This window comes from Methylobacterium sp. J-076 (assembly GCF_022829405.1).
Taxonomy (GTDB): Bacteria; Pseudomonadota; Alphaproteobacteria; order Rhizobiales; family Beijerinckiaceae; genus Methylobacterium.
This window is the reverse complement of sequence record NZ_JAKSXW010000143.1, coordinates 1-108,831: the sequence shown is the minus strand read 5'-3', so window position 1 is coordinate 108,831 and position 108,831 is coordinate 1. Positions and strand designations below refer to the sequence as shown.

Sequence of the window (108,831 nt, the reverse complement as noted above, 5' to 3'; positions counted from 1 at the left end):
AGCTCGATTTCTACAGCCTCGAGATCGCCCATTGGTGGCGTCTGCTCGCGCTCCTGCCGGCCCTGCGGCGGGGCACGCACGGCAAGGCCGCCGACGTCCGGGCCTTCAAGACGCAGGAAATCCGCCTCACCACCCGCAAGCCCCGCCCGGTGAACACCGACGGCGAACTGACGACGCACACCCCGGCCCACTTCAAGGTGATGCCCAAGATCCTGACGATCTACGCGCCGCCGCCCTCGGAACGGGCCGGCGCATCCGACCTCGCGCAACTCGGGAACCGCCTCCTCGGCACGAGCCCCCAGCGGAGCTGAAGACCGTGAACGACCTGATGCAGCTCGCCGCAGACCCGTCCGCCTGGGCGGCCCTCGCCACGCTCGTGGTGATGGAGGTGGTGCTGGGGATCGACAACCTGATCTTCATCTCGATCCTCACGAACAAGCTGCCGGCGGACAGTCAGGCGAGCGCGCGGCGGATCGGCATCGGCCTCGCCCTGGTGCTGCGGCTGGCGCTCCTCGGGGCGGTGGCCTTCATCGTCCACCTGACCGAGCCGGTCGTCCAGGTGCTGGGGAAGGGCTTCTCGTGGCGGGACATCATCCTCGTCGCCGGCGGCCTGTTCCTCCTGTGGAAGGCGACGAAGGAGATCCATCACACGGTCGATCCCGTTCCCGTCGCGTCAGGGGCCGGGGGAGCCTCCATCGGCTTCGCGGCGGCGATCGGGCAGATCCTGCTCCTCGACCTCGTGTTCTCGATCGATTCGATCATCACCGCCGTGGGCATGACCGAGCACGTGCCGATCATGATGATCGCCGTCGTGGCGGCGGTGACGGTGATGCTGGTGGCGGCCGACCCGCTCTCGGCCTTCATCGCCCGGAACCCCACCGTGGTGATGCTGGCGCTCGGCTTCCTCATCATGATCGGCATGACGCTGATCGCGGAGGGCTTCGGGGCCCACGTGCCGAAGGGCTACATCTATACCGCCATGGCCTTCTCGGCCGGGGTCGAGGGCCTCAACCTGCTCGCCCGGCGCAGGCGCCGGGCCAACCGGCCCGCCTGAGCGGACGGCAGGCCGCCTCCCGCATCCGTTTCCCCTGTCCCGGCTTTGGGGTAATCCTGGTTGCGGCAGGATGCGCGACACATGACCCAAAGCCCAGGGACGGCGAGAAAAATCGCCTACGATTTCGGCATGAACAACGGCGACGACGTCGCATATTACTTGCTGAAGGGCCACGACGTCGTCGCCGTCGAAGCGAATCCCACCCTGTGCCAGCACAGCCGGGCGCGTTTCGCGCGGGAGATCGACGAAGGACGCCTGACGATCATCAATGCCGTCGTGACGGACGCCGAATACCAGGACGAGGTTGACTTCTACATCCACAGGACGAACGACGTCCTGAGCCAGTTCCCCGCGCCGGCCCCCGAAGTGCGGGAACAGTTCGACCGCATCAGGCTGGCGAGCATCCCGGCGACCGTCATCGTCCGGAACCACGGCGAGCCGCACTACATCAAGATCGATCTCGAGGGCTTCGACCCGAACGTCCTGAGGAGCCTGTTCGGGGCGGGGATCAAGCCGCCCTTCATCTCGGCGGAGAGCCATTCCGTCGAGGTCTTCTCCCTGCTCTGCGCGCACGGCTACCGGTCGTTCAACCTCGTGGACGGCCTCTCCGTCCCGAAGGTCTACGCGAACGCCGAGATCGCGGGCGAAGCGGGCCCGGTCCGCCACGCCTTCCCCTGGCACTCGACCGGCCCCTACGGCGAGGATCTCCGCTCGCCCTGGCACGACGCGGAATCGTTCTTCTACCTGCTCGCCCGGAGGCGGCTCGGCTGGAAGGACGTCCACGCCAGCCTGGAGCCGATGCCGGGCACGGTGTCCGTGCGCAAGAACGGCTTTGCCGCGACCGGGACGCTCATGGGGTACCCGCGATCCGACGCGTGACCCCGCCCGCGCCGGGGTACGGGGCCGGGCGGGCCCGCGGGCGCTACCCCGCCGCCGCCCGTAGGGCCGCCGTCCGGGCCGTCTCCGCATGGCCGTAGAGGCCGCGGTGCTTCCCGTCGGGGGCGAGCCGGTCGGTGAGGCCGATCACCGTCTCGGCGGCGCCGAGCAGCAGGCCACCGCCCGGTGAGAGGCTGTTAGCGAACCGCGTCAGGATCTCGGACTTGGTCGGGGCGTCGAAGTAGATCAGCACGTTCCGGCAGAAGATGATGTCGAAGGTGCCGAGCCCCTCGAACCCGTGCAGCAGGTTGAACTGCCGGAACTCCACCATTGCCCGGAGGGAGGCGGCGATCTGCCACTGTTCGCCGATCTGGGTGAAGTACTTCAGCAGCCATTGCACCGGCAGGCCGCGCTGGACCTCGAACTGGCTGTAGAGCCCGAGCCTCGCCCGCTCGATCACCTCGCTGGAGATGTCGGTGGCGACGATATCGACCTGCCACCCCGCGAGGCGCGGGGCCGCCTCCTGCAGCAGCATGGCGAGGGAATAGGGCTCCTGGCCCGTCGAGGCCGCGGCGCACCAGATCCTGAGCCGCCGCCGGGCGGCGTTGCGCGCGATCGCCTCCGGCAGCACCACGTCCCGGAACAGGTCGAAGGGGATGCGGTCGCGGAAGAAGAAGGTCTCGTTGGTGGTCATCGCCTCGACGACCGCCCGCTCGATGGCGCCGTCGTGGCCGATCCTGAGGCTGCCGATCAGGTCCCTCAGGGTGGCGAAGGAGAAGCGTCGGCAGACCGGCGCGAGGCGGCTCTCCACGAGGTAGCGCTTCTCGGTGGTGAGGGCGAGGCCGGAGCGCTGCTTGAGGTAGGCGCGCAGAAACTCGAAATCGAGTTCGGTCATGCCGGTTGCCCCGTGAGCAGGACGCGCAGGGCCGGGCCGATCTCGGACAGGGGCAGGACGGCCTCGGCGAGGCCGGCGCGGGCCACGCTGCCCGGCATCCCCCAGACGGTGCTCGTGGCCTCGTCCTGCGCGAGGACCGGGCCGCCCGCCTCCACCAGGGCGCGGGCGCCGTTGGTGCCGTCCGAGCCCATGCCCGTCAGGATCACCGTGGCGGTGGCGGCGCCGAAGATCGCCGCCGCGTCCCGGAACAGCACGTCGACCGCCGGGCGGCAGAAGTTCACGGGGGGGCCGTCGCTGAGCTTGACGACCGGGCCGCCGGCCGCCGCCGCGAGGCCCATGTGGCGCCCGCCCGGGGCCACGTAGATCCGGCCCGGCTCCAGGCGCTCGTCCGCCTTGCCCTCGGCCGCGGGCAGGCCGACCCGGGCCGCGAGGTGTTCGGCGAACACCGCCGTGAAGACCGGCGGCATGTGCTGGACGATGAGCGTCGGCACCCGGCGCAGGGCGGCCGCGCCGATCCCCGCCAGGGCCTCGCCCACCGCCCTCGGGCCCCCGGTCGAGGAGCCGATCAGCAGCACGCGGGGCAGGCCCGTGGACCGGGCGCGCGGGCGCAGGGTGATGGGGGTGGCGGGCTTGGCCGCCGGGGCGGGCGCGAGGGATGCCGGCGTGGCGGCGTGCGAGGGAGCGGCGGGGCTGGCGGTGCGCCGGCCGCGGGCGCGGGCCGCGCCGAAGACCCGCACCCGCTCGATCAGGTCGGTGCGGAAGGCGTCCGAGGTGGTGACGCCGCGGTTGCTCTCGGGCTTGGCGATGTAGTCCACCGCGCCGAGGGCGAGGCAGCGCAGCGAGATGTCGGCGTTGCGGGTCGTGAGCGTCGACATCATCACGACCTGCAGGGTCGGGCTCGCCGCGAGCATCCGCGGCAGGGCCTCCGTGCCGTCGAGCTCCGGCATGTCGATGTCGAGGAGCACCACGTCCGGGTCGTGCCGGGACATCATCTCGAGGGCGATCCGGCCGTTCGAGGCGGTACCGACGAGCTGGAAGCCGGCCTCGGTGATCCAGCGGGCGACGAGGCCGCGCACCACCGCCGAATCGTCGGCGATCAACACACGCACGGGGGTGCTCGGCGGCGAAACGGGCATGCGCGGCGAGACCGCCGCAGGACTGGACAGCATGACCGGTTCCCTCTCCCCTCGGCGGATGGGGCCCGGGGGGCGGTCGCCCGCCACCTCAGGTCCGGCATCGCTCGAACATCAAAGTCTAGTTTCGATTGATTAAGAAATGTCCGTCGATGCCCTGATCGAGAGACCGACCTGTTCGAGCTTTGCAGTCAATATGTCGCGATCGAACGGCTTCATGATGTATTCGTCCGCCCCGCCCCGGAGGGCCCGGGCGATGGCGCCGACATCGTTCTCCGTGGTGCAGAACACGACCTTGGGCCGGCGGCCGGCCTCGCTCTGCCGCAGCTCCTGCAGGAAGGCGTAGCCGTCCCTGTTCGGCATGTTCCAGTCGAGGAGGATCAGGTCCGGCATGGACTCGGCGCAGAGGCCGAGGGCGGTGTCCCCGTCCTCCGCCTCGATCACGGCGTAGCCGATATCCTCGATGATCCGGCGGGCGACCTTCCGGATCACCGCGGAATCGTCGACCACGAGGCAGGTCGTCTCGCGCTGGCTCATCGTCCCGCCCCTCAGGCCGCTTCGGCGCCGCGGGCGCCCTTCGAGCCGAAATCGAGCAGCGCATCGACATCGAGGATGACGAGCAGGCGCCCTTCGAGCCGGTGGACGCAGATCGTCAGGTCGCGCCAGCGCGCGTCGAGGTTGATCGGCACGCTCTCCTTCGTGTCGGCGCCGAGCTTGAGCACCTCGCCGACCCCGTCCACGATCAGGGCGAAGGTTTCGCCGCCCTGCTCCAGGCCGATGGCCATGCCGCGCCCGTCCGCGCCGCCCTGGGCGGCCTCGTCCCGGGTCGCCGCGGGGGCCATCCCGAGCCGGCGGCGCAGGCACAGGGCCGTCACGACCCGCCCGCGCAGGTTCAGGAGCCCGACGATCTCCGGCGGGGCCAGGGGAACCGGCGTGACGCCGGAGGGGACGAACACATCGTGCACCCGCTCGATCGCGAGGCCGAACAGGACGCCGTCGACATGGACGGTGACGAAGTCCTCGGTCGGTCCGGTCTCGGCGCCGTTGGCGTTGGCAGCCTTCATCTCACGCACTCCGGGAAACGCTTGGGGGGCTTCTCAGCCGTTCGGATCAGGCCGCCGCGGCCACGTCGTCCTGGGCGGACGCATCGATCTCGCCCAGGGCGGCGACGAGGCCGCTGCGGTCGAACTTGGCCACGAGGTCGGTGATCGCGAGCCTGCGCGCCCGCTCCACCGCCTCGGCCCCGACCGACCCGGTGAGGCCGATCACCGGCATGCCGGACAGCCGGTCGCCGCCGTTGCGCATCGCCGCCACGAGGTCGAAGCCGTTGCGGCCGGGCATTTCGAGGTCGGTGACGACCACGGCGATGCGCGGGTCGGCCTGGAGGGTGGCCATCGCCTCGTCGGCGCCGGAGGCGGTCACCACCTGGAAACCCGCCGCCTTCAGGACCGGGCCCAGCATGTCGCGGAAGAAGGCCGAATCGTCCACGAGGAGCAGGGTCGAGGCCGCCTTCTGCGGCTTGCGCGGCCCCCGCGCCCAGTCGTCGTAGGCCATGGGCAGGAAGTGGGCGATGTTGATGATGTCGGTCGCCCGGCCGCGCAGCACCGCGGAGCCGATCAGGTCCGAGCGCTCGGCGGCGATCTCGATGTCGAGGCGCTCCTCCACGATGTCGACGATCTCGTTGACGACGAGGCCCATGGCCCGCTCGCCGTCCGAGAAGACGACCAGCGCCTGCCGGCCCTCGCTGCGGATGGCGATGCCGTCGTCGGCGGGCACCAGGGGCATCAGCCGGCCGCGGTACTGGATGAGCGGGCGCCCGCCCAGCCACTCGACCTTGTCGCCGTCGATCTCCTCGAGGCGGGTGACCAGCGACAGCGGCACGGCCTTGTAGCCGCCGCCGCCGCCCTTGAACACGAGCAGCGTGGTGGTGGCCTCGGTGGGATCGGCCTCGGCGGCCTCGGCCTCCCCCTGCCCGGCGGCGGCCTGGGCGCCGTGCGCCACCTGGTTGGCGACGCCGTTCGGGTCCACGATCAGCACCACGGCGCCGTCGCCGAGGATGGTGTTGCCGGCAAAGAGCGGGATGTGCCGCAGCTTGGCCGACATCGGCTTCACGACGATCTCCTCCGTGTGGAAGACCTCGTCCACGAGGATGCCGAAGCGCTGGCGGCCCACCTGGGCCACCACCACGAAGCCAGAGGCCTCGGCCACCGCCTCGTTCCCGAGCACGCCGGAGAGGGAGACGATCGGCAGGAGCCGCTCGCGCAGGCGCAGCACCGGCGAGCCGTTGATGTATTCCACGGCCTGCGCGTTGGCGCCGACCCGCACGAGTTCGAGCACCGCCACCTGCGGCAGGGCGAAGCGGTGGGCGCCGGCCCGGACGATGAGCGCGGCGACGATGGCCAGCGTGAGCGGGATCTTGATGGTGAAGACGGTGCCACGGCCCGCCTGGGTGGCGATGTCGATCACGCCGCCGATGGTCTCGATGTTGGTCTTCACCACGTCCATGCCGACGCCGCGGCCGGAGACCGAGGTCACGGCCGCCGCCGTCGAGAAGCCGGCGTGGAAGATGAACTTGGCGACCTGCGCGTCGGTCATCCGGTCGAGGTCGGCCTGGGAGGCGAGGTTGCGCTCCACCGCCTTGCGGCGGATGGCGGCGAGGTCGAGGCCCTTGCCGTCGTCGGCGATCTCGATGGTGATCGTGCCGCCCTCGTGGAAGGCCGAGAGGCGGATGGTCCCCCGGGCCGGCTTGCCGGCGGCGACCCGCTGGGCGGTCGATTCGAGGCCGTGGTCGGCCGAGTTGCGGACCATGTGGGTCAGCGGGTCCTTGATGACCTCAAGGACCTGCCGGTCCAGCTCGGTCTCGGCCCCCTGCATCACCAGCTCGATCTGCTTGCCGAGTTCGGCCGACAGGTCGCGCACCACCCGGGGCAGCTTCTGCCACGCGTTGCCGATGGGCTGCATGCGCGTCTTCATGACGCCCTCCTGCAGCTCGGCCGTGACGTGGGACAGGCGCTGCAGGGGCACCTTGTAGGCAGAATCCTCGTGGCGGCGGGCGATCTCGAGGAGCTGGTTGCGGGTCAGCACCAGCTCCGAGACCATGGTCATCAGGTGTTCGAGGGTGTCGACGTTCACCCGGATCGTCTGCACCTTGGCCGGGCCGTGCTCGCCCTCCGCCGGGGCGTGAACCTCGGGCTTCGCCACCTCGGGCTTGCCCATCTCGGCCTTGGTGGTGGGGACCGGTGCGGCGGCCACCGGCGCCGGGGCCGGCACGTCGGGGAAATCGTCCGGGCCGGGGGCGGCCAGGAACGCCGCCTCCAGGTCTTCGAGGGAGATCTCGCCGGGCTTCAGCTCGCGCGAGACGGGCTCCGGGAGGACGATTTCGGGCACGGGCGGGGCGACGGGCGCGGGGGCCGCCCCGGTGCCGACTTCGGCCATGTGCTCCAGGGCCTCGATCAGGTCCGAATCGGCGCCGGCCGGCTCGGTCCCCGTCGCATCGAGGTCGGCGAGGATCGCCTTGAGGCGGTCGAGGGTGGCCAGGATCAGCGTGACGCTCGCGGAGGAGACCGGCATCCCGTCGCGGAACCGGCCCATCAGCGTCTCGGCGGCGTGGGCCAGGGCTTCCAGCCGGGGCAGGCCGAGGAAGCCGCAGGTGCCCTTGATGGTGTGCACCAGCCGGAAGATGTTGCGCAGGATCGTCTCGTTGTTCGGATCCTGCTCGAACCGAACCAGCTCCGTGTCGACCGTGTCGAGATGCTCCGCGCTCTCGGTCAGAAACTCACGCAGCAGGTCGTCCATCGCCGGTACTCGTCACGCACGAAACGTTTCGCACCGGCAATGATGGCGATGGGGCGTTATCGAAGAGTTGCGGATCCTTCGGCCGTTAGAACTATTTTGAACCGATCAGGTGAGTTCGGTGCCAGAATTCCCAGCATCGCTCGCCGGTGCTTCTTCAGTCACGGATGGTTCTGCCGTCACGGTCACTTCGTCGCCCTCGATGGTGAAGCGGACCGTCATGCCCGCCGCCCGGGCCACGAGGCCGGCATAGAAGGGCAGGATCCCGTGGGCGTCGACGGAGCCGCTCTCCGGCTCGCCCGCGATCAGCTCCACCACGTGGGGGGGGATGCGGGCATGGGGGCCCTTGGCCTTGAGGACGAAGGTCGGCCCATCGCCGTCGCCGGTCACGGTCACGTCGATCAGCCCGCCCCGGGGGATCGCGGAGGTGGTGACCATCACGAGGTTGAGGAGCAGCTTCACCTTGTTCTTCGGGAACAGGGCCTGCGGCGCGCGCCATTCGAGCTTGGTCTTCTCGTCGGCGAACATGCCCTTGGCGACGTTCTCGGCATCGGCGAGGTCGATGGACGCGCCGGCCGAGCCCGCGGCGCCGAAGGCGAGGCGGGCGAACTTCAGGCGGGCCGAGGCCTGCCGCGCGCTCTTGCCGATCAGCTCCAGGGCGAATTCGCGCATCGATTCGTCCTGATCGTCCTCCAGCACCTCCAGGCCGTTCACGATGGCGCCGACCGGGCTGATCACGTCGTGGCAGACGCGCGAGCAAAGCAGGGCGGCGAGATCCAGACCGTCGAGGGTGAGGGTGGGCATCGGGGACTCCGGGTCGGCTCGCGTCTGCAGCGCTGGGGCCATGCCTGCGCGGAACCGGGCAGGCGGACGGGCAACGTGGTGCGCACGGATAGACGCCGCACGCCCCTTTGCAAAGCGTTAACCCGGCGCGCCCAGGCCGGCTTAGGTTGCGGCGAAAGCTACGGAATCGACATCCGCCGCGGGCTCGGGCATGCAGGGTGCGGGAGGATCGCGGCGTCATGACGGATGCGGCGACGATGACGGAGGCCGAGGCCGGGCGGGTCGCAGGGACGCTCGCCGAGATCGCCTGCGCGGCCGGCACGGTGCTCCGCCGCTGGCACGGGGGGGATTGCCCGCACGTCCTCAAGGTCGACGGCTCGCCCTCCAGCACGGCCGACATCGAAGCCGAGGCGCTGATCCTGGAGGCGCTCGCGGCCCGGTTTCCCGGCATCCCCATCGTGGCCGAGGAGAGCGGCTACGACCGGGGGGCGGGCGACCTGTTCTTCCTCGTCGATCCCCTGGACGGCACCCGCGACTTCCTGGCCGGGACGCCGCACTACTCGGTCAACATCGCCCTCGTGGCGCAGGGGCGGCCCATCGCGGCGGCCCTGGCGGCGCCGGGCCACGACCGGGTGTGGCTCTCCGCGGCGGAGGCGTTCGAGGCGCCGATCCGCGACGGGCGGCCCGGCCCGGCCCATCCGGTGCATTCGCGCCGGGCGCCGGAGGCGGGCCTCCTCGCGCTCGGCAGCCGCCGCCACGGCGACCTGGAGACGGCGGCCTGCCTCGCCTCCCTGCCGGTCCTCGAAGTCCGCACCTCCGGCTCGGCCCTGAAGTTCGGCCTGCTCGCCTCGGGCGAGGCCGACATCTACATCCGCTGCGGCGCGACCATGGAATGGGACACGGCGGCGGGGGACGCGATCCTCACGGCGGCGGGGGGCTGCGTCGTCGTCCCCGGCGGCGGGCCGATCCGCTACGGGCGCGTCGCCGACGGGTTCCGCAACGGTCCCTTCGCGGCCCTGGGCGATCCTGCGCTGGCCGCCGACGTCACCCTGATCCCCGGCGCCACCTGCGGCATGCCCCGCGCGGCGCCGGCCGCGCGGTAGGGGGACGTCCCGCCGGACCCCGCGCCCGCCGACGGGGAGGACGAGGCGGCCCCTCACCGCCCGAAACCCACCCCCTACCGGGCCCCAGTCGCCCGGCGCGTCTCCTCCGGATCGTCCAGCAACCGGCCGAGGGTCGGCCAGATCGCCTCCGCCCGGCCCGCCAGCGCCGGGTCCGCCACCACGCGGGCGCGGCGCTGTGCATCCCGGAAGAGATAGAGGCGCTCATCGATCACGGCGAAGACCGCCGGGTCGGCCCCGACGAGGCGGTGGTCGAGGATGCCGGCCACGTCGTAGCCGCCCAGACGCGGCGCGTAGATGCCGGGATACCGCCGGAAGGCCGCCCGGTTCGCCTCGATGGCGAAGCGCCAAACCTGCCCGTTCCACTCCGCCTCCAGCCGGGCCGACCCCGCCTGCGGCCCCGCCGGCAGGAAATAGCTCACCGGGTCGTAGCCGCCGAGGGCGAGGGGCGCGATCCGGATCGGCGGCGGCTCGGACCGGGCCGCCCCGCCCGCGGCGACGAGGAGCCCCGCGACCAGGGCGGCCAAGCGCCGCCGCGTCCCGCCCCGGTCATGCCCCGTTAACCTCATCTTGCACTTTTGGCCCAATGCTGGTCCCACTCCCGGCCCCGTGCGGTGCCGGCCCCAGGTCCGTTCTCGCCCGTTGCCGCATATCCGGCCCTGCGGCGCAAGGGCGGAGGCAGGGCAGGAGCCAGGGGGTGCAACCAGCGGGGGCGCGGCGACGCCCATCGGCGGAGGAGGCATATGACGGCACCTTTCCCTCCCGGCATCCGGCGGCGGCAGGTCCTGCGGGCCGGGCTCGGGCTCGCGGTCTCCGGGCCGGTCCTGACGGCGGCCTCGGCCGCCCTGGCCGACCGGCTGCCCGCGAACGCCAACCCGGAAACCTTCCGGGCCGAGGAGCTGGTGGATTCCGGCCACCGCTTCTTCGGGACGGTCTCCCGCGGCCTCGCGCTCACCGTCGAGGAGGCGGGCCGCCGCTGGGGCGAGCCCAACGGCTACATCCTCGGGCAGGAGGGCTCGGGCGCCTTCGTCGCCGGCCTGCGCTACGGCGAGGGCACCTACTACACCCGCAATACCGGGAACCAGAAGGTGTACTGGCAGGGCCCGTCGCTGGGCTTCGACGTCGGCGGCGACGGCGCGCGGACGATGATGCTGGTCTACAACCTGCCATCCACCCGCGCCCTGTTCCGCCGCTTCGGCGGCATCGACGGCTCGGCCTACTTCATCGGCGGCTTCGGCTTCACGGCGATGACCGACGGCGGCATCGTCGTGGTGCCGATCCGCAGCGGCGTCGGCGCCCGGCTCGGCATCAACGTCGGGTATCTCAAATTCACCCATCAGGCGACGTGGAACCCGTTCTGACACCCGCGACACAGGCCTCCCGCGGAATGTCCGCGGTGGGCTCGGCCTCGCTTGAGAGTTGCGCTAGAAGACCAATCTCACACGGGGCCGGATGGTCGGCCGGGGACGCGAGCGGTTCGTCTTGATCGAAACGGCGATGATTTTCGCGCTGGGATTCCTGGTCGCGAGCCTTCTCGGCCTCCTCGTCCTGCCGGCCGTGAACGCGCGGGCCACGCGCCTCGCCCGCCGCAGGGCGGAGGCGCGCCTGCCCCTCTCGCCCGGCGAGATCGCCGCCGAGCGTGACTTCCTGCGCGCGCAATTCGCCGTCCGCGAGCGGCGGCTCGAACGGGCCGTCGAGGCGGTGAAGGCCCAGCGCCACGCCGACATGGTGGCGATCGGCGCCGGCTCGATGAAGGTCGCCACCCTCAGCCGCGACATCGAGGCGCGCGATGCCCAGATCGTGCAGGTCCGCACCCGCAACGGGGACCTCGAGGCCGCCCTCACCCAATCGCGCGACGAGGGCACCACGGGCCTCGCCACCCTCCACGCCCTGGAGGAGGCCCATGCCGACCTCCTCGACAGCCTGCTCGCCCTGCGGCGCGTCCCCACCGCGGCGGGGACGGAGACCGGCGAGGCCGGGCTCGCCGCCGAGAGGGACGCCCTGCGGGCGAGCCTCACCGCGGCGGAGCAGGCCCTGGCCGCGCCCGCGGGCCGCGACGAGGCCGTCGAGCGCGAGAACGCGGACCTGCGCCGCCGCATCACCGAGGTGGCCGATGCGCTGGTCGGGCAGGCGCGCCTGCCGCGGACCGGCACCTTCGCCATGCCCGAGCCACGCCGGGAGCGGGTCTGAACCGGACCCTGCCCGCGCCGACGCCCGGGAGCGACGGGGCTGCATTGCTGATTTCGCCCGGTCGCCATGTTTCGACCACGCGGAGGCATCATCGCAGCGCCGCACGAATTTCAAGACGAGCCACACGGAAAGCGTCCTCATGCGCCTCAAGCACATCGTCACCGCCGCGGTCGCGGCGCTCGCCCTGACGCTCCCGGCCGCCGCGCAGCAGTCCAAGCGGGGCAACGAGACCCTCAAGAAGTACTGCACCGGGGACTACCTCTCCTATTGCGGCAACCTCGCCCCCGACGATCCGGCGACCGATGCGTGCATGCAGCGCAACTGGAAGCAGCTCTCCGAGAACTGCCGCCGGGCGATCGACGCCTACGAGGCGCAGCAGGGCCAGAGCGGCTCCAAGCGCGACAAGCGCGGCTGAGGCCGGTGGACCGGGCGGCGCGTGTTGCGGACATGCGCTCGCCCCGGGCCGCGCCAACGGCTAAGGTGAGGTTCCGGCCGGGCGCGGTGCCCGCCGGGGACCGCCGGACCCGCGCGTGATGCTGCCCCGACCCGCCCTTCGACTCCTGGCCGTGGCCGGCCTCGCTGCGCTCGCCCTGGCCGGATGCGGCCGACGCGGCGCCCTGGAGCCGCCGGAGGCCTCCGCCCCCGCCCCGACGACGAACGGCGCCGGATCGTCGGTGAAGACCGCCCGCATCCTGCCGGGCAGCATCGGCCTCGGCGGCGGACAGGCCGAACCGGAGCCCGAGGCCATCCGCGCCGGCGACGAGCTTCCCTTGAGCGCGACGCCGCCCTCCGGCACCGAGGCCCCGGTCCAGACGACCAAGGGCGCCAAGCGGGGCTACCGGATCCCCAAGGAACCTTTCATTCTCGATCCGCTGCTGTAGACCGGCCGGGAACCGGGCGAATTCCCCGCCACCAGGCCCCCGCAGCGACGGCGACAGGCGCGCGATGCACCACTTCCACTACCAGAGCGGCCGACTCCACGCGGAGGAGGTCGATCTCGCGCGTCTTGCGGCCGAAGTCGGCACGCCGTTCTACTGCTACAGCACCGCCACCCTGGAGCGGCACTACCGGGTCTTCGCCGACGCCTTCGCGCAGGACGGGGCGCTGGTCTGCTTCGCCATGAAGGCGAATTCAAACCAGGCGGTGCTGGCGACGCTGGGCCGCCTCGGGGCGGGCATGGACATCGTCTCCGGCGGCGAGCTGGCCCGGGCCCTCTCGGCCGGGATCGCGCCGGAGCGGATCGTCTTCTCCGGGGTGGGCAAGACCCGGGAGGAGATGGCCGCCGCGCTGCGCGCCGGCATCCTGTGCTTCAACGTCGAGAGCGAGCCGGAGCTGGCCCAGCTCTCGGAGGTGGCCTCCGGGATGGGCGTGCGGGCGCCGGTCTCCGTGCGGGTGAACCCGGACGTCGACGCCCTCACCCATGCCAAGATCTCCACCGGCACCTACGAGAACAAGTTCGGCATCCCGATCACCCGTGCCCGGGAGGTCTACGCCCGCGCCGCCGCCCTGCCGGGCCTCGCGGTGCACGGGATCGACATGCATATCGGCAGCCAGATCACCGACCTCGCGCCCTTCTCTGACGCCGCCGCGCGGCTCTGCGGCCTCGCCCGGGAGCTGATGGCCGACGGGCACGCCCTGCGGCACATCGATTTCGGCGGCGGGCTCGGGATCCCCTACCGGGACGACAACGCCCCGCCGCCGGACCCGGCCGCCCTGGCCGCGACCCTCCGCCCGCATTTCGCCCCGCTCGGCCTGCGCCCGGTCTTCGAGATCGGCCGGATGATCGCCGGCAATGCCGGGATCCTCGTGACGAAGGTGCTGTACGTGAAGCACGGCGAGGGCCGGACCTTCGTCATCGTCGATGCGGCGATGAACGACCTGATCCGCCCGACCCTCTACGACGCCTTCCACGCCCTGCGGCCCGTGGCGGAGCCGGCGGCGGACGCGCCCCGCCTCGTGGCGGACGTGGTCGGCCCGGTCTGCGAGAGCGGCGACTACCTCGCCAAGGGCCGGGAGATGCCCGAGCCCGCCCCCGGCGACCTGATCGCGGTGATGAGCGCGGGGGCCTACGGGGCGGTGCAGGCGGGCACCTACAACACGCGGCCCCTGGTGCCGGAGGTGCTGGTGCGGGGCGCCGAGGCGGCCGTGGTGCGCCCGCGCCAGGACGTCGAGGCGCTCATCGCCCTCGACCGGATGCCGGGCTGGCTCGGCTGAACCGGCGGCAACGGGACTTCGAGACCAGCGTGCTTCCCCTCTCCGTCTTCATCATCGCCCGGAACGAGGCGGACCGCATCGGGGCGACGATCCGGGCGGTGCGCGACCTGACGGACGACCTGATCGTGGTCGATTCGGGCTCGACGGACGGGACGCAGGCGCTCGCCGCCTCCCTCGGGGCGCGGGTGATCACCCACGCCTGGCCGGGCTACGGCCCGCAGAAGCGCTTCGCCGAGGAGCAGTGCCGCCACCCGTGGCTGCTGAACCTCGACGCGGACGAGGTGGTGCCCCCGCCCCTCGCGGCCGAGATCCGCGCCCTGTTCGCCGGGGGCGAGCCGGCGCATCCGGCGTGGCGGATCGGGATCGCGGAGATCTTCCCCGGCGAGGCCCGGCCGCACCGGCTGGCCTACACCCTGTACCCCGTGCGCCTGTACCGGAAGGACCGGGGGCGCTACTCGTCCTCGCCGGTCTTCGACCGGGTCGATCTCGAGCCGGGCGCGAGCGAGGGCCGGCTGCGCGGCAGGATCCACCATTTCTCGGTGCGCTCCCTCGGGGACCAGCTCGACAAGCTCAACCGCTATTCCGACCAGCAGGCGGACGACCTGGAGGCGCGGGGGGTGGTGATTCCGAGTTGGCGGGCCTTCGTGGAGCTGCCGGGCAACTTCCTGAAGGCGTATCTCGGCCGCCGCCACTTCGCCCGGGGCACCTACGGTTTCCTGACGGCGATGAACTACGCCATCTCCCGCCACCTGCGGATCGCCAAGCACTACGAACGCCGCCGCCTCGCCATCCACCGGGATCGTCTTGACCGCCCGGACAGGACGTCCTAGAGCCGAACAGCCGGAGACGTGGCCGAGAGGCTGAAGGCACTCGTTTGCTAAATGAGCATACCCTTAATCGGGTATCGAGGGTTCGAATCCCTCCGTCTCCGCCACTCGGCCCCCCAATCGACCGTAAGTCCCTGTCATCCTTCGCCAACGGCCCGTGCCGAAGGGCGACGTGACGTCGGCGCATATCCGCCGGGAGGCCTGCCTTGACCCCCTGTCGCCCCGGGGGTGACGGCGTGGCGCTCACTTGCCGGCCCCGTCGGCGTTTCCCCGCGCAGGGCCGATGAAATCGACGAAGGCGCGGAGCGGAGCCGGGAGGTGCCGGCGCCCGGGATAGTACAGGAACGGCCCCGAAAACGGCTGCCACCACGGCTCCAGCACCGGCTCCAGCGCACCCCTGGCGAGGTGGGGCCGCAGCCAATCCTCGAACAAGGTGAGGATCCCGACACCGGCGATGGCGGCGTCGACGGCGAGGTCCGTGGCGCCGCCCACGCGCACGATCAGCGGACCGGTCGGGTCGATGCGGAAAACCTCCCCGTCGCGCTCGAATTCCCACGGCACCGTCGCGCCGTTGCCGAAACGCCCGCCGATGCAGGCATGGCTCACAAGATCGCGGGGGTGCTGTGGGCGACCGTGGCGGTCCAGGTATGCCGGAGAGGCCACGGTGGCGAACCGCTGCGTCCGCGGGCCGATCGGCACGGCGATCATATCCTGCGCCAGCCGCTCGTCGTACCGGATGCCCGCATCGCAGCCCGCCGCCAGCACGTCGACGAAGCCGTCTTCGGCCACGATCTCGAGCCGGATGTCCGGATAGGCCGCCAGGAAGGGCGGCACGATCGCGGGAAGCACCAGCCGGGCTGCGCTGACCGGCACGTTGAGCCGGAGCGGGCCGGCGGGCCGGTCGCGGAACCCGTTCACCACGTCGAGGGCGGCCTCGACCTCCGCCAGGGCCGGCCCGAGCCGTTCGAGCAGCCGGGCGCCGGCTTCGGTGGGGGCCACGCTGCGCGTGGTCCGGTTCAAGAGGCGCACGCCCAGGCGGGCCTCCACCCGGCGCACGCCCTCGCTCAGGCTCGAGGCGCTGGCGCCGCTGGCCCGGGCGCCCTCCCGGAAGCCACCGGCCCGCGCCACGGTCATGAAGGCGGCAAGGTCCGCGAGGTCCGCCGTCATCGTGCGCAAACCCGAACAACCCGTTCCGATCAGCCCTGCTTATCCGATCAATCGCCCACGTCTACATCCGGACCGGCAACGGAGACCCCCCATGACCGACATCGCCACAGCCGGGACGTTCCCCCTCGGGCACCGCCGCGTGACGCGGCTCGGATACGGCGCCATGCAACTCGCCGGGCCGGGCGTGTTCGGGCCGCCAAAGGATCGCGCGGCGGCGATCGCCGTGCTGCGGGAGGCGGTGGCGCAAGGCGTCGATCACATCGACACCAGCGACTTCTACGGCCCGCACGTGACCAATCAGCTGATCCGGACGGCGCTCCATCCCTATCCCGACGATCTGGTGATCGTCACCAAGGTCGGCGCCCTGCGCGGCCCGGACGCCTCGTGGAATCCCGCCTTCTCGGCGGAGGCCCTGACGCAGGCCGTCCATGACAACCTGCGCAACCTGGGCGTGGATGTCCTCGACGTGGTCAACCTGCGCCTGATGTTCGACGTGCACGGCCCCGCGGAGGGTGCGATCGAAGCGCCGCTCACGGTGCTGGCGGAGCTGCAGAATCGGGGCTTGATCCGACAGATCGGGTTGAGCAACGCCACCCGGCGACAGGTCGCCGAGGGGCGGCGCATCACCGAGATCGTCTGTGTGCAGAACCAGTACAACCTCGCCCACCGGGGGGATGATGCCCTGATCGACGAGCTCGCCGCCACCGGCACCGCCTACGTGCCGTTCTTCCCCCTCGGGGGCTTCAGCCCGCTTCAATCCACGGCGCTGTCGGCGGTGGCCGCTCGGCTGGGGGCGACGCCCATGCAGGTGGCCCTCGCGTGGCTCCTGCGCCGCGCGCCCCACATCCTGCTGATCCCCGGCACGTCGTCGGTGGCGCACCTGCGCGAGAACCTCGCCGCCGCCACCCTGACGCTGCCGGAGGACGTGATCGCGGAGCTCGACCGGATCGGGGCCGCCAGCGAGAGGGGGTGAGCCTCCCTCCCCCTGCGCCGGGCCATGGGTGGCGTGCGCCCCCGCTCCCCCACCGTGGCGGCGGCGCCCGCCCCGGCGTTCAGGGGATCAGGACGGCGGCTCCGGTCGTCGCCCGGGCCTCCAGGGCGGCGTGTGCCTCGCCGGCCGCGGCCAGGGGCAGTTGCAGCCCCGTCTCGGCGCGGAGAACGCCGCCCGCGACCGCCGCGAAGACCTCGGTGGCCATCGCCTCGAGCGACGCGCGGTCGCGGAGATAGTGGAACACCACGGGCCGCGACAGGGAGTTCGACCGGGCGCCGAGCGCCGCGGGCGCCACCGGCTCGACCGGACCCGACGCCTGCCCGTAATTCACCAGGGCGCCGCAATAGGCGAGGCTCTTCAGCGATTCGGCGAAGGTGTCGCGACCGACGGCGTCGTAGACCGCATCGACCCCGCGCCCCTCGGTGAGGGACATCACCGCGTCGGCGAAACCGCCCTCCCGGTAGGGGATGACCTCGGTGGCGCCCGCCTCCCGGGCGATCGCGGCCTTCCCGGGGCTGCCGGCGGTCCCGATCACCGTGGCCCCGAGGTGGCGCGCCCAGCGGCACAGGAGCTGGCCGACGCCGCCGGCCGCGGCATGGACCAGGATCGTGTCCCCCGCCTTCACGGCGTAGACCCGCCGCAGCAGCATGCAGGCGGTGAGCCCCTTGAGCAGCAGCGACGCCGCCGCGACGTCGCCCAGGGTGTCCGGAAGCGCCACCGCCACCGACGCCGGCAGGATCCGGCGCTCGGCGTAACCGCCATAGGCCCCGGTCACGTAGCCGACCCGCTGCCCGACCTGAAACCCCTCGACGCCAGGGCCCAGGGCCTCGACGACGCCGACCGCTTCGATGCCGGGGATGCCGGGCAGCGGAAGCGTCCGGTAGAGGCCCGAGCGCACGTAGCAATCGTGGAAGTTGACCCCCACCGCCGTCTGCCGGATCAGGACCTCGCCCGGGCCGGGGGCACCGACGACGACCTCTTCGAGGGTGAGGACCTCCGGGCCCCCGTGCGTGCGCAGGACGATGGCCGCTGTCATCCGCATTCCTTCCCCATCCCGCCGGCCGCCCCGTCACCCGGCGGATCCGACACCGTTGCGGCGGGCAACCTACCAGACGTTCCGCCCCGTGCTCAGCGCTTCGGCATCCCGGCCGGGCGATGGATACCGGGATCGGCCCGCGGGCGTGCGGGCGTTCCTACCTGTCGCCCTTGGGCTCCTTCGTGCCGGTGCCCGAGCCGGCCCCGGCATTCACGCCCGCGTTGCCGCCATCGGCGACCGGATCGGAGGTCGGCACCGGGTTGCTGCCCTCCTTCAGGGTCATCCCCGGCCCAGGCGAGGCGGTGCCGGTCCCGGAGCCCTGGCCGTTGTTGATCACGCTGTTGCCGCCATTGGCCGTCGGGCTCGCCGTGGGCGCGCCCTGGGCCAGGGCCGCCCCGGCCCCGGCGACAGTCAGGAGGCCGGCCATCATCGCCAGGCGAGGATTTCGCATCTCGAACGCTCCCTCATTGGATATTGCGGCAATCGGAATGGGCATTCGCACACATGCCGGGGGCGCACCGCCCGGCGGGGATGCGGCGATGCCGGTTCAGAGGCGGGGAAGGCGCGTCCGCGAATGGCGCGCCCGCGTGCCGGGCGTGGGCAGGCCCATCACCCGCCGGGCGCCGCGCCGGTAACGGTGCGTCCGGGCCATCCGAACCTGCACGATGGCGTCCCCCGCCGCCCCGGCCCCGGGCGTGAGGCCCGGTGCGGCCGACGCCGGGCCGGTGCCCGCGGCGAAGACGGCGAAGAGGATTCCGGCGGCGAGTGTAACGGCTGGACGCATCCGCTGTGATCCTGTCATCGCGGTTTCTCGTCGGTCAAAACATCCATCTTGCATTTCTGTTCCTGTCCGATCCCGGCGGCGAGGTCTGAATCGGCGCGCCGTTCAACGCTCTCATCCGCCGCGGATCGCCCCTCGACTTGTGTCATGGCCGGGGCGAGGGCCGTATAGAAGACTTCGCCAGTCGATCACCGCCCGCGGACCTTTCTCCCCGCGCGCAACCGGTCAGTCGTTCGGCCGTTGGTGCCCGCGACAGGAGGAATGCATGAAGAGGTTGTTTCTTGCCACCGCGATTATTGTGAGCGGAGGCGGCGGTCTGGCGTCGGCGCAAACCCCGCAGCCGGTCACCGAGACAGCATCCCCCACCGTCACCACCCCCGCGCCCGCGGGGGAGGCGAGACCGGCGGGCGGCGAGGCCGTTGCGGCCCCCCGGCCGAACGACGCCGATGCGACCGGCCCCGACAAGGTCAACGGCCTGGAAGTGCCGCGCATGAAGGATCCGCGGGAAGGCGGGCGCGAGTGATCGGGCGGCGGGCTTCCCTTGCACCGATGGGGCCGGGGACGCCCGCCGATGGACCCGCGCGGCGGCCGAGGGCCTCACGATCCGGGACCGGACCCGGTCCGTCCCGGAGTGCGTGACGCGGAGCCTACCGGACGCTGCGGCTGGCGGTGCGCTTGCGCCGCTCGACGTTCGCGTTCTCGTGCATCGTCTCGAGCTTCGAGACGAACTTGGCCGAGGCCCGGCTGATATGGGCCCGGCCGAGCCGCTCGGCCCTGGCCGCATCCTTCATGACGATCGCCTGCAGAATCTGGGCGTGCTCGTCCCAGATGTCGGCGGAGATGTTGCGCTCGACCCTCAGCACCTCGCCCATGATCCGGCGCATGTGATGCCAGTGGGGACGGGCGGCCTCCTCGATGACCGCATTGCCCGAGAGTTCGGTGACGAACTGGTGGAAGGCGATGTCCTCGGCGATCTGGCGGGCGATCGAACCGCTGGCGATCGCCTCGCGCCCGCGGGCGATGATCTCCTGGCCGCGCGCCTCGGCCTGTTCATCCGAACGCTCGGCCGCGAGCCGGCAGGAGAGGCCGTCCAGCACTTCGCGGACCTCGTAGGCGCTGCGCATCAGCCCGACGTTGAGTTCGGCGACGACGACGCCGCGTTTGGGCGCATCCTCCACGAAACCCCGGTCCCGTAGCAGCATGATCGCCTGCTGCACGGGTTGCCGGGAGACCTCGTAGGCCTCCGCCAATTCATCCTGAATCAGGCGCGTGTTCGCCGGCAGCGTGCCGTCGCAAATTTCGTCGAGGATGCGCTCGTAGACCTGGCCCACCAGACTCGGCACAATTGTTACTCTCGGCATCGAAACCTGTCCGCCCGCCGGGGCCATCCATAAACTCGTCGCCCGACCGCTTGCACTAAATTTCGAAGCCGTGTACGCATTCGAATGCGAACTTCGAATTCGAAATGTGCAGCCCCGAGAACCATGACGCAGCTTCCATGCCCGTAAAGCGTGACCGGCTGCAAGATGCTGAATGGCCGCTGCCATCGATGCCCCGGCGTCCGGCCACCGATCTTCCACAGACATTCGAACGGTTCGCGGCGATTATGATTGGGTTAGATTCAAAACTCCGACGATATTAGAGCGACTATTCATCGACTCATCGACCCCGACAGCAAATCATGGCTGCTGCCACGACGACAATTCCATCCTCAGAATGGTCCGCCGATGGCGGTTTTTGAAGTCGATAAAACATAGCGGCGCACAAGACCGCATCGAAAAACTCGAATAACAATAAGAATAATAAAAACATCAACCGGGAATTTGGGAGGATCACCGTGAACGCCCCTCTTTCGAATTACATCAGCGGCCGCCTGATCTCCAGCGGCACGAGCGACCTGATTCCGGTGCTCAACCCGTCCACCGGCGCCGTGATCTCGGAGATGCCGGTCTCCTCGGCGGCGGCCGTGGACGAAGCGGTGGCGGCGGCCAAGAAGGCCCAGGTCTCCTGGGGCCGGCTCCCCGCGATCCAGCGCGCCCACGCCCTCCGCGCCATCTCCGCCAAGATCCGCGAGCGCGTCGAGCCGATCGCCCGGACGATCTCGGAGGAGCAGGGCAAGCTCCTGGGCCTCGCCAAGGTCGAGGTCGCCTTCGCCGCGGACTACCTCGACTACATGGCCGAGTGGGCCCGCCGGATCGAAGGCGAGATCATCGAGAGCGACCGGCCGAACGAGAACATCTTCCTGTTCCGGAAGCCGGTGGGCGTCGTCGGCGCGATCCTGCCCTGGAACTTCCCGTTCTTCCTCATCGCCCGCAAGCTCGGCCCGGCGCTCGTCACCGGCAACGCCATCGTCATCAAGCCGAGCGAGGAGACGCCCCTCAACGCGGCGGCCTTCATCGCGCTGCTCGACGGGCTCGATATCCCCGAGGGGGTGATCAACTTCGTCTACGGCACCGGCGCGGGCGTCGGCGAGGCGATCTGCGCGCATCCGGATGTCGGGCTGATCAGCTTCACCGGCAGCGCGGCGACGGGCTCGCGGATCATGGCCACGGCCGCCCGCAACATCACGAAGGTGAACCTCGAACTCGGCGGCAAGGCGCCCGCCATCGTCCTGAAGGACGCCGACCTCGACAAGGCGGCCAAGGCGGTGGCCGCCTCCCGCACCCTCAACAGCGGGCAGGTCTGCAACGCGGCCGAGCGCGTCTACGTCGAGCGGCCCATCGCCGAGGCCTTCGTCGCGAAGGTCTCCGAGGAGATGAAGAGGCTGCGCGTCGGCGATCCGCTCGGGGGCTCCGAGGTCGACATGGGGCCGATGATCAACCGGGCGGGCGTGTGCAAGGTCGAGGAGCTGGTCCGCTCCGCGCTCGACAGCGGCGCCACCGTCGTGACCGGCGGCCGCGGCACGGCCGAGGCGGGCCAGGGCACCTATTACGAGCCGACCGTGCTCACGGGCTGCCGCCAGGACATGGACGTGATGCGCAAGGAGATCTTCGGGCCGGTCCTGCCGGTGATGACGGTCGACAGCCTGGACGAGGCGATCTCGCTGGCCAACGACACCGAATACGGCCTCACCTCCTCGATCTACACCGAGAACCTGTCGCATGCCCTGAAGGCCAGCCGTGAATTGAACTTCGGCGAGACCTACATCAACCGCGAGAACTTCGAGGCGATGCAGGGCTTCCACGCCGGCAACCGCAAGTCCGGCATCGGCGGCGCCGACGGCAAGCACGGGCTCTACGAGTACACCAGCACTCACGTGGTCTATATTCAGTCCTGATCACGCTACAAAAACAAAAATATAAGAAAATGAAAAATCAAATCGATCTTTGGGGGATGCCATGGGAAAGGGAACGACACGTGTCGCCGCGGCGGCGCTGGGCCTGCTGAGCCTGGCGCTGCCACAGGGCGGAGCCGTCGCGGCGGATGTCACCTTCGCGGTGATCGGCCCGCGCGAATACGAACTGCCGGTCAACTACAAGGACTTTTTCGCCTTCGTTCAATACGGTGAGTTCAACTCGAGCTCGCAGTACTTCGACGCGCGCGGCAACCTGACGAGCCAGCCTCGCCAGAACCTCGCCGTCGGCCTGAGCAAGTTCGTCTACTTCACGACGCTCGACTCCCTCCCCGGCGTCGGCATCGCCCTCGAGGCGATCCTGCCGGAGGCCTATCTCGGCGTGCGCGGCGGGGGCGAGCAGCTCGGCTTCGGCGACACGATCTGGGGCGCGGCGACCTGGATCAAGCCGACGGAGAACAGCACCCTCGGCTTCCAGAGCTTCCTCCAGGCGCCGATCGGGACGGACAACTTCACGAACAACTACTACGCCAACCTGTCCAGCATCCTGTTCGACGTGCAGAGCGAGCGGCTGAGCTTCACCGGCGATGCCGGCGGCATCTTCCGCGGCGAGCAGCGGGCCCCCGGCCAGCCGCGGATCAACCCCGGCATGACGTTCCACACCAACCTGCGCCTCGGCTTCAAGCTGAACGACCCGAAATTCCCGGTCGAGCCGTTCCTGGCGCTCGATTATCAGTACAACACGGCCTCGGACCTGGCCATCAGCCACCTCGTCATCCCCAACAGCCACGGGCAGGATCTCGCCCTGGGCGCGGGTCTCGCGGTGTTCTACGATCCGAAGCAATCGATCACGGTGCGCTACTCGCGCAGCGTTTACGGCGTCAACATGACGCCGACGAATGCCGTGTACCTGAAGTACGTCTACATTCCATAAGAATCACGGCGGACGACAAGTACCCGTGACAGTCGTGGCCGGCGATGGACTGACCTTCCCGTAACGAAGGCAGGCCGAATGTCAGGAAAGCCGATCGAAAAGGCGGCCGGACGCGGCAACTGTCGCGTTCGGGGTGAGGCAGTCGCCGCCCTGGCCGGTCAGCAGAGGAAACGCATGCGATGTCGGTGAATGACGGTTCCGGGACGATGATCGACAGGCGCACCGCCCTCCTGGGGCTGGCCGGCTGCTGCCTCGCCAGCCCCGTCCTCGCGGGGGCGGAGGAGGAGCTGCCCGAGAAGGGCGACAGCCTCGTCTACGCGGACGGCGACCTGGAGGGGAAGCCGGTGGTCCTCTCCGCCCTGAAGGAGGCCGAGCCCGTGCTGGCGACCGCCGTCGATCCCTCCGGCGTCCAGCGCACGGAGTCGCGCTTCGCCAAGATCGTCCTCGTGCGGGTGCCCGAGGCCGACATCGACGAGGACACCAAGCCCCACGCCGCCGACAACGTGGTCGCCCTCTCGGCGATCTGCACCCACCAGGGCTGCACGGTGAACGGCTGGGATCCGGCCAACAAGGCGCTGCTCTGCTTCTGCCACGGCTCGGAATTCGTCCCCGGCGAAGGCGGCCGGGTCGCCAAGGGCCCCGCCCGCAAGCGCATCCCGGTGTTGCCGCTGGCGGCCAACGACAAGGGCGAGGCCGTGGCGGCCGGCGCCTTCCTCGGCAAGCCCGGTCCGGGCGCCTGACACCGCCGGCACCGGCCGGTGCGCGCGATGTCGCCCGACGCCCCCGCGGGGATGCCGGGCCGAACCGATCCGACAAGAACAGAACGTCAGGGAGTGCAACGATGTCCGAGAAGCATGGTCGCGGCGCCGGGCGAAAGCTCGCCGCCATCCTCGTCGGGGCGACGGCCCTGACCTGCGGCACCCTCGCCGCCGCGCAGGCCGGCGAGGCGGCGCAGGATTACAAGTCCGTCACCGATGAGCGGCTGGCCAATCCCGAGCCCGAGAACTGGCTCCAGTACCGGGGCAACTACGCCGGCTGGGGCTACAGCCCGCTGGCCAAGATCACCTCCGAAAACGTCGCCCGGCTGGTGCCGGCCTGGACCCTCTCGACCGGCGTGATGGACGGCCACCAGGCCCCGCCGATCGTCAACGACGGCGTCATGTTCATCTCGACGCCCCAGGCGCAGGTGCTGGCGGTCGATGCCCGCGACGGCACGGTGCTGTGGCGCTACCAGAAGGACCTGCCGCCGGAGCTGTTCCAGCTCCACCCGACCAACCGCGGCGTCGGGCTCTACGGCGACAAGGTCTACGTCGCCACCACCGACGCCTGCGTCGTCGCCCTGGAGGCCAAGACCGGCAAGGTCGCCTGGACCAAGTGCGTCGCCAAGTGGAAGGACGGCTACTACATGACGCTCTCGCCCCTGGTGGCGAAGGGCAAGGTCGTGGTCGGCGTGTCGGGCGGCGAGTTCGGCATCCGCGGCTTCATCACCGCCCTCGACGCCGAGACCGGCGAGGAGGCGTGGAAGACCTTCACCGTCGCGGGCCCCGAGGATCCGGGCTTCCAGACCTGGAAGGGCGACTCGTGGAAGACCGGCGGCGCGCCGGTCTGGATCCAGGGCACCTACGACCCGAAGACGGAGCTCGCCTACTACGGCACCGGCAACGGCGGCCCGTGGATGCCCGACACCCGCCCCGGCGACAACCTCTATTCCACGTCGGCGATCGCCCTCGACATCAACACCGGCAAGATCAAGGGCCACCACCAGTACCACTACAACGACGCGTGGGACTGGGACGAGGTGTCGGCCCCGGTGCTGATCGACATCGAGCGCAACGGCAAGAAGGTGCCCGCCGCCCTCCATGCCGGCCGCGACGGCTACCTCTGGACCCTGGAGCGGACCAAGGACGGCCCGATCAACTTCGTGGACGCCAAGCCCTTCGTCGAGCAGGACGTGTTCTCCGGGCTCGATCCGAAGACCGGCCGGCCGAGCTACCACGCCGAGCGGGTGCCCACCACGGGCAAGAAGGTCTCGTTCTGCCCGAGCCTGTGGGGCGGCAAGGATTGGCCGCCGGAGGCCTACAACCCCGGCACCGGCCTGTTCTACATCCCGGCCAACACCAACCTCTGCGCCGACATCCAGGGCGTGGCGGTGAAGAACCGCAAGCCGGGCGAGCTCTACATCGGCGTGCCGGTGGAGGAGATCCTGTCGAGCCTGCGCTTCAAGGACGGGCTCGACGTGAGCAAGCCGGTCCGCATCGGCCAGCTTCAGGCGTGGGATCCCAACACCGGCAAGCAGGTCTGGACCCATGACTTCATGGATTCGGCCACCTGGGGCCCGGTGCTGACCACCGGCAGCGGCCTCGTCTTCGCCGGCGGCACCAGCGACCGCAAGTTCCGCGCCTTCGACGGCAAGACCGGCAAGGTCCTGTGGGAGATGCGCCTGAACTCCGGCACCATCGGCGTGCCCTCCTCCTTCGCGGTGGACGGCGTGCAGTACGTCGCGGTCCAGTCCGGCTGGGGCGTCGATGCCGACCGGATGCTCGGGGGCATCAACAGCCACCTGCCCGAGGAGCGCCGGGTGCGGATGGCGCCGCAGGGCGGCGTCGTGTGGGTGTTCAAGGTGATGGACCAGGCGGTCGAGAAGCCCACGGGCGGAAAGCGCGCCGACGCGGCCGCCCCGGAGAAGGCGGCCGCGAAGTGAGGACCGCCGTCCTCACCCTGGCCCTGGCGGCGGGGCTTTGCGGCCTCGCCCCCACCCTGCGGGCGCAGGCCACGCCCTCGGCCGCGACCGCGGCGCAGGGGGCCCTGCCGTCCGATCCGCAGGGGGTGGTCGACTACGTCAAGGCCGCGTTGCGCGACCGGGACGAGGCGGCCGTCGAGCGCCTCGTGAACTGGGACGGGGTGCGCCTGCCGCGCAAGCGCCTGACGCTCTTCCAGATCCGCACCACCTTCGGGCGGCCGATCAGGGAGATGGCGGTCGAGGACTTCCCGGCGGACGGCCTTGCCGAGGTCGAGGCGCGGGGTACCTTCAAGCCCAACATGGCGGTGACGAAGCGCCTGCGGATCGTCTTCGACGAGGACGAGGGCCGAGCCGAGGGCACGCCGCCCACCAACGTCTTCCTCCTCGGCGAGAAGGACGGCGCCTACCGGATCGCGGTCCTGAACGCCGTCAGCCCGCCCGGGGGCAAGTAGCGGGCCCCGCCCGGGGGCAAGCAGCGGGACCCGCGAGGGAACGGCCGCGGCGCCGACGTTCGGCGCCGCTTCGACATGCCTGAGAGAGTGCGATGAAGGACCTTTTGACGTTCGGCCAGATGCTCTCGGTGCATGCCCGCCTTCGCCCCGAGGCGAGCGGCGCGCGGGATCTCGAGCGCGCCATGAGCTTCCGCCTGTGGAACGAGCGGGCCTGCCGCCTCGGCAACGCGCTGCTCGGCCTCGGCCTCGCCAAGGGCGCCCGCGTGGCGGTGCTGGCCTACAACTGCGTCGAGTGGGCCGAGATCTACGCCGCCACCGCCAAGGCCGGTCTCGTCGCCGTGCCGATCAACTTCCGGCTCGTGGGCCAGGAAGTGCGCTTCATCGTCGAGAACGCCGAGGCCGGGGCGCTCATCGTCCAGGACGAACTCGTCGGCCTCGTGGAAGCGATCCGCGCCGACCTGTCCATCCCGGTGGGGAACCTGATCCATTTCGGCCGGCTCCACCCCTGCCCGGCGGGATTCCGCGATTACGAGGACTTCCTCGGACAGGGAAGCGCCGGGGAGCCGGAGGTCACGGTCTCCCCCGACGACCCCTGGATGCTGATGTACACCTCGGGCACCACCGGGAACCCGAAGGGCGCGATCCGCAGCCATCGCGGCGCGGCGAACCTCTCCCTGTGCACGGAGATCGAGCTCGGCATCCACCGCAACGACGGCGCGCTGCTCGTGATGCCGATGTGCCATGCCAACTCGCTCTACTTCTTCGGGGCGTTCAGCTATTGCGGCGGCAGCGTCTCGATCTACTCGCGCAAGAGCTTCGACCCGGAGCACTGCCTCAAGACGCTGGCCGAGGGCGAGGCGACCTTCACCTCCCTGGTCCCGACCCATTACATCATGATGCTCGGCCTCGCCGCCGGGGTGCGGGACAAGTACAACCTCGACCGCGTCACCAAGCTGATGATCTCGTCCGCCCCCGCCCGGCAGGAGACCAAGCGCGCGGTGATGGAGCTGTTTCCGAATTCCGGCCTGTTCGAGCTCTACGGCGCCACCGAGACCGGCTGGGTCACCATGCTCCACCCGCGGGAGCAGTTCACGAAGCTCGGGTCGGTCGGCCGCGAATGCGTCGGCTCGGCGCCGATCAAGCTGCTGGACGCCGAGGGGAACGAGGTGCCCGACGGGCAGCCGGGTGAGCTGTACTGCAACAACCCGTACCTGTTCGACGGATACTGGAAGCTGCCCGAGAAGACGGCCGCCGCCTTCCACGGCGAGTACTGCACCGTGGGCGACATGGCGATCCGCGACGCGGACGGCTTCATCCAGCTCGTGGACCGCAAGAGCAACATGATCATCTCCGGCGGCGAGAACGTCTACCCGTCCGAGGTCGAGGCGGCGCTCGGGCGCCACCCGGCGGTGCGGGACGTGGCGGTGATCGGCCTGCCCGACGCCAAGTGGGGCGAGCGCGTCCACGCGGTCGTGGTGCTGCACGATGGCGCCGCCCTGAACACCAACGAGCTGATCGAATGGAGCCGGGAGCATCTCGCCGGCTACAAATGCCCGCGCAGCCTGTCCTTCGTGCCGGTGGACGACGTGCCGCGCAACGCCACGGGCAAGGTCATGCACCGGGTGCTGAAGGAGCAGGTCCTGGAGGGCGAGCGCCTCGCCCAGGCCGGGCACCGGGCCGCGAGCTGAGGCGCCGCCTCCCCCACGATCGAAGGAATCGCCCATGCAGATCTCGCCCGACAGCGTCGCGGCCGTCGTCGCCCGGTCCCTGAAGGCGCGCGGCGTCACCCGCGTCTTCGCCCTGTGCGGCGGCCACATCATGCCGATCTGGATGCGCCTCGACGCCGAGGGCATCCGGATCATCGACGTGCGCGACGAGCGGGCCGCCGTCCACATGGCGCAGGCCCACCACGAGGTGACGGGGGAGCTGGGCGTGGCCCTGGTGACGGCCGGCCCCGGCATGACCAACGCGGTGACCGGCATCGCCAACGCCCACGTCTCCCGCGCCTCGGTGCTGGTCCTGTCCGGCACCAACCCCCGCGGCCAGGAGAACCGCGGCGGGCTGCAGGACCTCGACCACACCCACCTCGTGCGCACGGTCACCCGCTACGCCCGCACCGTCCGCGAGCCGGCCCTGGCGCTGGCCGAACTCGACGAGGCGATCGCCCGGGCCCTCGGCGAGGGCGGCGAGCCGGGTCCGTCCTACATCGACTTCCCCGCCGACACCCTGCGCGGCCTCGTGCCCAAGCCCCTCCAGATGGAGGAGCACCTCGGGTCCAAGCCCCGCGTCGTGCCGCAGCCCGACCCCGCCCGCATCGCGCAGGCGGTGGACCTGCTGTGGTCGGCCCGGCGCGTCCTCGTGATCTCGGGGCGCGGCGCCCGCCGGGCCGGGCCGGAACTGATCGCCCTGCTCGACCGGCTCGGCGCGGTCTACCTCGACACCGGCGAGAGCCGCGGCCTCGTGCCCGATGCCCACCCCTCCGTCGTCGGCGCCATGCGCGGGGCGGTGATGGGCGATGCGGACGTCGTGCTCACCGTCGGCCGCCGGCTGGACTTCCAGCTCGCCTACGGGTCCCCGGCGGTGTTCGGGGACGCCCGCTTCGTGCGCCTCGCCGACACCCCGGCCGAACTGCGCGACAACCGCCGCGGTGCCGTCGAGATCCTCTCCGACCCCGCCGCGGCACTGCGCGCCCTGCTGGACGCGGCGGGGAACCGGGCGAGCGCCGTCGATCGGGGCTGGGCCGAGACCCTCCGGTCCAAGCACGACCAGCGGGCGACCAAGCTGCGGCAGACCATGGCCTCCGCCCCCGCCGGGAGCGACGGGCGGCTCCATCCCAACCGCGTCATCGCGGCCCTGCAGGCGGCCATCGAACCCGACGCCATCGTGGTGACCGACGGCGGCGACTTCCTGAGCTTCGCCCGGATCGGCCTCTCGGCCTCGACCATGCTCGATCCGGGGCCGTTCGGCTGCATCGGCGTCGGCGTGCCCTACGGGATCGCCGCGAGCCTCGCCTGCCCGGAGCGCACGACCGTGGTGGCGACGGGGGACGGCGCCTTCGGCTTCAACGCCATCGAGCTCGACACGGCGGCCCGGCACAAGGCCCCGGTCCTGATCGTGGTGGCCAACAACGGCGCGTGGCAGATCGAGGTCCACGACCAGACGGTGACCCACGGCAAGGTGGTCGGCACGCGCTTGGCCTTCAGCGACTATGCCGGCATGGCCCGGGCCCTGGGGATGCACGGCGAGCGGGTGGAGCGCGAGGAGGATCTCGGCCCGGCGATCGCGCGGGCGCTCGCCAACCGCCCTGCCCTCCTCGACGTGGTGGTGACGCCGGAGGCCGTCTCCTCGGACGCCAAGACCGGCCTCGCCTGGGTCCCGGACCTCCAACCCCTGGCCGCCTGGGACGAGGCGGAACGCGCCTGGCGGGCGGGCGAGGGCGCCCGCGACTGAGGTCGGCGGATCGTCCCCCCCTCTTCCTGCGGGGAGAGGGGAGCGGCGGCGACCGCCCGGCGGGACAGCGGGGTGCCGGCGAAAGCGGGCCCTGAAGTCCCCGCCTCCCACCGTCCCTGCGAGCCACGCGACGCAATCCGGGGACGCGCGAGGTCTCGAAACGTCCCGCTCCCCGAGATGGCCTCGCTGCGCGCGCAAGAATGGTGTGGGATCCGGACGGGCGATCCGGCCCGCCCGATCCTTCCGGCCGGCCTCCTTCGCTCGGGACTGACGACGAACGCCCTACGCGTCCGCCGCCTTGGGCGCCTTCCAGATCCCGGAGGCGACCGTGGCGGTTTCCAGCAGCGCGGCGTGGAGGGCCGCGTCGCCGTCGTGGCCGCCGGCGCGGATCGCGGCGACCAGCGTCGCGCGCTTGGCGTCCTCCGGCTCGGGGCCGGGGGGCAGCGCCCTGTCCCAGGCATGCGCCACCGCGTCGGCCTGCGCGATCTCGCGCAGGGCGATGCCCAGCGCGTTGGCCACCATCAGCGCCACGTAGCGCGGGCGGCCGGCGAGGCCGGGCACCACCTCCTCGGTGAGCGCCCGGCGGGCGGCATCGATCAGGGCGGCGCCGGAGGGGTCGTCACGCATCGCGCAGGTCTCTCGGGTCAGCGGGGCCAGGCGGCGGGGCCGGTGGCACGCAGGATCGCCTGCTCCAGCTCCGGCACCATCCGCCCGGTGAGGGCGAGTTCGAGGGAGAATTCCCGGCCGGAGACGTGGCGCGCCCCCTGCTCCAGGGCGATCACCGCCCAGCGCAGGTGCGCCATCACCTCCCAATAGGCCACGGCCTCGGGGGTGAAGGGCCGTCCGCCGCCCTCCCGGTAGCCCCGGTAGAACGCCTCGCGGGAGCCGATGCCGCCGGCCTCCTTGTCCTGCCGGCCGAAGCGCCAGCAGGCGGCGCAGAACCAGCCGAGGTCCTGCACCGGATCCCCCCAGCCCGAGAACTCCCAATCGAGGATCGCGGTGAGGCCCGCCTCATCGACCATGTAGTTGCCGGTGCGGAAATCCCGGTGGACCAGGGCCGGGGCAGGACAGGGAGGCGCCGCGACCTCGGCCCAGCGCAGGCCCCATTCGATGGCCGGGCGCTTGGCGCCGATCCCGTCGAGGTTCGCCCGCAGCCGCAGCACCTCGGCGCGGGCGGGATCGGGCTCCGGGGGGCCGAGGAAGGCGAGGTCCGGGGGCGGGTCGCCGCGCGGGTCGAGCACCCCGTGGATCTTCGCGAGCTCCCGCCCGAGGTCCCGGGCCAGCGTCTCCCGGTCGCCGCCGAGCGTGAGGTCCTTGGCGATCCGGGGGCCGAGGCCGACGCCCGCCACGAGGCCCATCAGGGCGAAGGGCGCGCCGATCACCTCGGGATCCTCGCACAGGCCGACGGGCTCCGGCACGCGCACCCCCGCCGCCCAGGCGGCCTGCAGCAGGCGGAACTCCTCGGACCGGCTCCGGCTGGAGGCGATGGTGGCCGGGGCGTCCTTGCGCAGGACGAACTCGCGGCGGCCCTCGCCGAGCCGGCAGCGGATCAGGCGGTTCTCCTGGATCGAGCCGCCGCCGAGCGGCCGGTTCTCCTCGATCGTCAGGCCGGGCTCCCGGAGATGCCCCGCGATCCAGGCGCCGAGCCGCATCTCGTCCATGCTCAAAGCCCCGACACGAGGTGGCCGCCATCGACGGCGATGACCGAGCCGGTCATGTAGGATCCGGCATCCGAGGCGAGCAGCAACAGCGCGCCGTCGAGTTCGTCCGCCTCGCCGAGGCGCCGCTGGGGCACGCGCTTGATCAGCGCCCTCCCCGGCTCGGAATCGAAGAACCGGGCGTTCAGTTCGGTCCGCACGTAGCCCGGCGCCAGGGCGTTCACCCGGATGCCGTACCGCGCCCATTCGAGGGCGAGGCTCTTGGTCAGCTGGATCACCGCGGCCTTCGAGGCGGAGTAGGGGGCGAGCCCCCCGGCGACCCGCAGGCCGAGGATCGAGGCGACGTTGACGATGCTGCCCCCGGCCCCGGCCGCGACCATGCGCTTGGCGGTGGCCTGGGCGACGAGGAACGCGCCTTTCAGGTTGGTGTCGAGCACCCCGTCCCACTCGGCCTCGTCGAGGTCGAGGGCGGGGGTCGTGGTGGTGACGCCGGCATTGTTGACGAGGACGGCCACCGGGCCGAACCGCTCCTGCGCCCGGTCCAGGGCCGCCTCGATCCCCGCCCGGTCGGTCACGTCCATGACGAGGGCCTGCGCCTCCCCGCCCTGCGCCTCGACGGCGGCCACCGTCTCGGCCAGGGCCTCCGCCCGGCGGGCGCCGAGGGAGAGCCGCGCCCCGGAGCGCGCGAGCATTCCGGCGAAGTGGCGCCCGAGCCCGCTCGACGCGCCCGTGACCAGCACATGCCGGCCGGTGAGATCGAACATCCCGCTCATCGCGCCCTCACTGGATGCGTTCGAAGGCGACGGCGATGCCCTGGCCGCCGCCGATGCACATGGTGGCGAGGCCGTAGCGACCGCCGGTCCGGGCGAGTTCGTACAGGGTCTTCACCGCGATGATCGCGCCGCTGGCGCCGATCGGGTGGCCGAGCGCGATGGCGCCGCCGTTCGGGTTCACCCTGTCCGGGTCGAGGTCGAGGGAGCGGGACACCGCGCAGGCCTGGGCGGCGAAGGCCTCGTTCGATTCGATCACGTCGAAGTCGGCGGCGCGCAGGCCGGTGCGCGCGAACAGGCGGCGCACCGCCGGAACCGGGCCCATGCCCATCTCGGAGGGGTCGACGCCGGCATGGGCGTAGCCGACGATCCGGGCGAGCGGCGTGGCGCCCTCGCGGGCGGCCTTCCCGGCGCTCATCAGCACCAGGGCGGCGGCGCCGTCGTTGAGGCCGGACGCGTTGCCCGCGGTGACGCTGCCGTCCTTGGCGAAGGCCGGGCGCAGCTTGGCGAGGTCCTCACGGCTCGTGGCCTTGGGGTGCTCGTCGGTGTCGAAGGGGACCGTCTCACGCTTGCGCTGCACCGCGATGGGCAGGATCTGGTCACGGAACCGGCCCTCGGCGATGGCCTTGGCCGCGCGGGCCTGGCTTTCCGCCGCGAAGGCGTCCTGATCCTCGCGGGAGATGCCGTAGCGGCTGGCGATGTTCTCCGCGGTGACGCCCATGTGGCCGTGGCCGAACGGGTCGGAGAGCACGCCGACCATGTAGTCGACGCCCGTGATGTCGCCCATCTTCTGGCCGAACCGCGCCGCCGACAGGAGGTGGGGCGAGCGGCTCATGCTCTCGGCACCGCCGGCGACCGCCGCCTCGGCATCGCCCAGCATCACCGCCTGCGCCGCCGAGACCAGGGCCTGGAGGCCGCTGCCGCAGAGGCGGTTCACGGTCATCGCCGGCACCTCCTTGGGGATGCCGCCCTCGATGGCGGCGACCCGGGCGATGTAGGCGTCCCGCGGCGTCGTCGGGATGACGTGGCCGAAGACGACGTGGCCGATCTCCTCGCCCGCCGTGCCGGATCGCTTCAGCGCCTCGCTCACGCATTGCGCGGCGAGCTCGGCCGGCGGAATCGCCGCCAGCGACCCGCCGAAGGTGCCGATCGCGGTGCGCACCGCCCCGGTGATGACCACATCCGTCATGACGACCTCATTCTGTTCGTTCGTGCCGCGTCACTTCGTTCGAAGGGACACCACCGTCTTTGCGAGCGCAGCGAAGCAATCCAGGGATGCGCCACGCTTCAGATCGTCCCGCTGCCCTGGGTCCCCTCACTGCGTCCGCGATGACGGGGTTGGGCAGGACGGCCGGGTGCTCACGCCCCCACGTCCCAGGTCCAGAAGGCGTCGCCCTCGGCCTCGAGGTTGCGGTTGAGCACCATCTTGTGGACCTCGTCGGCCCCGTCCACGAGCCGCGCCTGGCGGGCGTAGCGGTAGATCCATTCCAGCGGCGTGTCGGTGGAGTAGCCCCGGGCGCCGTTGATCTGGATCGCCGTGTCGGCCGCCGCGTGCAGCAGGTTGGCGACGTGGACCTTGGCCATCGAGACCTCCTTGCGGGCGAAGCTGCCCTGGTCCAGCGCCCAGGCGGCCTTCATCACCAGCAGCCGGCCGATCTCGATGCGCATGGCGAGGTCGCCGAGCATCAGCTGGATGCTCTCCCGGTCGGCGAGCCGCACCCCGAAGCCCTGCCGCTCGGCGGCGTAGGCGCGGGCGATCTCGACGCAGCGCTTCGACAGGCCGAGCCAGCGCATGCAGTGGGTCAGCCGGGCCGGGCCGAGGCGGATCTGGGTGAGCTTGAGCCCGTCGCCCTCCTTCATCAGGACGTTCTCGGCGGGGATCTCCAGCCCGTCGAACAGCAATTCGCAGTGGCCGCCGTGCTCCTCCGGCCCCATGATCGGGATGCGGCGCAGGATCTCCCAGCCCGGCTGGTCCCGGTGGAACAGGAAGGCGGTCAGGCCCTTGCGCGCGTCGTCGGAGGTGCGGGCCATCAGGATGAAGTGGGCCGCGTCCTCCGCCCCGGTGATGTACCACTTGCGCCCGGTGACGACGTAGGTGTCCCCCCGGCGCTCGGCGCGGGTCTGGATCATGCCGGGGTCGGAGCCGCCGCCGGGGTGGGGCTCGGTCATGGCGAAGGCCGAGCGGACCTCGCCCGCCACGATCGGGGCGAGCCAGCGCGCCTTCTGCGCGGGGGTGGCGACCTTCTCCAGCACCATCATGTTGCCGTCGTCCGGGGCGGCGGAGTTGAACACCACCGGCCCGAAGATCGAGCGGTTCATCGCCTCGTAGCAGACCGCCATGCCGACCTTCGACAGGCCGGCCCCGCCGGTCTCGGGGGCGAGCTGGAGGCACCACAGCCCCTCCGCCCGGGCGAGCGCCCGCAGGCGCTCCAGCTCCGGCAGGGCGATGTTGCCGTGGGCGTCGAAGCACGACCGGTCCGCCTCCACCGGGAGGATGTGCCGGTCCACGAAGGCCGCGATGCGGGCGCGGTACGCCTCGACCTGGGGGGAGATGGTGAAATCCATCGTGGCAGCCTTCCGCAACGCCCGCCGCAACGCCCAAAAAACGAGCGAGCGCTCGAATTTTTTAGCCCTTGGATTCCCCGTTGGCAATAGGCTATGGATCCGGCAGGGCGCGTCGGCGGCGAGCGCGCACGATCATGGAACGATGACGCTGGCCGAAGCTGCGGATTCCCAGAACACGCCGTTGGAGACGGTCCCGAGGAACGCCACCTCGACCGAGGCGATCTGCGCGCGCATTCTCGAGCGCCACCGCGACCGGGTGAGCGTGCGCAAGCCGCACCTCGCCACCGCCAACCTCGCCCGGATCATCGAGGCGGTGCTGAAACTCTCGAGCCGGCAGAGCTTCCACGAGATGAGCCTGCGGGACCTCGCGCGGGTCTCCGGCCTCAGCATGGGCGGCCTCTATTCGTACTTCGACAACAAGAACACGCTCCTCGTGATGATCCTCACGGAGGTGTCCGAGACGGTGGGGGCGGTCCTCCGGGATGCGCCGGCGGGGCTCGATGCGGACCCGGCCGCGCACCTGCGCTGGCTCATCGACACGCACATCCGGCTGACCGAGGCGATGCAACCCTGGTTCGTCTTCGCCTTCATGGAGGCGAAGGGCTTTCCGGCCGCCGCCCGGGCGTTCGCCACCGAGAGCGAGCTCGCCACGGAACGGATCTTCGCGGATGTGCTCGCCCGCGGTGTCGCGCAGGGCGTCTTCACCGTCCCCGACATCGACCTGACCGCCGCGCTGATCAAGCCGCTGCTGCAGGACTGGTACGTCAAGCGGGCGAAATACCGGAAACGCGGGACACCGATCCACGCCTATGTCGCGGGCGTCATCGCCTTCGTCGAACGGGCCATCGCCAGGACCTGACGATCGCCCGCACCCGTCGCTTTTTGCCCTTGAACGAATACAGAATTTGCATACAGGTTCTGAATTCAATAAGCGCCGACCGGGCCATCGGGGCCGCCGGGCGACGACAAGGATCCGTGCGTGGCACAGCTCCGCGACACGGCGAACAGGAGAGAAACGCCGTGGTCGCACCCGCCGACGATGCCACCCGCCGCCACCGCACCACCCTCGACCGCCGCGCCGTCCTCGGTCTCGCGGGCGCCGCAGCGCTGGGCGGCACGGGGGTGTTCAGCCCGGCCATCGTCCGGGCGCAGGGCGCATCGGTGAAGCTGAAGTTCGGTAACGACGTGCCGCTCACGCACTCGCTCAACGTCCGCCTCGCCGAGGCGATCAGCGCCATCGAGCAGGAGACGAACGGACGCTTGTCGATCTCCGTGTTCCCGAGCAACCAGCTCGGAAGCGATACGGACATGATCTCGCAGCTGCGCTCGGGGGCCCTCGAACTGGCCACGATGCCGACGACCCTGCTATCGACCCTGGTCCCCTCCGCCGCGCTCCCGGCGATCGGCTTCGTCTTCCCGAGCTACGACAAGGTCTGGCCGGCGATGGACGGCGAGGTCGGCGCCTACATGCGCGGCAACATCGAGAAGGCCAACCTGCACCCGTTCGAAGCGATGTGGGACAACGGCTTCCGGCAGATCACGACGAGCACGAAGCCGATCCGGGGTCCTGAGGATCTGAAGGGCTTCAAGATCCGCGTGCCGGTGGTGCCGCTGTGGGTGTCGCTGTTCGCGGCGCTGGGCGCGGCGCCGACGAGCATCCCCCTGAGCGAGGCCTATGCCGCGCTGCAGACGCGGATCAGCGACGGGCAGGAGAACCCGCTGGCGATCATCAACGCCACGAAGTTCTACGAGGTGCAGAAGTTCTGCTCCCTCACCAACCATGCCTGGGATGGGTTCTGGCTGCTGGCGAGTGGCCGCACCTGGAGATCGCTCCCCGCCGAGCTCCGGGATGTCATGGCCAAGCACTTCAATGCGGCCGCCCTGAAGCAGCGCGAAGACAACCTCAAGGACAGCGCCGCCCTGAAGGCGGGGCTGGAGAGCAAGGGCTTGGCCTTCAATACGACCGATCCCGCGCAGTTCCAGCAAGCCCTCGCCAAGACCGATTTCTACAAGACCTGGAAGTCGAAGTTCGGACCCGAGGCCTGGGCCCTTCTGGAGAAGTATGCCGGAACCATCGGGTGATCGATCCGCCGACACCCGACCGATGATCGGCACGATCCTTTCGGGTCCGCCCGGCGTTCGGGGGCGGGGTGGACCGGCGATCTCCGGGTTTCGCCGAAGCGGGGGGCGCGCCCTTGACCCGCGGGGAAGGGTTGCCCCTCCACGCGGGCGGCGTCACGGGGCGGGGGTCTCGCCCGCGGGCGAGACCGTCCGACAGAGGGTGTGGCCGGGCGCTCAGCCGGCGCCGTACCCGCCCTTCCGGTTGCCGTCCGAAGGGAGCGGCGGCCGGTTGTCGTAGCCGCCGCTCGCGGGGCCCTGATCGTCGGGGCTTTCCGGCCCGCCGGGCGATGTCGGCCCAGCGGCGCCCTGGCCGTCCGTTTTCGTCTCTTCCCCGGGTGCGGGCCCCGGCGGCACCATGCCGAACGCCTCACGCGCCGCGTCGATATCCGTGCCCATGCCGGTCTCCCTGTGTCTCGTGAGAGTCCAAGGCGTGGGACCTGGGCGGGTTCCCACCGGGGCCACCCGCGGGGACCGGCGACCCCACGTGCGCCCCGACCGGAACAGATCGTCCCGGTCGAGGCTTGCCGCTGGTCGATCGCGCCTGGAGCCGACGCCGGTCGCGGGAGACATGCACGTGCGCTACCGAACCTTCGTGATCGCCGCCGCGCTGGCAGGCCTTTCCGCCGGCCCCGGTCGGACGCAGGACCAGGAGACGCTGGCTCAGAAGGCGCAGGCCCAAGAGGAGCAGGCCTTGGCCCTCCTTCGGGCGTCCAGCGCCCAGTCCGCCATCATCACGTTCTGCGCCAAACACTTCACCATCGACGGCACCACCGCCTTGCGGATCTCGCAGACCGCGCGTGATGTCGCCTCCAAGATACTGGGCGAGGACCGGTCGACCGCGGCCTTCAAGGACGAGCTGGCCCGGCGCTATGCCGAGGTGAAGGACATCGGCGAGCAGCAATGGTGCGCCGACCAGAGGGACGCGCTCGCCCAGGGCGAAGCCCAGATCTTCAAGAACTGAGGCCCCGGCCCCGCCGGATCGGTGCGACGGGCAAGGAAGTGAAGGGCCAGGGGGGTGACGGGCGAGGCGGCGGGGCCGCCCCCCTTCCCGCACGCGGTGTTCGGGCCCGTCGGGGCCTGTACGCCGCGGTGGCTCTGCCGCTACGATGGGCCCATGACCTTACCGCTTCTCCCCGCCTCGGCCTTCAAAGCGCCGACAGTCCTTCTCTCCGGGTCTGTCGATTACGCCATGTACAAGGACTTCCGTCAGCAGTTCGAACCGGCCCATGAGCAGGATCTGGTCGTGATCGAGCTTTCGACGCTCGGCGGCGACCCCGAGGTCGCGCGGATGATGGGGGAGGATGTCCGCTACCACAGCGAGATGAATCCCGAGAAGCGCTACGTCTTCCTGGGCAAGGCCGCCATCTACTCGGCCGGCACGACGTTCATGAGCTTCTTCGCCCGGAGCAACCGTTACCTCACCCGGGGGACGCGGCTGATGATCCACGAGCGCAAGATGAACAAGACGCTGCACGTGCAAGGGCCCCTGACCACATGCGTCGCGGCGGTGAAGGCCACGCTGCACGAGATCGAGACATCGATCACCATCCAGAATGAGGGCTTCGAGAACCTGATCCGCGGCTCCTCGGTGACGATGGACGAGGTGCTGCAGCATGCGCCCGCCAACTGGTACATCGAGGCGGAGGAAGCCCGGCGGCTCGGCCTCATCGAAGCCGTGCTGTAGGGCGCGCCGCCGGCCCGGCCACGGCCGTCCCGCCGGACCGCCCCCTCGGCCGGGCGGCGGTCACTTGGGGGCGCGGGCCTCAGTTGAGGCCATGGGCCGCGCCCGCGCGGGGGACGCGGGGCCGTGCGGCGGTCAACCCTCGCCCGGTACCGGGTGGTCGACGTTCTGCTCCTTCTCGTCGAAGGTGAAGCCAGCCAGCCAGTCCGCGCTCTCCTGTGACCCCGCCCGATACGGATCGGCGGTGTAGGACGCCCCGGATTGCTTGGCCGCCTTGCCCTCTTCCCATTCAGCGGAACGGCTCGCCATGACGACCTCCTTCGTGCGCATGCGTCTCGGCAGGGCCAACGCCGCTGGCGCCGATAGGATGCCGGCGTTCCCGGCCCGCTCCGTGTCCCCGAACCCGACGGGGCTCATCGGCGAGCCCGCATCCGTGGGAGGCGACCCGCGCTCCTCGTCCGAAACCGGAGGGCCTTACTTCGACAGGATGTTGGTGACCCACCGGAACGCCACGCCGGACATATCCAGCGCGGTCAGCACAGCCACGATACCCAAAACGGTTCCCAGCATCGCGACCTCCGCCTGCGCCATCTTCGTTGGCGCTAGCCAACTTCAGACAGCAAGGCAAGCATACCCGGACGAGGGGGGGACGGGGCATGGCCCCCCTGCACCGCCGGCGCCCGGCCCGGATCGGTCGCCAACGCCACAGGGCGGACCTATCGCACCGGGACGCGGTTGCTCGTCAGGATCCGTCGTGACGGATCAGCGAGGTGGATGGGTGACAGAGCAGCATTCCAATCAGAATGGACGGTACGGCGGCCCAGGCCTGCCGATGTTTTATGGGGTGATCGCCTCTGTCGGTTTCATGATGGGCGCCCTGGCGATCCTGATGGCCGGGGTGACGTCCGGCGGACATTTGAGCGGCCGCATGGGATCGCCCGTCGGCGTGGTTCATGTGGCCAACGGGCTGCCGGTCCCGTCGGGGGAGACCGGGGGCAGACCGGGTGCCGGGGCGTCGACCGGGCTGGCGGCACGGTGAGCGCCCGTCTCACCCGTTCGCTGCAGAGATCCCTGACCGATGGCAACGAGCCTCAGGCCCGGATCAATCACGGCCATGTCGGCGCCGCGCAGCTCGGCACCTGCGACGAGGCCGGCGGCGGCCCCCCGACCTCGCAGCGCATGAAGTTCGCCCACGCGAACGAGGCGGCGTCGGAGCAGGTCCGGGACGCCGTCAGGGCGCTCACCGGCCGAGTCTGGGCCTGCCGGCCTTCTCCGGCTGCGTCGCCATGATCGGCGGTGCGCTCGCTCTCGGGATTTGGGCCTTCCCGTAGCGCCCGGGAGGCTCGGGCGAAGCCCCGGGCGGCGCCGGACGGCCGGACGCGACGGTCGCCGCCCGGACCCGCTCGCAGTTCGGCCGGCGCGACCCCACATGCTGAATATGATCACCTTCACGCCGAACCCGCACACGCTGCGGATCACCCCGTCCTCCACGGAGCCGGGCCGCTTCGACTGGGCGATCACCCGCGATGGCGTGGTCGTCCGCCAGTCGGTCAGGTCCTTCGCCTCGCAGGGCGCGTCGGAGGCCAACGGCGACGCCGCGCTGCGGGACGTCACGTTCCAGTGGCGCGGCGCGCGGTAACTGCCGCGTTCCGGCCCCGAGGTTGCGGCAAATACGACAAGGGCCGATCACCGGTCCTTTACGGATCGCCGGCTAGCCTCGGGGCATGACCAGCGTCCTCACTCAAGCCGTGCAGATGCAAGCCGGGGGCTTCGCCCAATCGGTCGGCACCGCGGTCGCCCGCCAGCAGATCGATGCCCAGAAATCCGTGGCGGACATGGTGGCCCAGACCGCCGTGGCGGCCTCGCCGCCCGCACCGGCCGGGCAGGGGCAGCGTCTCGACGTGCGCGTCTGAGGCCTCAGTACCGCACGTTGGAGATGCCGCCGCCGCTGCGGCTCACGACGCCCTGGATCACCTCCTTGGTGGAGGGGCTGATGCCGCCATCGCTGCGCAACCGGCGGCCATCGGCCCGTTCGAGGCGGGCGACATCGTCGGAGCAGCGGTCCAGCGCGTCGCGGACCCTGAGCGAGGCGGGCACGCCGCGCTGTGCGGGGGAGCCGGCCATCTCGAAGCGCAGGCAGGATGCCAAATGCCCTTTGAGATCGTCGAAGGCGGCGGCCTGAGCGCCCGAGGCGAGGGCCACCGAGATCAAGGCAACGCGGACAAGCATCTGAGCCTCCACTCACGGGTGAACGCTGCGCAAACGCGCGAGAGCCGCATTGGTGGCCGCGGCGGGTTCAGTCGGACGTCGCGCCCCGCCGGCCCCGGACCGGGACGCTCCGGTCGGCCCCAGGGGCACGGCGCACCGACCGCCTCCGGGCGTCCCGCGCCATCGCGATCACCGCGCCCGGGAACGGAGTCGGTCGCTCCCGGGTAGCATCAGACACGAGGCGGTCAGGCCCGCCATCGGTCACCCCGCAGTGCGGCCACAGGCAATGGCGGACCTTGTCCCGACCGACCCGTCGCGCGGCAGGGCGGCCCCCTCCGTCGCGACGCCGGCGGCGACCGCCCTCGTGGTGGCCGACATGATCGGCGTCGGGGTGTTCACCAGCCTCGGCTTCCAGGTGTCCGACATCCAGTCGGGTTTCGGGCTGCTGCTGCTCTGGGGCATCGGTGGGTTGGTCGCACTGTGCGGAGCGTTCAGCTACGCCGAGCTGGCGACGATGTTTCCCCGCTCCAGCGGCGAGTACACCTACCTCACCCGCGCCTACGGTCCGGCCCTCGGATTCATGGCGGGCTGGCTCTCGGCCACGGTCGGCTTCGCGGCGCCGGTGGCCCTGGCCGCGATGGCGTTCGGGCAATACGCCAAGGCCTTCCACCCGGCGGCACCGGCGCTTCCGCTCGGCCTCGCGATCATCTGGGCCGTCACGGCCATCCGCGTGGCGGGCGGGCGCTTCGGGGAGGCGTTCCAGGTCGGCTCGACGCTGCTGAAACTCCTGCTCATCGTGGCCTTCATCGGCGCCGGTCTCGCCACCGGAGGGGGACCACCCGTCAGCTTCGCGCCGGGCGCGTTCGATCCGGCGCAGGTCTTCAGCACCGGCTTCGCCGTCAGCCTCGTCTTCGTGATGTACGCCTACTCGGGCTGGAACGCGGCGACGTACATCGCCGGCGATCTGGCCGACCCACACGACAGCCTGCCCAGGGCCCTGTTCCTCGGGACGGGCCTCGTGGTCGTGCTCTACGTCGCCCTGAACGCGGTGTTCCTCTACACCACGCCGCTGAACGAGCTCGCCGGGCAGATCGACGTCGCCCTGATCAGCGGCCGGCACGTCTTCGGCGCGGATGGCGGCCGGGTCGTCGGCGCGGTGATCTGCTTCGGCCTCATCCCGACGATCGGTGCGATGATGTGGATCGGCCCGAGCGTCACGGCGACGATGGGCGAGGACATGCCGCTCCTGCGCATCTTCGCGCGCCGCACCCGCGGCGGCGCGCCCGCGGCCGCGATCCTTTTCCAATGTCTCGTCGCCAGCCTCCTGCTCCTCACGCAGAGCTACGCGGCGGTGCTGGAATTCATCCAGTTCGGCCTCACCCTGTGCGCGTTCCTGGCGGTGCTCGGCCTGATCAAGCTGCGGATCACCGAACCCCACCTGCCGCGGCCCTATCGCGCCTGGGGCTACCCCGTCACGCCGATCATCTTCCTCAGCGTGACCCTGTTCATGCTGGTCTATCTCGTCGCCGCGCGGCCCATCCAGTCGCTCTGCGGTCTCGGCCTGATGCTCCTCGGCCTCGCGCTGTATGCCGTCGCGCGCGCCCAGGCCCGGCGCGAGGCCGGGCGACGGGCTGCGTGAGGCGCGCCCTCCCCCCGCCCGCGGAGCCGGCGCTCACCCGTCGCGCGGATCACCGGTCGGAGGCGTCGGCGGCCTTGGTCACGCGCAGCACGTCGAGGCGGTACTCGGCCGTCCTCGACTGCTTCAGGACCCGGGCGAAGCCCGCCGCACCCGCGATGAAGCCTTCGGCCGCATCGTCGCCGGAGAGCGGATAATGGGTCACGCCCAGCCAGTGGACCAGCACGATGTCCGCCTCCGGCAGGACCGCGCCCTCGACCCGGGCCACGAGGCGGGCGAGGTCGGCGCGGTCGAGGTAATAGGCCACCTCCGAGATCACGATGAGGTCGAACCGCCCCTCCGGCCAAGTGCCGGGCACGGCCGCGAGCAGGAAGCGCGCGTTCGGGCAGTCGGCGCAGCGGGCCCGCGCCGCGTCCAGCACGGAGGGGACCACGTCGAGTCCGATCAGCGCGTCGCACCGGGGACAGAGCTGATGGGTGAACACGCCGATGGAGCATCCCACGTCGAGGGCGGACGCGTAGTGGGCGCGCGGCAGGGCCGCGAGGGTCGCGGCGTACTTGTCCCGCTCGTACGGGCTCGTGGCGAACTGCCAGGGGTCGGACTCGGTGGCGTACATGCCCTTGAAGTAATCGGGATCGAGGGTGACCGGCCGGCGGCCCGTCGGCGTGCCGGCATTCGTCTCCCCGCCTGACGCCCCTCCGATCCCGAGCAGGGTGCCGGCGGCGGCGACGCCGCCCGACTGGAGCAGGAGGCGGCGTGAGAATGGCCCGCGGTCGCGCACGAAACACCTCAGGTTGCCGATCCCCGTAGCAGTGGGAACCACGCGCCGGTGCGGCGGTTCCGGGGCGTGATCGGGCGGTGCCACCGTGCTGGGGTTCCGCTCCCGACACGCAGCCGCCGTGGGGACCGCCATCGGCGCAGAGCAGGGGCAGCCATTCACAGGCTCCCGGGCGACATCGGCTTGGGGTGATGGGCAACCTCGGAGCCCCTGCGCGCGGTCACCTCGATTTCGATCTTGACCCTGCGGTCGATCAGACCCGCCTCGATCATCGTCGCTGCGGGCCGCGCTTCCCCGAACGCGCCGCGGAGGGCGGGCCAGCACGCGGGGAAGTCGTCGGCTGAAGGGAGGATGTAGCGCACCCGCACCACGTCGGCGAAGGTTGCCTCGGCCTCGCGCAACGCCTGGGCGATGTTCGCCAAGCACTGCTCGGCCTGGGCCGCGACGTCGTCGGCGATGGTCATCGTAGCGTAGTCAAACCCAGTCGTGCCGGACACGAACACCCACTCGCCGTCGACGACGGCGCGGGAGTAGCCGATATCGTGCTCGAATGACGAGCCGGACGAGATGAGGTGGCGCATCGCATGTCTCGGACGAACCGGCCCATCTTTTCGCAGGGCCCGCAGATCTGCAATGGATCGGAAGAGGGCGCGGCGGCGACGTCCGCTGCGCCCCGACGCTCACGCATGCCCTGCCCGGCGACGCGGACGACGCGAGCCGATCAGGCCGACACCACCTGGGGGATCCGGCTTCTCAGCCGGGAATAGCCGCGGGTGGAGAACGGCCATGCCGCCTCGTCCCAGGCGCGCCGGACGCGCAGGCAGCCCGCCGGCAGTCCCTCCGCGGACGGCCCGACCGGCGCCCACGCCGTGACGACCGGACGGTCGCCGGACCAGTCCCCGGTGGCCGGTCCCGCCTCGCATCCGAAATGCGCTCCCGCCCGGTCCAGGGCATCGGCCAGCGCCGCCGCATCGGCCGCGCGCACCCGGTCCGAGGCGCCGGGGGCGTGGGCGAGCAGACCGCCGACCCGGGCGACCCGGGCGCCGGCCAACGGCAGGCTCTCGGGGTGGAGGTCGTCGAGGTGGATCAGCAGGGCCACGTCGCCGGGGGGCGGCGTATCGGCCACCGGCAGGGCGACCTCGCGCGGCGGCATCGGTTCGTCGAGGGAATCCGGGTACTCATCGAGGCCCACGGGGTCGAACCGGCCGTTCGTGTAGCGGCGGATGTTCTCCGCGCGGGCGACGTAGTGCTTGCCCCGGGTGTGCAGGCCCGCCACCCAGCGCCAGGACAGGGTGTTGCTCGCCGGGTCCCCGTCCAGGAGGTGGCGCAGGAAGAAGTCCGCGCCCAGCGCCCAGGGAAGGCGCAGGGTGAAGATCCAGATCGAGGCGAACCACATCCGCGCGTGGTTGTGCAGCCAGCCGGTCTCGACCAGCTCCCGGGCCCAGTCGTCGAAGCCGTCGATGCCCGTTCGGCCCTCGATCGCCATCGCATGGGTCCGGCGCAGCCCCGGCTCGGCGGCGAGCCGCCCGCGATCCGCCGCGGCCAGGGCGAGGAAATCGGTCCAGGCCGCGGGGTGGGTCTCCAGGTGGCCCTTGAAGTAGGTCCGCCAGAAGACCTCGGACACGAACTTCTCCGCCCCGCCGTCACCGAACGCGGCCTCGGCGGCCGACACCACCTCGGCCTCGGTGATCAGGCGGCGGCGCAGGTAGGGCGACAGCGCGGACGTGGTCGTGCGTCCCCCCGGCCCGGCATCGGTGTTGCGGGAGGCGGCGTAATCCGCGCCGGCCTCCGCGAGGAAGGCGGTCAGCCGGTCGAGGCCGGCGGCACGGGTCATGGGGAAGGTGCGATCCATGCCGCTGAGCTAGCGCTCTGCCCCGTCCGTGCGATTGCGACCCATTCCCCGGCGGCGTTCCCTCGGTGAGGCGCCCCTCGGAACGGGAGCGCCGGCAACCTCGGCGAGGCCACCGTGTTGTCGAGGGTCCCGGCTCTCCGCATCGCGTCGGAACGCGGCCTCGCGCAGGCGAGCGCACCAGCCCCGCCATCGAGCCGCCCATGACCGACCCGATCACATTGCCCCCCGAGGTCGCGGACACCCGGCGCCTCGACGCGCTCCGGGACCACGACATCCTCGACACGCCCCCCGAAAAGGGGTTCGACGACATCGTCGAGCTGGCGCGCATGACCTGCGCGGCCCCGGTCGCGCTCGTGAGCCTCGTCACGGACGACCGGCAATGGTTCAAGGCGCGGGCCGGCTTCGCCCCGTGCGAGACGTCCCTCGACAAGTCCGTCTGCGCGCATGTCCTGGGCTCGCCCGACCTGCTGATCATCCCCGACCTCACGCAGGACCCGCGCACGCGCGAGAACCCCCTCGTCACGGGCGAGCCGCACCTGCGCTTCTATGCCGGCGCACCGCTGGAGGAGCGGGGCGGCCAGCGCCTCGGCAGCCTCTGCGTGATCGACCTCGTCCCCCGTCCGGAGGGCCTGGACCCCCGGCAGGCCACGGCGCTGCGGGCGCTGGCCGGGCAGGTGATGTCCCAGTTGGAGCTGCGCCGCGGGGCCGCCGACCGGGAGCGCATCCTCGCGGGCCAGTCCGCGCTGATCGCGCAGCAGAACGCCCTGATCTCCGCCCAGGCCGCGGTCACGCGGGCGGACGGGAACCGGGACGCCATCCTCGATGCCCTCGTCGGCGGCGTCATGGATGCCATCCCCCAGGCCGAGGGCGGCGTGATCGAGTTGCGGGACGGCGCCACCCTCGCCTACCGCGCCGCCGGCGGCACGCTCGCGGCCCATGCCGGGCTGCGGGTCCCCATCGCAGGCAGCCTCGCGGGGCACTGCCTGACGACCGGCAAGCCGGTGATCTGCCCCGACGTGCTCCTCGACCCCCGGGTGAAGCGCGACCTGCTGGTCCAACTGGGCCTGCGGTCGGCCGTCTGCGTCCCGATCCTCCGGGGGCGCTCGACCATCGGCGTCCTGAAGCTGCAGTCGAGCCGCCCGGATGCGTTCTCGGGGCGAGACCTGCGCATCGCGACCCTGTTCGCCGGCGCCATCCCGGCGGGCCTCGCCGAGGCCGGCGAGGCGGAGGCGCGCCGCGGCATCCGGGCGAGCGAGGCGACGCTGCGGACCGTGATGGAGACGCTGCCCGTCGGCGTCCTCATCGCCGAGGCGCCGACCGGGCGCATCGTCGGCCACAACGCCCGCGTCGCCGCCATCCTGGGCCACGCGGTCCCCCTCGAGGCCCCCGGCAGCGCGCCGGCGGCCTGGGTCGGGCTGCACGCCGACGGGCGCCCGGTCGAGCCGGGGGAGTGGCCGCTGGTGCGCGTGGCGCAGGGCGGCGAGGCGGCCGCCGAGCTCGAGGTCGACTACCGCCGCGGGGACGGCACCCGCGCCTGGATCGGGTTCTCGGGCGCCCCGATGCACGACGACGACCGCGTCGTCGGGGCCGTGGTGGTGGTCACCGACATCGACGGGCGCAAGCGCGCCGAGATCCAGCTCGCGGCCGCCAAGCACGCCGCGGAGGAGGCCAACCGGGCCAAGAGCGAGTTCCTGGCCAACATGAGCCACGAATTGCGCACCCCGCTCTCGGCGGTCATCGGCTACTCGGAGATGCTGCAAGAGGAGATGGAGGATCTCGGCCACGAGAACCTCCTGCCCGACATGCGCAAGATCGAGTCGAATGCCCGCCACCTCCTCGGGCTGATCAACGACGTCCTCGACCTGTCGAAGATCGAGGCCGAACGGATGGAGACCTACGTCGAGGAGTTCTCGGTCGAGTCGCTCGTGCGCGACGTGGCCTCCACCGTCGATGCGCTGGTCGCCAAGAAGGGCAACGTCCTTACCCTCGACCTCGGCGGGGACCTGGGCGAGGCGCATACCGACGCGACGAAGCTCCGCCAGTGCCTGATCAACCTCCTCGGCAACGCCGCCAAGTTTACCGAGGCGGGGCGGATCACCTTGTCGGTGGCGCGGGGCGACCGGGAGGGGGCGGAGTGGCTGACGTTCCGCGTGGCCGACACCGGCATCGGCATGAGCCCCGAGCAGCAGGAACGGCTGTTCGAGCGGTTCACCCAGGCCGACGCCTCGACCACGCGCAAGTTCGGCGGCACGGGGCTGGGCCTCTCCATCACCCGCGCCTTCGCCGCCATGCTGGGCGGCGAGATCGCGGTGGCGAGCGAGGAAGGGCGCGGCACCACCTTCACGGTGTCGGTGCCCGCGCGCATCGTCGGCACCGCGGCGGGCGCGGAGCCCCACGCCCCGCCCGACGCGGACGGAGAGGCCCCCGGCGCCGACGACGCCGAACAGGGCGTCGTCCTCGTGGTGGACGACGACCCGGCGACGCGGGAACTGGTCGCCCGCTTCCTGGAGCGGGACGGGTTCCGGGTCGCCGTGGCGGCCGACGGCCGGGAGGGCATGGACAAGGCGCGGGCCCTGATGCCGCGGGTGATCCTGCTCGACGTGACCATGCCGCGGATGGACGGGTGGTCGGTGCTGCGGGCCCTGCGGGGCGACGCCGCGTTCGCGACCACGCCCGTGGTGATCCTGACCGTGCTGAACGAGCGGAACCTCGCCTTCTCCCTCGGCGCCACCGATTACCTGCAGAAGCCGATGGACTGGGACGAGCTGCACCGCCTGATGGACCGCTTCCGCCCCCAATGCCGCACGGCACCGCCGCCCGCTTTGGCGGAGGACGGCATCGGCCAAGCGTGAACACGGTCGCCGGGCGGCGGCGCTGCCAGCCTCCGTCCCGGATCGCGACGACGGCGGGGGGGAGAACTCAGGGGCCGACGGCGGGGGCACGCTCCGCGGTGAAGCGGTAGAGCAGCATCCCGGCGAGCATGGCCGCCACGAACAGCGCGACCTCCGGCAGGCCGAGGGTCAGGCCGGCCAGGGCCGGGCCGGGGCAGAAGCCGGCGAGCCCCCAGCCGATGCCGAACAGGACGGCGCCGACGAGGAGCCGGGCATCCACGCTCCGGTTCGTCGGCACCTCGAAGCGGGGGGCCAGGGCGGGCCGGGCCATCCGCCCCCTGAGGGCGTAGCCCAGGGCCGAGACGGCGACCGCCCCGGCCAGCACGAAGGCGAGGCTCGGGTCCCAGGCGCCGGCCACGTCGAGGAAGCCCAGGACCCTCCCGGGGTCCATCATCCCCGACAGGGCGAGCCCGAGGCCGAAGAGCAGGCCGCTGCCGAAGGCGGCGAGGAGGCGCGGGGCGTTCATCGGGCCACTCCGTGCCGGACGAGGAAGACGGTGACGATGGCCGCCGCCATGAAGGTCGCCACCGCCGCGAAGGAGCGCGGCGACAGCCGGGCGAGGCCGCAGACCCCGTGGCCGCTGGTGCAGCCCGCCCCGAGGCGCGTCCCGAAGCCGACGAGGAGCCCCGCCGCCACCAGCATCGGCCACGGCGCGCCGATGCGGACCTCCGGCCAATGCCCCGTCAGCCCGCGGAACAGGGCGGGCCCGGCGAGCAGCCCGACGAGGAAGGCCACCCGCCACGCCCGGTCCCGGGCCGCGGGCCCGAGCAGGGTGCCGAGGATGCCGCTGATCCCGGCGATGCGGCCGTTGGCCAGCAGCAGCAGCGCCGCCGCGGCGCCGATCAGGGCGCCGCCCGCGAGGGGGGCGAGGAAGGCCGTCACGGCTCGTCTCCGATCCGCCCGAACATCGCCGCCTGCCCGAGGGCCCGCGCCCGCGCCTCGGGGCTGCGCGCCGGCAACCGCCGGGGCGGGCGTTCGGCGATCAGGATGTCCTCGACGGCGCTGAGGAGCGTGCGCAGGCGCGGCTCGGTCAGGTCGTAGAACACCGCCTTGTGCTCCCGCCGGGTGGAGACGACCCCACCGCTGCGCAGCGCGCCGAGCTGCTGCGACAGGGTCGGCTGCCGGATACCGAGGCGCTGCTCGACCTCCGAGACCGAGCACTCGCCCTGCGCCAGCAGGTAGAGGATGCGCAGCCGGTTGGGGTTGGCCACCAGCTTCAGCAGGTCGGCGACCCGGGTCGCCGTCGCCTCATCCGTGCCCGACGCCATCAGACCCCCTCCAGGCGGTAATACCAGTCGGCCCCGCAGGCGCCGACCTCGTCGCTCGTCGTGGGCGGGTTGACCAGGACCGGCTCGCCCGGTTGCCACCCCTCCGGCGTCGAGATGTCGGCCGCGTCGGAGGCCTGGAGCGCCCTCACCAGCCGCAAGATCTCGGCGACGCTGCGTCCCACCGTCAGCGGATAGGCGATGACGGCGCGCACGATGCCCTCCGGGTCGATGACGAAGGTGGTGCGCACCGTGGCGGTCGAGGTCGCGCCGGCGGGCAGCATGCCGTAGGCCCGGGCGATCCCCATGGCCGGGTCCTCCACGATGGGGAACGGCACCCGGACGCCGAAGCTCTGGGCGATGCTCTGCTGCCACGCGAGATGCGAGGGCAGGCTGTCGACGGACAGGGCGAGCAGGTCGCAATCCAGCGCCCGGAACGCCTCATCGGCCCGCGCGAAGGCCACGAACTCGCTGGTGCAGACGGGGGTGAAGTCCGCCGGATGCGAGAAGAACACCAGCCAACGGCCCCGGTAGGACGAGAGGGTGCGGGCGCCCATCGTGGTGCGGGCGCGGAAGTTCGGTGCCGCATCCCCGATGATCGGGGGACAGGCGGACGGTGGCGCGGCGGCGGGGCCGCTGTCGGTTTCGGCACTCATGGATCGACGCTTGGGGAACGGGATCGCCGATGATGGATCGATCCCGTTCATTCGGTCAATATGCTTTTATGTAATTCGTCGTACGAGATGACATAGAACATGGATTGACTCATCCGCGCTTCGGCGCGACAGGAAGGCCGACGCGTCGCGGGGCGGCCGGAATGGCCCTCGCGCGGTCCGTCTCCGCACGAGACCGATCCGATGTTGGCCGACCATCTCCCGAGCGCGCTCGACCTCGCCCGCAGCCAGTTCGCCTTCACCGTCGTCTGGCACTTCCTGTTCCCGTCCTTCAGCATCGGGCTGGCGAGCTACCTCGCCGTGCTGGAGGGCCTCTGGATGGCCACGGGGCGGGACCTCTACCTCGACACCTTCCGGTACTGGCTGAAGGTGTTCGCCGTGGTCTTCGCCATGGGCGTCGTGTCCGGGCTGGTGATGAGCTACCAGTTCGGCACCAACTGGTCGGTCTTCTCGGACAAGGCCGGCGCGGTGATCGGGCCTCTGCTGGGCTACGAGGTGCTCACCGCCTTCTTCCTGGAGGCGGGCTTCCTCGGGGTGATGCTGTTCGGCCTGGAGCGGGTCGGGCCGCGCCTGCACTTCCTGGCGACGAGCCTCGTGGCGGGCGGCACGCTGATGTCGGCCTTCTGGATCCTCTCGGCCAACTCGTGGATGCAGACGCCCGCCGGCTACACCATCGACGCCGACGGGCGCTTCGCCCCCGAGGACTGGTGGGCGGTGGTCTTCAACGCGTCCTTCCCCTACCGCCTCGCCCACACCGTCACCGCCGCCTACCTGACGACGGGGATGATCGTCGGCGCGGTCGGCGCGTGGCACCTGCTGCGGGACCGCACCAACCCCCGCGCCCGGCTGATGTTCTCCATGGCGATGTGGATGGCGGCGCTCGTCGCCCCGGTGCAGCTGGTGCTGGGCGACCTGCACGGCGGCAACACCTACCACCACCAGCCCGCCAAGGTCGCGGCGATGGAGGGCCACTTCGACACCGTCGCCCGCGCGCCCTCGATCCTGTTCGGCTGGCCGGACGCGCAGGCGGGCGAGACCAAGTACGAGATCGGCATCCCCGGCCTCGCCAGCCTCTACCTCGCCCACGACCTCGATGCGAAGGTCACCGGGCTGAAGGACCTGCCGCGGGACACGTGGCCCACCAACCTGCCGCTGGTCTTCTGGGCCTTCCGGGTGATGGTCGGCCTCGGCCTCCTGATGATCGCGCTCGGCCTGTCGTCCCTGGTCCTGCGCGCCAGGAGGCGGCTGTTCGAGGCACCCTGGCTGCACCGCTTCGCCGTGGCCATGGGCCCCTCCGGGCTCATCGCCGTGACCGCCGGCTGGGTGGTGACGGAGGCCGGGCGCCAGCCCTTCACGGTCTACGGCCTGCTCCGCACGGCCGACAGCCTCTCGCCCATCGCCGCGCCCGCCGTGGCGGCCTCGCTCGCGGCCTTCGCCCTGGTCTACTTCGCGGTGTTCGGCGCGGGCATCTGGTACATCCTGCACCTGTTCAACCAGACCCCGCGCCCGCACGAATCCGGCCCGCCCGTCGGCCAGCCCGTGCGCACCGCCGGCATCACCCCCGCCCCCGCGCTGTCGGGCGATTCCCAGCTGCAGCCGGCCGAGTGAAGGAGGCGACGATGGAACTCGACCTGCCCCTGATCTGGGCCATCCTGATCGCCACCGCCGTGTTCCTCTACGTGGCGATGGACGGGTTCGACCTCGGCCTCGGCATCCTCTTCCCGGCCGTGCGCGGCAAGGCCGAGCGGGACGTGATGGTGAACTCGGTCGCCCCCGTCTGGGACGGCAACGAGACCTGGCTGGTGCTCGGCGGCGGCGGGCTGCTCGCGGTCTTCCCCCTGGCCTACGCCACCATCCTGCCGGCGCTCTACATGCCGCTCATCCTGATGCTGCTGGCCCTGGTGTTCCGCGGCGTCGCCTTCGAGATGCGCTTCCGGGTCGCCACCGTCCGCGGCCAGCTCTGGTGGGACCGGGCCTTCTCCTGGGGCAGCTACGTCGCCACGTTCTGCCAGGGCATCGCGCTGGGCGCCTTCGTCCAGGGCATCAAGATCGAGGGCCGCGCCTATGCCGGCGGCTGGTGGGACTGGCTGACGCCCTTCTCCCTGCTCACCGGGGCCTCGCTGGTGGTGGGCTACGGCCTGCTCGGGGCCTGCTGGCTGATCTGGAAGACGAACGGCGAATTGCAGATCCGGGCCTACCGCCTCGCCAAGCCCCTCGGGGTCGCGACGCTCACCGGCATCGCCCTGATCTCGGCGACCATGCTCGCGGTGAGCGCGCCCTTCCGCGCGCGCTGGCTCGGTGTGCCCGGCATGATGGTGGGGGCGCCGGTGCCGATCCTCGTCGGCCTGCTCGCGTGGCGCTTCGCCCGGGCGCTGGAGCGGCGGGACGAAATCGCGCCATTCCTGTGCGCCCTGGGCTTCTTCCTGCTCTCGTATATCGGGCTGGGAATCAGCATGTGGCCGTTCATCGTGCCGCCGAGCATCACCATCTGGCAGGCGGCCACGCCCCCGCACTCCCAGGCCTTCCTGCTCTACGGCGCGGTGGTGCTGGTGCCGCTGATCCTGACCTACACGGCCTACGTGTACTGGCTGTTCCGCGGCAAGGTCACGGCGGAAGCGGGGTACCACTGATGCGCAAGCTCGGCTGGTTCGTCCTGCTCTGGGCGATGAGCGTCGCGAGCCTGACCGCCATCGCCCTGCCGTTGCGCTGGCTGCTCAAGGCGGTGTGAGCGGCGGCCAAAAGCGCGGACAGCCCTTCGCGCGGGCAACCCTTCGCGCGGGAAGCGGGCCTCACCGCCCGCGTCTCAGCATCTGGACGATCTGCTCGTCTGTTTTGCCCCGGGCCCGATACCCTCTCCGCTCCAGTTCGAGGAGCATGATGGGTCGTGTCTCGAATTGCCGTTCCAGCGCCTTGTCGGTCGATCCGAAACGAGCGGACACGGCTTGGCGAAGGCGCTCGGGCATACTCATGGTGGGTTCGTGCCATTCCCATGCGTCGCGAGTGAGGCCCAGTGGAATTGGCAGCCCTGCCATGCAAGGGGAGCGGGATCGCTCGTGGGGTGAGCCCTGTTCCCCCAGTGCCGCACGCTCCGCGGCCCGGAGTGTGCCGTGTATAATCCCTTCCTGTCGTCGATGATGCTCGCCATCGAATCCCAGCGCGTGATCCAGCTGCGCCTGGTCCGGCTCGCCTGGGGCGGACGGGAAGGTCAGGCCGAAGCGCAATCGATGGTCATCGAGAAGGTCCACGCGGCCGGCGAGGCGATGATGACGCTGATGCGCGGCGGCTCGCCGGAGACGGTCATCGCCCGGTACCGCGAGCATGTGGCCGCCAACACCAAGCGCCTGTCGACGACCTGATGGGTCGGACCACTGCCGTTGCGCCAGCGGTGTGGTATAGGCACGCCCCATGACTGAGCCTAACCAGACCGCCTTCATCGTGAAGGTCGCCCTCCCGGACGAGACGGCCCCGGACCGCCCGCTCACTCTGTTCTACGCGGTCATCGCAGATGATCCCGAGCACGGGGTGCAGATCGTCAGGGGGGCCGTCAAAGACGGCGCCGAGGTGACGTTGACGGAGGTCCGGCTCTCGCAAGCGACGGCGCAGGCGATCGAGCTCCTTCCCGGATACGCGCGGGCCCTGTGACCGACGTCCCCGGCGCGGACGCGCGGACGGACGAAATCATCCCATCGCTTGGAACCGCTTTCGATCCGTAAATTTAACCTACGTGGTAACCACGTGGGAGCAACCGCATGAGCTTCACTGTCGTGGACCCGCATTACGACGAGCGGCACGGGGATAGCGTGCTGCGCGGCGTGGCGCATGGGCTCGGCCAACTCTTCCCCCTGCCCGACCACCCCGAGGGTGTGTGCGGGCCGGCGGCATCGGCCTCACCGGAGGATCGCGCCGACCGACAGACGGTCGAGGACGAGCCGCCCCACCGCGGGACGTGCGCGCAGGCACGGTAAGTGCCCATCGGACAGCCGCCTCGCTCACCGGGCGGACGCCAGACATCCGGGGCGGCATGCCTTGCTGCGCCGGGGCCGTTGTGTGACCCTCCGCGCAGGCGGGGCTGAGGGGCGGCCTCATCCCGCGCGGGAGCAGCGCCATGGATGTCGTCGTCACGCCGGCCGGGTCCGAGGGGACCGTGTGGAACCTCAAGGACCGCCTCGGCCGCCGTCTCGGGACCATCGATCACTCCGATCAGGAGGCGGGCTTCCGGATCACCCCTGAAGCCACGGGCAGCCTCAACCCGATCCAGCGGCTTCACGCCACCCTCGACGAGGCGATGACGGCCATCGCCAAGCACATGCACGGCGAATGCACCCTCGACAGCCAGGATTGGGACTGAGCGGGACACGCCCCCTCCCGCATCCCGACGCGCCCATCAGCCCCCTCGGCATCGCCTCCAGGGATTCGTGCGCGAGTCGATGCGCCGCTTCGAGGCGTCCGCTCAGCCCTGGCGCGTCACGATCATCCTATGCGTTCCGCGCGAAAGCCGCCCATCTTGCCCCGCGATGGAAGGGACGGCCCGGGGTGCGAGGACGCACGTCGTAAAAGGACGAGAGACCCCCATATCCATTCTTCACGACGAGAAACAGACCGGAATATCCGGGTTGTAGAAGAATGATGGTATTTATCTTAGCATGAAAAATCATATCGTCGCCATGATTACGGTTTTAATTCTTGGTGCCGGGTCGATTTCGCCGACCGTGGCCTACGAGAATTCGGCTCGGCCGGGCTACACGCCCTTCGACGTCGAGGCCACCGGCTCGCTGGATGGCTTCCCCGGCGGCCGATACGACCGGAACCCGCGGACCTGCCCCCAGAACTCGGCGGCCGAAGGCAACGCCAACCAGCAGAACTTTCCGGTCAAGCAATACGGGCAGACCACCGGCGGCAATCGCTGCTGAGCCGGGAGGAAGACCGCAATGCTGAAGGTGTTTTCCTACGTGATGGCCGCTGCCTTTGCCGGCAGCCTCGTGATGACGCTGATCGGCTCGGCCGGCGTGTGGCTGAACCTGTAGCGCGGGGACGCCGACGGGATCCGGGCGGGGTGAAAGTCCCGCCCACCAAAAATCCCAAAACCCAAAATTAGATCGGGCACGCCGATTTCCCATGCTTAAAATTCCTGCCTTGCTGTCTCAAGGATGGATGAATGTCCGTTATGTCCATATTTACACCTGATTATTGGACAGATCTCGAGAAGAATGTGTCATCCAAGGTAGAGCTCGCGCTGAAGGCGCGCAGCAGCTCCCGAGACAACTTGATATCGTACCTGCGCGACTTGGAGACCGAGGCGCGCATCGCCTGCGATCGGCGGCAGACGATCCAGATCATCGCCTCGGGCCGCAGCCTCCTCGGCGACCGGACGACGCTGCCCCCGCACGACGGCCCGTTCTCGCGCATGTAGGCCGTGAGGCGCCGCCGCCTCCCCGTTCCGCCCGTCCCGTGGCCGGTGCTCGACGAAGGCCGCACGGATCTCGCGCGATCCGGGCTATGGGTGGGGGCACGGGACACGGCGGGGGAGGACGGAAGTGGCGGCAGGCGGCGGGTCCGCGCCGGTGCGGCGGCGGCGGCGGGACGGGCAGGCGCGCCGGGAGGCGGTGCTCGATGCGGCACTCGCGGTCTTCTCCACCGTCGGCCTGCACGGGGCCAGCATCGAACAGATCGCGGAGCGCGCGGGCCTCTCCAAGACGAACCTGCTCTATTACTTCCCGTCGAAGGAAGGCCTCTACGTCGCGGTGCTCCGGCGCGTGCTCGACGTCTGGCTCGACCCGCTGCTCTCCCTGCAGGCCGACAGCGAGCCCGGGGAGGCCCTGCGCCGCTACATCCGCCACAAGATCGTCCTGTCGCGGGATGCGCCGCAGGCCTCGCGCCTGTTCTGCCTGGAGATCGTCCAGGGCGCGGGCCTGCTGCGGGCCGAACTGCAGGGCCCCCTGCGCAGCCTTGTGGAGGAGAAGGCCGCCATCCTCCGGGCCTGGATCGCGGCGGGCCGGATCGCCCCCCACGACCCGCACCACCTGATCTTCTCCATCTGGGCGATCACCCAGCACTATGCCGACTTCGCCACCCAGATCGAAGCCATCACCGGCCGCACCCTGAGTGACCCGGACTTCTTCGAAGCCACCGTGGCGAGCACGCAGGCGCTGATCCTCGGGCGTCTCGGCCTCGCCTGATTCGGCCGGGCTCCGGACGCCCGCTACCCGGACTGGCGCACAAGCCTTCCGCAAACCCCGCCCGGCGCGCGGTCACTCGGCGGAGAGTTTGTGCAAACGGTCAAAATCCGGCCGGCGGAGTTTGACCGTCTGGTCCACCCGTTCCACTCTTCCCCCATGCAAGGCCTGAACTTGCAACGGCAAGTCGTCACGACGGGCTCGCCCGTCACCGTGCGAATTCGGGTCGGCGAACGCAGCATCGGCGGGCCGGAATGCTTGCCGCGCCAGGGGAGGTTGCGATGGCGAACCCCATGAATGTCGGCGTCTTCATCCCGATCGGCAACAACGGCTGGCTCCTGTCGGAGAACGCGCCGCAATACAGGCCGACCTTCGACCTCAACAAGGAGATCACCCTCAAGGCCGAGGGCTACGGGCTCGATTTCGCCCTGTCGATGATCAAGCTGCGCGGCTTCGGCGGCAAGACCGAGTTCTGGGACCACAACCTCGAGTCCTTCACCCTGATGGCCGGCCTCGCCGCGGTGACGAGCCGGATCAAGCTCTACGCCACCGCCCCGACCCTGTGCCTGCCCCCGGCGATCACCGCGCGGATGGCCGCGACCATCGATTCGATCTCGCACGGGCGGTTCGGGCTGAACCTCATCACCGGCTGGCAGCGGCCGGAATACTCGCAGATGGGGCTGTGGCCCGGGGACGAGTATTTCGCCCGCCGGTACGAGTACCTGAGCGAGTACGCGCAGATCCTGCGCGAGCTGTGGGAGACCGGGCGCAGCGATCTCAAGGGCGATTTCTTCCAGATGGACGATTGCCGCCTGAGCCCGCAGCCGCAGGCGCCGATGAAGATCATCTGCGCCGGCCAGAGCGCGGCGGGGATGGACTTCACTGCGACCTACGCGGACTACAATTTCTGCTTCGGCAAGGGCGTGAACACCCCCACCGCCTTCGCGCCCACCGTGGCCCGCCTGGAGGAGGCGAAGGCGAAGACCGGCCGGGAGGTGTCCTCCTACGTCCTGTTCATGGTCATCGCCGACGAGACCGACGCGGCGGCGCAGGCCAAGTGGGCGCACTACAAGGCGGGGGCGGACACCGAGGCGATCGCGTGGCTCGGCATCCAGGGGGCGGCGGACACCAAGTCCGGCAGCGACACCAACATCCGCCAGATGGCCGACCCGACCTCGGCGGTGAACATCAACATGGGCACGCTGGTGGGCTCCTTCGGCACCGTCGCGCGCCTGCTCGATGAGGTGATGACCGTGCCGGGGACGGGCGGCGTGCTCCTCGTCTTCGACGACTTCCTGAAGGGGCTCGACGATTTCGGCACCCGCATCCAACCCCTGATGGAGACGCGGCGGCACGTCCCGCCCGAAGCCGCGCCCCTGGCGGAGGTGGCCTGATGGAGGCGCCCGCGGGCTACCGCGATCCGGCGGGACGGCACGGGGCGGTGACGCTGCCGGCCCGGCCGGAGCCGATCGCCTTCGATCCCGCCACCGCGGCGCTGATCGTGGTCGACATGCAGAACGCCTACGCCACGAAGGACGGCTACCTCGACCGGGCGGGCTTCGACGTGTCGGGCACGGGGCCGGTGATCGCGCAGATCGCGAAGGCCGTCGCGGCGGCGCGGGAGGCCGGGATCACGGTGGTCTGGTTCCAGAACGGCTGGGACCGGGACTACGTCGAGGCCGGCGGCCCCGGCTCGCCGAACTGGCACAAGTCGAACGCCCTGAAGCACATGCGCGCCCGGCCGGAGATGAACGCGCAGCTCCTCGCCAAGGGCACCTGGGATTACGCCCTCGTCGATGCCCTGAAGCCCGAGCCCGGCGAGATCGTGCTGGGCAAGCCGCGCTACAGCGGCTTCTTCAACACGCCGCTTGACAGCATGCTCCGCGCCCGCAGCATCCGCACCCTGGTCTTCACCGGCATCGCCACGAACGTCTGCGTGGAATCGACCCTGCGGGACGGGTTCTTCCTCGAATACTTCGGCATCGTCCTCGCCGACGCGACGCATCAGGCCGGGCCGCCGGCCCTGCAGGAGGGCGCGCTCACCAACATCGCGACCTTCTTCGGCTGGGTGTCCGACGTCCCGGCCTTCGCGGCGGCGCTCACGCCGGCCGATTGAGTCCTTCCCCGAGCCCTGCAGAAGGCGCCCCCTGCCATGCCGAAGACCGTGATCATCCCCCCGGGCACCGGCAAGCCCCTGGCCCCCTACGTCCCCGGCGCGCTCGCCGACGGGATCCTCTACGTCTCGGGCACCCTGCCCTTCGACAAGGACAACAACGTCGTCCATGTCGGCGATGCGGGCGCCCAGGCCCGGCATGTGCTGGAGACGATCAAGGGCGTGGTCGAGGCCGCCGGCGGCACGATGGACGACGTCACCTTCAACCACATCTTCGTCACGGACTGGGCCGATTACAGCGCGATCAACGCCGTCTACGCGGAGTATTTCCCCGGCGACAAGCCCGCCCGCTTCTGCATCCAGTGCGGCCTCGTGAAGCCCGACGCGCGGGTGGAGATCGCCTCGGTCGCCCATGTCGGAAAGGCCGGGTGAGGCGGTGGCGGCCCCCCTCCACCATGCGGTTTCGGGGCTCGCCACGGGGCGCCCGGTCCTGCTCTCGCCGGGCCTCGGCGGCGGGGCGGGCTACTTCGCCCCGCAGATGGATGCGCTCTGCGCCTCCCTCCGGGTCGTCACCTACGACCACCGGGGCACCGGGCGCTCGGCCGGTGCGCTCGCGCCCGGCCACGACATCCCGGCGATGGCCCGGGACGCGCTCTCCGTCCTCGACGCCCTCGCCATCCCGCAGGCCGACATGGTGGGCCACGCCCTCGGCGGGCTGATCGGCCTGCAGCTCGCCCTCGACCATCCCGAACGGGTCGGGCGGATCGTGGTCGTCAACGGCTGGGCCACCCTGGACCCGGCCACCCGCCGCTGCTTCGCCGCCCGCAAGGCGCTGCTGACCCGGGCGGGGCCGGAGGCCTTCGTGGCCGCGCAGGCGATCTTCCTCTACCCGGCGGCGTGGATCAGCGAGAACGGCGGGCGCCTCGCGGCGGACGAGGCGCACGCGCTGGCCCATTTCCCCGGCGCCGACACCGTGCTCGCCCGGATCGCGGCCCTCGAAGCCTGCGACCTGTCCCAGCGCCTCGGCACCCTCCCCCACGAAACCCTGGTGATGGCGGCGCGGGACGACGTGCTCGTGCCCTACACCGCCTCGGAACGCCTCGCCGCCGCCCTACCGAACGCCCGGCTCGACCTCGCGCCGGAGGGCGGCCACGCCCACAGCGTCACCCGCGCCGGGCCCTTCAACCGCGCGCTCCTCGCCTTCCTGGCCCGGCCCTGACGGCACGAGAAATGCTCGCACCCCCGGCAGGCCGCCCCGCGGCCGAGGACGAACCCGGCGATGCGGCGACGGCCGCCTCGCCCCGGCGCACGCTTCCGGGCGCCGGCCCGAAGCCCGAAGGCGCGCCCGCCATGTCCCCGTCCCGCGCCGCCGCCCTCAGGATCGCCCCGCAGGCCCCGGCCCCGGCCGCCGCGCCCGGGGAGACCGCCGTCTCCGCCCGGGACCTCTCCCTGACCTACGAGACCGCCGACGGCCCGGTCTTCGCTCTCTCGGGGATCGACCTCACCGTCGCCCGCGGCGAGTTCGTCTCCTTCATCGGCCCCTCGGGCTGCGGGAAGACCACGTTCCTGCGCTGCGTGGCGGATCTGGAGCGGCCGACCGGCGGGAGCCTCGCCGTCAACGGGATCGGCGCCGGGGCGGCGCGCCTGCGCCGGGATTACGGCTTCGTGTTCCAGGCGCCCGCGCTCTATCCCTGGCGGACGGTGGAGCGGAACGTCGCCCTGCCGCTGGAGATCTTCGGCGTGCCCCGGGCGGAGCGCCGGGAGCGGGTGGCCCGCTACCTCGACCTCGTCCACCTGTCGGGCTTCGGGCGGAAGTTCCCCTGGCAGCTCTCCGGCGGGATGCAGCAGCGGGCCTCCATCGCCCGCGCCCTCTGCTTCGAACCGAAGCTCCTCCTGATGGACGAGCCGTTCGGGGCCCTCGACGAGATCGTCCGCGACCACCTTAACGCGCAGCTGCTCGGCCTCTGGCGGGAGACCGGCAAGACGGTCCTGTTCGTCACCCACTCCATTGCGGAGGCGGTCTACCTGTCCGGCCGCGTGGTGGTGATGTCGCCCCGGCCCGGACGCATCATCGACATCGTGGACTGTGCCGCCCTCGGGCGGGAGCGCCCCCTGGAGATCCGCGAGACGCCGGAATTCCTCGCCCTCGCCCACCGCGTCCGGGACGGCCTGCGGGCCGGCAACGCCTATGACGCCTGAGGCGCGCCCTCCCCGGAGCGGGGGCCACGCCCTGCCGGTCGCGGCGGTGGTGCTCGCGATCCTCGCCCTCTGGTACCTCGCCGCGCTGCTCGGCAACTGGTCCGGCGCGGCGGACGCCCTCGTCCGGGCGGGGGCGGCCCCGGAGGCGGGCGCCGTCGCCGCGGCGACCATGGCGCAGGAGCGGCCCGTCGTGCCGGCCCCCCACCAGATCGCCCAGGAACTCGCCCGCAGCCTGTTCGGCCTGCCGGTGACGTCGAAGCGCAGCCTCGCCTACCACGCCTCCGTCACCCTCTCGGCGACCCTCGTCGGGTTCGGCATCGGCACCGCCCTCGGCCTCGTGCTGGCGGTGGGCATCGTCCACCTGCGCAGCGTCGAGCGCAGCCTGATGCCGTGGGTCGTCGCCTCGCAGACCGTCCCCATCCTGGCCGTCGCCCCCATCGTCATCGTCGCCCTCGGGGCGGCGGGCCTGACCGGCCTGCTGCCGAAGGCGGTGATCGCCGCCTACCTCTGCTTCTTCCCCGTCACCGTCGGCATGGTGAAGGGCCTGACCTCCCCCGACCGGATGCTCGCCGACCTGATGCGCACCTACTCGGCCGGCCGCAGGCAGACCCTGTGGCGGCTGCGCCTGCCCGCCGCCCTGCCGGACCTGTTCGCGGCCCTGAAGATCGCCGTGGCGGCGAGCCTCGTGGGGACCATCGTCGGCGAATTGCCCACCGGCGCGCAGGCCGGCCTCGGGGCGCGCCTGCTCGCGGGCTCCTATTACGGGCAGACGGTCCAGATCTGGGCCGCCCTCGTCGTCGCCGCCGCGCTCTCGGCGCTCCTGGTGGCGGCGGTGTCGCTGGCGGAGGCCGGCATGGCCCGGCTCACGGGCGGGCGCCCGTCCGGGGCGGGGGCGCGATGAGGGCCGCCCGCGGAACGCCGGGGCGCGCCCTGGCCCTGACCGGGGCGGCCGGCGCCGCCGGCCTCGCCCTCTGCCTCCTCGTCCACCGGCCCGGCACCGCCGGGCAGGCGGGGGCCGGCCTCTGGGCGGCGACCCTCGGCCTGTGGCTCCTGGCGACGCTGGCGGCCATCGACCTCGCCGCCCTGGCGCCGCGCCGCCACGTGGCCCGGCGGGCGGCCGGGCTCGCCGTGCCGGTGCTGTTCGGGCTCCTCGTCCTCGCCCTCTGGGAGATCGTGACGGTGGGCGCGGGCGTCCCGGCGGTGCTGATGCCCCCGCCCTCGGCCGTCGCCGTGCGCTTCGCCACGGCGGGGCCGACGCTGGCGGCGGATTTCGTCCAGACCTTCGTGAAGGCGGCCCTGCCGGGCTACGCCCTGGGCAACCTCGCCGGGCTCGCCACGGCGATCCTCGCCGACCGGGTGCCGTTCATCCGCAGGGGGCTGCTGCCCGTGGGGCACTTCGCCTCCGCCCTGCCGATCGTCGGCGTCGCCCCGATCATGGTGATGTGGTTCGGGTTCGACTGGCCGTCCAAGGCGGCGGTGGTGGCGCTGATGACCTTCTTCCCGATGCTGGTGCAGGCCAGCGCCGGCCTCGCCGCCACGGGCCGGCTGGAGCGCGACCTGATGCGCAGCTACGCGGCGGGCTACGGGCAGACCCTCGTGCTCCTGCGCCTGCCGACCGCCCTGCCGTTCCTGTTCACCGCCCTCAAGGTCAACGCCACGCTGGCGCTGATCGGGGCGATCGTCGCCGAGTTCTTCGGCACGCCCATCGTCGGCATGGGCTTCCGCATCTCCATCGAGGCGGCCCGGCTCGCCCTCGATATGGTCTGGGCCGAGATCGCGCTGGCGGGGCTCGCCGGCTCGGCCTTCTACGGACTCGTCGCGCTCATCGAGCGGGCGACGACGCCCCGGCCAACAGCGGCGCGGGCGGCCTGAACCAGCAACCTGATCGGCGGGGAGACCGGAATGGCGGATCGGCGGATGAAGACGGCGCGGGGCGCGCGACTGCGCCTCTGGACGGGGGTCCTCGCCCTCTGCCTCGCCGGGGGCGGCGGGGCGCGGGCGGCGGAGCCCGTGACGCTGCAGCTCAAATGGGTGCCGCAGGCGCAGTTCGCGGGGTACTACGTCGCGCAGGCCAAGGGCTTCTACAAGGACGCCGGCCTCGACGTGACGATCAAGCCCGGCGGGCCGGACGTGGCGCCGCCCCAGGTCATCGCGGGCGGGGGGGCCGACGTGGTGGTCGACTGGATGCCCTCGGCCCTGGCGGCGCGGGAGAAGGGCGTGCCCCTCGTCAACGTCGCCCAGCCGTTCAAGCGCTCGGGCCTGATGCTCACCTGCCGGGCCGATACCGGGATCAGGAGCCCCGCCGACCTCAAGGGGCGGACGCTGGGCGTCTGGTTCTCGGGCAACGAGTACCCGTTCCTGGCCTGGATGGCCAAGCTCGGCCTCAAGACGGACGGCTCGCCGGGCGGCGTGACGGTGCTGAAGCAAGGCTTCAACGTCGATCCGCTGATCCAGAAGCAGGCCGATTGCGTCTCGACCATGAGCTACAACGAGTACTGGCAGGTCCTCGATGCCGGCTTCAAGCCGGAGCAGCTCGTGGTCTTCCGCTACGAGGACCAGGGGGTCGCGACCCTGGAGGACGGGCTCTACGCCCTCGACGGCAAGCTGAAGGACAAGGCCTTTGTCGCCCGCCTCGGCAAGTTCGTTCGGGCCTCCATGAAGGGCTGGGCCTACGCCGCCGCGCACCCGGACGAGGCCGCCGCCATCGTGCTCGACAACGACGCCAGCGGCGCGCAGACCGAGAGACACCAGACGCGGATGATGATCGAGATCGCCAAGCTCCTCGACGGGGGCGACGGGCGCCTCGCCCCCGCCGACTACGAGCGCACGGTCGCCATCCTCCTGGCGAACGGGACCGATCAGGCGGTGATCACGCGCAAACCCGAAGGCGCCTGGAGCCACGCCGTCTCGGATGCGGGCGACTAGGCCGGCGCGGAACGATCCTTGCTCTCCCCGGCGCAGGCGAGGCCGCCGGAGGATCATCGCGCATGTCACCCAGCCCGGTCGCACCGGATCTCGACGCCGTCATGGAGGCCTGCGCCGGCCTCCTCGGCCTGACCAACGATCCGGCGTGGCGGGAGCCGGTGCTGGCGAACCTGCGGGTGCTCCAGGCCGCGGCGGCCCTGGTCGAGGATTTCCCCCTCCCCGACGAGGCCGAGGCGGCCCCGGTCTTCGAGGCCTGACCGGTGGTGGATTCGCAGGACTGGTCGCTCGCCCCCGCCGCCGGGATCGCCGCGGGGGTCGCCTCCGGCGCCGTGGGCGCCCGCGAGGTCGTCAGCGCCGCGCTGGCGCGGATCGCGCGGATCGACCCGGCGGTGCACAGCTTCACCGACGTGCTCGCCGGGCGGGCCCTGGCGCGGGCCGACGCCCTGGACGCGGCGCGCGCCCGCGGCGAGGAGGCCGGCCCCCTCTGCGGCGTGCCCTTCGCCGTCAAGAACCTGTTCGACGTGGCGGGTCTGCCGACGCGGGCCGGCGCCCGGATCAACCGCGACCGGGCGCCCGCCGGCCGGGACGCCGCGCTGATCCGCCGGCTCGAGGCGGCGGGGGGCGTGCTGGTGGGCGCCCTCAACATGGGCGAGTACGCCTACGACTTCACCGGCGAGAACATCCACGACGGCGACACCCACAATCCGCACGACCTCACCCGGATGGCGGGGGGCTCCTCCGGCGGCTCCGGGGCCGCGGTCGCGGCGGGCCTCGTGCCGCTGGCGCTCGCCTCGGACACCAACGGGTCGATCCGGGTGCCCGCCGCCTTCTGCGGCTGCTTCGGCCTGAAGCCCACCTACGGCCGGACCAGCCGGGCCGGGAGCTTCCCGTTCGTCGGCAGCCTCGACCATCTCGGCCCGATGGCCAGGAGCGTGGCCGACCTCGCCCTCGCCTACGACGCCATGCAGGGGCCGGACGCGGACGACCCCGCCTGCGCCCGGCGCCCGCCCGACCCCGCCGGCCCCGGCCTCGACGGGGGCGTCGCCGGCCTGCGCATCGCCGTCGCGGGCGGCCATTTCGCGGGGTCCGGCGAGCCGGAGGCGTTCGCGGCGGTGGCGCGGGTGGCGGACGCCCTCGGGGCCAGGGCCACGGTCGAGGTCCCGGAGGCCGTGCGCGCCCGCGCGGCGGCCTACCTGATCTCCGCCGCCGAGGGCGCGGCGCTGCACCTCGACCGCCTCCGCCACCGCGCCGCCGAGTTCGACCCGGCGGTGCGCGACCGCCTGCTGGCCGGGGCGATGCTGCCCGCGGTGTTCATCGAGCGGGCGCAGCGCTTCCGCCGCTGGTACCGCGCGGCGGTGCTGGAGCTGTTCCGGGACGTCGACGTGATCCTCGCCCCCGCGACCCCCTGCCGGGCGCCCCGGGGCGGGCAGACGACCTTCGTGCTCGGCGGCGTCACGCTGCCCATCCGGCCCAATATCGGCCTCTACACCCAGCCGATCTCCTTCATCGGCCTGCCCGTGGTCGCCGTGCCGGTCTGGCCGGACGACGGCCTTCCCCTCGGCGTGCAGGTGATCGCCGCCCCGTGGCGGGAAGCCCTCGCCCTGCGGGTGGCGCGGCATCTGGAGCGGGAGGGCGTGGTGCGGGCCCCCGTGGCGAGGCTCCCATGACGATCGACGACCCCGCCGTGAAGGCCGAGGTGGAGGCCGCCTTCGCCGTCTACGAGCAGGCGCTGGTGACCAACGACGTGGCGGTGCTGGAGGCGCTGTTCCACGACGATCCCCGCACCATCCGCTACGGCGCGGGGGAGAACCTCTACGGCATGGACGCGATCCGGGCGTTCCGCCGGGGGCGCTCGCCCCAGGGCCTGGCCCGCGACCTGCGCGGGACGGTGATCACCACCTTCGGCCGCGACGCCGCCGTGGCCATGACCCTGTTCACCCGCGGGGGCGCGCCGGGCAAGGTCGGCCGCCAGAGCCAGACCTGGATGCGCCTCCCCGATGGCTGGAGGGTGGTCGCCGCCCATGTGAGCGTCATCGACGCCAGCCCCTCCGACCCGGCCTGACCCGCCCAGCCCACGCCGTAGGGGAGAGACCACCCATGCCCATGCCCGCCTTCCCGACCCTGGACGCCCTCCACGCCGCCTATGCCGAGGGGCTCGCCCCCGCCGCGGTGATCGCGCAGACCTACCGGCGGATCGCGCAGATCGACGATCCGGGCCTCTTCCTCGCCCTCGTCCCCGAAGCGCAGGCGCGGGCGGCCGCCGAGGCCCTGGGGCCGTTCGATCCCCGCGCCAAGCCCCTCTGGGGCGTGCCCTTCGCGGTGAAGGACAACATCGACGTCGCCGGCCTCCCGACCACCGCGGCCTGCCCGGACTTCGCCTACAGGCCCGGGGCGACGGCGCCCGCCGTGGCCAGGCTGATCGCGGCCGGCGCGGTGCTGGTCGGCAAGACCAACCTCGACCAGTTCGCCACCGGCCTCGTCGGCGTGCGCACCCCGTTCCCCGCGCCGCGGAACGCCTTCGATCCCGCCATCGTCCCGGGGGGCTCCTCGTCGGGCTCCGCGGTCGCCGTCGCCCACGGCCTCGTCACCTTCGCCCTCGGCACGGACACGGCGGGGTCCGGGCGCGTCCCGGCCGGGCTCAACAACATCGTGGGCCTCAAGCCGTCGCTAGGCAGCGTCTCGGGGCGCGGGATGGTCCCGGCCTGCCGCACCCTCGACACCCTGTCGGTCTTCGCCGGCACCGTCGCGGACGCGGATGCCGCCTACCGGGTGATGCTCGGGTACGATCCGGAGGACGCCTTCTGCCGGCCCCTGCCGGTCGCCCCCCGGCCGGCCTCGGTCCCGCCGGGGCTGCGCGTGGGCGTTCCGGGCCCGGCGAGCCTGCATTTCGGCGGAGACGGCCTGTCGGAGGCGGCCTTCGCGGCCTCCCTCGCCGACCTCGGGACCCTGCTGCCGGGCGGGACGACGCCCATCGACCTCGCCCCGTTCCAGGCGGTGGCGGCGCTGCTCTACACGGGCCCCTGGGTCGCCGAGCGCTACCAAGCGATCCGCAGCATCATCGAGATGCGGCCGGAGATCCTGCACCCGACCACGCGGGCGGTCATCGCCTCGGCCGCGGGCTTCTCCGCCGCGGACGCCTTCGCCGGGCTCTACCGCCTCGCCGAACTGCGCCGGGCGACCGAGGAGGTCTGGACGCGGATCGACGTGCTGGCGGTGCCGACCTACCCCCGGCCGCGCCGCTGCGCCGACCTCGCCGCCGACCCGATCGGCCCCAACAGCGAGCTCGGCACCTACACCAACTTCGTCAACCTGCTGGACCTGTGCGCCCTGGCGGTCCCCGGGCGGTTCCGCGGGGACGGCTTCCCCTCCGGCGTGACGCTGATCGCCCCGCGCGGCGCGGACGGGCTGATCGCCGCGCTCGGGGCGAGGCTGCACGCCGCCGCCGGGCTGAGCCTCGGCACCGGCGCCGTGCCCGTGCCCCCCGCCCCCGGGGACGCGGGAATCGTGCGGGCCGGGGCGGGGGAGATCGAGATCGTGGTGGTGGGGGCGCACCTGTCCGGGCTGCCGCTGAACGGCGAACTCACCGGCCCGGGCGGACGCTTCCTGCGGGCGGCCAGGACGAGCCCGGACTACCGGCTCCACGCGCTTCCCGGCGCGGGACCGGCCCGGCCGGGCCTGGTGCGGGTGGCGCCGGGCACCGGCACGGCGATCGAGACGGAGGTCTGGGCCCTGCCCGTCGCCGCCTTCGGCGCCTTCGTGGCCGGGGTGCCGGCCCCCCTCTCCATCGGCACGCTGAGGCTCGACGACGGGACGGCCCCCAAGGGGTTCCTGGCCGAGCCGGAGGGGCTCGTCGGCGCGCCGGACGTCAGCGGGCATGGCGGCTGGCGGCGCTACCTCGCCTCCCTCCGCGCCGGGTGAAGCCCGGCGCCGGGCCTCAGTGGTGCCCCGCCATGTGGCGGCCGATGGTGCCCGCCTCGGCCTGCGCGGCCGAGGTCTCGTAGACGAGGCGCCCCTCCGACATCACCACGATGCGGTCGGACAGTTCCAGGATCTCGTCCAGGTCCTCGCTGATGAGCAGCACCGCCGCCCCGGCGTTGCGGGCCGTGACGATCCGGGTGCGGATCTCCGCCACCGCCGCGAAATCGAGCCCGAAGCACGGGTTGACCACGATCAGGAGATCGACCGGATCGGTCAGCTCCCGGGCCAGCACCGCCCGCTGGACGTTGCCGCCGGACAGGGTGGCGATGGGCGCCTCCGAGGAGGCCGTCTTCACCTGGAACCGCGCGATCAGCTCCTTGGCGCGCCGGGTCATCGCCCGCCGGTCGAGCCACAGGGTCGGCGGGCCGGACGGATCCTCCCCGCGCCGGTCGAAGGCGCGGAAGGCGAGGTTCTCGGCCACCGACATCCGCGGGGCGCAGGCCTCGCGCAGGGGCTCCTCGGGGATGAAGCGCACCCGCCGCGCCCGGCTCTGGGCCCGGGTGCCGGCATAGGGCTCCCCCGCCACGATCACCCGGCCGCCCGCCGCGCGGATCCGCCCGCCGAGCACGTCGGCGAGCTCCTTCTGGCCGTTGCCGGAGACGCCCGCGATCCCCAGGATCTCCCGGGCCCGGACCCGCAGGTCGGGGATGGCGATCCGGCGCAGGCCGGAGACGTCCGTGGCCTCGAGGTTCTCCACGCGCAGGATCTCGCGGGCGGCGTCGGGCGCCCCGACCCGGCTTGCGATCGGCCGCACGGCCCGCTCGCCGATCATCATCGCCGCCATGTCGGCCCGCGACAGGGCGCCGACGGCGCCGCCGCCCACCAATCGGCCCCGGCGCAGGACGCTCAGCGAGCGGGCGAAGGTCTCGACCTCCCGGAACTTGTGGCTGATCATCAGCACCGTCAGGGCGCCCCGGTCCGTCATGGCGCGCAGGAGGCCCAGCACCTCCGCGGCCTCGTCGGGGGTGAGCACCGAGGTCGGCTCGTCGAGGATCAGGAAGCGCGCCTTCAGGTAGAGCTGCTTGACGATCTCGAGCTTCTGCTTCTCCCCCGCGGCCAGCTCCGCCACCGGTCGGTCGAGGTTCAGCCGGAACGGCATGCCCGCCATGAAGGCGGCCAGCGCCGCCCGCTCGGCCTTCCAATCGAGGATGGCGGGGGCGTCGGCCCGGCTGATCACGAGGTTCTCGGCCCCCGTCAGGGAGGGCACCAGGGTGAAGTGCTGGTAGACCATCCCGAGGCCGCGCCCCTGCGCGCCCTTCGGGTTGGTGATCTCGACCTCGCGCCCGTCGACCAGCACGCTGCCGGCGGTCGGCGCGTAGAAGCCCATCACGCATTTGACGAAGGTCGACTTGCCGGCGCCGTTCTCCCCGAGCAGGGCGTGGAAGCCCCCGGCCTCGATCCTCATCGACACGTCGTCCAGGGCCGCGAAGGCGCCGAAGCGCTTCGTCATGCCGATGGTCTCGACGCCGATGGCGCCGGGGCCGGCGGTCTCGGCGCCGGGCGGCGCGGGCATCATGGATGCCGGCCCATCGCGGCGATCAGCGCCCGCGAGGTGGCGACGGCGCCGAACACGCCGCCCTGCATGGTCACCATCCGCAGGGCGGCCTCGTGGTTGCCGGGGTCGGTGGCGGCGGTGGCGTCCGAGACGATGACGCATTCGAAGCCGCGGTCGTTGGCCTCCCGCATCGTGGTGTGGACGCAGACGTCGGTGGTGATGCCGGTGAGGATCAGGTTGCGGATGCCGCGCTGGTGCAGGATCAGCTCCAGGTCGGTGGCGCAGAACGAGCCCTTGCCCGGCTTGTCGATGACCGGCTCCCCCGGCCGCGGCGCGAGTTCGGGGATGATCTCCCAGCCGGGCTCGCCCCGCACCAGCACCCGGCCGCAGGGGCCGGGATCGCCGATGCCGGCGCCGATTCGCCGGGAGCGCCAGCGCTTGTTGGCGGGCAGGTCGGCGAGGTCCGGCCGGTGGCCCTCGCGGGTGTGGATGACGTGGTAGCCGGCGGCCCGCGCCGCAGCGAGGAGGTGGCCGATGGGTTCGATCGGCGCGCGGGTCAGGGCGAGGTCGTAGCCCATCGCATCGACGTAGCCGCCCTTGCCGCAGAAATCCGTCTGCATGTCGATGATGACGAGGGCGGTGTTCCCCGGCCGCAGGTCGCCGTCGTAGGGCCAGGGGTAGGGTTCGGCCTGCGCGTGGAGGGCGGAGGCGAGGGAGGCGGCCTCGCTCATTCGGCGGCGTCCCGCAGGGCCGGCGCCCCGCCGTAGGGGCGGGTCGGGGCCGGGAAGCCGCAGCCGGTGCCGTCGGTGACGGCGACCTCGTTCTCCCACGGCACCCGGTAGCGGCCCGCCGCGAGGTCGGCCATGTAGGTGTAGGGGCAGTCCTGCGCCCCGCCCTTCACCGCGGTGTAGCCCCGGTGGCCGAGCTGGTAGATGTTGTTCTCGACGCCCCAGGTGGTGCGCGCCTCGCGCACGAGATCGGGGCGCACCTCGGCGGTGATGATCTCATCCACGCGGCCGGTGGTGCCGTGGGCCAGCACCGTCCCGTCGAAGTTGCAGATCATGCCCTCGCCCATCGAATCGAACGTCCCGTCCGATCCGCACAGGCAGACGTTGGCGGTGACCATCAGGTTGCAGAAGGCGTTCGACTGGTTGGTGAACCGCCAGGATTCGCGGATCGGCGCGGTGTATCCGGCCGTGCGGATCATGATCTCGGCGCCCTTGTAGGCACATTCCCGCGCCATCTCCGGGAACATGCCGTCGTGGCAGATGATCAGCCCGAGCTTGGCGCCCCGCGGCCCCTCGATCACCGGGATGCCGAGGTCGCCGGGCTCCCAGGGCTCCACCGGCACCCAGGGGTGCATCTTGCGATAGTAGAGCTTCACCTCGCCATGGTCGTCGATGATCAGGCCGGAATTGTAGGGCATCCCGCCGGGGTTGGCCTCCATGAGGGAGAAGCCCCCCCAGATCCGGTGGTCCGCGCAGGCGCGCTTGAACGCCGCCACCTCCGGCCCGTCGAGGGTGCAGAGGATCTCGGGGCGGATGTCCATGGAGAGGCCATGGAGGGCGTATTCCGGGAATACGACGAGATCCATCGTCGCGAGGTTCGCCCGCGCCTTGGCGACCATCGCCACGATCCGCTCCGCCTGCGCCGTGACGTCCGCACGGGTCTCGATCTTGGGCAGTTGCAGCTGCACCAGCCCGATCACCACGCCGTGGGGCGACTTGTTCAATCCACCGAGGCCGTTCATCGGGCGCGCTCTCACTTCGACAGGGACAGCTCGCCCGGCGCCCCGGCCAGCGCCCGGTCGGGCGAGGAGGTGGCGATCAGCAGGGCGAGGGTGAGGACGTAGGGGGCGGCGTAGAACAGGTAGTAGCCCTGCGAGACGCCCACCGATTGCAGCGCCGGCCCGAGGGCGCCGGCACCGCCGAACAGCAGCGCCGCCCCGAAACAGGCGAGGGGGTTCCAGCGGGCGAAGATCACCAGCGCCACCGCCATCAGCCCCTGCCCGGAGGAGATCCCCTCGTTCCAGGAGCCGGGATAGTAGAGCGACAGATAGGAGCCGCCGATCCCCGCGAGCACGCCGCCGAGGCCGGTGGCGACGAGGCGCACCCGGTCGACGTCGTAGCCGAGCGCCCGGGCCGCGTCGGCGCTGTCGCCGACGACGCGCAGGATCAGCCCGGCCTTGGTGTTGCGGAAGCCCCACCACAGCGCCACCGACAGGGCGGCACCCGCCAGGAACAGCACGTTGACCCGCAGCGCCGCCTGCACCTGCGGCAGGTCCGACCACGCGCCGAAGGGGATCGCCGGCAGCGGCGGGGCCGGGGGCTGGATGAACGGCTTGCCGAAGAAGAAGGCGAGCCCGGTGCCGAACAGCATCAGGGCGATGCCGATCGCCACGTCGTTGACGCGGGGGAACTTGCACACGAACCCGTGCAGCAGGCCGAGCACGCCGCCGGCCGACCCGGCCACCGCGACGCCCGCCCAGGGCGAATCCGTCAGCACCGCCGTCGCGTAGGCCGCCATCGCCCCGAAGACCAGGGTGCCCTCGAGACCGAGGTTGATCCGGCCCGAGCGCTCGGTGATCGTCTCGCCGAGGCTGACGAACAGGAACGGCGTCGAGACGCGAATCGCCCCGCCGAGGATCGCCAGCGGCACGCTCCAGAGGCCGAGGTCGCCGCTCATGCCGCCGCCTCCGCCCGCTTCGCCGCCCAGAGATGGGGGTTGAAGAGCTTGAACCGGCCGTAGAGCGTCTCGCTCAGGAGCACGATCAGGAACAGCAGCCCTTCGAGGACCAGCACGGTGGCGTCGGGCAACTGCATCCGGCGCTGGATCAGCCCGCTCGACGCCTCGATGCCGCCGAGCAGGAAGGCGACCGGCATGATGGCGATGGGGTTCTGCCGGGCCAGGAAGGCGACGAGGATGCCGGTGTAGCCGTAGCCCGCCACGAGGGTGCCGTTGGCGTTGCCCTGGACGGCGGCGACCTCGAAATAGCCGGCGAGCGCCGCGAAGGCCCCGCCCAAAGCCGTGAACCCGACGATCAGGCGCCCGACCGGCAGGCCCTGGATCTGCGCCGCGCGGACGTTCCCCCCCGCGATCCGCGCCGCGAAGCCCAGCGTGGTCCGGTCCATGAGGACATAGGCCACCAGGCAGGCGAGGATCCCGCAGCCGAGGCCCCAGTGCACGCCGACGACCGGCATCGGCCCGAGCATGAACGCGTCTCCCACCGGCAGGGTGGAGGGCTTGTTGAGGCTGGCGGGGTCGCGCAACGGCCCCTCGATCAGGTGGTTGGCCAGCGCGATCGCGATGTACGACAGGAGCAGGCTGGAGATCGTGGCGTTGACGTTGCGGTAGGCCTGCAGCCATCCCACCGCCCCGATCCAGACCGCACCCGCGAGCATGGCCGCGCCGGCCATCAGCGGCACGGCGAGGGGAGCGGGCAGGCCGGCGAGCGGCTGGGCGGCGGCGGCCGCCGCGAGGCCGCCGAGGACGATGGCGCCCTCCCCGCCGATCACCACGAGGCCGAGCCGCGCCGGCAGCGCCACGCACAGGGCGGCGAACAGGAGCGGCGCCGCCCGCTGCAGGCTGTTGCCGAGGGCGAAGGGCGAGCCGAACCCGCCCCGCCAGACGATGTCGATCAGTTGCAGGGGCGACTTGCCGAGCGCCGCCAGGAACAGGCCGAACAGCAGGAAGCCGACGAGGGCAGCCCCCACCGGGATCGCCAGCGCCTCCAGGCGGCGGGCGAGCCACGCGCGCACCGCGAGGGCGGAGGGGGCCTCCGGCACGTCCGCTGCACTCTTCGAGGGGGCGGCCTCGGCAACCACGTCTCAGGATCCCCTTCGGCTCATGTCGGTGAGCGTCCCGGGGCAGAAACCGTGCCAGCTTTGGTGCCGTGGTGGTTGTCCTGCGGGCTCGACCGAAAGGCCGGCCCTGTTCCACCCGCCACCTCATGCTGAGGCGCCCGCGAAGCGGCCTCGAAGGAGGGCTCCAGGGATCGCGCGGCGCCTCAGGACGGGGGGATGGGTGGGACGAGACGCCAGCCCCGCCATGCCCTCGCGACGAGATGCCGACGATCCACCGCAGGCGCTACACCGACCCCTTCACGCCCTCCACGAGGTAGTTCGTGCTCTCCAGGTCCGCGGCCTTCTCGGGATAGGCCTTGCCGGCCGGCAGCACGTCGCGGCCGGCATTGTCCTTCAGCGGGCCCTTGATGATCGCGTAGCCGCCCTTCAGCATCTCCGCCTTCACCGCGTCGGCGTTCCGGCGGGCCGCCTCGGACACGGCCGGGCCGTAGGGGCTCATCGTGACGTAGCCGTCCGCCAGCCCGCCGCGGACGAAATGCTCCGGCACCTTGCCGGCCTGCATCGCCGCGATGGCGTCCTTGTAGATCGGCAGCCAGTTCCACTCGGCCCCGGTCAGGTACTTCTGCGGCGCCAGGGGCGACTGGTCGACATGGTAGCCGCAGACGAACGCGCCCCGCCGGGCGGCGGTCTCGACCACGACCTTGGGGCTGTCGACGTGGCAGGTGATGACGTCGGCGCCGCCATCCACCAGGGCGTTGGTGGCCTCGGCCTCCTTCACCGCGAGGGACCACTCCCCGGTGAAGATCACTTGGCAGGTGATGGCCGGGTCCACGCTCCGGGCCCCGAGCAGGAAGGCGTTGACGTTGTTCAGCACCTGCGGGATCGGCTTGGCCGCGACGAAGCCGATCTTCTTCGACTTGCTGGCGTGGGCGGCCACGACGCCGTTGAGGTACTGCCCCTGCTCGATGTACCCGAAATAGGAGCCGGCATTCGCGGGGTCCTTCTCGGTCCACAGGCCGCCGCAATGGCGGAACTGGATCTTCGGGTTCTTGCGCGCCTCGTTCAGGAGGTAGGGGCTGTAATAGCCGAAGGACGTCGGGAACAGCAGCGTCGCCCCGTCGAGGTTGATCATGCTCTCCATGGTCTTCTCGACGGCGTTGGTCTCCGGGACGCGCTCCTCCTCGGTGATCTCGACGCCGCTCAGGCCCTTCAGCGCCTTGGCCGCCTGGGCATGGGCTTGGTTGTAGCCGTAATCGTCCTTCGGGCCGACATAGATGAAGCCCACCGTCAGGGGCGTGGCCGCCCGCGCGCGCCGCCCGGAGATCGCATCGAGGCCGAGGACGGCGCCCGCACCGAGCACGGCCCTGCGAGTAAAGGGAAGATGTGCCACCCGTCGATCACCCCGTTCAGCCCCCGAAGGCGGCGGCCAAGGCAGAAATTTAAAGGTGGCTGCCGGTCCGGCGAAGCCGATATTTTCGGCATGCGGGACGCTCGTCTTGCCCCGGGCCGGAGATGCATCGCACACGACGCGAGCGCCCGATGGTCAAATGTGCATCACACGACCGGAAACCGAATCGCTGATGCGAGTCTCGCAGACCCCGGGGTGCGGACGGCATCCGATCCCGGCCATGAAGTCCGCGGCACACTCACCCGCCCGTCATCGCGCGCGGGGCGACACGACACGGGCGAACGGGCGCCGCGAACCGGGATGACGCCGCCCCGCGCGCCGAGAGCGGGGCGGATCGAGTGGCGGTGCCTTCAGCGCAGGCGCTCGAACCGCGCCCCGTGCGAGCGCTGGACCGAGCCCGTGCTCACCACCCCGTCCTCGGTGACGGTGCCGTACGTGCTGACATTGCGCGAATCGATCAGGTTCGGCACGGCCGCACGCCCTTCGACGCCGCCGGGGGCGGTGACGGCGGGGATGCCGGCCGGGGCGGTGAAGCTCTGCGCGAAGGCGGCGGTGGACAGGGAGAGGCCGAGCACAGTGCCGGCGAGGAGATTGAAGGACATGGCGGACAACCCGATGGCGGAGGCCGCCCGCCGAACGGCGAGCGACGTGTTGGGCCACCATTTGGGCAGGCGTGCCTCCCGATCCAACATCCCGCGCCAAATCCTTGTGCGGTGGCGCACCGGTTCCGCGACCGGGCATCGCGGGGCGTGCGATGCTGCGGCTCTAAAGTCCCTCCGTTAACAATGGTTTAGCGAATAGTCGGCGCGCAAACGCGCCGTCATGCGCCAGTTGGCACGGATCTTTCCGTCGCCATGCCACACCACATGGAGGACGCGTCCCTAGCCGCGGCGGCCGATGGTGGCCTCGATCTGCCCGTGGGGCTCATCGGTCGGCAGGAACACCGTGCCGGGATTCTCGATGCAGAACGGCTGAAGATTTATCGGGATGTAGTGCTTGTTCGGCATCGCGAAGCCGATCTCGGCGATCTCCGGCACGTCCGCCAGCACCGCCTCACCCATCCGGTACATGCTGTCCTGCACCCCGTGGCTGTAGGTGGTGCCGAACACCGCGATCAGCGTCGACAGGACACGTCCGTTGGCCTCGGCATAGTCGGCGGGGGGGCGGGACCAAGTCCAGGTGGCATCCATGCTGGTGGCGGCGATCCGGTCCGTCGTGTCCGGCAGGGTGCGGTACGCGTCGTCGACGAAATCGGCCCAGCCCGATTGCGTGGTCTTCATGAAGGTGAACCCGCGCAGGCCGGAGCGCAGCACCGTCTCCCCCCGGCTCGCCGTGAGGGCGACGGTGCCGACGCCGTTGCCGTCGAGGGTGAAGGTGTGGCCGTGCGGGGCGCCGCCGATCACCTCGCGCCGCCAGCGCGTCTCCGTCGCCTCGATCGCGACGGTCTCCACCTGCGGATAGGTGTCGAGGAAGACCTTCGCCACCGCGCCGACGAAGGCCTCCTTGTCCAGGGAGAGGTTCCGGGCCGCGGTGACGTTGACGATGTTCTTGACGCTGTCGGTGGCCACGCAGGCGCGGTTGTCGCCCTCTGTCCAGGCGGCCTCGAAGCGCCCGGCCATGAGCACGCTGAGCGTCAGCTCGCGGGGCGTATGGTGGTCGCCGTCGCGGGTCAGGCGCATCACCCGCACCCGGGCCTTGCCGTAGCGCGATGCCGTCAGGGCCATGGGACTCTCCGGGTTGCAGGCATGGGGTGTCAGTGGGCTTCGGCGGCCTGCGCTTGGCGGATGGCCGCGGCGCGGGCCGCATCCGTGCTGCCGACCCCGTTGAAGAACAGGTTCAGCCCCACGGCCGCCAGGGCGCAGAGCAGGATGCCCGATTCGAGCAGGGGATGCAGGGCCTGCGGCATCTCTTTGAAGAAGTTCGGCGCGACGAGGGGGATCATGCCGAAGCCCACCGACACCGCCACCACGAACAGGTTGTTGCGGTTGCCGGCGAAGTCGACGCCCCCGAGGATGCGGGCGCCCGTGGCCCCGACCATCCCGAACATCACCAGCCCCGCGCCGCCGAGGACGCATTGGGGCACCGCCTCGACCAGGGCCGCCAGCTTGGGGACGAGCCCCAGCCCCAGCATGAGGAACCCGCCGACCACGGCCACGGCGCGGGTGCGCACCCCGGTGACGCCCACGAGGCCGATGTTCTGCGAGAACGACGTGTACGGGAAGGTGTTGAAGACGCCGCCGATCACCGTGCCGAGGCCGTCGGCCCGCAGGCCCCGGACCAGCCGCGCCTCGTCCAGCGGGTCCGCGCAGATCTCGCTGAGCGCGAGGAACATGCCGGTGGATTCCACCATCACGACGATCATCACGATGCAGAGCGTGACGATCGAGACCGGATCGAAGGTCGGCAGGCCGAAGGCGAAGGGGCGCACCACATCGAACCACGGGGCGCTCGCCACGTGCCCGAGATCCACCAGCCCGAACGGCCCCGCCACGACCATCCCGGCGACGATGCCGATCAGCACGGAGGCCGAGTTCACGAAGCCGGTGCCGAAGCGGGTGATCGCCATGATGACGCCGAGCACGAAGGCCGCGATGGCGAGATAGAGCGGGGCGCCGTAATGCGGGTTCCCCACCCCGCCCGCGGCCCAGTTCACGCCGACGCGCATCAGCGAGATGCCGATGACGAGGATGATGGTGCCGGTGACGACCGGCGGGAACAGCGGCAGCAGCCGCCCGATCAGCGGCGCGGCGAGGAACGCGAACAGCCCCGCCGCGATGACGGCGCCGTAGATGCCGGTGAGGCCGATGCCGGGGCTCAGGCCCATGGCGATCATCGGCGTCACCGCCGCGAAGGTCACGCCCATCATCACCGGCATCCGCACGCCGATGCCGGGGAGGCCCCAGCTCTGGACGAGGGTCGCGAGGCCGCCCGCGAACAGGTCGGCGCTCACCAGCATGGCGACCTGCTCCGGCGCCAGCTTGAGCGCCCGCCCGACGATCAGCGGCACCGCCACCGCGCCGGCATACATCACCAGCACGTGCTGCAGGCCGAGGAGGCCGAGGGCCAGGGGCCTCACCGTCGCCGTCGGGGCGGCGGCGCCTTCGAGGGGCGCAGCGGGAGCCGCGGGACCCGCCGCGGCCTCGGGGCTCGGGAAAGGATCGGACCGGGCGGCGCGCGACATGGCGGGATCGTCCCCTGCGGGCGCGCATTCCCACCCTCCGGATCGCGGGGTGAAGCGCGGCGGTGGGGCTCGCGCAATCCGTGTGCCACCCGGCGCCGACTGGCCCGTTGTCTGCTAGCCCGGACAGGATCGGGCGCGGGACAGTCGGGAGCGGGAACGATGATGACGTATCGTCTGGGAGCGGTCGCCCTTCTGGCGGCGGCGGCGTGGTGCGGCCTCGGCGCCTCGATCGACAGCCACGGGTCCGTCCGGCCGCCGCAGGCCGCGGCGCAGGGGAGCCTCACGCCCCCGGCCGGCCAACCCCGGGCCACCGCCCCCGGTGGCCTGCGCCGGCACCAGAAGGCGCACAGGCCGCACCGGCGGCGGCGCTAAACCGTCCCCCTTCCGGGTCCGACACCCGGACGCGTCGAGACGGTCATCACCCCCGATGCTCAGGGATTGGCCAGCGAGATTCACCCCCGTCTTGGCGAGCAGAGACGGGAAGAGTGTCGAATCCTCAGCCATTCACAAAGGGGCCCGCCTCCACTGCGGGAACCTCTGTCCGCGTGCACCATTCGTCCACCGCAGCGACATGCGGGGAACGACACGACGATGCGACGCCACCTGACCCTGACCCTGGCCCTCGGCGGGCTCCTCGCGGCGGCCGGCGTCGCGCATGCGCAATCCGTCGGCGCCCCCGCCGGGCGCGATCCGGCCACCGCCCCGGGGGGCACCGAGGGCCTCGCCGGGCCGCGCAACGAGGCGGAGGCGATCCGCTCCGGCGATGCGATCCCGGTTCGGCCGCGGGGGGACGGCATCCCGGTCGAGACCCCGGCGGCCCGGCCCCCCGGCGTGCCCGCGGCGCGCTGAGCCACGGGCCCCTACTGGGGCAGCTTGTCGTCGATCCCCTTCACGTACCAGTTCATGCCGAGGATCATCGGGTCGGGGGCGGTCTCGCCGGCCTTGACCGCGACCGTGCCGTCCTGCTTCGCCACCGGCCCGGCGAAGGGCTGGACCTTGCCCGAGGCGATGTCCTTCACCGTCTCCTCGGCCATGGCCTTCACGTCGGCGGGCATGTTGGTGAAGGGCGCGAGGACGACCATGCCGTCCTTGATCCCGCCCCAGGTGTCGTGGCTCGCCCACGAGCCGTCCATGACGGCCTTGGCCTCGTGGATGACGTAGCCGTTCCAGTCATCGACGATGGAGGTGAGTTGCGCCTTCGGGGCGAAGCGGTACTGGTCGGAGGATTGGCCGAAGGCGAGCTTGCCCTGCTTCTCGGCCTCCTGCAGCGGGGCGGCGGAATCGGTGTGCTGGGAGAGGATGTCGGCGCCCTGGGCGAGCAGCGCCTTGGCGGCCTCCGCCTCCTTGCCCGGATCGAACCACGTGTTCACCCAGACGATCTTGAGCTTGAGGTTCGGGTTCACCGATTGGGCGCCGAGCATGAAGGCGTTGATGCCGCTCACCACCTCGGGGATCGGGAAGGAGGCGATGTAGCCCACCGTCCCCGTCTTCGAGAGCTTGGCGGCGATCTTCCCGCAGACGTAGCGACCCTCGTAGAACCGGGCCGAGTAGGTCGAGACGTTGGGCGCACGCTTGTAGCCGGTGGCGTGCTCGAACTTCACCTTCGGGAATTTCCTTGCGACCTTCAGGGTCGGCTCCATGAAGCCGAAGGAGGTGGTGAAGATCAGCCCCATGCCCGAGCGCGCCAGCTTCTCGATCGCCCGCTCGCTGTCGGCCTCCGGCACGTTCTCGAGGAAGGTGGTCTCCACCTTGCCGGGCAGCGCCTGTTCCAGGGCCTTGCGGCTGAGGTCGTGCTGGAACGAGTAGCCGTAATCGGCCACCGGCCCGACATAGACGAAGCCGACCTTGAGCTTGTCCTCGGCGCGGGCCGGGCCGGCGAGGAGGAGGAGCGCCCCGAGGCAGGCACTGAGGGTGGTCCGCTTCATCGGTGATGTCCTTTCGATCGCAGCACCGCTACCGGTGCGGGGTGAAGTCCCGCCCGAGGGCGGCGGGGGCCAGGGAGCCGCCCCGCCGCCGGCCGAGCGACAGCAGGACCAGCGCCAGGATCGTCGCGAGGTAGGGAAGCGCCGAGAGCAGCTGCCCCGGCAGGCCGATGCCCGAGGCCTGGGCATGGAGTTGCAGCACCGTCGCCCCGCCGAAGAGGACCGCCCCGCCCACCACCCGCGCCGGCCGCCACGAGGCGAAGACGACGAGGGCGAGGGCGATCCAGCCCCGGCCGGCGGTCATGGCCGGCGTCCAGAACGGCGTGTAGGCGAGCGACAGGTAGGAGCCCGCGAGCCCCGCGCAGCCGCCGCCGAACAGCACCGCCAGGAAGCGCACCCCGCGCACCGGCAGGCCGAGGGAATGGGTGGCGGCGGCATCGTCGCCGATGGCGCGCAGGATCAGCCCCGCCCGCGTCCGCCACAGGAACCACGAGACGGCGACCGCCAGGGCGAGGGCGGCGTAGACGAACCCGTCCTGCCCGAACAGCAGGCGGCCGACGCCCGGCAGGTCGCTGAGGCCCGGCACGGCGAGATGCGGCGCGGGCTCCCGCTTCAGGCCGACATAGCCCGCCCCCGCGAGGCCGGAGAGCCCGAGGCCGAGGATCGTGAGGGCGAGGCCGGAGGCCACTTGGTTGGCGGCGAGCCCCACCGTCAGCACGCCGAACAGGGCGGCGAGCGCCATCCCCGCGCCGATCCCGGCGAGCGCCCCGGCCAGGGTCGAGCCGGTCTCCACCGCCGCCGCGAAGCCGAGCGCCGCCCCGCACACCATCATCCCCTCGACGCCGAGGTTGAGGACGCCCGCCCGCTCGGCCACGAGCTCCCCCAGGGCCGCGATGATGAGCGGGGTCGCCGCGGCCAGCACCGTGGCCAGAATCATCTGCACGAGGTCGAGGCTCATCGGGCCGCACCCGGGACGAGGCGGACCTTGAACCGCGTCAGCACGTCGGCCCCGAGGACGAGGCCGAGGAGCAGGCCCTGGAAGGCCCGGGTCAGGTCGAGGGGAAGCCGCAGGTCGATCTGCGCCGCTTCCCCGCCGATGGTGGTGAGCGCGATCACCAGGGCCGCGACGAGGATGCCGACCGGCGAGAGCCGGCCGAGGAAGGCGACGATGATCGCGGTGAAGCCGTAGCCCGGCGAGATGGTCGGCTGGAGTTGCCCGATCCGGCCGGCGACCTCGACGATCCCCGCGAGCCCCGCCGCGCCCCCGGAGATCGCGAAGGCGGCGAGCGTCAGCCGCTCCGCGCCGAACCCGGCGAACCGGGCGGCGCGCGGGCTGGCGCCGACGACCCGCATCTCGAACCCGAACAAGCTGCGGCCGAGGACGACGACCGCCAGCCCCACCGCCGCGAGGGTGACGAGCACGCCCGCATGCAGGGTGTCCCCCTCCATTAGGGAGGGCAGCCGCGCCGCGTCATCGAACGTCACGCTCTGCGGGAAGTTGAAGCCCGCCGGATCGCGCAGGGGCCCCCGCGCCATGTAGTCGAGGAGCAGCTCCGCCACGTAGACCAGCATCAGGCTCGTCAGGATCTCGGAGACGCCGAGCTTCACCCGCAGGAGCGCCGGAATCATCGCGTAGGCGATGCCGGCGAGCGTGCCCGCCGCGAGCATCGCGGGCAGGATCCAGAAGGTGGCGCCCGTGCTGCCGTGGGTGGCGATGGCGACCATGCCCCCGGCGAGGCCGCCGACCACGAACTGGCCCTCGGCGCCGATATTCCACAGGTTCGCCCGGTAGCAGAAGGCGAGGCCCGTCGCGATCAGGGCCAGCGGCGCCGCCTTGATGGCGATCTCCTGCAGCGACCACAGCTCGGAGAGCGGCGCGATGAAGTAGACCGAAAAGGCCGCCGCCGGGGACACGCCGAGCAGCGAGACGGCCACCCCGCCGACGAGCACCGCCGCCAGGAAGGCGAGGGCCGGCGACAGGGCTTCGACCACCGGCGAGCGGTGGCCGCGCGGCACGAGGTCAAGTCGCATGGGCGGCCTCGGATGGGGGGACGGCGCCGGTGACGGCGGGGGGCATGTCCTCCGCACCGCCCATCAGCAGGCCCACGGCCTCGCGGGTGGTCCGCGCCCGCGTCACCGCCGGAGACAGCGTTCCGGCATGGAGGACGGCGATGGAATCCGCGATCTCGAACAGCTCATCGAGGTCCTGGCTGATGACGAGGATGGCGCTGCCCGCGGCGGCGAGGTCCACCAGGGCCTGCCGGATCCGCGCCGCCGCCGCCGCATCGACACCCCAGGTCGGCTGATCGACCACGAGGATGCCGGGGTTCGCCAGGATCTCCCGCCCCACCACGAACTTCTGCAGGTTGCCCCCGGAGAGGGTGCCGGCGGCCGGGTCCGGCCCCGCCTTGCGCACGTCGAAGGTGGCGATCACCCGGTCCGCCAGGGCCTGGGCCGCCCCCCGGCGCAGGAAGCCGAAGCGCGTCAGCGGCGCGGTGGCGTGGCGGGAGAGCACGACGTTCTCGGACAGGCTCATGCCGGGGGCGGCGGCGTGGCCGTTGCGCTCCTCCGGCACGAAGGCCGCGCCGCGACGGCGCCGGGCGTTGACCCCGAGATGCCCGGCCGGCACGCCGTCGATGAGCACGGCGCCGGCCTGCCCGGCCCGGGTCTCGCCCGACAGCGCGGCGAAGAGTTCGGCCTGCCCGTTGCCGGCGATCCCGGCGATGCCGAGGATCTCGCCGCCGCGGATGGCGAGGCTGATGTCCCTGAGGCCGGTGGCGTGCAGCCCCGGCGCGGGAAGCGACAGCCGGTCCAGGCGAAGGCGCTCGCCGCCGGGGGCGGCCGGGGCGGCGGGGGCGACCTCGCAGACCTGCGCGCCCACCATCATCGCGGCCAGCGAGCCGGCGCTCTCGGCCCGCGGATCGCAGGCGCCGACGACCTTGCCCGCCCGGAGGATGGTGGCGCGGGCGCAGAGGCGGCGCACCTCATCGAGGCGGTGCGAGATGTAGAGCAGCGCCCTCCCCTCCGCCCGCAGGCGTTCCAGCACCGTGAACAGCAGCTCGGCCTCCCCCGGCGTCAGCACCGAGGTGGGTTCGTCGAGGATCACGAGCTTCGGGTCCTGCAGCAAGCAGCGCACGATCTCGATGCGCTGGCGCTCCCCGGCCGAGAGCGACCAGACCGGCCGCTCCGGATCGAGGTGCAGGCCGTAGGTCTCCCCCAGGGCGGCGATGCGCCGGGCGAGGGCAGCGCGCCCGAGGCCGCGCCCCATCACCAGGGCGATGTTCTCCGCGACGGTGAGGTTCTCGCAGAGGGAGAAGTGCTGGAACACCATGCCGATGCCAAGCCGGCGGGCATCCTCGGGGCTGCCGAGGCGGACCACGTCCCCGCGATGGGTGACGACCCCCTCCGTCGGCGCCAGGAGGCCGTAGAGGATCTTCATCAGGGTCGACTTGCCGGCGCCGTTCTCGCCCAGCAGCGCGTGGATCTCCCCTGCGCGGATCTCGAGGTCGATATGGTCGTTGGCCGTGAAGTCTCCGAAGCGCTTCACGATGCCGTAGGCGCCGAACAGGGGCCTCGGATCGGCCGCCGCGGCCCGCCCGGTCCCCGCCGTCATCGGCCCTCCCCTCCGCGCTGCGGGGCCTCGCCCATCAGAACACGTGGAAGGCGACGCCGGCGAGGAAGCTCTTCTCCTCGGTACCCTTGAAGGTGGCGGTCTCGACGTTGCCGAACTTGTTGAGCCAGTACTGGAAGCCGATGAACACATCGACCCGGTTGGGCTGGTCGTAGACGAGCTTGCCGAGGTCGAGGACGAGGTTGGTCCGCGACAGGAATTCCAGGCCCCGCTTGGGGTTGAAGGCGAAGTCGGCCACGTTCTGCACCCCCCGGCCCTTGGGCAGGACGATGTTGTTGAAGCCGGTGATGCTCAGCGGCAGGCCGGTGAAGGGGAGCGGGAAGCTGTAGACCAGCTCGAATTCCGGCACCGTGTCGAAGCTCTGGTCCCGGTCGGGCTGGACGTTGAAGCCGTTGCGGTTCCACTCCTTGTAGGCCTGTACCGAGAGGTTGAGGAAGCCGGCGGGCACGTCGAAGGCGAAGTTCAGGCCGCCGACGACGTCGCGCTTCTTGGAGCCGAAGGCGTCGTTCTGCGAGTTGGCGTCGAAGCCGAAGGCCAGCGAGACGTCCTTCACCAGGCCGGGGATGGCGAAGGCCTTGGAGCCGGTGATCGCGTTGAGGCTCAGCGTGCCGCGGTAGAGGCCGTAGGCTTCGGTGTTGCCGTAATCGGCGAAGAACGGGGCGGCGATGGAGCCGGGCGGGTTGGTGGTGCCGGCGGGGAACTGCGATCCGGACTTCAGGATGTCGAGGGAGAAGAAGTTGGTGCCGTAGGCCCAGGCGTCGGCGTGGGAGATGTTGAGGATCTGCTTGGGCGCCTCGCGGGAGACGAAGCTGCCGTCGCCGCGCTGGATCTGCACGCCCGGCGAGACCGTGGGGAACTGGTAGCGGTAGCTGACCTGCGTGTCGGCGAAGAGGAAGAACGACACGTCCTTCACCGGCACGGCCTCGGGGGCCTTGTCCTTCTTCACGGCATCGAGGTCCGCCGCGAGGGCCGAACCCACCATCCACAGCGGAACGATCGCCGCCATCACACGCCCTAGCATCGCGTCGATCCCCCAGCCCCGAAAGCCCTGGGCGGGCAGCAACCGATGTGCCACCGCCCGGCTGCGGCAAGACGACACCACTCCGAGTTGCCAAAAGGCCACAGGTGGCCCCGCCCCTGCCGGAGCGCCGGCGCACGGATTTTGCAACGCGGCGGGGCATGTCCCCCGGGCGGAAGCCGGGGCCGCAGGAATGTGCGCCATGGCCGGAACGCCCCCCTCCCCGACCGCCCGCCTCGAGGCCGAGCCCGCGCCGCTGGCCTTCGAGGCCGGGACCACGGCGCTGGTGATCATCGACATGCAGCGCGACTTCCTCGAGCCCGGCGGCTTCGGCGAGAGCCTCGGCAACGACGTCTCGCGGCTCGCCGCCGCCATCGCCCCCGCCGCGGCGATGCTGGCGGCGGCCCGCCGGGCGGGCCTGCTGGTCGTCCACACCCGCGAAGGCCACCGGCCGGACCTGTCGGACGCCCCGCCGGCCAAGATCGCCCGCGGCGCGCCCGCGGCCCGCATCGGCGATCCCGGCCGGATGGGGCGGATCCTGATCCGCGGGGAGCCCGGCCACGACATCGTCCCGGCCCTGCGGCCGCGGCCCGGCGAGCCGGTGGTGGACAAGCCCGGCAAGGGCGCCTTCTACGCCACCGACCTCGCGGGCATCCTGTCCGCCCGGCGGATCGAGACGCTCCTCGTCTGCGGGGTGACCACCGAAGTCTGCGTCCACACGACGGTGCGGGAGGCCAACGACCGCGGCTACCGCTGCGTGGTGATCGCGGATGCCTGCGCCTCCTATATCCCCGCCTTCCACGAGGCGGGGCTGGCGATGATCAAGGCGCAGGGCGGAATCTTCGGCTGGGTCGCCCAGTCCGCCGCGGCGGTCTCCGCCCTCGGCGGCGGGGCCGCCTGACATGATGGACGCCCCCGCCCCGCCCGTGCGCCGGGCCCTGCGCGGGCGGATGGCGAGCCTCTCGGGCAACCCGTTCCTGGCGCCGGGATGCCTCGATCACCTGGAGGACGCCCTGATCCTGATCGAGGACGGGCGGATCGCCGCCTGCGGCCCCTATGCCGAGGCCGCGGGCCGGCTCCCGCCCGGCGTCCCGGTGGTGCATTACGAGAACGCGCTGATCCTGCCGGGGCTGATCGACACCCACGTCCACTACCCGCAGCTCCAGATGATCGCCTCCTACGGCGAGCAGCTGCTGGCATGGCTCGACAGGTACACCTTCCCGGCCGAGATCGCCTTCGCCGACAAAGCCCATGCCGAGCGGGTCGCCACCCTGTTCTTCCGGGAGATCCTCGGGGCCGGGACGACCACGGCGATGGTCTACTGCACGGTCCATCCCGGCTCGGTCGATGCGTTCTTCGCGGAATCCGAGCGGTTCAACACCCGGATGATCGCGGGCAAGGTCCTGATGGACCGCCACGCCCCCGCCGCCCTGCTGGACACGGCCCAGCGCGGCTACGACGAGAGCAAGGCCCTCATCGCCCGCTGGCACGGGCGGGGCCGGCAGCTCTACGCCGTCACGCCCCGCTTCGCCCCCTCCTGCACGCAGGCGCAGCTCGACGCGGCCGGCACGCTGCTCGCCGAGCACGACGGCCTCTTCCTCCAGACGCACCTGTGCGAGAACACCGACGAGGTCGCCTGGGTGATGGACCTGTTCCCCGACCGGGCGAGCTACCTCGACGTCTACGCCCGCTCGGGTCTCGTCGGCCCGCGCTCGGTGTTCGGCCACGCGATCCATGTGACCGAGGAGGATTTCTGCACCTGCCACCAGGCGGGGGCGGCGCTGGCCCATTGCCCGACCTCGAACGGGTTCCTCGGCAGCGGCCTGTTCCGGCTGTTCGACGCCCTGGATCCCCGGCGGCCGGTGCGGGTCGGCCTCGGCACGGATGTCGGGGCCGGCACGACGCTCTCCCTCCTGAAGACCCTCGGCGAAGCCTACAAAGTCGCCGCCCTGCGCGGCACCAAGCTCGACGCGGCCCGGGCCTTCTGGCTCGCCACCCTCGGCGGGGCGGAGGCGCTCCGCCTGGACGACCGCATCGGCCGGATCGCCCCCGGCTACGAGGCGGATCTGTGCGTCCTCGACCTCGCGGCGACGCCGCTCCTCGGCTTCCGCACCGGCACCTGCCGGGACATCGAGGAATTGCTGTTCGTGCTGATGACCCTCGGCGACCACCGCACCGTCCGGGCGACCTGGGTGGCGGGGGACTGCGTGTACGACACCCGCCGGGCCGGCGATCCACTGCGCTACCCCGGATCCGCCGCGCCGATGGACTGATCCTGGCTCGGGAATTGCTCAGCTTCGCGCGTGGATCGGAGGGCGAACGATGCGTCGGTTGTGTCTTGGACTGTGCCTCGCCATCGGGTTGCCGGCGGCGGCCCTGGCGCAGAGCTACACCTCGCCCGCCCCGACGGACGTGCCGACGACCGGCACCCGGGAGCTGAACAAGGCCGACCGCAAGACGGCCTGCACGCAGCAGGCCGACCGCCGCAACATGCGCGGGCTCTCGCGCCAGCAGTACCGCGCCGCCTGCCGGGGCCGTCCGATCCCGAAACGGGTGAACTCCTGACCGGGCCGGCCCCGGGGGCTCACGCCTTCGGCGGGGCTCCGGGCCGGCCCTCGTGGCGGTCCCGGTGGGCGGCGGCGCGGGTGAGGAGGAGCAGCGTCACCGGCGTGGTCGCGGTGAGGAACAGCCCGATCAGGCCGTCCCGGAGGACCAGGCGGCCCTCGGTGAGCGACAGGAGCAGCATCGAGCTGGCCAGGATCAGGGCCATGCCCAGCGTCGCCCCGAGGGTCGGCGCGTGCACCCGCTCGTAGAAGGTTTTCAGGCGGATCAGGCCCAGGGCGCCGGTCAGCGCGAAGCCGGCCCCCGCCAGCGCCAGGGCGACGACGAGGCAGGCGACCCAGGCGGGCATCTGCGCGGCGGTCACTGGATCACCTCGCCCTGCATCAGGAACTTGGCCAGCGCCACGGAGGCGGTGAAGCCCAGCATCCCGACGATGAACGCGGCCTCGAAATACAGGCCGCTGCCCGTCCGCATCCCGTGGACCACGATCGCCAGCATGCCGTTCAGGTAGAGCGTGTCGAGGCCGAGGATCCGGTCCTGCGCCCGGGGCCCCCGGAGCATCCGCCACGCGGCGATGGCCATGGCCAGCACCAGCATCGCCTGGGCGAGGCCGAGGCCCCAATCGAGGATCGCCGCGGCGCTCATGCGAAGATCTCCATCAGGGGACGCTCGTAGCGGTCCTTCACCCGGCGGATCCAGGCCTCCCCGTCCGTGTAGTCGAGGACGTGCAGGAGGAGGCGCCCGGTGTCGGAATCGTATTGCACCCAGAGGGTGCCGGGGGTGGCCGTGAGGATGATCGACAGCAGCGCGAGGCCGAAGGGCTCGCGCAGGTCGAGGGGGATCGCCACGAAGCCGGTGCGCCGCCCGCCGGGGCGCAGGCCGAGGATGATCCGGGCCACGTCGATGTTCGAGCGGACCATGTCGACGATCACCACGGCCGTCAGACGCACCAGGGCGCCCGGCGCCCTCACCCGGACCGGGCGGGGCCGCAGCGCGCGCATCACCGCGGGGACGGCGAGCCCCACGGCGAGCGCCAGCAGGAGGCTGCCCGGGCCCGGCGGCCCGTTGAGGAGCAGCCACGTCAGGGCCAGGGCGGCCGAGAGCCAGGGATGGGGCAGGACGCGGCTCACGTCGCGGGCCCTCCGGCCTGGCCGAGGACGGCGCGGACGTAGTCCTGCGGCTGCGTCAGCCAGCTCACCGTCGCGTCGGCATAGGCCAGAGCCGGGCCGCCCCACAGGGACAGGGCGAGGCAGGTGGCGAGCAGGCCGGCGATCGCCGCCAGCTCGGACCGGCCGAGCTGCGGCGGCGGCGCATCGTGCGTCACCCACAGGTTCAGGATGCCGAGCCGCACGAGGGGCATCAGCGTGCCGAGGCTCGACAGGGTGAGGGCGGCCACGAGCCACCAGCCCGCCGCCGGGGCCGGGCCGGCGGCGACCCCGACGAAGATCGCGAGCTTGCCGACGAAGCCCGCCAGCGGCGGGACGCCCGCCAGCATCAGCGTGCAGAGGAGGAAGCCGACGCCCAGGACCGCGACCCCGGTGGGCAGCACGCTGCCGACATCGGTGGCGTCCTCGTCATCGAACGGGTCGCGGTACTCGTCGGCGAAGACCGGGCCCGCCGCCTCCGCCGGGGCGCGGCCCCGCTGCAGCACCTCGGCCAGGAGGAACAGGGCGCCGGCCGCCAGCGTCGAGCCGAACAGGTAGTAGAGCGCGCCCGCGAGCGCCGCGTCGCTGCCGGTCCCCAAGGCCGCCAGCACCGTGCCGGAGGAGACCATCACCGCGTAGCCCGCCGCCCGGGTGAGGTCGCGGGCCCCCACGAGGCCGACGGTGCCGTAGGCGATGGTCGCCAGCCCCGTCGCCAGCAGGACCGGGCGCCCGAAGCCCGCCGACAGGCCCTCGCCGAAGACGAGGAGGCTGAGGCGCACCACCACGTAGATGCCGACCTTGCTGAGGATGGCGAGGATGGCCGCGGCCGGGGCGCTCGCCGCCGCGTAGGTGGGCGGCAGCCAGAAGCCCAGGGGCCAGGCGCTGCACTTGATCAGGAAGGCGAGGCCGAGGATCGCGCTGCCGATCTCGAACAGGGCGAGGTCCGCCGGGGAGGGACCGGCGAGCCGCCGGGCGAGGTCGGCCATGTTGAGGGTGCCCATCGTCCCGTAAATCAGGCTGACGCCCACGAGGAAGAACAGCGAGGCGACGAGGTTGACCGCGATGTAGCCGAGGCCGGCGCGGATCCGCGTCTCCCCCGAGCCGTGCAGGACGAGGCCGTAGGACGCGGCCAGCATCACCTCGAAGAACACGAACAGGTTGAACAGGTCCCCCGTGAGGAAGGCCCCGTCCACCCCCATCAGCAGCAGCAGGAACAGGCCGTGGAAGCGCGGCCCCGCCCGCCCCCAGCGGGCGAAGGAGAAGACCAGGGCGCACAGGCCGAGGATGCCCGACAGGGCCAGCATCGTCGCCGAGAGCCGGTCGGCCACGAGCACGATCCCGTAGGGCGCGGCCCAGTTGCCGAGGCGGTAGACCTTCGGCGCCTCGGCCACCCAGCCGACGAGGACCAGGGCGATGCCGGTCATCGCCGCCACGGTGGCGAAGGTCAGGCTCGCCTTCAGCCGGCGGCGGCGCTCGTCGAGGAGGAACATCGCCCCGGCGACCGCGATCGGCAGCACCACCGGCAGCACCACGATGTGGTCGGACCACGCGACCGCGGCCGGGAGGTTCGTCACGGCCGGGTTCATGCGTCGGGGTGTCCGGGAGAGGGTTCGGCCGGGTGCGGCTCGCGCCCGTCGACGTGGTCGCTCCCCGTGACGCCCCGGGCGGCGAGGAGGACCACGAGGAACAGCGCGGTCAGGGCGAAGCTGATCACCACGGCGGTGAGCACCAGGGCCTGGGGCACGGGATCGTCCACGGAGACGATGTCCGGCCCGGCGCCCAGCACCGGCGGCGCGCCCACCGTCAGCCGCCCCATGGCGAAGATGAACAGGTTGACGGCGTAGCTCAACAGCGACAGCCCGAGCACGACCTGGAATGTCCGCGGGCGCAGGATCAGCCAGACCCCCGCCGCGGCGAGGACGCCGATCCCCAGGGACAGGACGAGTTCCATCAGGCGGGCTCCCGCTCGGCGGCCCGCTCGGCCTCCGCGGAACGGGTGCGGCGCAGGGACTGGTGCGCCAGCGCCACCAGCATCAGCACGCTCGCCCCCACCACGAGGACCATGATGCCCAGGTCGAAGATCAGGGCGGAGGCCAGCGGCACCTTGCCCAGCACCGGCGCCTCCCAATAGGCGAAGGAGGCCGTGAGGAACGGGTGCCCGAACAGCCAGGAGACCGCCCCCGCGAACACGGCGACGAGCAGGCCGAGGCCGATCCAGGAGATCGGCTGGATGCGCAGCCGCTCCTCCACCCACTGCGCGCCGCGGGCGATGTACTGCAGCATGAAGCCGATGGTGAGGGTGATGCCCGCCGCGAAGCCGCCGCCGGGTAGGTCGTGCCCGCGCAGGAACAGGTGCAGGGCGATGAGCACGATGAACGGGAACAGCCACGTGATCACCACCCGGGGCACCAGCATGGCGTCGGCGGCGGTGTGCCCCGGCTCGCGCCCGTCGCGGCCCCGGTCGTAGGCGTCCTGCCGGAGCTGCTGGGCCGGGCGCTCCCGGCTGTCGGGGGCGGGGCGGAAGCGGCGCAGCAGGGCGAAGACCGTGAGGCCCACCACCCCGAGGACGCAGATCTCCCCCAGCGTGTCGAAGGCGCGGAAGTCCACCAGCAGGACGTTGACGACGTTGCGCCCGCCGGCCTGCGGATAGGCCTCCTCCACGAACCAGCGGCTGATCCCCTCGACGGGGGGGCGGGTCATCACCGCGTAGGCGAGGCCGGCGAGGCCGAGGCCGACGGAGGCGGCGATGACGAGGTCGGTGAGGCGGCGGCGGCGCGCCCGGGCCCGCTCGGCCGCCGGGGCGGGAATCGCCTCGTCGCGCTTCGGCAGCCAGCGCAGGCCGAGCAGGAGCATCACCGTGGTGACGATCTCCACGAGGATCTGCGTCACCGCGAGGTCGGGGGCCGAGAGCCACAGGAAGCTGAGGCAGCTCACGAGGCCGGCGCCCCCGAGCAGGATCGTCGCCGACAGGCGGTGGTACTTCGCCCGCTCGGCGGCCCCGACCGCGCAGGCGGCGCCCACCAGCCAGAGCAGGGCGAAGGCGGGGTCGAAGGCGGTCGTCCGCCCCGTCGCCCACAGGTCGAGCCCCCGCCCGAAGCCCGTCGCCGTCGCGGCGAGCAGGGCGGCCAGGAACAGCAGGCGCAGCTGCGGCTGGAGCCGCTCCGTGCCGAGCCGCGCCTCCAGCCCGCGGGCGCCGAGGACGAGGCCGGTCATCCCGCGCTCGAACAGCCGGCCGCCGTCGAGCCGGTCCATCAGCCACGGGCCGCCCCGGGGGTTGGTGTTGATCCGCGTGCCGAAGGCGACGTAGAGCGCGACGCCCCCGGCCAGGGCCAGGAGGCTCATGGCCAGCGGCGCGTTGACGCCGTGCCAGATGGCGAGGTCGTAATCCGGCGTCCGCCCGCCGAGGACCGCCCGCGCCGCCCCCGCCAGGACCGGCCCGATGGTGAGGTTCGGCACGAGGCCGATGGCCACGCAGACGAGCACCAGCGCCTCGATGGGGATCCGCATCCACCGCACCGGCTCGTGCGGGGCGTGGGGCAGGTCATGGGGCGGGGGGCCGAAGAAGGTCTGGCGGATGAAGCGCAGGGAGTAGAGCACCGTGAAGGCGCTCGCCAGCGTCGCCAGCACCGGCAGGGCGAGGTTGAGGGCGTGGTCGCCGGTGTTGTCCACCGCCTCCGCCAGGAACATCTCCTTGGAGAGGAAGCCGTTCAACAGCGGCACGCCGGCCATGGCCGCGGCGGCGACCATGGCGAGGGTGGCGGTGTAGGGCATGGCCCGCCACAGCCCGCTCAGGCGGCGCATGTCCCTCGTGCCGGTCTCGTGGTCGATGATGCCCGCCGCCATGAACAGCGACGCCTTGAAGGTGGCGTGGTTCACCGTGTGGAAGATCGCGGCGACGACGGCCAGCGGCGAATCGAGCCCCAACAGCAGGGTGATCAGCCCGAGATGGCTGATGGTGGAATAGGCGAGCAGCCCCTTCAGGTCGTGCTGGAAGATCGCGCTCCAGGCGCCGACCAGCATGGTCGCCATGCCCACGGTGCCGACGATCCAGTACCAGCTCTCCGTGCCCGACAGGACCGGCCAGAGGCGGATCATCAGGAAGATGCCGGCCTTCACCATCGTGGCCGAGTGGAGGTAGGCGCTGATCGGCGTCGGCGCCGCCATGGCCCGGGGCAGCCAGATGTGGAACGGGAACTGGGCCGACTTGGTCAGCGCCCCGGCGAGGATCAGGACCAGGGCGGGCAGGTAGAGCGGGCTCGCCCGCACCGCGTCGCCCGCGGCCAGCACCGCGTCGAGCTCGTAGCTGCCGACGATCCGCCCGAGGAGCACCGCTCCGACGAGGAGGCACAGCCCCCCCGCCGCGGTGATGGTCAGCGCCATCCGCGCCCCGTCGCGGGCCGAGGCGTTGTCGGACCAGTAGCCGATCAGCAGGAACGACACGACGCTCGTCAGCTCCCAGAAGACGACGAGCTGGATCAGGTTGCCCGACAGCACGATCCCGAGCATCGCGCCGACGAAGGCCAGGAAATAGCAGAACAGCCGCGGCACCGGGTCTTCCGCCGCCATGTAGTAGCGGGCGTAGAGCACGACCAGCGCGCCGATCCCGAGGACGAGGACGGCGAAGATCCAGGCGAGCCCGTCGAGGCGCAGGACGAAGCGGACGCCCAGCGTCGGCAGCCAGTCGAGGGCGAAGGTGACGGGCTCGGGCCCGGAGGCGAGGGGATAGAGCAGGGCGATGCAGGCGAGGCTCGCCAGCGTGGCGGCGCCCGCGACCCCGGCGGAGGCGTTGCGCGCGTCGCTCGGCAGGCAGATCGCCCCGATGCTGCCGAGGAAGGGCAGGACCGCGGCGGCGACGAGGAGCAGGTCTGGCGGCATCGACAGGGGCAATTGCGCGGACGACGGATGCAGGCCGCACCGCCGCCCGGTGCGCCCGCCCGCGCGGAACGCGGGCACGATCTCGCCGGAACAGTACGCCACTCGGCCTGCGCCTGTCTCGTGACGCTAGGTCCGACCTGCGGGGTGCCGAGTCAAGACGCGGCGCCGGGTTCGTCCCGCCCGCGGGCCGCATCCCCGCCGCCGCGGACTTCCCGCGCGGCGGCCTCGCAGCCCGATCCGGCTGCGCTCCGCAGGATGTCCCGCATCCCGCCGCCCCCCGGACGCGGGTCCTCCCCTCAGTTCTTGCGCACGAGGGGCACCGGGGCCGGGGCCGGCGGGGCGCCGAAGGCGTAGCGGAAGCCCACCGAGACGATGTCGACGCTCGAATCGACGAGGCCGGCGAAGGCGATGTTGCCGACGTTGTAGTCGCGCCCGAGGCCGGCGAGGAGGCGCGAGCGGTCGAGGAAGAGGTGCGAGTAGGCGATGTTGAGCGTCAGCCTGTCGTTCCAGCGGTAGCTCGCGCCGACATTGGCGCTGTAGCGGTCGCCGTCGGGCAGGCGCACGGAGCGGTTGGTGAAGTCGATGGGCGAGGTCTCGTAGCCGAAGCCGGCCCGCAGGGTCAGGGCGGGGTTCACGTCGTACTCGCCGCCGATGGAGTAGAGGAACCCGTCCTTGTAGTTGAGCGGCAGGGCGTTGACCGGCACGCCGAGGGTCTTCGACACGATGCCGACCGTGCCGAGCCTCGACCAGTTGTCCCACTCGAAGCCCAGCGACACCCGCGCCACCGGGCTCACCGCCTGGGTCAGGCCGACGCTGAGCTTGTCGGGGGTGTTGAGGCTGGCGCGCACTTGGCCCGCCACGGGGGCCAGCGCCAGGATCGGCACGCCGATCGACCCGTCGATGTCGTGGTGGACCGAGGAGCGGTAGCCGATGCCGAAGGCGGTGCCCTCCCACGGCGTCACGGTGGCGCCCGCGGTGAAGCCCACGCCCCAGGACTCGCCCTTCAGGAACGAGCTCGGGTAGTTCTGCGGCAGCAGGCCGGGGATCGGGGTGGCCTGGCGCAGGGTCAGACGGAAATACTCGATGTTCGGGCCCGCGCCGACCGACAGCCACTCGTTGACCTTGAAGGCCACCACCGGGTTGATCGCCAGCGAGAAGATCCGCGACGACCGGCCATAGGCCTCGCCGGCCCAGACTTGGTTCGGCTTGGTGGCGAGGCCGAACGGCGCGTCGGTGGCGATGCCGAGCCAGAGGCGGTCGTTGACCTGATAGGAGTTGGCCCCCGCCGGCACCGCCGCGCCCTGGCCGATATCCCCCGAATCGCCGAGCCGCGCGAAGACCGGGTTGGTGCCGGGCGCCGTGGCGATGGTCGCGGACGGGGCGATATAGGTGAGGTTCTGCTCGGCGATGAAGCCCGGGCGCATGGTGATCACGGCCGGGTTCCAGAACATCGAGGATACGCCGCCCGAGCCCGCCGCGGCCCCCGCGAAGGCCTGCCCCTGCGCCTGCGTGCTCTGCTCCCGCAGCCCGAACGCTCCGGCGAAGGCGGCGGTCCCGCCCATGAGCGTCGCGACGAGCGCCGCCGCCCCGATGCGGACGCCAAGCAAGGTCTTCATTCTCATCTCTCCCCAAGAGATCGTGGACCGGCGCCCCTTATTCGAGGCTTTTTGTTGAATTCGAGTCTGATCGACGTAGACGTACTTTATTGAAGCCAGTCTTTCGCTGGGCATGAACGGCGAATCATTGCCGAATGCGGCTGGCTTTCCCTATAGGTCAAGACGCTGCCGAAAGCGGAATAAAAATGCAAGCCGGAATGGCGTCGCCCCGTGTCAACCACGGATGGCCGGTCCTGGCTGTGACATTTTCACGTCATCGGGCCGGGCCGGGGGCCGCGGCAGCGCCGGCACTATCCTGCGCGCCCCTCGCCGGACGGGCCGGACCTCCCTTGCGCAAAGCTGCCCCATTGGGATATATGTTGACGTATACGTTAGGTCAGTCCGGCCGAATCGAGGGCCCCGTGAGAGGGCTCCGCGGCCGAGGGAGGGGAAGACGGTGGCGGCTTTCGGCGCCCTGAACTGTGCCCGGTGGGGGCGGCGGACGGCCCGGCCGTCCTGCCCGGGGGAGGCCGTGGGCGGCCCGGCCCCGGCGTTGACGCTCCGCGCGCTCCGGGCCTACGGTGGCGTCAAGCAAGAGAAGGCCACCTGTGTCCGATCCTCTGTACACAGTGACCCAGCTCGCCAACGACCTCGGCGTGACGGCGAGAACAGTCCGCTTCTACGAGGACAAGGGGCTTCTGACCCCCCAGCGGGCCGGCAACAACCGGGTCTACACCCACAGGGACCGGGCGCGGCTGATCCTGATCCTGCGCGGCAAGCGCCTCGGCTTCACCCTGCGCGAGATCAAGGAATATCTCGACCTCTACGACGCCGACCCGACCCGGCAGGAGCAGATGCGCGCCCTGCTGAAGCGGGTGCAGACCCGGCTCGACAGCCTCGCCGACCAGGAGAAGGCCCTGGTGGAGACGATGGCCGAACTGCGCACCATCGCGCAGCAGACCGAGGCGGCCCTGGCCGCCCTGGAGACGGCCGAGGCGCCGAAGGCCCGCCGGGCGCGGTAGCCCCTCCCCATCGTGCGGCGAGAGGCCCGGCGACACCCCGCCGGGGCGATGGGACGCGTGGGCGCCGCCGGTGCGACGGCGTGGCGGCGCCCCGGGCGCGGCGCCCCCTTCCCTTCGGCGGCCGCCCCGCCCCCCGCCTGCGGGGAGAGGGTGAGACCGCCCCTCCCCCCATCGCCCCCATCCCCCACTCCCATTCTGAGAGGACAGCATGACCGACGTGGTCATCGCGGGCTATGCCCGCTCGCCCTTCACCCCCGCGAAGAAAGGGGCGCTGGCCCGGGTGCGGCCGGACGACCTCGCCGCGCAGGTGGTGCGCAGGCTCGTGGCGCAGGCGGGCATCCCCTCGAAGGACATCGAGGACCTGATCGTCGGCTGCGCCTTCCCCGAGGGGGAGCAGGGCTTCAACGTCGCCCGGCTGATCGGGATGCTGGCCGGGCTCGACCTCGGCGTCGGCGGCGTGACGGTGAACCGCTTCTGCGGCTCGTCCATGCAGTCGGTCCACATCGCCGCCGGGCAGATCATGCTCGGGGCCGGGGAGGCGTTCCTCTGCGCGGGCGTGGAGAGCATGAGCCGGGTGCCGATGATGGGCTTCAACCCGATGCCGAACCCGGCGCTGCACGAGACGCGCCCCGGCGCCTACATCGGCATGGGCGACACCGCCGAGAACGTCGCCCGCCGCTGGCGGATCACCCGCGCCGACCAGGAGGCCTTCGCCGTGGCGAGCCACCGCAAGGCGGCCAAGGCCCAGGCCGAGGGGCGGCTGGCCGCCGAGATCGTGCCGATCACGGCCAAGGGCGGCCCCGTCGAGGCCGACGGGTGCATCCGCGCCGATGCCAGCGCCGAGGGCCTCGCCGCCCTCAAGCCCGCCTTCCAGCAGGACGGCACCGTCACCGCCGGCACCTCCTCGCCCCTCACCGACGGCGCCTCCGCCGTGCTGGTGTGCAGCGACGCCTATGCCCGCCGCGCCGGGCTGACGCCGCTGGCGCGGATCGCGGCCGTGGGACTCTCGGGCTGCGAGCCGGAGATCATGGGCATCGGCCCCGTCGCCGCCTCGAAGAAGGCGATGGCCCGGGCCGGCATCACCGCCGACGCACTCGGCGTCGTGGAGCTAAACGAGGCCTTCGCCGCCCAGGCCATCGCCTGCATCCGCGACCTCGGCCTCGACGAGAAGACCGTGAACATCGACGGCGGCGCCATCGCGCTCGGCCACCCCCTCGGTGCCACCGGCGCCCGCATCGTCGGCAAGGCCGCCGCGCTGCTCGCCCGCGAGGGCGGACGCTACGCGCTCGCCACCCAGTGCATCGGCGGCGGCCAGGGCATCGCCACCCTTCTGGAGCGCGTGTGATGGCCGGGATCCGCAAAGTCGCCGTCATCGGCGCCGGGGTGATGGGCTCCGGCATCGCCGCCCACATCGCCAATGCCGGCGTGCCGGTGCTGCTCATGGACATCGTGCCGGAGGGCGCCGCCGACCGGAACGGCCTCGCCGCGGGCGCCGTCGCCCGGATGCTGAAGACCGAGCCGGCGGCGTTCATGGCCCCGCGCGCCGCCAAGCTGGTGGAGACGCTGAACGTCGAGGACCACCTCGACCGCCTCGGGGAGGTCGACTGGATCATCGAGGTGGTGATCGAGCGGCTCGAGGCGAAGCAGGCCCTCTACCGCCGGATCGACGCCGTGCGCCGGCCCGGCACGGCGGTCTCGTCCAACACCTCGACCATCCCCCTCGACGCCCTGATCGAGGGGATGCCGGAGGCGTTCGGCCGGGACTTCCTCATCACCCACTTCTTCAACCCGCCGCGCTACATGCGCCTGCTCGAAATCGTGACCGGGCCGCGGACCGATCCGGCGCTCGCCGCGACGGTGGCGGATTTCGCCGACCGCAGGCTCGGCAAGAGCATCGTGCGCTGCAAGGACCGGCCCGGCTTCATCGCCAACCGGCTCGGCATCTTCTGGATCCAGAACGCCATCGCGGCGGCCGACGACCTCGGCGTGCCGGTGGAGGAGGCGGACGCCGTCATGGGGCGCCCCTTCGGCATCCCGAAGACGGGGGTGTTCGGCCTCGTGGATCTGGTGGGCCTCGACCTGATCCCCCACACCACCCGGAGCCTGCGGGCGGCCCTGCCGGCGGAGGACGCGTTCCACGCCAGCTATCGCGAGATGCCGGTGATCACGGCGCTGATCGCGCAGGGGCATACCGGCCGGAAGGGCAAGGGCGGGTTCTACCGCCTGAACCGCCAGGGCGGGCAGAAGACCAAGGAGGCCGTCGACCTCAGGACCGGTGCCTACCGGCCCTCCGCCAAGGCGGACCTGCCCGCACTGAAGGAGGCCAAGGGGCCGAAGGCGGTGCTCGACCTGCCCGGCCGCGTCGGCGCCTACGCGTGGCGGGTGATGGGCCCGACGCTGGCCTACGCCGCCGGCCTCGTGGGCGAGGCGAGCGACGACATCGCCGCCATCGATGAGGCCATGCGCCTCGGCTACAACTGGAAATGGGGTCCGTTCGAGCTGATCGACAGGATCGGCGGCGCCTACGTGGCCGAGCGGCTGGCGAAGGACGGCTATACCGTCCCGCCGATTCTCGCCGGGCTCGATGGCAAGACGTTCTACCGCGTCGAGAACGGCCGCCGGCAGGTCCTCACCGCCGGGGGTGACTACAAGGATATCGTGCGCCCCGAGGGCGTGCTGCGGCTGGAGGACATCAAGCTCGCCGCCGCGCCGCTCCTGAAGAACGGTTCGGCCGCCCTGTGGGATATCGGCGACGGCGTGGCGTGCTTCGAGTTCACCGCGCAGGCGAACGCCCTGGACGAACAGGTGATGGCCCTGCTCGGCCAGTCCATCGCCCTGGTGACGGAGCGGTACAAGGCCCTCGTGGTCTACAACGAGGGCACGAACTTCTCCGTCGGCGCAAATCTCGGCCTCGCCCTGTTCGCCGCCAACATCGCCGCCTGGGGCGAGATCGAGACGCTCGTCGCGCTCGGCCAGCAGACCTACCAGCGCTTGAAGTCCGCGCCGTTCCCGGTGGTCGGCGCCCCGGCGGGCATGGCGCTCGGCGGCGGCTGCGAGATCCTGCTCCACAGCGATGCGGTGCAGGCCCATGCGGAGACGTATATCGGCCTCGTGGAAGCCGGCGTCGGCCTCGTGCCGGCCTGGGGCGGCTGCAAGGAGATGCTGGCCCGCTGGCAGTCCAATCCCGCCATGCCGAAGGGGCCGATGCCCGCCCCCGCCAAGGTGTTCGAGACGGTCTCGACCGCCACCGTCGCGAAGTCGGCCGAGGAGGCGAAAGACCTCCTGTTCCTGCGCCCCACCGACGGCATCACCATGAACCGCGACCGGCTGCTGGCCGACGCCAAGGCCAAGGCCCTGTCCCTCGTCGAGGGCTATGAGCCGCGCAAGCCCGTGAGCCTGACGCTGCCCGGCCCCTCGGGCGCCCTCGCCCTGCGGATGGCGGCGGAAGGGTTCGCCCGGCGGGGCATCGCCACGGCGCACGACCTCGTGGTGGCGGGGGCGCTCGCCACCGTCCTGACCGGGGGCGAGGCGGACCCCCTCGACACCCTGGACGAGGACGCGATCCTCGCCCTCGAACGCGCCAGCTTCATGCGCCTCGTGTGGACGGAGGCGACCCTCGCGCGGTTCGAGAGCGTCATCGAAACCGGCCGCCCGGTGAGGAACTGACGCGATGCAGACCTACAAGGCTCCCCTGCGCGACATACGCTTCGTGCTGCACGAACTGCACGCCGACCCGGACGGCCCGGTCCTGCCGGGCCTGGAGGACTTCACCCCCGACGTCACCGACGCGATCCTGGAGGAGGCGGGCAGGTTCTGCACGGAACGGCTCCTGCCCCTGAACGCCTCCGGCGACGAGGAGGGCTGCCGGCTGGAGAACGGCGTCGTGCGCACGCCGAAGGGCTTCCCGGAGGCCTACAAGGCGTTCCGCGAGGGCGGCTGGACCGCCATGGGGGCCGATCCGGCCTTCGGCGGCCAGGGCCTGCCGGCGACGGTCAACAAGCTGGTCGAGGAGATCATCTGCGCGACCAACCTGTCCTTCGGGCTCTATCCCGGCCTCAGCCACGGCGCCTATCAGGCGATCCAGGGCCACGCCTCGGAGGAGCTGAAGGCGGCCTACCTGCCCAAGCTCGTGGACGGGACGTGGTCGGGCACGATGTGCCTGACGGAGGCCCATTGCGGCACCGATCTCGGCCTCCTGCGGACCAAGGCCGTGCCGCAGGGCGACGGCTCGTCCAGGGTGACGGGCTCGAAGATCTTCATCTCGGCCGGCGACCACGACCTCACCGAGAACATCGTCCACCTCGTCCTCGCCCGGATGCCGGACGCGCCCGAGGGCGTGAAGGGGATCAGCCTGTTCCTCGTGCCGAAGTTCCTGCCGCGGGCGGACGGCACGCCGGGGGCGCGCAACGGCGTCACCTGCTCGGCCCTCGAACACAAGATGGGCATCAAGGCCTCGGCCACCTGCCAGATGTCCTTCGACGACGCCACGGGCTGGCTCGTGGGTGAGCCGCACAAGGGCATGCGCGCGATGTTCACGATGATGAACAGCGAGCGCCTGTCGGTGGGCATCCAAGGGCTCGGGGCCGGCGAGGCCGCCTACCAGGGCGCCGTCGCCTACGCCAAGGAGCGGCTCCAGGGCCGGTCCCTCGCGGGGACGAGGCGGCCCGACCTGCCCGCCGACCCGATCCTCGTCCACCCCGACGTGCGGCGGATGCTGATGACGATCCGCGCCTACAACGAGGGCGCGAGGGCGCTGGGCGGCTGGGTCGCCCGCAGCCTCGACGTGATGGAGCGCCACCCCGATCCGGCCGAGCGGCGCCGGGCCGAGGACTTCTCCGCCCTGATGACCCCCATCGTGAAGGCCCTGTTCACCGATCTCGGCTTCGAGGCGGCGAGCCTCGGGATGCAGGTCTATGGCGGGCACGGCTTCATCCGCGGCCACGGCATGGAGCAGTACGTCCGCGATGCCCGGATCTCGATGATCTACGAGGGCACCAACGGCGTGCAGGCCCTCGACCTCGTCGGCCGCAAGCTGCCGGCCCATGCGGGGCGGTTCCTGCGGAGCTTCTTCCACCCGGTCCTCGCCGGCCTGGACGAGGCGCGGGCGGACGAGGCCCTGGCGCCCCTGGCCCAGCCCCTCGGCAAGGCGTTCGGCGCCCTCCAGCTCGCCACGGCGCACATCGCCCAGCGGGGGATGAAGGACCCGGAGGAGGCGGGCGCCGCCGCCACCGAGTACCTGCGCCTGTTCGGGCTGGTGGCGCTGGGCTTCATGTGGCTGCGCGCGGCCAAGGTCGCCCACACGGCGCTCAAGGCCGGCACCGACGAGCGCGCCTTCTACGAGGCCAAGCTCACCACGGCCCGCTTCTACATGGAGCGGATCCTGCCCCAGGTGGCGGGCCTGCTGGCGGCGGTGAAATCGGGCAAGGGCGCGATGATGGCGCTGGACGAGGCGATGTTCTGAGGAACGCCACCGGTCCCCATCGGTGGGGAGCCTCATGCCTCATGGGCGGCGGGCCCTCGCGGGATGCGGCGTGTCCCTGGATTGCCTCGCTTCGCTCGCAAAGACGGTGGAGCGCCCTTACTCCCGTGCCCACTCGCGCAGGTCCGCGACGAACAGGTCGGGGACCTCCATGGCCGCGAAATGGCCGCCGCGGGGCATGTCCCGCCAGCGCGACACGGCGTAGCCGCGCTCCACCCACTCGCGGGGCGGCGGGGCGGTGCGCGGGTCGGGATAGGCCGCGAAGGCGGTGGGGACGGTGACGCGGGCGCCCTCCGGCATCCGGCGAACCCCTTCCGCCTGGGCGCCGGCATAGTACCAAGTCGCCGTCTCGAAGGCCCCGGTGAGGATGTAGAACAGGGCGTTGGTGAGCAGCCGGTCCTTCGGGAAGACCTCGGCGAACGGGCGCTCCCGCAGGTCCGCCCAATCGTGGAAGCGCTCCACCAGCCACGCCAGCTGCGCCGCCGGCTCGTCGGCCATGGCATAGGCCAGGGACAGGGGCTTCGTGCCCTGGAGGTCCGCATAGGCGCCGAGGCGGCGCTGGGCCGCCAGGGCCTCGCGCCGCCATACCGTCTCCGGCCCGCTCTCGGGCTCGGCGTCGGGCTGGACGAGCAGGTAGTTGAGGTGGATCGCCTCCAGCGAATCCGCGTGGTCGAGGGCGAGCCACGCGGTGACGCCGGCCCCCCAATCACCCCCCTGCGCCCGGTAGCGGGGATAGCCCAGCTCCTCGCGCATCAGCCGGTCGAACAGCCGCGCGGTGGTGCGCGGCCCGATCGGCGCCTTGGGCTTGCCCGAGAAGCCGAAGCCCGGCAGCGCCGGGACCACGATGTCGAAGGCATCCTCCGCGCGTCCCCCGTGCCGCGAGGGGAAGGCCAGGGGTTCGATCACTTCCCAGAACTCGTAGACCGAGCCCGGCCAGCCATGGGTGAGCAGCAGCGGCCGCCGGCCCCCGGCCTCGCCCACCACATGCACCACGTGGATCTCCGTGTCCTCGATCCGGGCCATGCCCTGCGGGAAGCGGTTCAGCTCGGCGGCGGCCTTGTCGTGGTCGAACCCATCGCACCAATAGGCGCAGAGGTCCGCCAGGACATCCGGATCGCAGCCGTAGCGCCACCCGGCCCCCTCGGGCAGCCGCGGCATCCGGTAGGCCCGGAGCTTCTCCCGCAGCCACGCGAGCCTGTCCGCATCCCAGGTGATGGTGAATGGGCGCATGTCGTTTCCCTGTCCGGTCCGGGGGGAAACGCGGCCCGCGCCCGAGGGCTGCACGGCGATGACGACCACCACCCTGCCCCTCCCCCCTGTGCGGGGGAGGGTGGCCCCCGGAGGGGATCGGGAAAGGGCAGCGCGTCACGGTTTCGCCGGAGCGGGATCGCATGAAGGTCGCCCCTCCCGCGTGAGTCCTGCCGTGCCGAACCCCCTCCCCCGCCTGCTCACGATCCTCGCCCTCGCGGGCCTCGCGACGGCGGCGCGGGCCGAGACGGCGCTCCAGACCGTGGACGCGGCCAACACCCGCTATTCACCCCTCGCCCAGATCGATGCGGGCAATGTCGGGCGCCTGAAGGTCGCCTGGACCTTCTCCACCGGCGTTCTGCGCGGCCACGAGGGGGCGCCGCTGGTGGTCGGCACGGTGATGTACGTCCACACCCCGTTCCCGAACACGGTCTACGCCCTCGACCTCGCCCACGAGGGCAGGATCCTCTGGCGCTACAGCCCCCGGCAGGATCCGGGCGTCATCGCGGTGATGTGCTGCGACACGGTCCACCGGGGCCTCGCCTACGCGGACGGGCGGCTGTTCCTGCAGCAGGCGGACACGACCCTGGTGGCCCTCGATCCGGCGGACGGCCACGTGCTCTGGTCGGTGAAGAACGGCGATCCCGGCCGGGGCGAGACCAACACGGCCACCGTCCTGCCGGTGAACGGCAAGGTGATCGTCGGCCTGTCGGGGGGCGAGTACGGCGCCCGCTGCCCCGTCACCGCCTACGATCAGGCCACGGGGCGGCAGCTCTGGCGGGCCTACGCCGTGGGCCCCGACGGCGACATCCTGTTCGACCCGGAGACGACCACCGCCCTCGGCAAGCCGGTCGGCAAGGATTCGTCCCTGAAGACCTGGGAGGGCGACCAGTGGCGGATGGGCGGGGGCTGCGCCTGGGGCTGGTTCTCGTACGATCCGGCCCTGAACCTCGTCTACTACGGCACCAGCAACCCCTCGACCTGGAACCCGGCCCAGCGCCCCGGCGATAACGCCTGGGCCGAGGCGATCATCGCCCGCGACGCCGACACGGGGGTCGCCCGCTGGGTCTACCAGATGACCCCCCACGACCAGTGGGACTTCGACGGCGTCAACGAGATGATCCTCACCGAGCAGGAGATCGGCGGCACGCGCCGCCCGGTGCTCACCCATTTCGACCGCAACGGCTTCGGCTACACCCTCGACCGGGCCACCGGCGCCCTGCTGGTGGCGGAGAAGTTCGACGGCCGCGTCAACTGGGCCACCCGCATCGAGCAGGACGCCTCGCGCCCCGGCTACGGGCGGCCGGTGCTCGACAGGCGCTTCGCCCCCGAGGAGGCCGACGAGGAGGAGGTGACGAAGGGCATCTGCCCCGGGGCGCTCGGCGCCAAGAACCAGCAGCCCGCCGCCTACTCGCCGCAGACCGGGCTGTTCTACGTGCCGACCAACCACATGTGCATGGATTACGAGCCGTTCCGCGTCACCTACACCCCCGGCCAGCCCTATGTCGGCGCGACGCTGACCCTGCACCCGCCGGAGGGCGACGGCCATACCGGCGCGTTCATCGCCTGGGACGGGGCGCGCGGGCGGATCGCGTGGGCGAACCCGGAACCGTTCTCGGTCTGGTCCGGCGCCCTGGCGACGGCGGGCGGGGTCGTCTTCTACGGCACCCTCGAGGGCTACCTGAAGGCGGTGGACGCCCGCGACGGCCGCGAACTCTACCGGTTCAAGACGCCCTCGGGCATCGTCGGCAACGTGACGAGCTACAGCCTGGACGGGCGCCAGTACGTCGCCGTCCTCTCCGGCGTCGGCGGCTGGGCCGGCATCGGCCTGGCGGCGGGCCTCACCGACCCGGCCGACGGATCGGGCGCGGTCGGGGGCTACGCGGCCCTGTCGCAGTACACCGCCACGGGGGGACAGCTGACGGTGTTCACCCTCGGGGAGTGAGGCCGGCGGGCGCCGCCGCTCCCCCCGCCCCGCGAGCGGGGAGAGGGGGACCCGCGCCTTCCCCGGCGCGGTCCCGCCCGCACGGGAACGGAAGCACCGTTCCGGCCAGGCTCTCAGGATGGGACGGTGGGAAGGGCCGAAACCGGCTTTCCGGCCGGCCTTCGAGGCGGGACCGGCGCCGGCCCCCTACTCCGCCGCCATCGCCATCGGCGCCGGCTTGGCACCCGGGAACCCCTCCTCGATCGGCAGGGCCGGGTCCCGCGACCACTCGTTCCACGAGCCGAAGTACAGCCGCACGTCCTTGATGCCCGCCTCCTTCAGCGCCACCAACGTGTTCGAGGCCCGGGCGCCCTTGAAGCAGTACAGGACCACCGGCGTGTCGGCGTCGATGCCGACCGTGGCGCATTCGGCCAGGATCTCCTCCTTCGCCTTCAGCATCTTGCCGGAGGGCGTCGGCTTCATCATCCGGTACCACTCGATCCAGCGGGCGCCGGGGATGCGGCCCTTCCGGGGGCAGAAATCCTTGCCGTAGGGCGAGGAGGAGGTGCCGACCCACTCGTCCACGTCACGGGTGTCGAGCTTCACCACCGCCTCGTCCGCCACCGCCGCCTTCATGGCGTCGAGGTCCACGAACAGGGAGGCCGCGGCGGGGTCCATCGGGAAGGTCCTGGGGGTCGGCACGGTGGCCTCGTCCGTCACGGGCTTGCCCTCGGCGCTCCAGGCCGAGAACCCGCCATGCAGGATCTTCACCTTCGGGTAGCCGAGATAGGTCAGCAGGGTCCAGCCGCGGCAGGATTGGCCGAAGCCCGTATCCATCGACCCCTCGTAGATCACCGCCGTCTCCCCGCCCCCGAGGCCGGCGGCGCCGAAGGTCTCGGCGAACTTGTCCTTCATCGCCACCACGCCCTCGGGGGTCGAGCTGGCGAGGTAGGTGAAGATGTCGTGGATGTTGACCGCCCCCGCGATGTGCCCGGCCGCGTAGGCCGCGGGCGCCCGCGTGTCGATCGGCACGACGCCCCCCGCCGCCAGCATCGCCTCGAACTCGGATGGAGAGATCAGCACGCTCTCGGTCATCGCATACCTCCCGGATGATCGCGCAAGGCAAAGATCCGCCTGTTCATGCCAAGGGGCGGCACGAATGCCGGTCACCGCATGATGATCCCGTGGCGATCGAAGGAGAGACTGCGATGAGAGCGGGCCGCCATCAAGATTGCGCACGCCCGAATAGTTCGCAGCCGGCGGCGAAAGATGCGGCAGGGTGCAACGGCTTCCCCCTCCCCCCGCAGAGGGGGGAGGGGAAACCCCTACGCCCGGAGGATGTCCGGCCCGGCGCCGGCGATGGCGGCGGCGTCGGCCTCGCTGAGGGCCGGGCGGATCACCGGCGGGCGGCGCGGGTCGTAGCCGGCGGGCATGCCCTCGTCGCGGAGGGTCTTCGAGCGGGTGACGAGGAAGTCCATCAGGTGGTTGCGCAGGGCGTAGTAGCCCGGCGCGTGGTGCAGCTGCGTCCGGTCCCGGGCCTTGGGCAGGGGGTTCTCGACGATCTCTGCGACCTTCGCCTCCGGCCCGTTGGTCATCAGCACGATCCGGTCGGCGAGGTAGATCGCCTCGTCCACGTCGTGGGTGATCATGAACACCGTCTGCCCGGTCTCGATGCAGATCCGGCGGACCTCGTCCTGCAGGGTGCCGCGGGTCAGGGCGTCGAGCGCCGAGAACGGCTCGTCCATGAGCAGGATCTTGGGGTCGATGGAGAGGGCGCGGGCGATGCCGACCCGCTGTTTCATGCCGCCGGACAGCTCGGCCGGGCGCTTGTGCTCGGAGCCGGCGAGCCCCACCGTGGCGATGGCCTTGCGCGCCCGCGCCTCGACCTCGGCCCGCTTGGCCCGCGGCCAGCGGGAGGAGACCGCGTAGGCGACGTTGCCGAGGACGCTGCGCCAGGGCAACAGGGCGTGGCCCTGGAAGATCACCGCCCGGTCGAGGCTCGGCCCCCCGATGGCCTGTCCGTCCACGATCACCGTGCCCTCGCTCGGCGCGTCCAGCCCGGCGAGGATGTTGAGCACCGTGGTCTTGCCGCAGCCGGAATGGCCGACCATGCACACGAACTCGCCCCGGCGCACCGGCAGCCACAGGTTCTCGAAGATCGTGGTGGCCCGCCCGCCGGGGGCCGGGTAGCGCCGGGCGATCCCCTCGATGGAGATGAACCTCTCCGCCGAGGGGGCGCGGCCCGCCCCGGCCGGGGCGGGCCTGGGGCGCCGGGCGAAGGGGAGGAGCGTGCTCATGGCCGGCCTCACTCGGGGAAGGTCACGAGGCGCTGGGCGCGGGCCAGCCCCTGATCGAGCACCATGCCGACGAGGCCGATCACCAGGATCGAGGTGATCACGTTGGTGATCGAGAGGTTGTTCCACTCGTTCCAGACGAAGTACCCGATGCCGGTGCCGCCCACGAGCATCTCGGCGGCGACGATGACGAGCCACGCGATGCCGATGGAGATGCGCATCCCCGTGAGGATGGTCGGCGCCGCCGCGGGCAGGATCACCGTGAAGGCCCGGCGCACCGGGCCGACCTCCAGGGTGCGGGCGACGTTGAGCCATTCCCGCCGGGTGCCCGAGACGCCGAACACCGTGTTGATCAGCATCGGCCAGAGGGAGCAGATGAAGATCACGAAGATCGCCGACAGGCTCGAATCCTTGATCGTGTAGAGGGCGAGGGGCATCCAGGCCAGGGGCGAGACCGGCTTCAGGATCTGGATGAACGGGTCGAGGGCCCGGCTCATCAGCGGCGACATGCCGATGAGGAAGCCCACCGGGATCGCCACCAGCACGGCGAGCCCGTAGCCCAGCGCCACCCGGCTGACGGAATAGGCGAGCTGGATGCCGAGCCCCTTGTCGTTGGGGCCGTGGTCGTAGAACGGGTCCTTCAGGTGCTTCCACAGGGTGGCGGCGACATCCATCGGCCCCGGCATGGCCGACTTGCCGGTGGTGGCGGTCTGGCCCATCAGCGCCGCGTATTCGGGGTCCATCGCCTCCGTCCTGGCGATGCCGCCGACGGCCACCTGCCAGACGAGCAGCAGCGCCGCCAGCAGCGCCAGGGAGAGGAGGCCCGCCCGCAGGCCCATCGCGATCCGCATGGCCTCAGCTCGCCCGCTTGATGGCGAAGGAGTCGAGGTACTCCTTCGGCTTGGCGGGGTCGAAGGTCTTGCCCATCACCACGAAGGTCTTCGTCGTGGCCTCCGGCGGGGCCAGCCCGTCCTGCCTCATCAGCGTGGCGGCATCGGTGGCGCGGTAGACCTGCCGGGCGACGGCCGCGTAGTCCACGTCGCCCTTGATCTGGCCCCAGCGCTTCATCTGCGTCAGGGTCCAGATGGCGAAGCTCTCGTAGGGGAACGGGTCGAAGGCCACCCGCTTGGGGTCCTTCTTCACGTTGCCGAGCCCGTCCGCATAGGTGCCGGTGAGCACCTGCTCCACCACGGTGAGGGGCTGGTTGAGGTAGTTCGCCGGGGCGATGGCGGCGGCGATCTCCTTCCGGTTCTCGGGTTTGGAGGCGTAGGCGGTCGCCTGCAGGATCGCCCGCAGGAGGGCGGCGGTGGCGTTCGGCATCGCGCGGATCGTGTCCTGCGCCACCGAGAAGGCGCAGCAGGGATGCCCGTCCCAGATCTCCTTCGACAGGATGTGGATGAACCCGACCCCGTCGTAGACCGCCCGCTGGACGAGGTTGTCCGGGGCCAGGAACCCATCGATGTTGTCGGCGCGCATGTTGGCGACCATCTCGGCCGGCGGGACGAGCCGCAACTGCACATCCGTGTCGGGGTCGATCCCGTGCTCGGCCAGGTAGTAGCGCAGCAGGTAGTTGTGGTTCGAGTAGTCGAACGGGATCGCGAACTTGAAGCCCTTCCAGTTCTTCGGGTCGCGGTTGTCCTTGTGCTTGGTGGCGAGGCAGATCGCCTGACCGTTGACGTTCTCGATGACCGGGACGGTGAAGGGCACCGGGTTCGAGCCGAGCCCGAGGGTGAGGGCGAGCGGCATCGGCGCCAGCATGTGCGCGGCGTCGTATTCCTTGTTCAGGGTCTTGTCCCGGACCACCGCCCAGCCGGCGGTCTTCACCACATCGACGTTGAGGCCCTGCTTCTCGTAGAAGCCCATGGGCTTGGCCATGATGATCGGCGTGGCGCAGGTGATCGGGATGAAGCCGACCTTCAGGTCGGTCTTCTCGGGCGCCCCGGCCTCCGCGAAGGCTTCGGCGACGAAGCCCGTCGGCAGGAACTGGGCGACGACGGCGGCGGCGGTCGCCGCGCCGACGCTGCGCAGGAAGGCCCGCCGCCCCGCGGCATTGGGGAACAGCGCCCGCATCATGCCCTCCTCGACGGCGCGGGTGATCGCCGCATCGCCCGAGGGCAGGGCCGCCTCGTGTGCGGCGTGGCTCTCATGCCCCCCGCAGGAGCAACCGCGGCGGCGGGCGGCGAAGGGGTTCTCGAACGGGGCCATGGCGGTCTCGGAGGGTTCGAACGGTCAAGTCTCGGCAAACGGCGTGCCACGTTGCGCGGGCGGCCGCGGCCAGCGCAAGCGTGCGGGCGAATGACCGGTGAACATCGCTGAAATTCCGTGTTTCATGGAAGTTTCACCCCGAGGGCGGGCGATCCCAAGAAGAACGTCGCGCCCCGTCCCGTCCTTCCCGCCCGCGAACGCCGCCCCTCGTCCTTCGTCCTCATGCGGAGAGCGAGGGAATCCAGGGCGGCGGGACGGCCCGGAACGTGGCGCGGCTGGATTGCTTCGCTCCGCTCGCAATGACGGCAGTGATTGCTCGCCATGATGGCGGTGGCCGTCCACCGTGGCGGCTCGCCATGATGGCGGGACCGTCCACCGCGACGGCGGCGGTGGCCCACTCCGTCATCGCGAGCGCAGCGAAGCGACCCAGGGCAGCGGGACGGTCCACGACGTGGCGCCGCTGGTTTGCTTCGCTCCGCTCGCAATGACGGCAGTGGCGGCTCGCCATGATGGCGGGACCGTCCACCGCGACGGCGGCGGTGGCTCGCTCCGTCATCGCGAGCGCAGCGAAGCGACCCAGGGCAGCGGGACGGTCCACGACGTGGCGCCGCTGGATTGCTTCGCTCCGCTCGCAATGACGGCAGTGGCGGCTCGCCATGATGGCGGGACCGTCCACCGCGACGGCGGCGGCAACCGTCCGCTGGGGCGGCGGCGGCCCTCTCCGTCATCGCGAGCGAAGCGAAGCGACCCAGGGCGGCGGAACGGTCCACGACGTGGCGCCGCTGGATTACCTCACTCCGCTCGCATTG

Annotated in this window: 115 protein-coding genes and 1 tRNA gene (1 of these 116 only partly in view); 62 read left to right on the top strand and 54 right to left on the bottom strand. The window is 71.7% G+C overall.

The features are described 5' to 3' along the window. The 3 genes from MKK53_RS20050 to MKK53_RS20040 all read left to right on the top strand — a co-directional run. Window positions 1-311, top strand: the end of a protein-coding gene (locus MKK53_RS20050) for a lipid kinase (protein ID WP_243930519.1). 640 nt of this gene lie to the left of the window's left edge; the window shows 311 of its 951 coding nt (coding positions 641-951); the start codon falls outside the window, past its left edge; its stop codon occupies window positions 309-311. 5 nt (window positions 312-316) lie between these two features. Then, window positions 317-1,054: a TerC family protein gene (locus MKK53_RS20045; protein WP_243930518.1), complete on the top strand. Its 738-nt coding sequence runs from the start codon at window positions 317-319 to the stop codon at window positions 1,052-1,054. An 81-nt stretch (window positions 1,055-1,135) separates the two neighbouring features. After that, on the top strand, window positions 1,136-1,933 hold the full coding sequence (locus MKK53_RS20040) for an FkbM family methyltransferase (RefSeq protein ID WP_243930517.1): 798 nt from the start codon (window positions 1,136-1,138) through the stop codon (window positions 1,931-1,933). Between the two features lie 43 nt (window positions 1,934-1,976). On the opposite strand, the gene MKK53_RS20035 is transcribed toward MKK53_RS20040, so the two are convergent. The 6 genes from MKK53_RS20035 to chpT all read right to left on the bottom strand — a co-directional run bounded on the left by MKK53_RS20035 (window position 1,977) and on the right by chpT (window position 8,554). Continuing rightward, entirely contained in the window at window positions 1,977-2,825 is an 849-nt protein-coding gene (locus MKK53_RS20035) for a CheR family methyltransferase (protein WP_243930516.1), read from the bottom strand. Further along, window positions 2,822-3,994, bottom strand: a complete 1,173-nt coding sequence (gene cheB / locus MKK53_RS20030; RefSeq protein WP_243930515.1) for a chemotaxis-specific protein-glutamate methyltransferase CheB — start codon at window positions 3,992-3,994, stop codon at window positions 2,822-2,824. Before cheB ends, MKK53_RS20035 begins: the two co-directional genes overlap by 4 nt. Before the next feature lie 99 nt (window positions 3,995-4,093). After that, window positions 4,094-4,495: a response regulator gene (locus MKK53_RS20025; protein ID WP_243930514.1), complete on the bottom strand. Its 402-nt coding sequence runs from the start codon at window positions 4,493-4,495 to the stop codon at window positions 4,094-4,096. Window positions 4,496-4,506: 11 nt separating this feature from the next. Beyond that, entirely contained in the window at window positions 4,507-5,022 is a 516-nt protein-coding gene (locus MKK53_RS20020; protein WP_243930513.1) for a chemotaxis protein CheW, read from the bottom strand. 46 nt (window positions 5,023-5,068) lie between these two features. Next, on the bottom strand, window positions 5,069-7,753 hold the full coding sequence (locus MKK53_RS20015) for a hybrid sensor histidine kinase/response regulator (protein ID WP_243930512.1): 2,685 nt from the start codon (window positions 7,751-7,753) through the stop codon (window positions 5,069-5,071). Between the two features lie 105 nt (window positions 7,754-7,858). Beyond that, window positions 7,859-8,554 carry a histidine phosphotransferase ChpT gene (gene chpT, locus MKK53_RS20010; protein WP_243930511.1) on the bottom strand — a complete coding sequence of 232 codons (696 nt, stop codon included), beginning with the start codon at window positions 8,552-8,554 and terminating at the stop codon, window positions 7,859-7,861. 218 nt (window positions 8,555-8,772) lie between these two features. Here chpT and MKK53_RS20005 point away from each other — a divergent pair, with 218 nt between their 5' ends. Then, the gene (locus tag MKK53_RS20005; RefSeq protein WP_243930510.1) at window positions 8,773-9,636 is read left to right on the top strand and encodes a 3'(2'),5'-bisphosphate nucleotidase CysQ; all 864 of its coding nucleotides are present in this window, start codon (window positions 8,773-8,775) and stop codon (window positions 9,634-9,636) included. Window positions 9,637-9,710: 74 nt separating this feature from the next. On the opposite strand, the gene MKK53_RS20000 is transcribed toward MKK53_RS20005, so the two are convergent. Next, complete coding sequence (locus tag MKK53_RS20000; protein WP_243930509.1) at window positions 9,711-10,181, bottom strand: YHS domain-containing (seleno)protein; 471 nt, start codon at window positions 10,179-10,181, stop codon at window positions 9,711-9,713. Window positions 10,182-10,397: 216 nt separating this feature from the next. Between MKK53_RS20000 and MKK53_RS19995 the strand changes: the two genes are divergently transcribed. The 7 genes from MKK53_RS19995 (at window position 10,398) to MKK53_RS19965 (ending at window position 14,992) form a co-directional block, all read left to right on the top strand. After that, window positions 10,398-11,015: a DUF1134 domain-containing protein gene (locus tag MKK53_RS19995; protein ID WP_243930508.1), complete on the top strand. Its 618-nt coding sequence runs from the start codon at window positions 10,398-10,400 to the stop codon at window positions 11,013-11,015. Between the two features lie 136 nt (window positions 11,016-11,151). Next, window positions 11,152-11,844, top strand: coding sequence for a hypothetical protein (locus MKK53_RS19990; RefSeq protein ID WP_243930507.1), 693 nt, complete (start codon window positions 11,152-11,154; stop codon window positions 11,842-11,844). A gap of 139 nt (window positions 11,845-11,983) precedes the next feature. Then, a complete protein-coding gene (locus MKK53_RS19985) occupies window positions 11,984-12,259 on the top strand; it encodes a 3',5'-cyclic-nucleotide phosphodiesterase (protein ID WP_243930506.1) in 276 nt (91 codons plus the stop codon). 118 nt (window positions 12,260-12,377) lie between these two features. Beyond that, a complete protein-coding gene (gene lptM, locus MKK53_RS19980; protein ID WP_243930505.1) occupies window positions 12,378-12,725 on the top strand; it encodes an LPS translocon maturation chaperone LptM in 348 nt (115 codons plus the stop codon). Window positions 12,726-12,789: 64 nt separating this feature from the next. After that, on the top strand, window positions 12,790-14,058 hold the full coding sequence (lysA, locus tag MKK53_RS19975; protein WP_243930504.1) for a diaminopimelate decarboxylase: 1,269 nt from the start codon (window positions 12,790-12,792) through the stop codon (window positions 14,056-14,058). A 29-nt stretch (window positions 14,059-14,087) separates the two neighbouring features. Further along, on the top strand, window positions 14,088-14,888 hold the full coding sequence (locus MKK53_RS19970) for a glycosyltransferase family 2 protein (RefSeq protein ID WP_243930503.1): 801 nt from the start codon (window positions 14,088-14,090) through the stop codon (window positions 14,886-14,888). Window positions 14,889-14,900: 12 nt separating this feature from the next. Then, window positions 14,901-14,992 (top strand) — tRNA-Ser (locus tag MKK53_RS19965). A 136-nt stretch (window positions 14,993-15,128) separates the two neighbouring features. Here the strand turns inward: MKK53_RS19965 and MKK53_RS19960 are convergent. Continuing rightward, window positions 15,129-16,052 (bottom strand): LysR family transcriptional regulator, encoded by a 924-nt coding sequence (locus tag MKK53_RS19960; RefSeq protein WP_243930502.1) that lies wholly within the window; start codon window positions 16,050-16,052, stop codon window positions 15,129-15,131. Window positions 16,053-16,143: 91 nt separating this feature from the next. Between MKK53_RS19960 and MKK53_RS19955 the strand changes: the two genes are divergently transcribed. Then, window positions 16,144-17,025, top strand: coding sequence for an aldo/keto reductase family oxidoreductase (locus MKK53_RS19955; protein WP_243930501.1), 882 nt, complete (start codon window positions 16,144-16,146; stop codon window positions 17,023-17,025). Between the two features lie 79 nt (window positions 17,026-17,104). Here MKK53_RS19955 and MKK53_RS19950 read toward each other — a convergent pair whose 3' ends face one another. The 3 genes from MKK53_RS19950 to MKK53_RS19940 all read right to left on the bottom strand — a co-directional run bounded on the left by MKK53_RS19950 (window position 17,105) and on the right by MKK53_RS19940 (window position 18,863). Next, a complete protein-coding gene (locus MKK53_RS19950) occupies window positions 17,105-18,085 on the bottom strand; it encodes a quinone oxidoreductase (protein WP_313901570.1) in 981 nt (326 codons plus the stop codon). Window positions 18,086-18,236: 151 nt separating this feature from the next. Then, complete coding sequence (locus tag MKK53_RS19945; RefSeq protein ID WP_243930500.1) at window positions 18,237-18,530, bottom strand: hypothetical protein; 294 nt, start codon at window positions 18,528-18,530, stop codon at window positions 18,237-18,239. Window positions 18,531-18,626: 96 nt separating this feature from the next. Beyond that, window positions 18,627-18,863, bottom strand: coding sequence for a hypothetical protein (locus MKK53_RS19940; RefSeq protein ID WP_243930499.1), 237 nt, complete (start codon window positions 18,861-18,863; stop codon window positions 18,627-18,629). 262 nt (window positions 18,864-19,125) lie between these two features. On the opposite strand from MKK53_RS19940, the gene MKK53_RS19935 reads away from it, so the two are divergent. Further along, entirely contained in the window at window positions 19,126-19,383 is a 258-nt protein-coding gene (locus MKK53_RS19935) for a hypothetical protein (protein ID WP_243930498.1), read from the top strand. A gap of 124 nt (window positions 19,384-19,507) precedes the next feature. Here the strand turns inward: MKK53_RS19935 and MKK53_RS19930 are convergent, their stop codons facing one another. Further along, on the bottom strand, window positions 19,508-20,248 hold the full coding sequence (locus MKK53_RS19930; protein WP_243930497.1) for a GntR family transcriptional regulator: 741 nt from the start codon (window positions 20,246-20,248) through the stop codon (window positions 19,508-19,510). Between the two features lie 449 nt (window positions 20,249-20,697). Between MKK53_RS19930 and aldA the strand changes: the two genes are divergently transcribed. The 7 genes from aldA to MKK53_RS19895 all read left to right on the top strand — a co-directional run bounded on the left by aldA (window position 20,698) and on the right by MKK53_RS19895 (window position 29,728). After that, window positions 20,698-22,137: an aldehyde dehydrogenase gene (gene aldA, locus MKK53_RS19925; RefSeq protein ID WP_243930496.1), complete on the top strand. Its 1,440-nt coding sequence runs from the start codon at window positions 20,698-20,700 to the stop codon at window positions 22,135-22,137. 61 nt (window positions 22,138-22,198) lie between these two features. Continuing rightward, window positions 22,199-23,086 (top strand): transporter, encoded by an 888-nt coding sequence (locus tag MKK53_RS19920; RefSeq protein WP_243930495.1) that lies wholly within the window; start codon window positions 22,199-22,201, stop codon window positions 23,084-23,086. A 179-nt stretch (window positions 23,087-23,265) separates the two neighbouring features. Continuing rightward, window positions 23,266-23,826 (top strand): ubiquinol-cytochrome c reductase iron-sulfur subunit, encoded by a 561-nt coding sequence (locus MKK53_RS19915; protein WP_243930494.1) that lies wholly within the window; start codon window positions 23,266-23,268, stop codon window positions 23,824-23,826. A gap of 101 nt (window positions 23,827-23,927) precedes the next feature. Continuing rightward, window positions 23,928-25,787 (top strand): PQQ-dependent dehydrogenase, methanol/ethanol family, encoded by a 1,860-nt coding sequence (locus tag MKK53_RS19910; RefSeq protein ID WP_243930493.1) that lies wholly within the window; start codon window positions 23,928-23,930, stop codon window positions 25,785-25,787. Beyond that, window positions 25,784-26,278 carry a hypothetical protein gene (locus tag MKK53_RS19905; RefSeq protein ID WP_243930492.1) on the top strand — a complete coding sequence of 165 codons (495 nt, stop codon included), beginning with the start codon at window positions 25,784-25,786 and terminating at the stop codon, window positions 26,276-26,278. The genes MKK53_RS19910 and MKK53_RS19905 overlap by 4 nt, the downstream gene beginning before the upstream one ends. 92 nt (window positions 26,279-26,370) lie before the next feature. Continuing rightward, complete coding sequence (locus MKK53_RS19900) at window positions 26,371-27,966, top strand: class I adenylate-forming enzyme family protein (protein WP_243930491.1); 1,596 nt, start codon at window positions 26,371-26,373, stop codon at window positions 27,964-27,966. A gap of 34 nt (window positions 27,967-28,000) precedes the next feature. Beyond that, window positions 28,001-29,728 carry a thiamine pyrophosphate-binding protein gene (locus MKK53_RS19895; RefSeq protein WP_243930490.1) on the top strand — a complete coding sequence of 576 codons (1,728 nt, stop codon included), beginning with the start codon at window positions 28,001-28,003 and terminating at the stop codon, window positions 29,726-29,728. Between the two features lie 282 nt (window positions 29,729-30,010). On the opposite strand, the gene MKK53_RS19890 is transcribed toward MKK53_RS19895, so the two are convergent. From MKK53_RS19890 to MKK53_RS19870, 5 genes are all read right to left on the bottom strand, one after another. Continuing rightward, window positions 30,011-30,355 (bottom strand): DUF6285 domain-containing protein, encoded by a 345-nt coding sequence (locus MKK53_RS19890; RefSeq protein WP_243930489.1) that lies wholly within the window; start codon window positions 30,353-30,355, stop codon window positions 30,011-30,013. A 17-nt stretch (window positions 30,356-30,372) separates the two neighbouring features. Continuing rightward, entirely contained in the window at window positions 30,373-31,389 is a 1,017-nt protein-coding gene (locus MKK53_RS19885) for a phosphotransferase family protein (RefSeq protein ID WP_243930488.1), read from the bottom strand. 2 nt (window positions 31,390-31,391) lie between these two features. Then, window positions 31,392-32,159 carry an SDR family NAD(P)-dependent oxidoreductase gene (locus MKK53_RS19880; protein WP_243930487.1) on the bottom strand — a complete coding sequence of 256 codons (768 nt, stop codon included), beginning with the start codon at window positions 32,157-32,159 and terminating at the stop codon, window positions 31,392-31,394. Between the two features lie 7 nt (window positions 32,160-32,166). Further along, window positions 32,167-33,345 (bottom strand): beta-ketothiolase BktB, encoded by a 1,179-nt coding sequence (gene bktB / locus MKK53_RS19875; protein ID WP_243930486.1) that lies wholly within the window; start codon window positions 33,343-33,345, stop codon window positions 32,167-32,169. A gap of 170 nt (window positions 33,346-33,515) precedes the next feature. Further along, window positions 33,516-34,721, bottom strand: a complete 1,206-nt coding sequence (locus MKK53_RS19870; RefSeq protein ID WP_243930485.1) for an acyl-CoA dehydrogenase family protein — start codon at window positions 34,719-34,721, stop codon at window positions 33,516-33,518. Window positions 34,722-34,863: 142 nt separating this feature from the next. Here MKK53_RS19870 and MKK53_RS19865 point away from each other — a divergent pair, with 142 nt between their 5' ends. Next, complete coding sequence (locus tag MKK53_RS19865; protein ID WP_243930484.1) at window positions 34,864-35,580, top strand: TetR/AcrR family transcriptional regulator; 717 nt, start codon at window positions 34,864-34,866, stop codon at window positions 35,578-35,580. A gap of 161 nt (window positions 35,581-35,741) precedes the next feature. Next, window positions 35,742-36,803 (top strand): TRAP transporter substrate-binding protein, encoded by a 1,062-nt coding sequence (locus MKK53_RS19860; RefSeq protein WP_243930483.1) that lies wholly within the window; start codon window positions 35,742-35,744, stop codon window positions 36,801-36,803. Window positions 36,804-37,016: 213 nt separating this feature from the next. Here the strand turns inward: MKK53_RS19860 and MKK53_RS19855 are convergent, their stop codons facing one another. Further along, complete coding sequence (locus MKK53_RS19855) at window positions 37,017-37,238, bottom strand: hypothetical protein (protein ID WP_243930482.1); 222 nt, start codon at window positions 37,236-37,238, stop codon at window positions 37,017-37,019. A 178-nt stretch (window positions 37,239-37,416) separates the two neighbouring features. Between MKK53_RS19855 and MKK53_RS19850 the strand changes: the two genes are divergently transcribed. Continuing rightward, the gene (locus MKK53_RS19850) at window positions 37,417-37,803 is read left to right on the top strand and encodes a hypothetical protein (RefSeq protein WP_243930481.1); all 387 of its coding nucleotides are present in this window, start codon (window positions 37,417-37,419) and stop codon (window positions 37,801-37,803) included. Window positions 37,804-37,956: 153 nt separating this feature from the next. Then, window positions 37,957-38,526: a peptidase S14 gene (locus MKK53_RS19845; protein WP_243930480.1), complete on the top strand. Its 570-nt coding sequence runs from the start codon at window positions 37,957-37,959 to the stop codon at window positions 38,524-38,526. 132 nt (window positions 38,527-38,658) lie between these two features. Here the strand turns inward: MKK53_RS19845 and MKK53_RS19840 are convergent, their stop codons facing one another. Next, window positions 38,659-38,853 (bottom strand): hypothetical protein, encoded by a 195-nt coding sequence (locus MKK53_RS19840; RefSeq protein WP_243930479.1) that lies wholly within the window; start codon window positions 38,851-38,853, stop codon window positions 38,659-38,661. A gap of 448 nt (window positions 38,854-39,301) precedes the next feature. On the opposite strand from MKK53_RS19840, the gene MKK53_RS19835 reads away from it, so the two are divergent. The 4 genes from MKK53_RS19835 (at window position 39,302) to MKK53_RS19820 (ending at window position 40,436) form a co-directional block, all read left to right on the top strand. Beyond that, window positions 39,302-39,562, top strand: a complete 261-nt coding sequence (locus tag MKK53_RS19835; RefSeq protein ID WP_243930478.1) for a hypothetical protein — start codon at window positions 39,302-39,304, stop codon at window positions 39,560-39,562. Further along, window positions 39,559-39,813 (top strand): hypothetical protein, encoded by a 255-nt coding sequence (locus tag MKK53_RS19830; protein ID WP_243930477.1) that lies wholly within the window; start codon window positions 39,559-39,561, stop codon window positions 39,811-39,813. Before MKK53_RS19835 ends, MKK53_RS19830 begins: the two co-directional genes overlap by 4 nt. Window positions 39,814-39,952: 139 nt before the next feature. Further along, complete coding sequence (locus tag MKK53_RS19825) at window positions 39,953-40,162, top strand: hypothetical protein (RefSeq protein WP_243930476.1); 210 nt, start codon at window positions 39,953-39,955, stop codon at window positions 40,160-40,162. A gap of 85 nt (window positions 40,163-40,247) precedes the next feature. Next, a complete protein-coding gene (locus MKK53_RS19820; RefSeq protein ID WP_243930475.1) occupies window positions 40,248-40,436 on the top strand; it encodes a putative motility protein in 189 nt (62 codons plus the stop codon). 4 nt (window positions 40,437-40,440) lie between these two features. Here the strand turns inward: MKK53_RS19820 and MKK53_RS19815 are convergent, their stop codons facing one another. Next, a complete protein-coding gene (locus tag MKK53_RS19815) occupies window positions 40,441-40,752 on the bottom strand; it encodes a hypothetical protein (RefSeq protein WP_243930474.1) in 312 nt (103 codons plus the stop codon). Between the two features lie 265 nt (window positions 40,753-41,017). Here MKK53_RS19815 and MKK53_RS19810 point away from each other — a divergent pair, with 265 nt between their 5' ends. Next, window positions 41,018-42,370, top strand: a complete 1,353-nt coding sequence (locus tag MKK53_RS19810) for an APC family permease (RefSeq protein WP_243930473.1) — start codon at window positions 41,018-41,020, stop codon at window positions 42,368-42,370. A gap of 49 nt (window positions 42,371-42,419) precedes the next feature. Here the strand turns inward: MKK53_RS19810 and MKK53_RS19805 are convergent, their stop codons facing one another. The 3 genes from MKK53_RS19805 to MKK53_RS19795 form a co-directional block, all read right to left on the bottom strand. Next, complete coding sequence (locus MKK53_RS19805) at window positions 42,420-42,983, bottom strand: SAM-dependent methyltransferase (protein WP_243930634.1); 564 nt, start codon at window positions 42,981-42,983, stop codon at window positions 42,420-42,422. A 320-nt stretch (window positions 42,984-43,303) separates the two neighbouring features. Further along, window positions 43,304-43,726: a RidA family protein gene (locus MKK53_RS19800; RefSeq protein ID WP_243930472.1), complete on the bottom strand. Its 423-nt coding sequence runs from the start codon at window positions 43,724-43,726 to the stop codon at window positions 43,304-43,306. Between the two features lie 140 nt (window positions 43,727-43,866). Next, window positions 43,867-44,979 carry an FAD-binding domain-containing protein gene (locus tag MKK53_RS19795; RefSeq protein ID WP_243930471.1) on the bottom strand — a complete coding sequence of 371 codons (1,113 nt, stop codon included), beginning with the start codon at window positions 44,977-44,979 and terminating at the stop codon, window positions 43,867-43,869. A gap of 218 nt (window positions 44,980-45,197) precedes the next feature. Here MKK53_RS19795 and MKK53_RS19790 point away from each other — a divergent pair, with 218 nt between their 5' ends. Continuing rightward, entirely contained in the window at window positions 45,198-47,849 is a 2,652-nt protein-coding gene (locus MKK53_RS19790; RefSeq protein ID WP_243930470.1) for an ATP-binding protein, read from the top strand. 67 nt (window positions 47,850-47,916) lie between these two features. On the opposite strand, the gene MKK53_RS19785 is transcribed toward MKK53_RS19790, so the two are convergent. From MKK53_RS19785 to MKK53_RS19770, 4 genes are read right to left on the bottom strand one after another with little or no spacing between them, the layout of a single operon-like run. Next, a complete protein-coding gene (locus MKK53_RS19785) occupies window positions 47,917-48,354 on the bottom strand; it encodes a YeeE/YedE family protein (RefSeq protein WP_243930469.1) in 438 nt (145 codons plus the stop codon). Continuing rightward, the gene (locus tag MKK53_RS19780) at window positions 48,351-48,770 is read right to left on the bottom strand and encodes a YeeE/YedE family protein (protein ID WP_243930468.1); all 420 of its coding nucleotides are present in this window, start codon (window positions 48,768-48,770) and stop codon (window positions 48,351-48,353) included. The genes MKK53_RS19785 and MKK53_RS19780 overlap by 4 nt, the downstream gene beginning before the upstream one ends. Next, window positions 48,767-49,156 carry an ArsR/SmtB family transcription factor gene (locus MKK53_RS19775; protein ID WP_243930467.1) on the bottom strand — a complete coding sequence of 130 codons (390 nt, stop codon included), beginning with the start codon at window positions 49,154-49,156 and terminating at the stop codon, window positions 48,767-48,769. Before MKK53_RS19775 ends, MKK53_RS19780 begins: the two co-directional genes overlap by 4 nt. Next, the gene (locus MKK53_RS19770) at window positions 49,156-49,809 is read right to left on the bottom strand and encodes a peroxiredoxin (RefSeq protein WP_243930466.1); all 654 of its coding nucleotides are present in this window, start codon (window positions 49,807-49,809) and stop codon (window positions 49,156-49,158) included. The genes MKK53_RS19775 and MKK53_RS19770 overlap by 1 nt, the downstream gene beginning before the upstream one ends. A gap of 201 nt (window positions 49,810-50,010) precedes the next feature. Here MKK53_RS19770 and MKK53_RS19765 point away from each other — a divergent pair, with 201 nt between their 5' ends. The 22 genes from MKK53_RS19765 (at window position 50,011) to atzF (ending at window position 67,155) form a co-directional block, all read left to right on the top strand. Next, window positions 50,011-51,435 carry a cytochrome ubiquinol oxidase subunit I gene (locus tag MKK53_RS19765; RefSeq protein WP_243930465.1) on the top strand — a complete coding sequence of 475 codons (1,425 nt, stop codon included), beginning with the start codon at window positions 50,011-50,013 and terminating at the stop codon, window positions 51,433-51,435. A gap of 11 nt (window positions 51,436-51,446) precedes the next feature. Next, complete coding sequence (cydB, locus tag MKK53_RS19760; protein ID WP_243930464.1) at window positions 51,447-52,457, top strand: cytochrome d ubiquinol oxidase subunit II; 1,011 nt, start codon at window positions 51,447-51,449, stop codon at window positions 52,455-52,457. Next, complete coding sequence (locus tag MKK53_RS19755; protein ID WP_243930463.1) at window positions 52,457-52,555, top strand: DUF2474 family protein; 99 nt, start codon at window positions 52,457-52,459, stop codon at window positions 52,553-52,555. The genes cydB and MKK53_RS19755 overlap by 1 nt, the downstream gene beginning before the upstream one ends. 379 nt (window positions 52,556-52,934) lie before the next feature. Next, window positions 52,935-53,183 (top strand): hypothetical protein, encoded by a 249-nt coding sequence (locus MKK53_RS19750; protein ID WP_243930462.1) that lies wholly within the window; start codon window positions 52,935-52,937, stop codon window positions 53,181-53,183. A 49-nt stretch (window positions 53,184-53,232) separates the two neighbouring features. After that, entirely contained in the window at window positions 53,233-53,469 is a 237-nt protein-coding gene (locus MKK53_RS19745) for a hypothetical protein (RefSeq protein ID WP_243930461.1), read from the top strand. A gap of 107 nt (window positions 53,470-53,576) precedes the next feature. Then, complete coding sequence (locus MKK53_RS19740; RefSeq protein WP_243930460.1) at window positions 53,577-53,792, top strand: hypothetical protein; 216 nt, start codon at window positions 53,577-53,579, stop codon at window positions 53,790-53,792. A 140-nt stretch (window positions 53,793-53,932) separates the two neighbouring features. After that, window positions 53,933-54,175, top strand: a complete 243-nt coding sequence (locus tag MKK53_RS19735; protein WP_243930459.1) for a hypothetical protein — start codon at window positions 53,933-53,935, stop codon at window positions 54,173-54,175. A gap of 295 nt (window positions 54,176-54,470) precedes the next feature. Continuing rightward, window positions 54,471-54,737, top strand: a complete 267-nt coding sequence (locus tag MKK53_RS19730) for a hypothetical protein (protein WP_243930458.1) — start codon at window positions 54,471-54,473, stop codon at window positions 54,735-54,737. Between the two features lie 299 nt (window positions 54,738-55,036). After that, window positions 55,037-55,237 (top strand): hypothetical protein, encoded by a 201-nt coding sequence (locus MKK53_RS19725; protein WP_243930457.1) that lies wholly within the window; start codon window positions 55,037-55,039, stop codon window positions 55,235-55,237. A 124-nt stretch (window positions 55,238-55,361) separates the two neighbouring features. Next, window positions 55,362-56,003 (top strand): HTH-type transcriptional regulator RutR, encoded by a 642-nt coding sequence (gene rutR / locus MKK53_RS19720; protein ID WP_243930456.1) that lies wholly within the window; start codon window positions 55,362-55,364, stop codon window positions 56,001-56,003. A gap of 290 nt (window positions 56,004-56,293) precedes the next feature. Next, window positions 56,294-57,394 (top strand): pyrimidine utilization protein A, encoded by a 1,101-nt coding sequence (gene rutA / locus MKK53_RS19715; RefSeq protein ID WP_243930633.1) that lies wholly within the window; start codon window positions 56,294-56,296, stop codon window positions 57,392-57,394. After that, entirely contained in the window at window positions 57,394-58,116 is a 723-nt protein-coding gene (gene rutB / locus MKK53_RS19710; protein ID WP_243930455.1) for a pyrimidine utilization protein B, read from the top strand. The genes rutA and rutB overlap by 1 nt, the downstream gene beginning before the upstream one ends. 36 nt (window positions 58,117-58,152) lie before the next feature. Next, window positions 58,153-58,545 carry a pyrimidine utilization protein C gene (gene rutC / locus MKK53_RS19705; protein ID WP_243930454.1) on the top strand — a complete coding sequence of 131 codons (393 nt, stop codon included), beginning with the start codon at window positions 58,153-58,155 and terminating at the stop codon, window positions 58,543-58,545. A gap of 4 nt (window positions 58,546-58,549) precedes the next feature. Continuing rightward, entirely contained in the window at window positions 58,550-59,332 is a 783-nt protein-coding gene (rutD, locus tag MKK53_RS19700; RefSeq protein WP_243930453.1) for a pyrimidine utilization protein D, read from the top strand. Between the two features lie 131 nt (window positions 59,333-59,463). Next, window positions 59,464-60,312 carry an ABC transporter ATP-binding protein gene (locus MKK53_RS19695; protein ID WP_243930632.1) on the top strand — a complete coding sequence of 283 codons (849 nt, stop codon included), beginning with the start codon at window positions 59,464-59,466 and terminating at the stop codon, window positions 60,310-60,312. Then, entirely contained in the window at window positions 60,302-61,213 is a 912-nt protein-coding gene (locus tag MKK53_RS19690) for an ABC transporter permease (protein ID WP_243930452.1), read from the top strand. Before MKK53_RS19695 ends, MKK53_RS19690 begins: the two co-directional genes overlap by 11 nt. Continuing rightward, complete coding sequence (locus MKK53_RS19685) at window positions 61,210-62,184, top strand: ABC transporter permease (protein WP_243930451.1); 975 nt, start codon at window positions 61,210-61,212, stop codon at window positions 62,182-62,184. Before MKK53_RS19690 ends, MKK53_RS19685 begins: the two co-directional genes overlap by 4 nt. Window positions 62,185-62,229: 45 nt before the next feature. Further along, window positions 62,230-63,237, top strand: coding sequence for an ABC transporter substrate-binding protein (locus MKK53_RS19680; protein WP_409564383.1), 1,008 nt, complete (start codon window positions 62,230-62,232; stop codon window positions 63,235-63,237). A gap of 62 nt (window positions 63,238-63,299) precedes the next feature. Continuing rightward, window positions 63,300-63,494 (top strand): DUF4089 domain-containing protein, encoded by a 195-nt coding sequence (locus MKK53_RS19675; RefSeq protein ID WP_243930449.1) that lies wholly within the window; start codon window positions 63,300-63,302, stop codon window positions 63,492-63,494. A gap of 3 nt (window positions 63,495-63,497) precedes the next feature. Beyond that, window positions 63,498-64,904, top strand: coding sequence for an AtzE family amidohydrolase (locus MKK53_RS19670; RefSeq protein ID WP_243930448.1), 1,407 nt, complete (start codon window positions 63,498-63,500; stop codon window positions 64,902-64,904). After that, window positions 64,901-65,299: an oxalurate catabolism protein HpxZ gene (hpxZ, locus tag MKK53_RS19665; RefSeq protein ID WP_243930447.1), complete on the top strand. Its 399-nt coding sequence runs from the start codon at window positions 64,901-64,903 to the stop codon at window positions 65,297-65,299. The genes MKK53_RS19670 and hpxZ overlap by 4 nt, the downstream gene beginning before the upstream one ends. 35 nt (window positions 65,300-65,334) lie before the next feature. Continuing rightward, on the top strand, window positions 65,335-67,155 hold the full coding sequence (gene atzF / locus MKK53_RS19660) for an allophanate hydrolase (protein ID WP_243930446.1): 1,821 nt from the start codon (window positions 65,335-65,337) through the stop codon (window positions 67,153-67,155). 16 nt (window positions 67,156-67,171) lie between these two features. On the opposite strand, the gene MKK53_RS19655 is transcribed toward atzF, so the two are convergent. The 9 genes from MKK53_RS19655 to MKK53_RS19615 form a co-directional block, all read right to left on the bottom strand. After that, window positions 67,172-68,731, bottom strand: a complete 1,560-nt coding sequence (locus MKK53_RS19655) for an ABC transporter ATP-binding protein (RefSeq protein WP_243930445.1) — start codon at window positions 68,729-68,731, stop codon at window positions 67,172-67,174. Beyond that, window positions 68,728-69,441, bottom strand: a complete 714-nt coding sequence (locus MKK53_RS19650; RefSeq protein ID WP_243930444.1) for a cysteine hydrolase family protein — start codon at window positions 69,439-69,441, stop codon at window positions 68,728-68,730. Before MKK53_RS19650 ends, MKK53_RS19655 begins: the two co-directional genes overlap by 4 nt. Beyond that, on the bottom strand, window positions 69,438-70,460 hold the full coding sequence (locus MKK53_RS19645) for a formamidase (protein ID WP_243930443.1): 1,023 nt from the start codon (window positions 70,458-70,460) through the stop codon (window positions 69,438-69,440). The genes MKK53_RS19650 and MKK53_RS19645 overlap by 4 nt, the downstream gene beginning before the upstream one ends. Before the next feature lie 11 nt (window positions 70,461-70,471). After that, on the bottom strand, window positions 70,472-71,395 hold the full coding sequence (locus MKK53_RS19640; RefSeq protein WP_243930442.1) for an ABC transporter permease: 924 nt from the start codon (window positions 71,393-71,395) through the stop codon (window positions 70,472-70,474). Beyond that, window positions 71,392-72,534, bottom strand: a complete 1,143-nt coding sequence (locus MKK53_RS19635) for an ABC transporter permease (protein WP_409564378.1) — start codon at window positions 72,532-72,534, stop codon at window positions 71,392-71,394. Before MKK53_RS19635 ends, MKK53_RS19640 begins: the two co-directional genes overlap by 4 nt. Window positions 72,535-72,796: 262 nt before the next feature. Continuing rightward, window positions 72,797-73,903 (bottom strand): BMP family ABC transporter substrate-binding protein, encoded by a 1,107-nt coding sequence (locus tag MKK53_RS19630; RefSeq protein ID WP_409564377.1) that lies wholly within the window; start codon window positions 73,901-73,903, stop codon window positions 72,797-72,799. Window positions 73,904-74,271: 368 nt separating this feature from the next. Further along, a complete protein-coding gene (locus tag MKK53_RS19625) occupies window positions 74,272-74,523 on the bottom strand; it encodes a hypothetical protein (protein ID WP_243930441.1) in 252 nt (83 codons plus the stop codon). Between the two features lie 279 nt (window positions 74,524-74,802). Further along, window positions 74,803-75,645 (bottom strand): factor-independent urate hydroxylase, encoded by an 843-nt coding sequence (gene pucL / locus MKK53_RS19620; protein ID WP_243930440.1) that lies wholly within the window; start codon window positions 75,643-75,645, stop codon window positions 74,803-74,805. 29 nt (window positions 75,646-75,674) lie between these two features. Then, complete coding sequence (locus MKK53_RS19615; protein WP_243930439.1) at window positions 75,675-77,102, bottom strand: nucleobase:cation symporter-2 family protein; 1,428 nt, start codon at window positions 77,100-77,102, stop codon at window positions 75,675-75,677. 159 nt (window positions 77,103-77,261) lie between these two features. Here MKK53_RS19615 and MKK53_RS19610 point away from each other — a divergent pair, with 159 nt between their 5' ends. Continuing rightward, on the top strand, window positions 77,262-77,474 hold the full coding sequence (locus tag MKK53_RS19610) for a hypothetical protein (protein ID WP_243930438.1): 213 nt from the start codon (window positions 77,262-77,264) through the stop codon (window positions 77,472-77,474). A gap of 219 nt (window positions 77,475-77,693) precedes the next feature. Beyond that, window positions 77,694-77,951, top strand: coding sequence for a hypothetical protein (locus tag MKK53_RS19605; protein WP_243930437.1), 258 nt, complete (start codon window positions 77,694-77,696; stop codon window positions 77,949-77,951). An 11-nt stretch (window positions 77,952-77,962) separates the two neighbouring features. Here the strand turns inward: MKK53_RS19605 and MKK53_RS19600 are convergent, their stop codons facing one another. From MKK53_RS19600 to MKK53_RS19580, 5 genes are read right to left on the bottom strand one after another with little or no spacing between them, the layout of a single operon-like run. Beyond that, window positions 77,963-79,027: a BMP family ABC transporter substrate-binding protein gene (locus MKK53_RS19600; RefSeq protein ID WP_243930436.1), complete on the bottom strand. Its 1,065-nt coding sequence runs from the start codon at window positions 79,025-79,027 to the stop codon at window positions 77,963-77,965. 28 nt (window positions 79,028-79,055) lie between these two features. Further along, window positions 79,056-79,982, bottom strand: coding sequence for an ABC transporter permease (locus MKK53_RS19595; protein ID WP_243930435.1), 927 nt, complete (start codon window positions 79,980-79,982; stop codon window positions 79,056-79,058). Continuing rightward, entirely contained in the window at window positions 79,979-81,055 is a 1,077-nt protein-coding gene (locus tag MKK53_RS19590) for an ABC transporter permease (protein WP_243930434.1), read from the bottom strand. The genes MKK53_RS19595 and MKK53_RS19590 overlap by 4 nt, the downstream gene beginning before the upstream one ends. Next, on the bottom strand, window positions 81,045-82,637 hold the full coding sequence (locus MKK53_RS19585) for an ABC transporter ATP-binding protein (RefSeq protein ID WP_243930433.1): 1,593 nt from the start codon (window positions 82,635-82,637) through the stop codon (window positions 81,045-81,047). Before MKK53_RS19585 ends, MKK53_RS19590 begins: the two co-directional genes overlap by 11 nt. Window positions 82,638-82,671: 34 nt before the next feature. Then, window positions 82,672-83,676 carry a hypothetical protein gene (locus MKK53_RS19580; protein WP_243930432.1) on the bottom strand — a complete coding sequence of 335 codons (1,005 nt, stop codon included), beginning with the start codon at window positions 83,674-83,676 and terminating at the stop codon, window positions 82,672-82,674. 199 nt (window positions 83,677-83,875) lie between these two features. On the opposite strand from MKK53_RS19580, the gene MKK53_RS19575 reads away from it, so the two are divergent. Genes MKK53_RS19575 through MKK53_RS19565 form a run of 3 tightly spaced genes read left to right on the top strand, consistent with a single transcriptional unit; the run spans window position 83,876 to window position 86,238 of the window. Next, window positions 83,876-84,574: a cysteine hydrolase family protein gene (locus tag MKK53_RS19575; RefSeq protein WP_243930431.1), complete on the top strand. Its 699-nt coding sequence runs from the start codon at window positions 83,876-83,878 to the stop codon at window positions 84,572-84,574. Window position 84,575: 1 nt separating this feature from the next. Continuing rightward, window positions 84,576-85,946 carry a guanine deaminase gene (guaD, locus tag MKK53_RS19570; RefSeq protein WP_409564376.1) on the top strand — a complete coding sequence of 457 codons (1,371 nt, stop codon included), beginning with the start codon at window positions 84,576-84,578 and terminating at the stop codon, window positions 85,944-85,946. A 49-nt stretch (window positions 85,947-85,995) separates the two neighbouring features. Next, entirely contained in the window at window positions 85,996-86,238 is a 243-nt protein-coding gene (locus MKK53_RS19565; RefSeq protein ID WP_243930430.1) for a hypothetical protein, read from the top strand. A 19-nt stretch (window positions 86,239-86,257) separates the two neighbouring features. Here MKK53_RS19565 and mnhG read toward each other — a convergent pair whose 3' ends face one another. The 7 genes from mnhG to MKK53_RS19530 all read right to left on the bottom strand — a co-directional run bounded on the left by mnhG (window position 86,258) and on the right by MKK53_RS19530 (window position 93,877). Then, window positions 86,258-86,599: a monovalent cation/H(+) antiporter subunit G gene (mnhG, locus tag MKK53_RS19560; protein WP_243930429.1), complete on the bottom strand. Its 342-nt coding sequence runs from the start codon at window positions 86,597-86,599 to the stop codon at window positions 86,258-86,260. Continuing rightward, entirely contained in the window at window positions 86,596-86,880 is a 285-nt protein-coding gene (locus MKK53_RS19555) for a K+/H+ antiporter subunit F (protein WP_243930428.1), read from the bottom strand. The genes mnhG and MKK53_RS19555 overlap by 4 nt, the downstream gene beginning before the upstream one ends. Continuing rightward, window positions 86,877-87,365, bottom strand: a complete 489-nt coding sequence (locus tag MKK53_RS19550) for a Na+/H+ antiporter subunit E (RefSeq protein ID WP_243930427.1) — start codon at window positions 87,363-87,365, stop codon at window positions 86,877-86,879. The genes MKK53_RS19555 and MKK53_RS19550 overlap by 4 nt, the downstream gene beginning before the upstream one ends. Continuing rightward, window positions 87,362-88,966, bottom strand: coding sequence for a monovalent cation/H+ antiporter subunit D (locus MKK53_RS19545; RefSeq protein ID WP_243930426.1), 1,605 nt, complete (start codon window positions 88,964-88,966; stop codon window positions 87,362-87,364). Before MKK53_RS19545 ends, MKK53_RS19550 begins: the two co-directional genes overlap by 4 nt. Then, window positions 88,963-89,331: a Na+/H+ antiporter subunit C gene (locus MKK53_RS19540; protein ID WP_243930425.1), complete on the bottom strand. Its 369-nt coding sequence runs from the start codon at window positions 89,329-89,331 to the stop codon at window positions 88,963-88,965. Before MKK53_RS19540 ends, MKK53_RS19545 begins: the two co-directional genes overlap by 4 nt. Beyond that, window positions 89,331-92,255 (bottom strand): monovalent cation/H+ antiporter subunit A, encoded by a 2,925-nt coding sequence (locus MKK53_RS19535; protein ID WP_243930628.1) that lies wholly within the window; start codon window positions 92,253-92,255, stop codon window positions 89,331-89,333. The genes MKK53_RS19540 and MKK53_RS19535 overlap by 1 nt, the downstream gene beginning before the upstream one ends. Window positions 92,256-92,551: 296 nt before the next feature. Then, window positions 92,552-93,877: an OmpP1/FadL family transporter gene (locus tag MKK53_RS19530; protein WP_409564375.1), complete on the bottom strand. Its 1,326-nt coding sequence runs from the start codon at window positions 93,875-93,877 to the stop codon at window positions 92,552-92,554. A gap of 581 nt (window positions 93,878-94,458) precedes the next feature. Between MKK53_RS19530 and MKK53_RS19525 the strand changes: the two genes are divergently transcribed. From MKK53_RS19525 to MKK53_RS19510, 4 genes are all read left to right on the top strand, one after another. Continuing rightward, window positions 94,459-94,872 (top strand): MerR family transcriptional regulator, encoded by a 414-nt coding sequence (locus MKK53_RS19525; protein WP_243930424.1) that lies wholly within the window; start codon window positions 94,459-94,461, stop codon window positions 94,870-94,872. 208 nt (window positions 94,873-95,080) lie between these two features. Next, window positions 95,081-96,217 carry a thiolase family protein gene (locus MKK53_RS19520; RefSeq protein WP_243930423.1) on the top strand — a complete coding sequence of 379 codons (1,137 nt, stop codon included), beginning with the start codon at window positions 95,081-95,083 and terminating at the stop codon, window positions 96,215-96,217. Then, window positions 96,217-98,538 (top strand): 3-hydroxyacyl-CoA dehydrogenase/enoyl-CoA hydratase family protein, encoded by a 2,322-nt coding sequence (locus MKK53_RS19515; protein WP_243930422.1) that lies wholly within the window; start codon window positions 96,217-96,219, stop codon window positions 98,536-98,538. Before MKK53_RS19520 ends, MKK53_RS19515 begins: the two co-directional genes overlap by 1 nt. Window positions 98,539-98,542: 4 nt before the next feature. Next, window positions 98,543-100,333, top strand: coding sequence for an acyl-CoA dehydrogenase C-terminal domain-containing protein (locus tag MKK53_RS19510; RefSeq protein WP_243930421.1), 1,791 nt, complete (start codon window positions 98,543-98,545; stop codon window positions 100,331-100,333). A 117-nt stretch (window positions 100,334-100,450) separates the two neighbouring features. On the opposite strand, the gene MKK53_RS19505 is transcribed toward MKK53_RS19510, so the two are convergent. Continuing rightward, window positions 100,451-101,581 (bottom strand): epoxide hydrolase family protein, encoded by a 1,131-nt coding sequence (locus MKK53_RS19505; RefSeq protein ID WP_243930420.1) that lies wholly within the window; start codon window positions 101,579-101,581, stop codon window positions 100,451-100,453. Window positions 101,582-101,774: 193 nt separating this feature from the next. Between MKK53_RS19505 and MKK53_RS19500 the strand changes: the two genes are divergently transcribed. Continuing rightward, complete coding sequence (locus tag MKK53_RS19500; RefSeq protein ID WP_409564374.1) at window positions 101,775-103,544, top strand: methanol/ethanol family PQQ-dependent dehydrogenase; 1,770 nt, start codon at window positions 101,775-101,777, stop codon at window positions 103,542-103,544. A gap of 186 nt (window positions 103,545-103,730) precedes the next feature. Here MKK53_RS19500 and MKK53_RS19495 read toward each other — a convergent pair whose 3' ends face one another. The 5 genes from MKK53_RS19495 to MKK53_RS19475 all read right to left on the bottom strand — a co-directional run bounded on the left by MKK53_RS19495 (window position 103,731) and on the right by MKK53_RS19475 (window position 108,680). Continuing rightward, on the bottom strand, window positions 103,731-104,618 hold the full coding sequence (locus MKK53_RS19495; RefSeq protein ID WP_243930419.1) for a sulfurtransferase: 888 nt from the start codon (window positions 104,616-104,618) through the stop codon (window positions 103,731-103,733). A 230-nt stretch (window positions 104,619-104,848) separates the two neighbouring features. Continuing rightward, complete coding sequence (locus MKK53_RS19490) at window positions 104,849-105,820, bottom strand: ABC transporter ATP-binding protein (RefSeq protein WP_243930418.1); 972 nt, start codon at window positions 105,818-105,820, stop codon at window positions 104,849-104,851. An 8-nt stretch (window positions 105,821-105,828) separates the two neighbouring features. Continuing rightward, on the bottom strand, window positions 105,829-106,668 hold the full coding sequence (ntrB, locus tag MKK53_RS19485) for a nitrate ABC transporter permease (RefSeq protein WP_243930417.1): 840 nt from the start codon (window positions 106,666-106,668) through the stop codon (window positions 105,829-105,831). Between the two features lie 4 nt (window positions 106,669-106,672). Then, on the bottom strand, window positions 106,673-108,022 hold the full coding sequence (locus MKK53_RS19480; RefSeq protein WP_243930416.1) for a CmpA/NrtA family ABC transporter substrate-binding protein: 1,350 nt from the start codon (window positions 108,020-108,022) through the stop codon (window positions 106,673-106,675). A gap of 220 nt (window positions 108,023-108,242) precedes the next feature. Next, a complete protein-coding gene (locus MKK53_RS19475; RefSeq protein WP_243930415.1) occupies window positions 108,243-108,680 on the bottom strand; it encodes a hypothetical protein in 438 nt (145 codons plus the stop codon). Window positions 108,681-108,831: the final 151 nt, after the last annotated feature.

What these genes read in the sequence shown, in the direction of transcription:
- MKK53_RS20040 (WP_243930517.1), top strand. Translation starts at nt 1,136, where the DNA reads ATGACCCAAAGCCCAGGGACGGCGAGAAAAATCGCCTACGATTTCGGC.
- MKK53_RS20035 (WP_243930516.1), bottom strand. Translation starts at nt 2,825, where the DNA reads ATGACCGAACTCGATTTCGAGTTTCTGCGCGCCTACCTCAAGCAGCGC.
- cheB (WP_243930515.1), bottom strand. Translation starts at nt 3,994, where the DNA reads ATGCTGTCCAGTCCTGCGGCGGTCTCGCCGCGCATGCCCGTTTCGCCG.
- MKK53_RS20025 (WP_243930514.1), bottom strand. Translation starts at nt 4,495, where the DNA reads ATGAGCCAGCGCGAGACGACCTGCCTCGTGGTCGACGATTCCGCGGTG.
- MKK53_RS20020 (WP_243930513.1), bottom strand. Translation starts at nt 5,022, where the DNA reads ATGAAGGCTGCCAACGCCAACGGCGCCGAGACCGGACCGACCGAGGAC.
- MKK53_RS20015 (WP_243930512.1), bottom strand. Translation starts at nt 7,753, where the DNA reads ATGGACGACCTGCTGCGTGAGTTTCTGACCGAGAGCGCGGAGCATCTC.
- chpT (WP_243930511.1), bottom strand. Translation starts at nt 8,554, where the DNA reads ATGCCCACCCTCACCCTCGACGGTCTGGATCTCGCCGCCCTGCTTTGC.
- MKK53_RS20005 (WP_243930510.1), top strand. Translation starts at nt 8,773, where the DNA reads ATGACGGATGCGGCGACGATGACGGAGGCCGAGGCCGGGCGGGTCGCA.
- MKK53_RS19995 (WP_243930508.1), top strand. Translation starts at nt 10,398, where the DNA reads ATGACGGCACCTTTCCCTCCCGGCATCCGGCGGCGGCAGGTCCTGCGG.
- MKK53_RS19990 (WP_243930507.1), top strand. Translation starts at nt 11,152, where the DNA reads ATGATTTTCGCGCTGGGATTCCTGGTCGCGAGCCTTCTCGGCCTCCTC.
- MKK53_RS19985 (WP_243930506.1), top strand. Translation starts at nt 11,984, where the DNA reads ATGCGCCTCAAGCACATCGTCACCGCCGCGGTCGCGGCGCTCGCCCTG.
- lptM (WP_243930505.1), top strand. Translation starts at nt 12,378, where the DNA reads ATGCTGCCCCGACCCGCCCTTCGACTCCTGGCCGTGGCCGGCCTCGCT.
- lysA (WP_243930504.1), top strand. Translation starts at nt 12,790, where the DNA reads ATGCACCACTTCCACTACCAGAGCGGCCGACTCCACGCGGAGGAGGTC.
- MKK53_RS19960 (WP_243930502.1), bottom strand. Translation starts at nt 16,052, where the DNA reads ATGACGGCGGACCTCGCGGACCTTGCCGCCTTCATGACCGTGGCGCGG.
- MKK53_RS19955 (WP_243930501.1), top strand. Translation starts at nt 16,144, where the DNA reads ATGACCGACATCGCCACAGCCGGGACGTTCCCCCTCGGGCACCGCCGC.
- MKK53_RS19950 (WP_313901570.1), bottom strand. Translation starts at nt 18,085, where the DNA reads ATGCGGATGACAGCGGCCATCGTCCTGCGCACGCACGGGGGCCCGGAG.
- MKK53_RS19945 (WP_243930500.1), bottom strand. Translation starts at nt 18,530, where the DNA reads ATGCGAAATCCTCGCCTGGCGATGATGGCCGGCCTCCTGACTGTCGCC.
- MKK53_RS19940 (WP_243930499.1), bottom strand. Translation starts at nt 18,863, where the DNA reads ATGCGTCCAGCCGTTACACTCGCCGCCGGAATCCTCTTCGCCGTCTTC.
- MKK53_RS19935 (WP_243930498.1), top strand. Translation starts at nt 19,126, where the DNA reads ATGAAGAGGTTGTTTCTTGCCACCGCGATTATTGTGAGCGGAGGCGGC.
- MKK53_RS19930 (WP_243930497.1), bottom strand. Translation starts at nt 20,248, where the DNA reads ATGGCCCCGGCGGGCGGACAGGTTTCGATGCCGAGAGTAACAATTGTG.
- MKK53_RS19920 (WP_243930495.1), top strand. Translation starts at nt 22,199, where the DNA reads ATGGGAAAGGGAACGACACGTGTCGCCGCGGCGGCGCTGGGCCTGCTG.
- MKK53_RS19915 (WP_243930494.1), top strand. Translation starts at nt 23,266, where the DNA reads ATGTCGGTGAATGACGGTTCCGGGACGATGATCGACAGGCGCACCGCC.
- MKK53_RS19910 (WP_243930493.1), top strand. Translation starts at nt 23,928, where the DNA reads ATGTCCGAGAAGCATGGTCGCGGCGCCGGGCGAAAGCTCGCCGCCATC.
- MKK53_RS19900 (WP_243930491.1), top strand. Translation starts at nt 26,371, where the DNA reads ATGAAGGACCTTTTGACGTTCGGCCAGATGCTCTCGGTGCATGCCCGC.
- MKK53_RS19895 (WP_243930490.1), top strand. Translation starts at nt 28,001, where the DNA reads ATGCAGATCTCGCCCGACAGCGTCGCGGCCGTCGTCGCCCGGTCCCTG.
- MKK53_RS19890 (WP_243930489.1), bottom strand. Translation starts at nt 30,355, where the DNA reads ATGCGTGACGACCCCTCCGGCGCCGCCCTGATCGATGCCGCCCGCCGG.
- MKK53_RS19885 (WP_243930488.1), bottom strand. Translation starts at nt 31,389, where the DNA reads ATGGACGAGATGCGGCTCGGCGCCTGGATCGCGGGGCATCTCCGGGAG.
- MKK53_RS19880 (WP_243930487.1), bottom strand. Translation starts at nt 32,159, where the DNA reads ATGAGCGGGATGTTCGATCTCACCGGCCGGCATGTGCTGGTCACGGGC.
- bktB (WP_243930486.1), bottom strand. Translation starts at nt 33,345, where the DNA reads ATGACGGATGTGGTCATCACCGGGGCGGTGCGCACCGCGATCGGCACC.
- MKK53_RS19870 (WP_243930485.1), bottom strand. Translation starts at nt 34,721, where the DNA reads ATGGATTTCACCATCTCCCCCCAGGTCGAGGCGTACCGCGCCCGCATC.
- MKK53_RS19865 (WP_243930484.1), top strand. Translation starts at nt 34,864, where the DNA reads ATGACGCTGGCCGAAGCTGCGGATTCCCAGAACACGCCGTTGGAGACG.
- MKK53_RS19855 (WP_243930482.1), bottom strand. Translation starts at nt 37,238, where the DNA reads ATGGGCACGGATATCGACGCGGCGCGTGAGGCGTTCGGCATGGTGCCG.
- MKK53_RS19845 (WP_243930480.1), top strand. Translation starts at nt 37,957, where the DNA reads ATGACCTTACCGCTTCTCCCCGCCTCGGCCTTCAAAGCGCCGACAGTC.
- MKK53_RS19840 (WP_243930479.1), bottom strand. Translation starts at nt 38,853, where the DNA reads ATGCGCACGAAGGAGGTCGTCATGGCGAGCCGTTCCGCTGAATGGGAA.
- MKK53_RS19825 (WP_243930476.1), top strand. Translation starts at nt 39,953, where the DNA reads ATGCTGAATATGATCACCTTCACGCCGAACCCGCACACGCTGCGGATC.
- MKK53_RS19820 (WP_243930475.1), top strand. Translation starts at nt 40,248, where the DNA reads ATGACCAGCGTCCTCACTCAAGCCGTGCAGATGCAAGCCGGGGGCTTC.
- MKK53_RS19815 (WP_243930474.1), bottom strand. Translation starts at nt 40,752, where the DNA reads ATGCTTGTCCGCGTTGCCTTGATCTCGGTGGCCCTCGCCTCGGGCGCT.
- MKK53_RS19810 (WP_243930473.1), top strand. Translation starts at nt 41,018, where the DNA reads ATGGCGGACCTTGTCCCGACCGACCCGTCGCGCGGCAGGGCGGCCCCC.
- MKK53_RS19805 (WP_243930634.1), bottom strand. Translation starts at nt 42,983, where the DNA reads ATGTACGCCACCGAGTCCGACCCCTGGCAGTTCGCCACGAGCCCGTAC.
- MKK53_RS19800 (WP_243930472.1), bottom strand. Translation starts at nt 43,726, where the DNA reads ATGCGCCACCTCATCTCGTCCGGCTCGTCATTCGAGCACGATATCGGC.
- MKK53_RS19795 (WP_243930471.1), bottom strand. Translation starts at nt 44,979, where the DNA reads ATGACCCGTGCCGCCGGCCTCGACCGGCTGACCGCCTTCCTCGCGGAG.
- MKK53_RS19790 (WP_243930470.1), top strand. Translation starts at nt 45,198, where the DNA reads ATGACCGACCCGATCACATTGCCCCCCGAGGTCGCGGACACCCGGCGC.
- MKK53_RS19785 (WP_243930469.1), bottom strand. Translation starts at nt 48,354, where the DNA reads ATGAACGCCCCGCGCCTCCTCGCCGCCTTCGGCAGCGGCCTGCTCTTC.
- MKK53_RS19775 (WP_243930467.1), bottom strand. Translation starts at nt 49,156, where the DNA reads ATGGCGTCGGGCACGGATGAGGCGACGGCGACCCGGGTCGCCGACCTG.
- MKK53_RS19770 (WP_243930466.1), bottom strand. Translation starts at nt 49,809, where the DNA reads ATGAGTGCCGAAACCGACAGCGGCCCCGCCGCCGCGCCACCGTCCGCC.
- MKK53_RS19765 (WP_243930465.1), top strand. Translation starts at nt 50,011, where the DNA reads ATGTTGGCCGACCATCTCCCGAGCGCGCTCGACCTCGCCCGCAGCCAG.
- cydB (WP_243930464.1), top strand. Translation starts at nt 51,447, where the DNA reads ATGGAACTCGACCTGCCCCTGATCTGGGCCATCCTGATCGCCACCGCC.
- MKK53_RS19755 (WP_243930463.1), top strand. Translation starts at nt 52,457, where the DNA reads ATGCGCAAGCTCGGCTGGTTCGTCCTGCTCTGGGCGATGAGCGTCGCG.
- MKK53_RS19745 (WP_243930461.1), top strand. Translation starts at nt 53,233, where the DNA reads ATGACTGAGCCTAACCAGACCGCCTTCATCGTGAAGGTCGCCCTCCCG.
- MKK53_RS19740 (WP_243930460.1), top strand. Translation starts at nt 53,577, where the DNA reads ATGAGCTTCACTGTCGTGGACCCGCATTACGACGAGCGGCACGGGGAT.
- MKK53_RS19735 (WP_243930459.1), top strand. Translation starts at nt 53,933, where the DNA reads ATGGATGTCGTCGTCACGCCGGCCGGGTCCGAGGGGACCGTGTGGAAC.
- MKK53_RS19730 (WP_243930458.1), top strand. Translation starts at nt 54,471, where the DNA reads ATGAAAAATCATATCGTCGCCATGATTACGGTTTTAATTCTTGGTGCC.
- rutA (WP_243930633.1), top strand. Translation starts at nt 56,294, where the DNA reads ATGAATGTCGGCGTCTTCATCCCGATCGGCAACAACGGCTGGCTCCTG.
- rutB (WP_243930455.1), top strand. Translation starts at nt 57,394, where the DNA reads ATGGAGGCGCCCGCGGGCTACCGCGATCCGGCGGGACGGCACGGGGCG.
- rutC (WP_243930454.1), top strand. Translation starts at nt 58,153, where the DNA reads ATGCCGAAGACCGTGATCATCCCCCCGGGCACCGGCAAGCCCCTGGCC.
- MKK53_RS19695 (WP_243930632.1), top strand. Translation starts at nt 59,464, where the DNA reads ATGTCCCCGTCCCGCGCCGCCGCCCTCAGGATCGCCCCGCAGGCCCCG.
- MKK53_RS19690 (WP_243930452.1), top strand. Translation starts at nt 60,302, where the DNA reads ATGACGCCTGAGGCGCGCCCTCCCCGGAGCGGGGGCCACGCCCTGCCG.
- MKK53_RS19685 (WP_243930451.1), top strand. Translation starts at nt 61,210, where the DNA reads ATGAGGGCCGCCCGCGGAACGCCGGGGCGCGCCCTGGCCCTGACCGGG.
- MKK53_RS19680 (WP_409564383.1), top strand. Translation starts at nt 62,230, where the DNA reads ATGAAGACGGCGCGGGGCGCGCGACTGCGCCTCTGGACGGGGGTCCTC.
- MKK53_RS19675 (WP_243930449.1), top strand. Translation starts at nt 63,300, where the DNA reads ATGTCACCCAGCCCGGTCGCACCGGATCTCGACGCCGTCATGGAGGCC.
- hpxZ (WP_243930447.1), top strand. Translation starts at nt 64,901, where the DNA reads ATGACGATCGACGACCCCGCCGTGAAGGCCGAGGTGGAGGCCGCCTTC.
- atzF (WP_243930446.1), top strand. Translation starts at nt 65,335, where the DNA reads ATGCCCATGCCCGCCTTCCCGACCCTGGACGCCCTCCACGCCGCCTAT.
- MKK53_RS19655 (WP_243930445.1), bottom strand. Translation starts at nt 68,731, where the DNA reads ATGATGCCCGCGCCGCCCGGCGCCGAGACCGCCGGCCCCGGCGCCATC.
- MKK53_RS19650 (WP_243930444.1), bottom strand. Translation starts at nt 69,441, where the DNA reads ATGAGCGAGGCCGCCTCCCTCGCCTCCGCCCTCCACGCGCAGGCCGAA.
- MKK53_RS19645 (WP_243930443.1), bottom strand. Translation starts at nt 70,460, where the DNA reads ATGAACGGCCTCGGTGGATTGAACAAGTCGCCCCACGGCGTGGTGATC.
- MKK53_RS19640 (WP_243930442.1), bottom strand. Translation starts at nt 71,395, where the DNA reads ATGAGCGGCGACCTCGGCCTCTGGAGCGTGCCGCTGGCGATCCTCGGC.
- MKK53_RS19625 (WP_243930441.1), bottom strand. Translation starts at nt 74,523, where the DNA reads ATGTCCTTCAATCTCCTCGCCGGCACTGTGCTCGGCCTCTCCCTGTCC.
- pucL (WP_243930440.1), bottom strand. Translation starts at nt 75,645, where the DNA reads ATGGCCCTGACGGCATCGCGCTACGGCAAGGCCCGGGTGCGGGTGATG.
- MKK53_RS19615 (WP_243930439.1), bottom strand. Translation starts at nt 77,102, where the DNA reads ATGTCGCGCGCCGCCCGGTCCGATCCTTTCCCGAGCCCCGAGGCCGCG.
- MKK53_RS19610 (WP_243930438.1), top strand. Translation starts at nt 77,262, where the DNA reads ATGATGACGTATCGTCTGGGAGCGGTCGCCCTTCTGGCGGCGGCGGCG.
- MKK53_RS19605 (WP_243930437.1), top strand. Translation starts at nt 77,694, where the DNA reads ATGCGACGCCACCTGACCCTGACCCTGGCCCTCGGCGGGCTCCTCGCG.
- MKK53_RS19600 (WP_243930436.1), bottom strand. Translation starts at nt 79,027, where the DNA reads ATGAAGCGGACCACCCTCAGTGCCTGCCTCGGGGCGCTCCTCCTCCTC.
- MKK53_RS19595 (WP_243930435.1), bottom strand. Translation starts at nt 79,982, where the DNA reads ATGAGCCTCGACCTCGTGCAGATGATTCTGGCCACGGTGCTGGCCGCG.
- MKK53_RS19590 (WP_243930434.1), bottom strand. Translation starts at nt 81,055, where the DNA reads ATGCGACTTGACCTCGTGCCGCGCGGCCACCGCTCGCCGGTGGTCGAA.
- MKK53_RS19585 (WP_243930433.1), bottom strand. Translation starts at nt 82,637, where the DNA reads ATGACGGCGGGGACCGGGCGGGCCGCGGCGGCCGATCCGAGGCCCCTG.
- MKK53_RS19580 (WP_243930432.1), bottom strand. Translation starts at nt 83,676, where the DNA reads ATGCTAGGGCGTGTGATGGCGGCGATCGTTCCGCTGTGGATGGTGGGT.
- MKK53_RS19575 (WP_243930431.1), top strand. Translation starts at nt 83,876, where the DNA reads ATGGCCGGAACGCCCCCCTCCCCGACCGCCCGCCTCGAGGCCGAGCCC.
- guaD (WP_409564376.1), top strand. Translation starts at nt 84,576, where the DNA reads ATGATGGACGCCCCCGCCCCGCCCGTGCGCCGGGCCCTGCGCGGGCGG.
- MKK53_RS19565 (WP_243930430.1), top strand. Translation starts at nt 85,996, where the DNA reads ATGCGTCGGTTGTGTCTTGGACTGTGCCTCGCCATCGGGTTGCCGGCG.
- MKK53_RS19555 (WP_243930428.1), bottom strand. Translation starts at nt 86,880, where the DNA reads ATGAGCGCCGCGGCGATCCTCGATTGGGGCCTCGGCCTCGCCCAGGCG.
- MKK53_RS19545 (WP_243930426.1), bottom strand. Translation starts at nt 88,966, where the DNA reads ATGAACCCGGCCGTGACGAACCTCCCGGCCGCGGTCGCGTGGTCCGAC.
- MKK53_RS19540 (WP_243930425.1), bottom strand. Translation starts at nt 89,331, where the DNA reads ATGGAACTCGTCCTGTCCCTGGGGATCGGCGTCCTCGCCGCGGCGGGG.
- MKK53_RS19535 (WP_243930628.1), bottom strand. Translation starts at nt 92,255, where the DNA reads ATGCCGCCAGACCTGCTCCTCGTCGCCGCCGCGGTCCTGCCCTTCCTC.
- MKK53_RS19530 (WP_409564375.1), bottom strand. Translation starts at nt 93,877, where the DNA reads ATGAGAATGAAGACCTTGCTTGGCGTCCGCATCGGGGCGGCGGCGCTC.
- MKK53_RS19520 (WP_243930423.1), top strand. Translation starts at nt 95,081, where the DNA reads ATGACCGACGTGGTCATCGCGGGCTATGCCCGCTCGCCCTTCACCCCC.
- MKK53_RS19515 (WP_243930422.1), top strand. Translation starts at nt 96,217, where the DNA reads ATGGCCGGGATCCGCAAAGTCGCCGTCATCGGCGCCGGGGTGATGGGC.
- MKK53_RS19510 (WP_243930421.1), top strand. Translation starts at nt 98,543, where the DNA reads ATGCAGACCTACAAGGCTCCCCTGCGCGACATACGCTTCGTGCTGCAC.
- MKK53_RS19505 (WP_243930420.1), bottom strand. Translation starts at nt 101,581, where the DNA reads ATGCGCCCATTCACCATCACCTGGGATGCGGACAGGCTCGCGTGGCTG.
- MKK53_RS19495 (WP_243930419.1), bottom strand. Translation starts at nt 104,618, where the DNA reads ATGACCGAGAGCGTGCTGATCTCTCCATCCGAGTTCGAGGCGATGCTG.
- MKK53_RS19490 (WP_243930418.1), bottom strand. Translation starts at nt 105,820, where the DNA reads ATGAGCACGCTCCTCCCCTTCGCCCGGCGCCCCAGGCCCGCCCCGGCC.
- ntrB (WP_243930417.1), bottom strand. Translation starts at nt 106,668, where the DNA reads ATGCGGATCGCGATGGGCCTGCGGGCGGGCCTCCTCTCCCTGGCGCTG.
- MKK53_RS19480 (WP_243930416.1), bottom strand. Translation starts at nt 108,022, where the DNA reads ATGGCCCCGTTCGAGAACCCCTTCGCCGCCCGCCGCCGCGGTTGCTCC.
- MKK53_RS19475 (WP_243930415.1), bottom strand. Translation starts at nt 108,680, where the DNA reads ATGGCGAGCCGCCACTGCCGTCATTGCGAGCGGAGCGAAGCAATCCAG.